At 40.5% G+C, this 115,343-nt stretch carries 88 protein-coding genes (2 of these 88 only partly in view); 57 read left to right on the forward strand and 31 right to left on the reverse strand.

The window, feature by feature from the left end; translation table 11 throughout:
- The 6 genes from ACPUEN_RS14200 to purU form a co-directional block, all read left to right on the forward strand.
- A protein-coding gene (locus tag ACPUEN_RS14200) for a DUF368 domain-containing protein (RefSeq protein ID WP_425636557.1) crosses the window boundary here: on the forward strand, positions 1–278 show its 3' portion. Its footprint begins 658 nt before the window's first position; only the last 278 of its 936 coding nucleotides appear in the window; its start codon lies off the left edge, out of view; its stop codon occupies positions 276–278.
- Entirely contained in the window at positions 275–1,012 is a 738-nt protein-coding gene (locus ACPUEN_RS14205; protein ID WP_425636558.1) for a shikimate dehydrogenase family protein, read from the forward strand. The genes ACPUEN_RS14200 and ACPUEN_RS14205 overlap by 4 nt, the downstream gene beginning before the upstream one ends.
- A 71-nt stretch (positions 1,013–1,083) precedes the next feature.
- Positions 1,084–1,431 carry a hypothetical protein gene (locus tag ACPUEN_RS14210; protein ID WP_425636559.1) on the forward strand — a complete coding sequence of 116 codons (348 nt, stop codon included), beginning with the start codon at positions 1,084–1,086 and terminating at the stop codon, positions 1,429–1,431.
- Between the two features lie 79 nt (positions 1,432–1,510).
- Positions 1,511–1,732: a hypothetical protein gene (locus ACPUEN_RS14215; protein ID WP_425636560.1), complete on the forward strand. Its 222-nt coding sequence runs from the start codon at positions 1,511–1,513 to the stop codon at positions 1,730–1,732.
- Positions 1,713–2,126 (forward strand): putative toxin-antitoxin system toxin component, PIN family, encoded by a 414-nt coding sequence (locus tag ACPUEN_RS14220; RefSeq protein ID WP_425636561.1) that lies wholly within the window; start codon positions 1,713–1,715, stop codon positions 2,124–2,126. The genes ACPUEN_RS14215 and ACPUEN_RS14220 overlap by 20 nt, the downstream gene beginning before the upstream one ends.
- An 89-nt stretch (positions 2,127–2,215) precedes the next feature.
- Positions 2,216–3,070: a formyltetrahydrofolate deformylase gene (gene purU / locus ACPUEN_RS14225; protein ID WP_425636562.1), complete on the forward strand. Its 855-nt coding sequence runs from the start codon at positions 2,216–2,218 to the stop codon at positions 3,068–3,070.
- On the opposite strand, the gene alr is transcribed toward purU, so the two are convergent.
- Positions 3,067–4,221 (reverse strand): alanine racemase, encoded by a 1,155-nt coding sequence (gene alr / locus ACPUEN_RS14230; RefSeq protein WP_425636563.1) that lies wholly within the window; start codon positions 4,219–4,221, stop codon positions 3,067–3,069. The two genes, purU and alr, sit on opposite strands and share 4 nt — an antisense overlap.
- 88 nt (positions 4,222–4,309) lie before the next feature.
- Here alr and ACPUEN_RS14235 point away from each other — a divergent pair, with 88 nt between their 5' ends.
- A complete protein-coding gene (locus ACPUEN_RS14235; RefSeq protein WP_425636564.1) occupies positions 4,310–4,897 on the forward strand; it encodes a DNA-3-methyladenine glycosylase I in 588 nt (195 codons plus the stop codon).
- Between the two features lies 1 nt (position 4,898).
- Here the strand turns inward: ACPUEN_RS14235 and ACPUEN_RS14240 are convergent, their stop codons facing one another.
- The 3 genes from ACPUEN_RS14240 to ACPUEN_RS14250 form a co-directional block, all read right to left on the reverse strand.
- Entirely contained in the window at positions 4,899–6,419 is a 1,521-nt protein-coding gene (locus ACPUEN_RS14240; RefSeq protein WP_425636565.1) for a sodium:proton antiporter, read from the reverse strand.
- 181 nt (positions 6,420–6,600) lie between these two features.
- On the reverse strand, positions 6,601–7,827 hold the full coding sequence (locus ACPUEN_RS14245) for a Glu/Leu/Phe/Val dehydrogenase dimerization domain-containing protein (RefSeq protein ID WP_425636567.1): 1,227 nt from the start codon (positions 7,825–7,827) through the stop codon (positions 6,601–6,603).
- A 71-nt stretch (positions 7,828–7,898) separates the two neighbouring features.
- The gene (locus ACPUEN_RS14250; protein ID WP_425636568.1) at positions 7,899–8,972 is read right to left on the reverse strand and encodes an anhydro-N-acetylmuramic acid kinase; all 1,074 of its coding nucleotides are present in this window, start codon (positions 8,970–8,972) and stop codon (positions 7,899–7,901) included.
- 104 nt (positions 8,973–9,076) lie between these two features.
- Between ACPUEN_RS14250 and ACPUEN_RS14255 the strand changes: the two genes are divergently transcribed.
- The 11 genes from ACPUEN_RS14255 (at position 9,077) to ACPUEN_RS14305 (ending at position 18,973) form a co-directional block, all read left to right on the forward strand.
- Positions 9,077–9,793: a type III pantothenate kinase gene (locus ACPUEN_RS14255; RefSeq protein ID WP_425636569.1), complete on the forward strand. Its 717-nt coding sequence runs from the start codon at positions 9,077–9,079 to the stop codon at positions 9,791–9,793.
- Positions 9,783–11,066 carry a hypothetical protein gene (locus ACPUEN_RS14260; RefSeq protein ID WP_425636570.1) on the forward strand — a complete coding sequence of 428 codons (1,284 nt, stop codon included), beginning with the start codon at positions 9,783–9,785 and terminating at the stop codon, positions 11,064–11,066. The genes ACPUEN_RS14255 and ACPUEN_RS14260 overlap by 11 nt, the downstream gene beginning before the upstream one ends.
- A gap of 93 nt (positions 11,067–11,159) precedes the next feature.
- Complete coding sequence (locus ACPUEN_RS14265) at positions 11,160–12,461, forward strand: hypothetical protein (RefSeq protein WP_425636571.1); 1,302 nt, start codon at positions 11,160–11,162, stop codon at positions 12,459–12,461.
- A gap of 83 nt (positions 12,462–12,544) precedes the next feature.
- Entirely contained in the window at positions 12,545–13,090 is a 546-nt protein-coding gene (gene lptC, locus ACPUEN_RS14270; RefSeq protein ID WP_425636572.1) for an LPS export ABC transporter periplasmic protein LptC, read from the forward strand.
- A gap of 77 nt (positions 13,091–13,167) precedes the next feature.
- Positions 13,168–13,377 carry a hypothetical protein gene (locus tag ACPUEN_RS14275; protein WP_425636573.1) on the forward strand — a complete coding sequence of 70 codons (210 nt, stop codon included), beginning with the start codon at positions 13,168–13,170 and terminating at the stop codon, positions 13,375–13,377.
- A 2-nt stretch (positions 13,378–13,379) separates the two neighbouring features.
- On the forward strand, positions 13,380–14,660 hold the full coding sequence (locus ACPUEN_RS14280; protein WP_425636574.1) for a hemolysin family protein: 1,281 nt from the start codon (positions 13,380–13,382) through the stop codon (positions 14,658–14,660).
- 84 nt (positions 14,661–14,744) lie between these two features.
- A complete protein-coding gene (locus ACPUEN_RS14285; protein WP_425636575.1) occupies positions 14,745–16,856 on the forward strand; it encodes a SurA N-terminal domain-containing protein in 2,112 nt (703 codons plus the stop codon).
- A gap of 90 nt (positions 16,857–16,946) precedes the next feature.
- On the forward strand, positions 16,947–17,216 hold the full coding sequence (locus ACPUEN_RS14290) for a DUF493 family protein (protein WP_425636576.1): 270 nt from the start codon (positions 16,947–16,949) through the stop codon (positions 17,214–17,216).
- A gap of 12 nt (positions 17,217–17,228) precedes the next feature.
- Positions 17,229–17,459 (forward strand): 4a-hydroxytetrahydrobiopterin dehydratase, encoded by a 231-nt coding sequence (locus ACPUEN_RS14295; protein WP_425636577.1) that lies wholly within the window; start codon positions 17,229–17,231, stop codon positions 17,457–17,459.
- Entirely contained in the window at positions 17,459–18,151 is a 693-nt protein-coding gene (gene rsmI, locus ACPUEN_RS14300) for a 16S rRNA (cytidine(1402)-2'-O)-methyltransferase (RefSeq protein ID WP_425636578.1), read from the forward strand. Before ACPUEN_RS14295 ends, rsmI begins: the two co-directional genes overlap by 1 nt.
- A gap of 18 nt (positions 18,152–18,169) precedes the next feature.
- A complete protein-coding gene (locus ACPUEN_RS14305; RefSeq protein WP_425636579.1) occupies positions 18,170–18,973 on the forward strand; it encodes an inositol monophosphatase family protein in 804 nt (267 codons plus the stop codon).
- Here ACPUEN_RS14305 and ACPUEN_RS14310 read toward each other — a convergent pair whose 3' ends face one another.
- On the reverse strand, positions 18,974–19,882 hold the full coding sequence (locus ACPUEN_RS14310) for an AEC family transporter (RefSeq protein ID WP_425636580.1): 909 nt from the start codon (positions 19,880–19,882) through the stop codon (positions 18,974–18,976).
- Between the two features lie 104 nt (positions 19,883–19,986).
- Between ACPUEN_RS14310 and ACPUEN_RS14315 the strand changes: the two genes are divergently transcribed.
- Complete coding sequence (locus ACPUEN_RS14315; protein WP_425636581.1) at positions 19,987–20,214, forward strand: hypothetical protein; 228 nt, start codon at positions 19,987–19,989, stop codon at positions 20,212–20,214.
- Here the strand turns inward: ACPUEN_RS14315 and ACPUEN_RS14320 are convergent.
- A complete protein-coding gene (locus tag ACPUEN_RS14320; RefSeq protein ID WP_425636582.1) occupies positions 20,211–20,585 on the reverse strand; it encodes a UDP-glucuronosyltransferase in 375 nt (124 codons plus the stop codon). The two genes, ACPUEN_RS14315 and ACPUEN_RS14320, sit on opposite strands and share 4 nt — an antisense overlap.
- A 147-nt stretch (positions 20,586–20,732) precedes the next feature.
- Here ACPUEN_RS14320 and glyA point away from each other — a divergent pair, with 147 nt between their 5' ends.
- The 3 genes from glyA to rpiB all read left to right on the forward strand — a co-directional run bounded on the left by glyA (position 20,733) and on the right by rpiB (position 23,427).
- Positions 20,733–22,001, forward strand: a complete 1,269-nt coding sequence (gene glyA, locus ACPUEN_RS14325; protein WP_425636583.1) for a serine hydroxymethyltransferase — start codon at positions 20,733–20,735, stop codon at positions 21,999–22,001.
- A 15-nt stretch (positions 22,002–22,016) separates the two neighbouring features.
- Positions 22,017–22,871: a twin-arginine translocase subunit TatC gene (gene tatC / locus ACPUEN_RS14330; protein WP_425636584.1), complete on the forward strand. Its 855-nt coding sequence runs from the start codon at positions 22,017–22,019 to the stop codon at positions 22,869–22,871.
- 118 nt (positions 22,872–22,989) lie between these two features.
- The gene (gene rpiB / locus ACPUEN_RS14335; RefSeq protein WP_425636585.1) at positions 22,990–23,427 is read left to right on the forward strand and encodes a ribose 5-phosphate isomerase B; all 438 of its coding nucleotides are present in this window, start codon (positions 22,990–22,992) and stop codon (positions 23,425–23,427) included.
- A 166-nt stretch (positions 23,428–23,593) separates the two neighbouring features.
- Here rpiB and ACPUEN_RS14340 read toward each other — a convergent pair whose 3' ends face one another.
- Both ACPUEN_RS14340 and ACPUEN_RS14345 read right to left on the reverse strand, forming a co-directional pair.
- Positions 23,594–24,337 carry a hypothetical protein gene (locus tag ACPUEN_RS14340; protein WP_425636586.1) on the reverse strand — a complete coding sequence of 248 codons (744 nt, stop codon included), beginning with the start codon at positions 24,335–24,337 and terminating at the stop codon, positions 23,594–23,596.
- Positions 24,338–24,343: 6 nt separating this feature from the next.
- Positions 24,344–27,598 (reverse strand): S41 family peptidase, encoded by a 3,255-nt coding sequence (locus ACPUEN_RS14345; RefSeq protein ID WP_425636587.1) that lies wholly within the window; start codon positions 27,596–27,598, stop codon positions 24,344–24,346.
- Positions 27,599–27,989: 391 nt separating this feature from the next.
- On the opposite strand from ACPUEN_RS14345, the gene ACPUEN_RS14350 reads away from it, so the two are divergent.
- The gene (locus ACPUEN_RS14350) at positions 27,990–29,918 is read left to right on the forward strand and encodes a tetratricopeptide repeat-containing sensor histidine kinase (RefSeq protein ID WP_425636588.1); all 1,929 of its coding nucleotides are present in this window, start codon (positions 27,990–27,992) and stop codon (positions 29,916–29,918) included.
- The gene (locus ACPUEN_RS14355) at positions 29,915–30,559 is read left to right on the forward strand and encodes a response regulator (RefSeq protein ID WP_425636590.1); all 645 of its coding nucleotides are present in this window, start codon (positions 29,915–29,917) and stop codon (positions 30,557–30,559) included. The genes ACPUEN_RS14350 and ACPUEN_RS14355 overlap by 4 nt, the downstream gene beginning before the upstream one ends.
- A gap of 52 nt (positions 30,560–30,611) precedes the next feature.
- Here the strand turns inward: ACPUEN_RS14355 and ACPUEN_RS14360 are convergent, their stop codons facing one another.
- Positions 30,612–31,640: a hypothetical protein gene (locus ACPUEN_RS14360; protein WP_425636591.1), complete on the reverse strand. Its 1,029-nt coding sequence runs from the start codon at positions 31,638–31,640 to the stop codon at positions 30,612–30,614.
- A gap of 626 nt (positions 31,641–32,266) precedes the next feature.
- On the opposite strand from ACPUEN_RS14360, the gene ACPUEN_RS14365 reads away from it, so the two are divergent.
- The 12 genes from ACPUEN_RS14365 (at position 32,267) to ACPUEN_RS14420 (ending at position 59,665) form a co-directional block, all read left to right on the forward strand.
- Positions 32,267–32,527 carry a hypothetical protein gene (locus ACPUEN_RS14365; protein ID WP_425636592.1) on the forward strand — a complete coding sequence of 87 codons (261 nt, stop codon included), beginning with the start codon at positions 32,267–32,269 and terminating at the stop codon, positions 32,525–32,527.
- A gap of 348 nt (positions 32,528–32,875) precedes the next feature.
- Positions 32,876–36,763 (forward strand): two-component regulator propeller domain-containing protein, encoded by a 3,888-nt coding sequence (locus ACPUEN_RS14370; RefSeq protein ID WP_425636593.1) that lies wholly within the window; start codon positions 32,876–32,878, stop codon positions 36,761–36,763.
- On the forward strand, positions 36,760–42,255 hold the full coding sequence (locus ACPUEN_RS14375) for a sensor histidine kinase (protein WP_425636594.1): 5,496 nt from the start codon (positions 36,760–36,762) through the stop codon (positions 42,253–42,255). Before ACPUEN_RS14370 ends, ACPUEN_RS14375 begins: the two co-directional genes overlap by 4 nt.
- 3 nt (positions 42,256–42,258) lie before the next feature.
- Entirely contained in the window at positions 42,259–43,419 is a 1,161-nt protein-coding gene (locus tag ACPUEN_RS14380) for an FIST signal transduction protein (RefSeq protein ID WP_425636595.1), read from the forward strand.
- A 23-nt stretch (positions 43,420–43,442) separates the two neighbouring features.
- Positions 43,443–44,582 (forward strand): FIST signal transduction protein, encoded by a 1,140-nt coding sequence (locus ACPUEN_RS14385; protein WP_425636596.1) that lies wholly within the window; start codon positions 43,443–43,445, stop codon positions 44,580–44,582.
- Entirely contained in the window at positions 44,583–45,644 is a 1,062-nt protein-coding gene (locus ACPUEN_RS14390) for a sensor histidine kinase (protein ID WP_425636597.1), read from the forward strand.
- Between the two features lie 487 nt (positions 45,645–46,131).
- Positions 46,132–52,311, forward strand: coding sequence for a S8 family serine peptidase (locus tag ACPUEN_RS14395; RefSeq protein ID WP_425636598.1), 6,180 nt, complete (start codon positions 46,132–46,134; stop codon positions 52,309–52,311).
- A gap of 208 nt (positions 52,312–52,519) precedes the next feature.
- Complete coding sequence (locus ACPUEN_RS14400) at positions 52,520–54,682, forward strand: tetratricopeptide repeat-containing sensor histidine kinase (protein ID WP_425636599.1); 2,163 nt, start codon at positions 52,520–52,522, stop codon at positions 54,680–54,682.
- A gap of 129 nt (positions 54,683–54,811) precedes the next feature.
- Positions 54,812–55,636, forward strand: coding sequence for an alpha/beta hydrolase (locus ACPUEN_RS14405; protein ID WP_425636600.1), 825 nt, complete (start codon positions 54,812–54,814; stop codon positions 55,634–55,636).
- A gap of 48 nt (positions 55,637–55,684) precedes the next feature.
- Positions 55,685–56,584: a sugar phosphate isomerase/epimerase family protein gene (locus tag ACPUEN_RS14410; protein WP_425636601.1), complete on the forward strand. Its 900-nt coding sequence runs from the start codon at positions 55,685–55,687 to the stop codon at positions 56,582–56,584.
- 246 nt (positions 56,585–56,830) lie between these two features.
- Positions 56,831–58,372, forward strand: a complete 1,542-nt coding sequence (locus ACPUEN_RS14415) for a M20/M25/M40 family metallo-hydrolase (protein WP_425636602.1) — start codon at positions 56,831–56,833, stop codon at positions 58,370–58,372.
- Positions 58,373–58,579: 207 nt separating this feature from the next.
- Positions 58,580–59,665 carry a serine hydrolase domain-containing protein gene (locus ACPUEN_RS14420; RefSeq protein WP_425636603.1) on the forward strand — a complete coding sequence of 362 codons (1,086 nt, stop codon included), beginning with the start codon at positions 58,580–58,582 and terminating at the stop codon, positions 59,663–59,665.
- 39 nt (positions 59,666–59,704) lie between these two features.
- Here ACPUEN_RS14420 and ACPUEN_RS14425 read toward each other — a convergent pair whose 3' ends face one another.
- The 4 genes from ACPUEN_RS14425 to pnuC form a co-directional block, all read right to left on the reverse strand.
- Complete coding sequence (locus ACPUEN_RS14425) at positions 59,705–60,856, reverse strand: hypothetical protein (RefSeq protein WP_425636604.1); 1,152 nt, start codon at positions 60,854–60,856, stop codon at positions 59,705–59,707.
- 145 nt (positions 60,857–61,001) lie between these two features.
- Positions 61,002–62,531: an arylsulfatase gene (locus ACPUEN_RS14430; RefSeq protein ID WP_425636605.1), complete on the reverse strand. Its 1,530-nt coding sequence runs from the start codon at positions 62,529–62,531 to the stop codon at positions 61,002–61,004.
- A 24-nt stretch (positions 62,532–62,555) separates the two neighbouring features.
- Positions 62,556–63,068: an AAA family ATPase gene (locus ACPUEN_RS14435; protein WP_425636606.1), complete on the reverse strand. Its 513-nt coding sequence runs from the start codon at positions 63,066–63,068 to the stop codon at positions 62,556–62,558.
- 169 nt (positions 63,069–63,237) lie between these two features.
- Positions 63,238–63,864: a nicotinamide riboside transporter PnuC gene (gene pnuC / locus ACPUEN_RS14440; RefSeq protein ID WP_425636607.1), complete on the reverse strand. Its 627-nt coding sequence runs from the start codon at positions 63,862–63,864 to the stop codon at positions 63,238–63,240.
- A gap of 151 nt (positions 63,865–64,015) precedes the next feature.
- Between pnuC and uvrA the strand changes: the two genes are divergently transcribed.
- The 4 genes from uvrA to ACPUEN_RS14460 all read left to right on the forward strand — a co-directional run bounded on the left by uvrA (position 64,016) and on the right by ACPUEN_RS14460 (position 68,427).
- Positions 64,016–66,832 carry an excinuclease ABC subunit UvrA gene (uvrA, locus tag ACPUEN_RS14445; protein ID WP_425636608.1) on the forward strand — a complete coding sequence of 939 codons (2,817 nt, stop codon included), beginning with the start codon at positions 64,016–64,018 and terminating at the stop codon, positions 66,830–66,832.
- Between the two features lie 138 nt (positions 66,833–66,970).
- A complete protein-coding gene (locus ACPUEN_RS14450; RefSeq protein ID WP_425636609.1) occupies positions 66,971–67,501 on the forward strand; it encodes a hypothetical protein in 531 nt (176 codons plus the stop codon).
- Positions 67,502–67,691: 190 nt separating this feature from the next.
- Positions 67,692–68,114: a nucleotidyltransferase substrate binding protein gene (locus ACPUEN_RS14455; RefSeq protein WP_425636610.1), complete on the forward strand. Its 423-nt coding sequence runs from the start codon at positions 67,692–67,694 to the stop codon at positions 68,112–68,114.
- Positions 68,104–68,427 (forward strand): nucleotidyltransferase family protein, encoded by a 324-nt coding sequence (locus tag ACPUEN_RS14460; RefSeq protein ID WP_425636611.1) that lies wholly within the window; start codon positions 68,104–68,106, stop codon positions 68,425–68,427. Before ACPUEN_RS14455 ends, ACPUEN_RS14460 begins: the two co-directional genes overlap by 11 nt.
- Before the next feature lie 28 nt (positions 68,428–68,455).
- On the opposite strand, the gene ACPUEN_RS14465 is transcribed toward ACPUEN_RS14460, so the two are convergent.
- The 4 genes from ACPUEN_RS14465 to ACPUEN_RS14480 all read right to left on the reverse strand — a co-directional run bounded on the left by ACPUEN_RS14465 (position 68,456) and on the right by ACPUEN_RS14480 (position 72,713).
- Positions 68,456–69,556, reverse strand: coding sequence for a DUF4221 family protein (locus ACPUEN_RS14465; RefSeq protein ID WP_425636612.1), 1,101 nt, complete (start codon positions 69,554–69,556; stop codon positions 68,456–68,458).
- A 105-nt stretch (positions 69,557–69,661) separates the two neighbouring features.
- Positions 69,662–70,801, reverse strand: a complete 1,140-nt coding sequence (locus ACPUEN_RS14470) for an ATP-binding protein (RefSeq protein ID WP_425636613.1) — start codon at positions 70,799–70,801, stop codon at positions 69,662–69,664.
- Between the two features lie 193 nt (positions 70,802–70,994).
- Entirely contained in the window at positions 70,995–71,306 is a 312-nt protein-coding gene (locus ACPUEN_RS14475) for a rhodanese-like domain-containing protein (protein WP_425636614.1), read from the reverse strand.
- A gap of 12 nt (positions 71,307–71,318) precedes the next feature.
- Positions 71,319–72,713 (reverse strand): MBL fold metallo-hydrolase, encoded by a 1,395-nt coding sequence (locus tag ACPUEN_RS14480; protein WP_425636615.1) that lies wholly within the window; start codon positions 72,711–72,713, stop codon positions 71,319–71,321.
- A 299-nt stretch (positions 72,714–73,012) separates the two neighbouring features.
- Here ACPUEN_RS14480 and ACPUEN_RS14485 point away from each other — a divergent pair, with 299 nt between their 5' ends.
- Positions 73,013–75,544, forward strand: a complete 2,532-nt coding sequence (locus ACPUEN_RS14485; RefSeq protein ID WP_425636616.1) for a M14 family metallopeptidase — start codon at positions 73,013–73,015, stop codon at positions 75,542–75,544.
- A 473-nt stretch (positions 75,545–76,017) separates the two neighbouring features.
- Positions 76,018–77,817, forward strand: coding sequence for a M14 family metallopeptidase (locus ACPUEN_RS14490; protein WP_425636617.1), 1,800 nt, complete (start codon positions 76,018–76,020; stop codon positions 77,815–77,817).
- A gap of 13 nt (positions 77,818–77,830) precedes the next feature.
- Here the strand turns inward: ACPUEN_RS14490 and ACPUEN_RS14495 are convergent, their stop codons facing one another.
- Genes ACPUEN_RS14495 through ACPUEN_RS14505 form a run of 3 tightly spaced genes read right to left on the reverse strand, consistent with a single transcriptional unit; the run spans position 77,831 to position 80,314 of the window.
- The gene (locus ACPUEN_RS14495) at positions 77,831–78,427 is read right to left on the reverse strand and encodes a YceI family protein (RefSeq protein WP_111609587.1); all 597 of its coding nucleotides are present in this window, start codon (positions 78,425–78,427) and stop codon (positions 77,831–77,833) included.
- Positions 78,428–78,444: 17 nt separating this feature from the next.
- On the reverse strand, positions 78,445–79,719 hold the full coding sequence (locus ACPUEN_RS14500) for a hypothetical protein (RefSeq protein ID WP_425636618.1): 1,275 nt from the start codon (positions 79,717–79,719) through the stop codon (positions 78,445–78,447).
- Between the two features lie 16 nt (positions 79,720–79,735).
- A complete protein-coding gene (locus ACPUEN_RS14505; protein WP_425636619.1) occupies positions 79,736–80,314 on the reverse strand; it encodes a YceI family protein in 579 nt (192 codons plus the stop codon).
- A 252-nt stretch (positions 80,315–80,566) separates the two neighbouring features.
- Here ACPUEN_RS14505 and ACPUEN_RS14510 point away from each other — a divergent pair, with 252 nt between their 5' ends.
- The 5 genes from ACPUEN_RS14510 (at position 80,567) to ACPUEN_RS14530 (ending at position 86,604) form a co-directional block, all read left to right on the forward strand.
- Positions 80,567–82,726, forward strand: a complete 2,160-nt coding sequence (locus tag ACPUEN_RS14510) for a TonB-dependent receptor (protein ID WP_425636620.1) — start codon at positions 80,567–80,569, stop codon at positions 82,724–82,726.
- Positions 82,727–82,738: 12 nt separating this feature from the next.
- Positions 82,739–83,383 carry a hypothetical protein gene (locus tag ACPUEN_RS14515; RefSeq protein WP_425636621.1) on the forward strand — a complete coding sequence of 215 codons (645 nt, stop codon included), beginning with the start codon at positions 82,739–82,741 and terminating at the stop codon, positions 83,381–83,383.
- 77 nt (positions 83,384–83,460) lie between these two features.
- Complete coding sequence (locus ACPUEN_RS14520; protein ID WP_425636622.1) at positions 83,461–84,534, forward strand: sensor histidine kinase; 1,074 nt, start codon at positions 83,461–83,463, stop codon at positions 84,532–84,534.
- Positions 84,531–85,283 (forward strand): LytR/AlgR family response regulator transcription factor, encoded by a 753-nt coding sequence (locus ACPUEN_RS14525; protein WP_425636623.1) that lies wholly within the window; start codon positions 84,531–84,533, stop codon positions 85,281–85,283. The genes ACPUEN_RS14520 and ACPUEN_RS14525 overlap by 4 nt, the downstream gene beginning before the upstream one ends.
- A gap of 202 nt (positions 85,284–85,485) precedes the next feature.
- The gene (locus ACPUEN_RS14530; RefSeq protein ID WP_425636624.1) at positions 85,486–86,604 is read left to right on the forward strand and encodes a DUF4221 family protein; all 1,119 of its coding nucleotides are present in this window, start codon (positions 85,486–85,488) and stop codon (positions 86,602–86,604) included.
- A 33-nt stretch (positions 86,605–86,637) separates the two neighbouring features.
- Here the strand turns inward: ACPUEN_RS14530 and ACPUEN_RS14535 are convergent, their stop codons facing one another.
- The 4 genes from ACPUEN_RS14535 to ACPUEN_RS14550 all read right to left on the reverse strand — a co-directional run bounded on the left by ACPUEN_RS14535 (position 86,638) and on the right by ACPUEN_RS14550 (position 92,192).
- The gene (locus ACPUEN_RS14535) at positions 86,638–89,064 is read right to left on the reverse strand and encodes an ABC transporter permease (protein WP_425636625.1); all 2,427 of its coding nucleotides are present in this window, start codon (positions 89,062–89,064) and stop codon (positions 86,638–86,640) included.
- Between the two features lie 220 nt (positions 89,065–89,284).
- Positions 89,285–90,856 (reverse strand): Rne/Rng family ribonuclease, encoded by a 1,572-nt coding sequence (locus ACPUEN_RS14540; RefSeq protein ID WP_425636626.1) that lies wholly within the window; start codon positions 90,854–90,856, stop codon positions 89,285–89,287.
- 181 nt (positions 90,857–91,037) lie between these two features.
- The gene (locus tag ACPUEN_RS14545; protein ID WP_425636627.1) at positions 91,038–91,865 is read right to left on the reverse strand and encodes a tetratricopeptide repeat protein; all 828 of its coding nucleotides are present in this window, start codon (positions 91,863–91,865) and stop codon (positions 91,038–91,040) included.
- Between the two features lie 18 nt (positions 91,866–91,883).
- The gene (locus tag ACPUEN_RS14550) at positions 91,884–92,192 is read right to left on the reverse strand and encodes an HU family DNA-binding protein (RefSeq protein WP_091696410.1); all 309 of its coding nucleotides are present in this window, start codon (positions 92,190–92,192) and stop codon (positions 91,884–91,886) included.
- A 145-nt stretch (positions 92,193–92,337) separates the two neighbouring features.
- Here ACPUEN_RS14550 and mutY point away from each other — a divergent pair, with 145 nt between their 5' ends.
- From mutY to ACPUEN_RS14575, 5 genes are all read left to right on the forward strand, one after another.
- Positions 92,338–93,411, forward strand: coding sequence for an A/G-specific adenine glycosylase (mutY, locus tag ACPUEN_RS14555; protein ID WP_425636628.1), 1,074 nt, complete (start codon positions 92,338–92,340; stop codon positions 93,409–93,411).
- A 47-nt stretch (positions 93,412–93,458) separates the two neighbouring features.
- The gene (locus tag ACPUEN_RS14560) at positions 93,459–93,920 is read left to right on the forward strand and encodes a single-stranded DNA-binding protein (protein WP_425636629.1); all 462 of its coding nucleotides are present in this window, start codon (positions 93,459–93,461) and stop codon (positions 93,918–93,920) included.
- 70 nt (positions 93,921–93,990) lie between these two features.
- Positions 93,991–95,340 carry a gliding motility-associated protein GldE gene (gene gldE, locus ACPUEN_RS14565; protein ID WP_111609599.1) on the forward strand — a complete coding sequence of 450 codons (1,350 nt, stop codon included), beginning with the start codon at positions 93,991–93,993 and terminating at the stop codon, positions 95,338–95,340.
- A gap of 392 nt (positions 95,341–95,732) precedes the next feature.
- Positions 95,733–100,223, forward strand: coding sequence for a glutamate synthase large subunit (gene gltB, locus ACPUEN_RS14570; protein ID WP_425636630.1), 4,491 nt, complete (start codon positions 95,733–95,735; stop codon positions 100,221–100,223).
- 1 nt (position 100,224) lies between these two features.
- Positions 100,225–101,700: a glutamate synthase subunit beta gene (locus ACPUEN_RS14575; protein WP_425636631.1), complete on the forward strand. Its 1,476-nt coding sequence runs from the start codon at positions 100,225–100,227 to the stop codon at positions 101,698–101,700.
- Between the two features lie 74 nt (positions 101,701–101,774).
- On the opposite strand, the gene ACPUEN_RS14580 is transcribed toward ACPUEN_RS14575, so the two are convergent.
- Entirely contained in the window at positions 101,775–102,212 is a 438-nt protein-coding gene (locus tag ACPUEN_RS14580) for a Spy/CpxP family protein refolding chaperone (RefSeq protein WP_425636632.1), read from the reverse strand.
- Positions 102,213–102,305: 93 nt separating this feature from the next.
- Positions 102,306–103,637 (reverse strand): NAD(P)/FAD-dependent oxidoreductase, encoded by a 1,332-nt coding sequence (locus ACPUEN_RS14585; protein ID WP_425636634.1) that lies wholly within the window; start codon positions 103,635–103,637, stop codon positions 102,306–102,308.
- A gap of 145 nt (positions 103,638–103,782) precedes the next feature.
- On the opposite strand from ACPUEN_RS14585, the gene ACPUEN_RS14590 reads away from it, so the two are divergent.
- A complete protein-coding gene (locus ACPUEN_RS14590; RefSeq protein WP_425636635.1) occupies positions 103,783–104,490 on the forward strand; it encodes a YebC/PmpR family DNA-binding transcriptional regulator in 708 nt (235 codons plus the stop codon).
- A 25-nt stretch (positions 104,491–104,515) separates the two neighbouring features.
- Positions 104,516–105,082 (forward strand): inosine/xanthosine triphosphatase, encoded by a 567-nt coding sequence (yjjX, locus tag ACPUEN_RS14595; RefSeq protein ID WP_425636636.1) that lies wholly within the window; start codon positions 104,516–104,518, stop codon positions 105,080–105,082.
- A 201-nt stretch (positions 105,083–105,283) separates the two neighbouring features.
- Here the strand turns inward: yjjX and ACPUEN_RS14600 are convergent, their stop codons facing one another.
- Complete coding sequence (locus tag ACPUEN_RS14600) at positions 105,284–106,270, reverse strand: NTPase (protein WP_425636638.1); 987 nt, start codon at positions 106,268–106,270, stop codon at positions 105,284–105,286.
- A 191-nt stretch (positions 106,271–106,461) separates the two neighbouring features.
- On the opposite strand from ACPUEN_RS14600, the gene ACPUEN_RS14605 reads away from it, so the two are divergent.
- On the forward strand, positions 106,462–107,391 hold the full coding sequence (locus ACPUEN_RS14605; RefSeq protein WP_425636640.1) for a M28 family peptidase: 930 nt from the start codon (positions 106,462–106,464) through the stop codon (positions 107,389–107,391).
- 120 nt (positions 107,392–107,511) lie between these two features.
- Complete coding sequence (locus tag ACPUEN_RS14610; protein ID WP_245946961.1) at positions 107,512–109,239, forward strand: chloride channel protein; 1,728 nt, start codon at positions 107,512–107,514, stop codon at positions 109,237–109,239.
- Between the two features lie 439 nt (positions 109,240–109,678).
- On the opposite strand, the gene mtgA is transcribed toward ACPUEN_RS14610, so the two are convergent.
- The 4 genes from mtgA to ACPUEN_RS14630 are packed head-to-tail and all read right to left on the reverse strand — an operon-like array spanning position 109,679 to position 115,020.
- A complete protein-coding gene (gene mtgA / locus ACPUEN_RS14615) occupies positions 109,679–110,374 on the reverse strand; it encodes a monofunctional biosynthetic peptidoglycan transglycosylase (protein WP_425636641.1) in 696 nt (231 codons plus the stop codon).
- Positions 110,375–110,383: 9 nt separating this feature from the next.
- A complete protein-coding gene (locus ACPUEN_RS14620; protein ID WP_425636642.1) occupies positions 110,384–111,178 on the reverse strand; it encodes a class I SAM-dependent methyltransferase in 795 nt (264 codons plus the stop codon).
- Between the two features lie 52 nt (positions 111,179–111,230).
- Complete coding sequence (locus tag ACPUEN_RS14625; RefSeq protein WP_425636643.1) at positions 111,231–113,165, reverse strand: DUF3857 domain-containing protein; 1,935 nt, start codon at positions 113,163–113,165, stop codon at positions 111,231–111,233.
- Positions 113,158–115,020, reverse strand: a complete 1,863-nt coding sequence (locus tag ACPUEN_RS14630; RefSeq protein WP_425636644.1) for a DUF3857 domain-containing protein — start codon at positions 115,018–115,020, stop codon at positions 113,158–113,160. The genes ACPUEN_RS14625 and ACPUEN_RS14630 overlap by 8 nt, the downstream gene beginning before the upstream one ends.
- A gap of 186 nt (positions 115,021–115,206) precedes the next feature.
- On the opposite strand from ACPUEN_RS14630, the gene ACPUEN_RS14635 reads away from it, so the two are divergent.
- On the forward strand, positions 115,207–115,343 hold the 5' end (the start) of the coding sequence (locus tag ACPUEN_RS14635; RefSeq protein ID WP_425636645.1) for a MaoC family dehydratase. It continues 328 nt past the right edge of the window; only the first 137 of its 465 coding nucleotides appear in the window; its start codon is at positions 115,207–115,209; the stop codon falls past the right edge of the window.

Here is a 115,343-nt window from a genome sequence, read left to right on the forward strand (position 1 = left end):
GGTTTCTAAAGTATTTTTATTCAATTACGATCGCATTGCTTTCCGGCTTTATGCTTGGGTCTATCAATAAGCTTTGGCCATGGAAAATCGTCACGGCCTACCGTACTTCTTCAAGTGGAGAAGAAAAACCTTTTTTGACTAAAAATATATTTCCAGGAGAGTATTTAGAACAAACTGGTTTTGAGCCAAAATTAGTCTTGGCTCTAACTGCCTTTCTATTTGGGATCATTTTAGTTTATGGAATTGATCGCCTTGCTGCATATTTAAAGAAATCATGAGGAAATTCGGTTTGATAGGGCATCCACTGACACATTCTTTTTCGAAGAAATATTTCACAGAGAAATTCGAAAAGGAAGGAATTGAAGATTGCGAATACGAACTGTATGATATTCCCAACGCATTTGAGCTAGATGAAATCCTAAATGATGATCCGGAGATCGAAGGTATCAATGTCACGATTCCGCACAAGGAAGATGTGATTGCTTGGGTCGATGATTTGGAGGAAGCCTGTGAAGAAATCGGAGCGGTCAACTGCATTCATATCAAAGACGGAATCCGCACAGGTTATAATACAGATTACATAGGATTCAAAAACTCACTTTCTCCATGGCTTGGCGGTAAGAAAGTAAAAGCTTTGATTCTAGGAACAGGTGGGGCTTCCAAGGCAATTAAACAGGCCTTGAATGATTTGGGGATTGAGTATTTAAATGTTTCCCGATCAGAAGATGAAGACCAGATTACCTATAAAGATTTGGCGGTGGATCCTGAGATCATGAAAACTCACCATTTGATAGTAAATACTACGCCTCTTGGTACCTTTCCAAAAGTTGATGGCATTCCAGCTATTCCTTTAGAGCAGTTTTCAGCTGAGCATTTTGTGTATGATTTGGTCTATAATCCTCCGGTGACTACGCTGATGAAAGCTTGTTTGGATGCTGGAGGCAAAGCGAAAAATGGCCACGAAATGCTTATTCTACAGGCGGAGGCATCGTGGGAGATCTGGAATTCGTGAAAAGCTGGAAGACAGTTGACGGAAGACCGAAGTATCGTTCCATACATGTTTTCTAAAGCATTTATAACTAAATGAAAAATTTGGACATATTTCAAATCAAAGCCCAACTTAATAAAGGGAAAAGCATTGAACAGTGTTTAGGAACTGCCAATAGTGGCGAGCATGAAATACTAAAATGGATAGAAATTAGACCTGGAAAATATTCATTCACTCTTGTCTATCACGAAGTTTACAATGACTCTGACCAAGGAATTGAAAGCGTTTATAACTTTTCGTATGTTTTGCCAGATGACCTTTATGGAAAGAACATAACTGAATCAAAAAGCGTTGAGGAAATTCTTAACAAGGCTCAATCTATATTTGGGAATAGCAATTTCTATAATGAAGGATTTTTGGACGAAATCATAAATGAAATATAAACTGTATAAAAGCAGCTAATCCAAGCGGTAAAAATTCCTGAATTAAGAATTGGTCGCAATTTTGTAAATTTGAAATGCTATGACTTATCAAGTAGAAATTTTGAATCCTAAGGCTGAAAAATTGCTGCGAGAACTCGCGGACTTGAACCTCATTTCTATTTCTGACTCTTCAGAAGACCCTTTTATGGATGTTGTAGAAAGACTTAGGAAAAATGCAGCAGCTAATCCCCCAACTTTAGAAGATATAACCAAGGAGGTTGAATTAGTGAGATCTAAGCGCTATGCCAAGGGAAAAGCATAGAGTTATTCTTGACACCAACATTTGGGTGAGTTTTCTTTTAACTAAAGATTTCTCCAAAATTGATCAACTGTTTAAAAATGGCAAACTTACTTTGCTTTTTAGTCAGGAACTTTTGGATGAATTCATAGAAGTAGCGCAAAGGCCTAAATTCAAAAAATACTTTTCCCCAACTGATCTTCTAAGCCTACTTTCAAAAATCAGGACAAACGCTGAATTTGTAATGGTTACTTCCTCTTTTGAACTCTGTCGCGACGATAAAGATAATTTTCTTTTGGCTTTGGCAAATGACGGAAAAGCCTCACACTTAATTACAGGGGATAAAGACTTATTGGTTTTAGAAAAACTCAACCAGACAGAAATCTTAACTATTAGCGATTATCTTGCTCAAATATGATCGTATAAATTTCTTTCAATGATTTATCATGGCGTTTGCCACATTTACAGACTCTTTGATTTTTTTGCAGACAACCAAACAATTTAATTATGAAAAAAGCCATCCTAATCATTCAGTGTCCTGATCAAAAGGGAATAGTAGCAGAAGTTTCTAGTTTTTTATATAACCACAATGGAAATATTCTTGAGGTTGATCAGCACGTGGATGAGGAAATGGGGATGTTTTTTATGCGAGCTGCCTGGGAACTGGATACCTTTTCTTTAGGTAAAGAGGAGATTTCTCAGCGTTTCAAGTCTGAAGTTGGAGAGCGATTTCAGATGGATTTCAAACTTCATTTCAACTTCCCAAAACCGCGAATGGCGATTTTTGTGAGCAAGCTCTCACATTGCTTGTTTGATATTTTGGGAAGGCACTATGCTGGGCAGCTTGAGGTTGATATTCCTTTGGTCGTTTCCAATCATCCAAATTTGAAGCAAGTGGTAGAAGCCTTCGGAATTCCTTTTCACCATATTCCCATTTCCTCAGAGACCAAAGCTGCTGCTGAAGCAAATCAACTGGAATTGATGAAGTCAAACCAAATTGACTTTGTAGTCTTGGCGAGATACATGCAGATCTTGTCTGCGGAGTTTATTCAGCATTTCCCAAATCGAATCATCAATATTCACCACTCATTTTTGCCTGCTTTCGTGGGGGCCAAACCGTATCATGCAGCATTTGAGCGAGGTGTCAAAATTATTGGAGCAACGGCTCATTACGTCACAGAAGAATTGGATGCAGGGCCGATCATAGAGCAGGAAGTGGCCAGAGTGAGGCATCATAATACCGTTGCTGAGCTCGTACAGATTGGTCAAGACGTGGAAAAAGTAGTGCTTTCTAAAGCTATCAAATATCACATAGATCGAAAGGTGATGCCAATCAATAACAAGACCGTAATTTTTTATTAAGGGATAATTATCCTTGGAATATCTTTCGGCAATCTGGTGAGCATCTCGTAGTTGACTTGCTGAGTAGATTCAGAAAAAGACGCCACAGTGATTTCTTTTCCACCTTGCTTTCCAATTAATATCACCTCATCCCCTATTTTGAGATCTTTGATTTTGCTCACATTTACAGCAATCGCGTTCATGGTGACAGTACCCACCACTTGACAATGTTGCCCGCCGATCAGAACCATTCCCTGATTACTCAGCATCCGACTATAGCCGTGTCCATACCCCACAGGTACGATGGCCAAACGAATGTTCTCTAAGGCCATGTAGCTATTGCCATAGCCTACAAATTCCCCGGTTTTGACTGCTTTCAAACTCATGATGGTGCTTTTCCAAGTGATGAGCCGGCGTAAAGGATTTTTATTTCCTTTGGGAAGGGAATTTAGCTTCGCAAAAAAAGTTTCTTTAGTGGGCCAAAAACCATAGCCCGCTATACCTATTCTTACCATATCCATGATTGTTTCTGGGAAAATAAGTGTCGCTGCAGAACATGCTGTATGATAGATTTTGAACGCTATTCCTCTAGAATTGAAAAAGTCTTTAAACTCATGATATCGGGCAATTTGATTCTTAACTCGTACAAAGTTGCTTACAGATTCAGCCCCAGCATAATGGGTGCAAAGTCCCTCGATGGAAATATTATCCTTTTCCTCAAGGAGTATTTCTGCAAGCTTTTCACGTTGGCTCCAATCAAATCCAGTTCTGTGAAAGCCCGTTTCGATTTCAATATGGACTTTAGCGTGAATGCCAATTTCTTTGGATATATCGATTGCTCGTTGTAGTCTTTCGAAATCAAAAACATAAAAGCTGATTCCTTTACTTATCAGTTCTGGGATCTCTTCAAGGTGCAGCATACCCAAGATCATGATTTCGGATCCTCTTTTAGAATGCTCTAAAACTTCCCACGCTTCGTCCGAACTGAAGGTGCAGAAATGGCGTATTCCGGCTTTCTCAATTATTTCGACCATTTGGGCGATTCCATGGCCATAAGCATTTCCTTTGACTACTGCAGAAATGATAGGCTTCGGGCCGATTTCAGAGCGTATGTAACGAATATTTTGTCGGTAGGCTTTGGCGCTGATTTCTAGAGTGGAGGTGGCAATCATTTTAATCTGTCAATTGAAGTCAAAAAGTAAGGCACTCTGCCTCCTAATCCCAACTCTTGATTAATTTTATTCACCTAAATTGTCACAAATGAAAAATACTTTTCAAATTACTGATCAAAAAACTCGCTGTCCTTGGTGTCTGGGTTTTGAAGAATATGTAGCCTATCATGATACGGAGTGGGGAGTTCCGGTTTGGGATGATCGTGTGCATTTTGAGTTTTTGATTTTAGAATCTGCTCAGGCTGGATTGAGTTGGGCCACGATTTTGAAAAAAAGGGAAGGTTATCGTAAAGCTTTTGCAGACTTTGATTACGAAGTTGTAGCAGAGTTTCCAGAAAGTTATGTGCAGGAATTGCTGCAAGATCCTGGCATAATCAGGAATGTTTTAAAAATCCGGGCGGCAATAAACAATGCAAAACGCTTCATGGAAGTCCAGAAGGAGTTTGGTTCTTTTTCTAATTACATCTGGGGATTTGTGGGAGGAAAGCCGATTCAAAATCGCCTATCCTCTATGAGTGAAGCTCAAGCGACTACCAAGGAATCCGATTTGCTAGCCAAAGACCTAAAGAAAAGAGGTTTCAAATTTCTAGGAAGCACCACAGTCTATGCACACATGCAGGCAACAGGTCTTTTCAATGACCATTTAGAATCCTGTTTCCGGTTTAGTGAAGTGTAATTTATACGAAAGCGAAAAATACCAGCCATACCAAGAATAGAAGTGGCAGTAAGATCGGCAAGGAGAACCGGATAATGTAACCGAAGAAGGAAGGCATTTTGATGCCATTTTGCTCAGCGATAGACTTCACCATGAAATTTGGCCCATTACCAATATACGTCATTGCTCCAAAGAATACTGATGCAATTGCAATCGCCATTAACTCAAATGCTGAATCATGGTATCCGTCAGCCGCAAATTGCCTAACCTCTTCAATATTATTGATAGATGCGCCTTTGGAAGCCATAGCAGCGGCTAAGAAGTTCAAGTAGGTAGGTGCATTGTCTAGAAATCCTGATAAAATTCCAGTTCCCCAATACAGCGTATTATGGGTAATCATAGCAGCGCCATCAGGAGATTTGGCAAAAGCACCTACAAGTTCCAATGCAGGCATCATAGTGCCGAAGATTCCTATAAATATAAAAGCTACTTCCCGAATAGGCTCAAAATTGAATTCATTGCCTTTAATAGCTCGCTGGTCAGCAAACCGATAGGAAAGGAAGGCTACTGTAAGCATGATAATTTCTCTGATGTAAGAGAATTTCTGCCCGTCATAGACGATAGCCGGAACGCCCTCTATCACATTTGGATCAAGGAATACTGAACAAATAATAATAAATAACCATCCAAAATTCTTAATTCCTACTAAAGAAAATTTGTTAGTATAAACAGTTTCTTCCAGTTCATTATCATCGTTGGCTCTTCCAATTTTTTTATCAATGAAATAGAACACCACAGCCAACATCACTAAAGTAAATATCCATGCAGGCCAGTTATGTTCTAGTGTCCAAAAGAATGGTATGCCTTTCAGGAAACCCAAAAATAGCGGTGGATCGCCGATCGGAGTGAGTGAACCACCTACATTACTCACCATAAATATGAAGAATATGATGTGATATGCCTGAATATTACCTTTATTCAGTCTGATGAATGGTCGGATCAAAAGCATGGAAGCTCCTGTAGTTCCGATCAGATTAGAAATCAGCGCACCAATGACTAGCAAGGTTACGTTTGCAAATGGTGTAGCTTTCTTATCTATCTCTATCAATATGCCTCCCGAAGCGATATATAAAGATGCTAGCAGCGCTATAAACTGAATATATTCGGCCAGCGCATGGACGGGTGCATGGACATTTCCTAGGATAAATAAATAGTAGAAAACGACTAACAACGCGAATCCGATAGCAATTTTAGGATAATTGTGGTGCCAAAAATGCTCATAGAACAGCGGTCCTGTGGCAATCATGAGTAGTAGAGCTACAAAAGGAATGACAAGCCAAATAGGTGCTGTATGATGTTCCTCCTCCACTGCTTCTTCCACCAAATCTTCATGTGTTCCGACTTGATCAGCATCTACATGATCAACTTGAGCTAAGAATACGTTCTCATTATCAGTGGTTTGAGCATAGGTATATTGCGTGCCTATCCCACCAAAAAATAATAAACCGAAAAGTATGGAGAAACTAAAGATAAAATTCTTCATTAGGCTAACAGGGTATACTGGGGGTTCTTTTCGGTTAATTTAAGCAATTAATTAATTGTTGTTGTACTGCTGTGGCTTCTGCTAAACTACAGATTTTGGCTGATACAGCACAATCAAAACATTCCATCCTGATGGAATTAATCAAAAATTAACTCCATCAGGGCAAAGAGAAAGCATGATTTTACACGAGTTGTGCTAAAGCTATGCTAAAGGAGCTTTCCGCTAGTTTAACTTTTTCAGGATTTTTCGAATTTACCTTCAAAAGCGCTTTTTCTATAGTCTTGCTGACATCTGTAAATATAGCCTTATCGGTGACTTCTGCATTATCAGTCATCAAGTATGCAAACACACGAGCCATCCCACAATTTGCTATGAAATCTGGAATGACAGAAACACGCTGATCAGTCCAAACACCAATAGGACCGAAGAAAATCTCTGGGTCAGCAAAGGGCACATTTGCTCCACAGGAAATAACTTCCAAACCTGCATTGACCATTCGCTCTGCTTGGTCCTGGGTGATCAGTCTGGAGGATGCTGCCGGAATGAAAATTTCACTTTCCAGATCCCAAATTTTTTCATTGATCTCTTCAAACGTCAGTTGATTTTCTGCTACGAGTTTATTCCCTTTTCTATTGAGGAAGAGCTCTCGCACCTCATCTAGTGTGTAGCCGTTTTCGTTGATAACGCCTCCGTCTCGATCTATAATACCAACTATTTTCACGCCTTCCACAGCTAAGAAGCAGGCAGCAGCAGCTCCCACATTTCCCCATCCTTGGATGACCGCTCTCTTTCCTTTAATACTTCCTCCCCAAATGGTGTAATAATGTCGTACAGCTTCGGCCACACCAAAACCCGTAATCATATCTGCTACGGTATATTTCTTTGGTCCATTGGGAGTAAAATCAGGATCTTCGAGAACTTTTGAAACTCCCTGTCTCAATTGGCCGATTTTTCTGATTTTCTCAGGTTCTGTAGCATGATAGTGACCGTTTACGACTCCTTCCTGCGGGTGCCATAATCCATAGGATTCCGTGATTGGAATTACCTCATGGATTTCGTCCACATTCAAATCACCACCTGTACCGTAATAACTTTTTAACAATGGAATGACAGCTTTGTACCAGCGTCGGAGAACTTCATCTTTGCGGGGATCATTTGGATCGAAATTGATTCCTGATTTTGCACCACCAATAGCGGGACCAGAGACAGTAAACTTCACCTCCATAGTTTTGGCAAGAGATTCTACTTCACGCTTATCTAGCCCTTTTCTCATTCGAGTACCACCGCCGGCAGCTCCTCCCCGAAGAGAATTTATCACCACCCAACCTTCTGCTTCTGATTCGCTGTCGCTCCATTCAAAAGTGATTTCTGGCTGCTTGTTTTCAAATTTTTTAAGTAATTCCTGCATGTAATTTGGGTTTATAATAGGGCAAAAATAGAAAAATAAACCAGTGTTGTTACATGAAGTCTGACGGGCGGTTAACCATAAATTACTCCACCACATGAGTCAATTCTTGCTCCTGTGACAGAAGCCAAGCAGTTATTTTCATTGCGAAGACGCAACACTCCAAGAAATCCAAAAATCAATGCTTCCTTAAATTCTATAAGTTCCTGTGCAGCACAAGCATGAACCCATTTATTATCAAGCTGTTTGGCCAGACATTCTATAAAAAATGAATTATATGCACCTCCTCCAGTAATCAGAACAGAAGGCTGATCATTGCTTTGATGATACTTGATAACTTTGGCGATTTGAAAAGCAAAATGCTCCACAAGAGTTCTGAGGACCTCTTTTTCTGAAAGGCCACTAGAATTTATAAGTGGGATGAAATCATTTTCCAGATCCTCTCTACCCAAAGACTTTACTTCTGACTTGGAATAATAAAAAAGTGCATTTAAAGCCTCATATAGGGGTGTATGTAACCTACCCTCCTTTGCCCACACACCTCCTTTATCATACTCGGCACCTAATTTTTTTGCCTCGGAATTTAGCAAGAGATTAAAAGGACAGGTATCAAAAGCGATCCGCTTACCTGAGGATTCCATGCTAATATTTGCTATTCCTCCCAGGTTGATACAAAAATCAATTGAGGAGAAAAGCAAATGGTCTCCGATGGGAACCAAGGGCGCTCCTTGCCCGCCAAGCTGCACGTCATGCATTCGGAAATCATTGATTACTTTCTCGCCTGAAGCTTCATGAAGGGCCCAGCCATTCCCGATCTGAAGGCTCAGCTGCCTAGCTGGCTGGTGGAATACGGTATGCCCGTGAGAGCAAACAGCCATAGGTTTGATTTGCTTTTCGCTACAATATTGCCTTACTTTTTCTCCCATCCACTTTCCAAAATCCACATCCAGAAGTGCCAACTCCAAAGCGGAGAGCTTGTGACAATTCATGAGCTTTGATCCTAATTCTTCTGGAAAAGGAGCAGTTACTGCATCTAAAATCTCGTAAGACCACTGATCATGAAGTTCGTAGCTGCAATAAGCTATGTCTAATCCATCTCCGGAAGTACCAGACATCAATCCGATCATGGTGTATTGGGTAGGACTCATGGGTTAAAGTTTGTTAAGTACCAACTAGCTCAAAGATAATTTAACACGGAGAAAAGGCACTACTTTTTTTGAATGGCTATTTTGCAGACTATTAATTAACCTGCATGACTAATCTCATTATAGATATTGGTAATACTAGAATCAAATCAGCTTTCTTTGAAGGGGAAAAGTTGATCGAGGAAGATGTCTTTGACACGCTAGATAATGCATTAACGCATTGGAAATCAGTTTCATTTGATCAGTGTTTAATCAGTTCTGTAAGGTGGAGTCAAGAAGAATTGCAGGAATTAATCCCCTTTCAATTTGCCTACCTAAGTTCTGACACCAAACTGCCCATTACTAATTCATACGGAACTCCGGCAACTTTAGGCCTAGACCGAATAGCTGGAGCAATAGGAGCTTGGGCGATGCGGGGTAAGGGACCCGTTCTCGCAATAGACTTAGGAACTTGTATTACTTTTGATCTTATCGATGAAAGAAACTCGTATTTGGGAGGAGCCATCAGTCCTGGTCTCGGGATGCGTGCCAAAGCTATGAAAGATCAAACAGCGAGATTGCCATTGGTTGATCTGAAATATAAACCTGCTGAATTAATCGGCAACAATACCATCACCTGTATGCAAATCGGTATTTGGTACGGAGTTGAATTCGAAATACGAGGGCAAATAGAAGCATACACTAAAAAATTTCCAGAAATTGAGGTCTTTGTTAGCGGTGGAGACGCCCAATCTTTTGATTCATTGGCAAAAGACCTCATATTTGTAGTCCCAAATTTGGTCCTATACGGATTGAATTCTATTCTAAACCACAATGTTGAGTAAAATCAAATTGCAATTGCTGGGTGTACTATGCACCCTTTTCTTATTTACGGAAACGCAGGCACAGACCAGCGCATCTACTTATAGTGCCTTAGGTATCGGTGAATTTAATTATTCAGGCCTTACCAATAATCAAGGAATGGGGGGGCTTGGCATAAGTTACGGTACTCCATGGAATCCGAACACAGTTAACCCGGCCCTTTCTACCAAAAACACAATTTTTAATTTTGAGGCGGCACTGAATTACAAAAAAATCGCTGCCAATAACGGTACGGAAACTTCTGATGTAGATGGCGGTGGATTGTCTTATGTTGCATTTTCACTTCCAGTGAAAGTAAATAAGTTTACAGTAGGCTTTGGCTTGAATCAAATCACCAGTGTGAACTATAGATTGAGAATACAAAGTACCGTAGAGAATGCTGAGGTAAGGGCATTCAATGATATAGAAGGTGATGGTGGTATTTCCGAAGCTTACTTAAGTTTGGGGATGGTAGTTGCCAAGAATTTCAGTCTTGGACTACAAGGATCCTATCTTTTTGGGTCAACAATTCGCACGGATCAGTTGGCACTTTTTAGTGATGAAGGAGCTCCGGTCGGGAATGTCACAGAATATTATGAAAGATTAACAGTTAGTGATGTGGGTATCAAAGCGGGTGCATATTACTTCATCCCGTTGAACACAAAGAGCAAGCTTCACATGGGTGCCATTTATCAGCATTTAGGAGATGTTAATGGAAAAGCTTTTGCCAAGCTCGCAGCATTTGGCCAAGCTAGCGATCCGGATTCGGATGGAGACTTGATTGCTAACGACGAGCCAGGTAGCATTTATATCCCTAATCGCTACGGATTCGGGGTTTCTTACGAGAAAAACAACAAATTTGTAATCGGATTAGAAGGCCAATATCAGGACTTTAAAAAGTTCAGATCTTTGCTCGACGATCCTATTAGATTGCAGGAAGCAATTAAGGTAGGCTTGGGAATCCAGTTTACACCGGATTATCTTAATGTAGATAGTCCATTGAAGAGGGGGACTTATAGAGTCGGATTGGAATACCAACAGACTCCATATTATTTGAACGAGACAAATATTAATGACCTTGGCATTAACTTTGGAGCTTCACTTCCTGTGAATCAACTTTCATTATTGAATTTCGCAGTGAAGGTAGGTCAGCGGGGAACCACTGATAATGGCCTGATCAGAGAGAACTATGTGAACGTAACCTTAGGTTTATCATTGAATGATAATAGTTGGTTCTTCAAACGAGTATTTGACTAATAATTAACCAAACCATTCAATCAAAATGGTTAAATCCTAAAACTTGGATTTAGACATGAAGATTAAATTGTGCCGAATTAAACCATTATGAAAATGAAAATTAAATCTACAATCCTAGGGCTTACTGCCCTGCTTCTGGCCGGCATGGTCCAAGCTCAAGAAGGATGGAATTTTCCATCTGATCCTGCGCAAGAAGCTAAAGCAAGAGAATTAAATGCAGCCTATACTGATTATATGAATTCTGATCAGGTTATAGAAGCTACACATCCCCTGCATTGGTTGCTAACCAATGTACCTGAGCTGAATGAGTCTATCTATCAGAATGGTATCAAAATTTATGATGAAGCTTCAAAGATTACCACTGACGAAGCTCAAAAAAGAGTTTATCAAGATTCTGTGATTTTGCTATTCAATAAAAGAGGCGAAATCTACGATAATGAGAAAAACTGGATCGAGAATAAGGCATATTACGGATACCAATACTACAAAGGTGATAAAGATATGTTGGAAGGTCCTATTGCAGACTTTGAGAAAGCAATGGAACTTAATGGTACTATCAACTATCAACTGACCGCTGCCTATTTTGATCTTATCTATAGAAATTATGCTTATCACCAAGCTTATACGGGTGAAGAGATTCTAGCTATTCATGACAAAATCAATAAAATGCTAGACAAAGCTGCAGCAGAAGGAACAGATGTTTCCAGTCAAAAGTCTACTTTGGAAACTCTATTGGTAGCTATGGAGCTTATTGATTGTGAATTCATTGAAAATACATTGGGTCCAAAATTGATAGCTGATCCAACTAATGAGGCTCTTGCTGACCAAATCTTCAAGTATTCTGTACAATATAAATGCTTTAATACTGATGCCTTCTTACAAGCACTAGAGATCAAGCATGCGAAAGAGCCTTCATTCTCTACATCCCAAGTAATTGCGATGAGGTATATGCAGGAAGATAATGCTGCAAAAGCAGAGGAAATGTGGAGTCAAGCACTAACTCTTGCTGAGAATGATACTCAAAAAGCGGAGGCACAATTTGAATTGGCAAAAATATACCTGAAGCAAGGCAAAAAGTCTGCTGCAAGAACTGCAGCAAGAGAAGCTGCTAATCTGGATTCATCTAGAACTTCAGATATCTACTCCATGATTGCAGGAATGTACATGAACTCCTTCAATGATTGTAAAGCAGGAAATAGCCGTGTGAAAGATTATTCAATCTATATCGCAGCTTATAATGCTTACCAAAGAGCAGGTGATTCTTCTGGAATGGCGAATGCGAGATCTAGATTCCCTTCTAAAGAAGAGTTGTTTACAGAAGGTATGCAGGCTGGTCAAACCATTAACACTGGATGTTGGATTGGTGAGACTGTCACCTTAGCTACTAGAGATTAATATCTTATTTAATATTAAAAGGCAGTCTTCGGGCTGCCTTTTTTCATTTATAGACTAAAGCAATTTTCAAGTATCTTTGAGCCGTGAAAACCATACTAATTTTCTTCTTACTTATTTGTGTACTCAGTGTAACGAGCTCCTGCAGGGAGGATATAGATGCATCTCTGCTTGAGGAGTATGAAGGTCCCACGAACATGAGTACTAATTTTCACCTGATTCAGAGTGATTCTGCCATAGTCCGTTCAGAAATCAAAGCTCCCAAGCAATTGGAATTCGCCAATGGAAATATGGAGTTTCCTGAGGGAATAGAGATTCAGATTTTTGAAAAGGATGGTCAATTGAGTACTACCTTGACAGCTGACCGAGGATATTTATTTAAGCAGGAAAATATCTTCAAAGGAGAGGGAGACGTACAGGTTCACAACTTAGTAAAAGACCAAAAGCTGCAGTCAGAAGAGCTTTTTTGGGAGCCAAATAAGAAAAAAATATATACTGAGAAGTTTGTAAGAGTACAGGAGGGAAATACATTTTTCTTTGGATCTGCATTGGAAGCCGATGAAACTTTTACGAATTATTCCTTGAAAGATATCAGGGAAAGCAAGTTGGAATTGACCGACGATGGGCTTTAAATGAATTCTTTAGAAAGAAATTTCTTAGTAAATAAAACTGAACTTTACTCGTTCAGTTTACTTCAATATTATTCAACATGAAATTACTTGACGCATTAATATTATCGCTTTCACTGGCACTGATGATTGTTGGCATCCACCAGACTATTACCCAAGGAGTAGGTGCTTCGTATGCAATTTTTATGTTTGCGGTAGCCTTACTATTTTGGTTTCAGTACCGCAAAATGCAAAAACCCGAAGAGCCTCCTACCCCTAAGAAAAAGACCCAACCCCGCAAAAAGCGTTAAGAATGGAAATTAGTTATTATTTGATTTATGTGATTATCACCCTTGCGATGTCTGCCTTTTTCTCAGGAATGGAAATCGCGTTTATCTCAGCGAATAAGCTTCAGATAGAGCTTCAAAATAAGCAAGGTGACCTCACAGGTAAGATCTTAAGCGTATTTGTACAGCGTCCTGGGCAGTTCATCGGTACCACCCTGATGGGCAATACCATCATGTTGGTTCTCTATGGTATTTTCATGGCTTACTTGATGGAAGATCCGCTGAAAAACTTGTTAGATGGCTACGCCAACGATGCCATTGTACTTTTGCTACAAACAGTGATCTCCACCATAGTTGTCCTGATCACTGCTGAGTTTTTGCCAAAAAGTCTTTTCATGCTGAACCCAAACAGCATGTTGAATTTCTTTTCTCTCCCATTTTGGGTTATTTATATTTTGTTCTATCCAGTTGTTTGGGCTGTGGTAGGCCTTTCCAGGTTTTTTATAACCAAAATTCTCCGATTGGAATACAGTGAGGACAAGCCTGTTTTTACGGTTACAGATCTCAATAGCTTTGTCCAAAATCATATTCATAAAGGGAAAGAAGAAGGGCATGTGGAAATCGATACGAAGATTTTTGATAATGCAGTAGAGTTTAAAACCGTTCGTGTGCGCGAATGTATGGTGCCCCGTACCGACATTGTATCTGTGGAGGTGGAAGATGCTATCGAAGAATTGAAGCAGGTATTTGAAGAAAGTGGGCATTCTAAAGTCATCGTATATCGGGAGTCTATCGATGATGTGATTGGCTATTGCCACCAATTAGAGCTTTTCAAAAAGCCTAAAACCATCGAAGAAATCCTAACCCCGATTATTATTGCTCCGGAATCTGCCTTGGCTAATGAGTTGCTGATTCAATTTATTCAGGAGCGAAAAAGCCTGGCTTTGGTAGTTGATGAGTTTGGAGGCACATCTGGGATAGTTTCTATGGAAGATATTATTGAGGAGATTTTTGGGGAAATCGAGGATGAGTATGACTCGGATGATTTGATCGAGCAGAAAATTTCAGACCAGGAATATTTGCTCAGCGCGCGTCATGAAATTGACTACCTCAATGATAAATATGGATGGGAATTGCCCATAGGAGACTTTGAGACCCTATCCGGCCTGATTCTTTCGCTTACTGAAAACCTTCCAAAGAAGGGGGAATCAGTTACTTTTGAAGCATATAATTTCACTGTGGTGACCAAGCAAGAGCATAGAATAGAGACAGTTCGCTTGAAAATAAATAGCTCTGGAATTTTCTAGTTAAGCGTTTGATTCAGAATATATTTTGAATTTCGTTAGTAATGCTCTTATTTTGCGACTCTCTAAAAAAGCGTAGTAATAATAATGGCGTTAATTAAACAAATTAGACAACGAACTGGTCTGATGATCGGCGTAATTGCCGGCGGATTGATTTTATTCCTCTTAGGAGGAGATTTATTAAGCCCAAATTCCTCCCTTCTAGGCTCAAGTCAGAACATAGTGGGTGAGATTGCTGGTGAAGATATCACTTACGAAGAGTATATCGCCCGCGTGGAAGAATTCAAAATTGCCAATCAGCAGCGTACTGGAAGAGTTCCTTCTGAAGTAGAACTGTATTCTATCAGAGAGCAAGCTTGGCAATCAATGATTGTGGAGCGCGTGTTCAAAGAAGAATATGAGAAGTTAGGCTTGACTATTTCTGATGCTGAATTAGTTGACATGGTTCAGGGCAAAAACATCGTTCCGGAATTGCGTCAGCAATTGGTAAATCCGCAGACTGGTCAGTTTGACAAAAGTCAATTGGTAGCTTTCCTACAATCTTTGGAAACTGCAGATCCAGCGCAGCAGGCATATTGGAATCAACAAGAGCAGCTTTTTGCTGACTCAAGATTAAGAATCAAATATGACAACATGCTCGCTACTTCTGAGTTTGCAACTCAAGCTGAAGCTAAAGTAGAATACAAAGCAGCGAACACTATCGCAGATGCTTCTATTCTTTTCGTTCCTTTCTATGCTGTACCCGATGCAGATGTGACAGTTTCTGAAAGTGAAATGCAAGCATATTTGACTAAGAACAAAAGCAAGTTTAACGCTGGAAATGCAGCTAGCATCGAGTATGTAACATTCAGCATTCAGCCAAGTGGAGCAGATTCATCAGAAGTTATTTCTCAGATTCAAGAATTGACTGAGGAGTTGAAAACTACTGAGAACGATTCGCTTTTTGCATTGAGAAACTCTGAAGGTCAAGCGCCATTTTTGACAGTAAGACCAGGTGACGAGCTTCCAATCAATTTGACGAATAACGTCCCTGATATTCAAGCAGGCGAGACTTATGGTCCTTTTATCACTGCTAACTCAACTTACGTATCTTATAAGATCTCTGATCAATACGAAGGAACTCCAAGATTGAGAGCTTCCCATATTCTATTCAGTACAGAAGGAATGGATGATGCTGGAAAAGCAGCTGTAGAGGCGCAAGCTGAAACAGTTCTTGCACAGGTGAAAGCTGACGGCAACTTCGAAGTAGCTGCTAGACAATACGGACAAGACGGTACTGCTCAAACTGGCGGAGATTTAGGCTGGTTTGCAAAAGCTGATTTCGTTACAGAATTCGCAGACGCGGCTTATGCTGCAAAAGCTCCAGGCATCTTAGATAATCTGGTAGAGACAGAATATGGCTACCACATCATCAAGGTGACTGAAATGCCTAAAACTACTTATACCAAAATAGCCACTGTAGAATTGGAATTGGTAGCTAGTGATGCCACTAGAAACGAAGCTTTCAGAAATGCAGATTCCTTTGCAGCGAATGCTGGAAACAGAAATGAGTTTACTGAAAATGCTACTACTGATAATTACAGAATTCTACAGGCAAATAATGTAGACGCTAGTGCTAGAAATATCAACAACCTTCAAAACGCTAGAGAAGTAATTCGTTGGGCATTTGCTGATGGGACTTCTACAGGTGAGGTTTCTGACGTATTTGAGCTTGACAATTCTTACATCGTTGCTACTTTAGTAAGCAAGAGAGACGAAGGCGACTTGGAGCTAGCAGATGTGAAAGAACAAGTAGAAGCTCAGGTTAGAAATGAGAAAAAAGCTGAAGTCATCAAAGAAAAGCTTGCTGGTAAAACTTCATTGGAAGATATGAAAGCTGTATTCCCTGAGGCTGCTTCTCTAAACGAGATTCCTGATTTGAAACTAAGTGCCAACGTAATCCCAGGAGTAGGTTTTGCTCCACGTGCGATCGGTGCGATCTTCGGAATTGAGCAAGGTCAAATGACCCAGCCAATTCGTGAGGATGTGGGCGTGATCGTAGGTAAACTGAATGCATTGACTCCAGCGGCTGAAATCGGAGACTATTCTGCTTACCAGGGTCAATTGACACAGAATGCTTCCCAGCGTACGACATATTCTGTAATGATGGCACTGCAAGATTTGGCAGGCGTCAAGGACTATAGATATAAATTCTTTTAATAAAGAAAGAAACTAGAATCGGAACCCATGCCCCACAGCATGGGTTCTTTGTTTATATTCGAAACGTAATTTGACAATCGCTCCCTATCTATGGACAAAAAGGAATTCGATAAAGAAAACTTTAAGGAAAAATTAATAGCCAGTGGTGAATTCCCACAGCTTTATATGTTTAAATTTATAGTTCCTAACGAAAAAGAAAACGAGGTAGTAGCCTTATTTCCCAAACATGAGGTGACAACTAAAGCGAGTTCTGGAGGTAAGTACGTGAGCGCCACTATTCAGGCAATGATGAAAGACCCCGATCAGATAATAAAAATCTACGAAGAAGCTGCCGAAATAGAAGGATTAATATCACTTTAAACTCAATGATTTATGTGGAAAGAAGAAGATAACAAACTTAAAAAAACATTCAAGTTCAAAGATTTTAAAGAGGCTTTTGGCTTCATGACCCGAGTGGCATTTCTGGCCGAGGGCATGCAGCATCATCCAAACTGGAGTAATGTTTACAATACAGTAGAAATCGAGCTGACTACACACGACTCAGGAAATACCGTGACAAAAAAAGATCGTGAATTAGCGAAAGCCATTGATGAGATCAATTAATGAGTGAAACTTCCCCAAACCTATTTTTGGTACCTACCCCAATTGGTAACCTTAAAGATATCACGCTCAGGGCAATTGAAGTACTGAAAACGGCTGATGTGATTCTAGCTGAGGATACACGTACTAGTGGCCAATTGCTGAAACATCTAGAAATTTCCAGACCACTTCAGAGCTACCATATTTTCAACGAACATAAGACAGTCGAGAAGCTAGTCGAGCGGATGAATAGAGGTGAAGTATTCGCTTTAATCAGCGATGCTGGTACACCTGCTATTTCGGATCCTGGATTTCTCTTAGTCAGAGAAGTTCTTGCCGCTGGTTTGGATGTGCAGTGCCTTCCTGGAGCTACAGCATTTGTACCTGCTTTGGTCAATAGTGGCTTGCCCAATGACCGTTTTGTATTCGAAGGGTTTTTGCCTCACAAAAAAGGGAGAAAGACCAGACTTGATGGACTGATCGAAGAAGTGAGAACCATCATTTTTTATGAATCACCACATCGACTCCTGAAAACGCTGGGGCAGCTAGCTGAAGCTTTCGGAGCAGAAAGGCAAGCCTGCGTATCCCGCGAACTTACTAAGCTCCACGAGGAGAACGTGAGAGGCACCTTAGCCGAGTTAATTGAATATTACGAAACAAACACCCTAAAAGGCGAAATCGTCCTTACAGTGGCAGGTAAGAATCCCAAATCCTGATTTAGAAAATCAACTTTTATGATCTCAACAGAAAAACTTACGCTACTTCTTGAGAAAACTCAGGAAATAGCCAAAGAAGCCGGCGCTTTTATCCGCAGGGAAAGGCGTCACTTCAACCCAGAACGAGTAGAGCACAAAGGCGTCAATGACCTTGTTTCCTATGTGGACAAGGAAGCAGAAAAGATCATTGTGAATAAGCTTTCTCAAATCTTTCCTGAGGCCGGCTTTATTACCGAAGAGGGTACTAATACCACACAGGCGGAAGAGTTCAACTGGGTGATAGATCCGTTGGACGGCACCACTAATTTTATTCACGGCGTACCGATTTATTCTGTAAGTATTGCTTTGATGGAGCGTGACGAGGTGATTTTGGGGGTAGTCTATGAAGTGAATCTCCACGAGTGCTTCTATGCTATGAAAGGTGGAGGAGCATTCTGTAACGATACCCGGATTAGAGTAAGTGAAGCAAAAACGCTTTCCGAATCGCTGATAGCGACGGGATTTCCATACAGTAATTTCGATTTGATTGATAAATACCTAGCCGCTTTGAAATCAATCATGAAATCTTCCCATGGTGCCCGTAGATTCGGCAGTGCAGCGGTAGATCTTTGTTATGTCGCTGCTGGTCGCGTCGAAGGATTTTTTGAGTATAACCTGAATTCCTATGATGTAGCTGCGGGTACTTTGATCGTGGAAGAAGCGGGAGGAAAAGTGACTGACTTCTCCGGAGGAAGAGATTTTGTATTCGGCAGAGAGATTTTGTCTACGAATGAAAAAATCCACGAGGAGATTTTAGCCAACTTGAAAACCGCTTGGGCCTAGTCAGCTAAGGAAATAATACCAAACCATAAGTGTCACCAGCGAGATTGGTATTCCCAATCCTGCTAAAAGTGTGGCTAATTTTGGTTTGAGGTCGTATTGGATGGCGACAATAGAGCCCGTAATCATTGGAGCCATGCCACTCTCCAAAACTGTGACTTTCAGTTCAAGGCTATTTTCTGGGAGAATATTTTGGTAAATAAGCCAAACGATCAAAGGAGCCAGCAAAAGCCTGTAGCCCATTCCGTACCAATAATATTTGGAACTCAGGGAGTCAAAATCCAACGAGAACTTGAGGCCGATTGCGAAAATCGCCACTGGAGCCATTGTTTTGCCTATGAGCGAAACGATGGGAATAAGAAACTCCGGAGTCTTCCAGCCTAGTATGCTCATCGCTATAGTGAGCAGAAGAAAACCGAATGGTGGGAATTTTATGATTTTCAGCGGGATTTCGCTCAGATTACCTTCTTTGTGGGAATAGATCGAGCCGACCAAAATCGATAGAGAAGAAACTAAAAGAAAGGATCCGCCTTGATCTATAAGTAATGCTATGGGCAAGGCCTCTTTTCCATACAGTGCCTCCACCACAGGAAAGCCTAAGAAGGAAGTATTCGCCAAGCCAGCCACAATCACAAGACATCCGGTTAATTGGTTATCCCACTTTAAGACTTTGCCCAACATACCAAAAATCAGCCAAGAAAGTAAGAAGGTAAACCATGCCGAGGAGACGGGAATCAGTAAATCCCAGCCGGGGTTTATTTGAGGAATATATAACAACGCAAGAGCAGGGAGAACAATGTTGAGAAGATAGGCATTGACCCATTTCGTGATTTTTTCCTGCGGAAGATTAGGTTGTTTCTGAAGAAAAAGCCCGAACAGAAGACATAAAAACGCAATGATAGCTCCTGTCATGCTGATTTTGGATTGCGGGTATTTTTTGTTAACATAAAATTAATTTGGCAAAATTGTACTTTGCTGATTATCAGTATACTTTTGGTCTAAATAACCGAGAATCTATGACTAAACTTATACCGATTTTTATCAATGGAAGAAAATGGATTCAGCTTTCACAGCTCTCAAAGGAGCAATCATTGAAGTTGAAATCATGGCTTCCAATTAGTTGCCTGAAGAAAATCATGTTTCAAGGAAGCGAATTTACCGATTGTCTGGATTTTGAAACCTACGAATATTGGTTTCGCACACATCAAGTTTCAGAGCAAAAGCAAGCCTTGTTGGATTTTTAATCCAATCCGTAATTTTTTCTCTTTTCCTCAAAATATCTACTCAACTCAGGGTAGACGTCACTTTCGACTTCAGGAATTCCGTCTAAGATCAGTTCCATATTTCCCTCCATCCCATCTGTATTCACCTGCATTCCTTCGACTAGATAGACTATATCCTCCATAGACAAAGGCTCAAAACTAGATGATGGGTATAGCATGTAATCATTTCCATAGAAATCAACCGCCTCAAACTGGATCTTAAGCTCCAGAAAATGTGCATAAATGCTAATTTGCTCTCCCCACTGGCTCTCAGGGTAGTTCAATTTTACTAATAAAACAGAAGTAGTTCCTTCCGTAAAATAGCTTTCAGGCTGGAATTTGAAATCAATCATCCGCCAAAAATAACAATTCCTTAGAATTGGAAATTCCAATACCATTTTTGGATTGGATAATCGGGACTTTCGGACTATTTTTGGGCACATTTGCAGGTAGGCCATCTGGCTACCTTTCCATTAAAATTTGCTTTCAAACCCCTGATTATGAAAAGAGATTCGCTTGTTTTCGACCTAATCAACGAAGAAGAGGACAGACAAAAGAGAGGCATCGAACTGATTGCTTCCGAAAACTTCACCAGCAAACAAGTGATGGAAGCTGCGGGAAGTGTGCTGACAAACAAATATGCTGAAGGTCTTCCGGGCAAGCGCTACTATGGCGGTTGCGAAGTTGTGGATAAAATCGAGCAATTGGCGATAGACCGTGCAAAGGAGCTTTTCGGGGCGACTTGGGTCAATGTACAGCCTCACTCAGGTGCCCAGGCGAATGCTGCTGTTTTATTGGCATGTTTGAAAGCTGGCGATCCGATTTTAGGCTTTGACCTATCACATGGTGGTCACCTGACTCATGGTTCTCCGGTTAATTTTTCAGGAAAGTTATATGATCCACACTTTTACGGAGTGGAGGAAGCAACTGGAAGAATAGATTACGATAAGTTGGAAGAAAAAGCGCTGGAAGTTTCTCCTAAATTGATCATCTGTGGAGCTTCGGCTTATTCCAGAGATTGGGATTATGCACGATTGAGAGAGATAGCGGATCAAGTGGAAGCGATTCTTTTGGCAGATATTTCTCATCCATCTGGATTGATTGCAAAAGGACTTTTGAATGATCCGCTGGACCACTGTCATATTGTGACTACCACTACTCACAAGACTCTGAGAGGTCCAAGAGGTGGAATGATCATGATGCGTGAGGATTTTGATAATCCTTGGGGATTGACTACTCCAAAAGGAGAAATCAAAAAGATGTCTTCTTTGCTGGATATGGGCGTATTCCCAGGAACTCAAGGAGGGCCGTTGGAGCATATCATCGCGGCAAAAGCTATTGCTTTCGAAGAATGTCTTTCCGACGAATACATGCATTATGTCCTTCAGGTGAAAAAGAACGCATCCGTAATGGCTGATCAGTTCGTAAGTCTTGGATATCAAATTATCTCTGGCGGAACAGACAATCACATGATGCTTATCGATCTTAGAAATAAAGACTTAACTGGCAAAATCGCCGAGCAGACGCTTGGCAAAGTGGATATCACCATCAATAAAAACATGGTTCCATTTGATACAAAATCTCCGTTTGTTACCTCAGGAATGAGAATAGGAACGGCAGCGATCACCACCAGAGGCTTGAAAGAGGACGATATGGTAAAAATTGTGAACCTGATCGACAGAGCTTTGGTAAATCATGAGAATGAAGCCGAATTGGCAAACATCCGTAGCGAAGTAAATGCTTGGATGAATCAGTTTCCATTATACTAGAATTATAGACCACACGTGGCGTTAGATCAATATCAAGAAGAGGAAGAAGAAGGAGGAATGTCCTTTTTGGACCATTTAGAAGCATTGCGTTGGCATTTGCTTCGATCAGTAGCTGCTATCCTAATTTTATCTGTTGCGGCCTTTTTGGCCAAAAGCTTCGTTTTCGGAGTAGTAATCCTAGGTCCATCCAAAGTTGACTTTGTCACTTACAGATGGCTATGTGAACTCAGTGATTACGTAGGATTGCCTGCGCTCTGTATAGACGAACTTCCATTTACTATCCAAAGTAGGCAAATGACAGGTCAGTTTACCATGCACATGACGTCAAGTTTTGTGGTGGGATTCATCGCTTCATTTCCCTTCGTATTCTGGGAGGTATGGAGATTCATCAGTCCGGGATTGTATGATCAGGAGAAGAACGCAGCAAGAGGAGCAGTCTTCTTTGTGAGTTTACTATTCTTCATGGGAGCAGGATTCGGATACTTTATCCTTTCCCCGCTTTCGATCAACTTCCTCTCTAACTATCAGCTGGATCCCTCGATTCTAAACGAATTTGACATTACTTCTTACATCTCTACACTCACGATGTTGGTACTTGCTTCTGCGATCATGTTCCAGCTTCCGGTGGTAGTTTATTTCTTGGCGATGTCTGGTTTGGTGACTTCAGGCATGCTGAAATCCTATAGAAGACATGCGATCGTGGTGATCTTGGTATTGTCGGCTATCATCACACCTCCGGATGTGATTAGCCAGATTCTGATTGCAATGCCGATTCTGGTGCTTTATGAAGCTGGGATTCAGATTGCGAAAAGACTGGAAAGAAAAAGAGCTGCAAAAAAAGCGAAGGAAGATATTGATGATGCACTTTAAGGTTAGATACTAGTAGTAAGTAGCAAGATTTTAGAATCAAGAGATAAGAACCAATAGACAAGATGGAAGGCCTTAGTTCGGTCTCCTGTCTTCCGGCTTCGGTCTTTAAGAAAAAATTATGGCAAAGAAAATAGCAATAGGAGGAGATCACGCAGGAGTAGAGTACAAAGCCAAAATGGTTGCGAAACTCGAGGCGCTAGGATATGAGGTGAAGGATTTTGGTCCCTCCACCGATGCATCTGTGGATTATCCAGATTATGTACACCCTTTGAGCTCAGCTATCGAAGCCGGTGAATATGAGCTGGGCATTGTGATCTGTGGTTCTGGAAATGGTGTCGCAATCACAGCCAACAAGCACCAGGGAATCCGAGCAGCATTGTGCTGGAACGAGGATTTGGCGGCTTTGTCCAGACAGCATAACAATGCAAATGTATTGGCTCTTCCGGCTCGATTTATATCGTATGAATTGGCGGAAAAGCTTGCTGAGATATTCTTGACTACTGAATTTGAAGGCGGAAGACATCAGAATCGAGTAAGTAAGATTGCTTGCAGCTAATGAGACTTGCCATTCGTGAGCACGAACGGCGGCAGCAGAGTAAAATTGCGTGTAGCTAAAAAGCTGGAAGATCAAAGACGGAAAAAGCTTTGTACCTCCCTAAATAGTGTTGACTACTTATAATGTTGTTTTTATCCTCTTACTGGCATTATAGGGCATTTACATTTCAGGTTAGGCTAAGTCCATAAAACCAGACAGAGAACGCTTTCCAAAACTCCAATTTATAGAATGTGAACAAGGAAATGTGGTAACACAGCAAGAGTACTAAAACGATCAGGAAAACACCCTTTCTTCTGTGGACTCTCCAATCCCAAATAGCCAATCCAATCACAAGCAAGTCGGCCATGGCATATCCATAAAATGGAACAACCGGCATTCCCTCCAATGTTGGGGCATACTCGATAAGGCTTGGAATGTACTTGTATATTATCCGGTCGGTAATCGGAGTGAACAAAGGAAAAATAGTGCAGAACATATACCTGGCATGCGTCAACCTATCCTTTCTATAGATAATCCCCAAACTATAAATGATTACCAAAACAATAGTACCATTGATCATTAGTGCAGTAGAAAAGTAGGTGCCCAGATCAACTACATCACTTTTTCTGATTGTAGCGTGGATTAAAAGGAATGTGGACAAAATCAGTATGGGGAAAGTCACATATGAAACCTTCCCTAGTAACCTGTGGATTTCATACTTTTTTATTCGGATCAAAAAGGCCTGCGCAATCAAAAGTAGTACCCAAAGCGTCATGAATATCCCATGGAAATGCATGTAAAAGGACATTTCCCTACCCAAAATAGAATAGTAACTACTCCAAAAAGCTAAGAGAGCAAACGCAAAGAAGGCAATCAAATAGATTGCACTTCTCTGATATAAAAACTCATTTAATTTGAGGGTCTTTCCCACACGCTATTAATTATTTCCATTTTTAAAACTCTTGTCAGGATAAGCAGGAGCCTGTGGTACCGGTCTTGGATCAGCCTTGATCAAAGCCTTCAGGTGCTCGATTGCAGCTTCCAATTGAGCATCTTTTCCTTCGAAAGTCTCCTTAGGTAAATTGATCACTTCGATATCGGGAATAAAGCCAACTCCTTCGATGAGCCATTCGCCCTCTTCGCCATAGACACCATTCATCGGAGCTCGTGCAATTCCATTATCAGTCAATGTGTTTGAACCAGAGAGCCAAACTTCGCCTCCCCAAGTCCTAGCTCCAATTGCTTTACCCATACCTAGTCTTCGAAAGCCTTCTGCAAAAGCTTCACCATCTGAAGCAGTAAACTCATCCACCAACAAGACTAAATGACCACGGAAAGCATAAGGCATATTCCAATAGGGCTCTCCATTTCTGCTTTTCCAGTAGAAGAAAACCTCCCGCATCAATTTCTCCAAAATAAAGGAATCAATGTTACCTCCACGATTGTGACGCATATCGATGACCAAGCCATCTTTTTTGAACTGAGGGTAAAAATCCCTGTACCACTGACCAATATCTCCAGACGTCATAGCGCGCAGGTGAACATAGCCCAATGCTCCATCCGACTTGGCTTCTGTCTCTAATCTTCTGGTATATTCCCATTCGTTGTATCGAAGATTAGATTCTGCCTGTGAAGACATAGGCATCAGGATCTGATCTGTTTTGGCTTTGCCATCTGCAGAAATCAAGGAAATACGAACCTGCTTGCCAGCCTTGTCTCTTAATAAATAATAGATATCTGGCACTTCCATCACTCCTACTCCATCAATAGTTGTGATGATGTCTCCTTCAGCTATCATCAGATCAGGATGAGAAAGTGGTGACATCTCATCAGGATAATCAGGGTCTGACAAATAGATATGATCAATAGAATACCCCTTCAATTTATCGTTTCGACTTAGTTTTGCACCAAGCATCCCAAAACCGATATTGTCCTCCCCATCTCGCAGATCTCCACCTCTTACAGATGTGTGAAGTACAGAAAGTTCGCCCACCATTTCCCCGATCACATCAGAAAGCTCGGCACGAGTGGTAACCCGATCTACCAAAGGCAGGTATTTCTCATACATCGCATCCCAATCGACACCATGCATGCCAGCATCATAAAAATAGTCCCGTTCCATTCTCCATGCATCGGTAAAAATTTGCTTCCAATCTTCCTTTGGATCGATGGAATATTTCACTCCGCTGATATCCACTTTGGTTTTGGATAGGTCAGAAACTGGAGAAGTACTCAGCTCAACCACAGAAAACATGCTTCCATTCTGAACTAGGATGTATTTCTTATTGAGTGAAACCGTATAGTTTCTGACATTATCGATAAACGCTTTTGGCTCTGGCTTATTGGAAATTGGTACCATCATCAATGGTGCTTTCTCATTACCACCTCCGCCTCCACCATAAAACACTCCCATTCCAGGGCCTATTTCATGGAAATATAGTGCTTTGTCAGTCACAATGAGATTGGTATAATTCCCTGCAGGAACTGGCACTTCACGAAGCCTGGTTTGAATTCCATTTTCTTCGATAGTTACGGTCACCTTTTCAGGTGCTTTTTCTGCCTCTTTTTGCAATTCATTGTTGAAAAAGAATGGTGAAACAAGACCATCCTTTAAACCGATTTGATAGATTTTCATCTGCTTTTCCCAGAATGGTTCCGGCTGACGCGTTCCCCATGGACTACCTATAGCAGATTGGAAATTACGATCTGAGAGAAAATACAACCAATTGCCATCTTTGCTCCACTGTGGGCTAAGGCTATTTGCCCGGTCAGAGGTCATAGCGATTCGCTTCTTGCTTTCTATATTGAATGCATGGATTTGGGAAAAAGTATTGCTTGCTGCCTGAGCATAAGCGAGCCATTTGCCATCAGGAGACCAAGACATACTCGACGTAATATCTTCATCCGAATCTGTCACTTTTGTTTGAGCTCCAGTGGCTTTATCCATCACCCAGATCGTATTATTCAAATCCCGGAAGGCAATCATTGATCCCTCTGGGGAAGGAATCATATCAAATTTCAGGGTAGTTCCATTCTTGGAAACTTGCTTTCCCTGATCCATTCCCATGCTATTGTATTCGTGAATTTCAAATTCTGAAGTTTCGTCTGAAAAGCTTAAAATCGATTTTCCATCAGGGGAGAAAATCGCATCCCGGTAGCGGACACCTTCTTTTCGACTGAGCCGAACTGTTCTGCCATCTTTCACAGGAATAGAGAATATCCGTCCGCGCGTCGTCATTACTACTCGTTCGCCATCATTGGACACAGCCATGTTACTGAGATAGGACATGGGATTATCAACCCATTTTTCACGAAGCTGATCGAAATCTGAGATTAGCTGAATGGCTAGGGTTTTTGCTGTTCCTGCACTCAAATCCATAAGTTTCAAATCTGCCCCAACGCGATAAACTAATTGATTCCCAGAAATCGAAAACTCCCGAACATCGAAACTTGGTTCTTTGGTGAGTTGGGTAAGTGAACCCCCGTTCTCATCCATGCTCCACACATTCACTATTCCATCTCGGGAGGAGAGAAAATATACTTTTCCTTGATGCGGCAATGGATGATGATCCTCTCCATTGTAATCTCTCGTCAATTTTACTGCTTCAGCAGCTCCTTCGGTATACTTCCAAAGCTGGCGGGCAGTGCCCCCCTCGTACCGCTTAGTGACGTTATTGTGGAATGTCGGTCGTACAAAAAAGTAAGTCGAGCCATCAGCAGAGAAGCTTCCTTCTGCTGCCATTTCCAGCGGGAGAAGTTTCTTCGCACCGTTGGTAACATCGACCGTTACCGTGTTGAGTTTTGGTAGTCTTGAATATTGATTGGTGACATAGGCTATTTCCGTTGCAGATTTCCAAGCCGTAGGAACTGAAGAAGAAGGTTCATAAGTCAATCGCTTAGGTAGCCCTCCAGAGATAGGCATCACATAAACCTCCGTTGGTCCTTCATAACTGGCAGCATAGGCCACCCATTTGCCATCAGGGGAAATCTTAGGGTCAGACTCATCTCCGGGATGTGAGGTAAGTCGGGTGGCATTTCCGCCAGCTACTGGCACTCTCCAGATATCACCCTCCGCCACGAAGACAAGTTGATCTCCGTTTAGGTCTGGATGCATAAAATAGCCTCGAGCTGTTTGAGCGGAGGAAAAATTGCAGATAATGAGGAGGAAAAGCGAAAGAATGAATTTTGACATAGCTTCTAGATTTAGGGGAAAGAACTCAATCTAATTCATCTAAAAGAAATCTCAATGCCTTTGGTATAATATTCAAGTTCAACTCAATACTAACTATCAAGGAGTGATGCTTGAAATAAAAGAAATATAAAAAATCTGAGGGAGAGGTACTTTATCTAAGTTCATTCCAGTATTTTGACAATACCAAACATGATTATTTAGGACTTTAGCAAATTTCACTTTTTTGAAATGATCTCCTTGTTCCGAAAAAACCCTTCAAAACAAAGTAACTTAATACTCGCCTTTTTCAGCCGAAGGAATTTTACAGACAGCGTAGCTCAAAACAACCGCTAAGAAGCCAAAAAATCTAGCATGGGATTTCATGTCAAAAAGGTTTTTAGTATGTTAGTGAATGCGGTATTCCTTAATACTCCTATTCTTTACGATTTTTTTTGAGATCAAAGCACAAGTACATCTATATCCAGATTCACTCCGCCAAAACCTCCAGAATGTAGAAGAAAAAGATCAAGTATTGGATCTGCTACGGATTGCCTTTTACTATGCGCCAGAAAACACCGATTCAGCACTTAATTATGTCAACAAAGCTGAAAAGATTGCTATAAAATATCAGGACACCTTGGGTGAAATCATCACCTACCGTATCAAGGGGGTGGTGTTCTATGAGTCCAATCGCCCCGACTCCACCATTTGGTACTACCGAAAAGGTCGCGCTCTTGCGGAAATAGCCTGTGAGGGTCTTCAATTAGCCCATTTCAACAATAATATTGGAATGTACTATTGGAACAAAGGCCTTTTGACAGAGGCATTGGGACAATTTTATGAAGCTAAAAAAGCCTACGATCTCGAGGAAAACCTCTATGATAAAGCCATGGTCTCCAACAATATTGGACTGATCTATCAATCCTTGGGTGATTTTGAAAAAGCACTGACCTTTGGTGTGGAAGCTCATGATCTCAGAAGGGCCATTCCGGATAGTATAGATATTATGACCTCTCTGGGCAACCTTGCCTTTATTTATACTGAATTAGAAGAGTATGAAAAGTCAGATTCGATCTTAAATGAAAGTCTCGCGATCTCTGAAGCCCTGGACTACACTGTCGAAGAATCCAAGGCTTACTCGGGATTGGCAAGCAACTTGGAGCGACAGGGGAAATACCAAGAAGCTGAATCCCTATATTTAGAATCAATCAAGCTCTCCAAAGACTTTGTAAACCAATCTCATCTGATGAACCGCTATGCCGAGCTGGCAGATCTCTATCTCAAGACTGGGCGATTCAATGAAGCCGCTCAGACAGCAGACCTATCACTCAAAATCTCGGATTCACTCCAGATTAGGTCTGCAAATGCCGGTGCCCTGATGACTTTTGCCATGAGCAAAATAGCACTGCAGGATCAGGAAGAGGGGTTTGCTGCGCTTGAAGATTACAACGAACTCATAGACTCCCTTTTCAACGCTCAAAAAGCTGCCAGTCTTTCAGAAATGGAAGTACGCTATGACACAGAGAAAAAAGAACAGCTCATTGCTTTGCAAAAAACAGATCTGACCCAGCAGAAATACATCAACCGAATGCAACTTTATCTGTCAGCAGGAGGCTTTATGTTGCTTTCACTCTTGGGAGGATTGTGGTATAACCGAAGTCGATATCAAAAGCAACTCGATATCCAAAACGTCAAGGCGACAGAAGAAAAAAACAGACTAAAGGCGGTGATCGAGGCAGAGGAAAAGGAACGCTCCAGAATAGCGCGGGAGCTACACGACGGACTGGGCCAAAGCCTCACCGCCGCAAAAATCTTTGTCGGAAACCTAAGCAAAAACTCTGATTCAGAAGAAGAACAGAAGTCTAAAGAAAAGTCCATGGGCTTATTAAGTCAGTCCATTCAGGAAGTGCGTCAAATATCCCACAACCTGATGCCCAAAAAATTTCAGGGACAGGGTCTGATACAGGCCTTGGAAGAAATGGAAGAGCTTATCAATAAAACCCATCAGGTTGATTTTCGACTAAATCTACAGCCATTCGATCTGAGGTTGAAAAAGGAAAATCAAGTCCACCTCTATAGGATTATCCAAGAACTGATCACTAACGGACTGAAACACGGCGATATTTCACAAATCGAGTTGTCCATCCAAGAAAACAAGAAAAACATCTACGTCAATTACCGGGACAATGGCCCGGGACTTTCGGAAGAAACCTTAATTAACAGCACTGGAATCGGCTGGCAAAATATGAATACCCGCACAGGATTTCTAGGTGGCAGTATACAATTGAACCCCATTGACCGAGGTGCAAATCTTCAGGTCACAGTCCCCAATCGCCCATGAATGCCATAAAAGCAGTCCTCGTAGACGATCACCCTATAGTCATGGAGGGCATTGAAATGCTACTCCAGGAAATTCCGGAAATTCATCTTCTTAGCAAATTAACGAATGGAAGATTCGCTCAGGATTTTCTAAAGACTACTGCCGTGGATTTAGTCATCACAGATATCAATATGCCTGAATATGACGGGCTGCAGCTTACCAAGTGGATCAAAGAAAATCATCCATCTACCAAAGTCATCATCCTATCCATGCATGACAATGACCACTATGTCCAAGAAATCATTTTGGCTGATGCCGAAGGATACCTACTCAAAGAAAACACAAGTGAAGAGCTCGTAAATGCTGTCAATCGTGTGCTTGATGATGGCATCTATTACAGTGATCAAATCGTCGGAAAACTCCGCTCAAATTTCCAACTCCAAAACAAGAAACATGTAATACTTCAATCGCTAACCGAACGGGAACAAGAAGTACTCCAATTAATTGTCCAAGAGCTCACCACACAGGAAATTGCCGATAAGCTATTCATCAGCAGACATACGGTAGAAAGTCATAAGAAAAATCTATTCAAAAAAACTGACCAAAACAGTTTGGTAGGCTTGGTGAAGTTTTCAATTGCCCATCAACTCATTGATGTCTAGATCCCTTTTGGAAGATAAATTAGTGATACCTCAGTGTGATACCCCGCCTTGGTTAATCTTTCGATTTATCCAGGGCAATAAACTTTTCCATTCCTCTGATTAAGTCAGTTGCCATTCGCTCAGTCACCACATCCAACCCTTCCAAATACCATTCTTCAATTGCCCCATTGGACTTATTTATTTTTGCTATTTCAAAAGGCTCTACATCAAAGTAGGTAGTACTGAAACTTAGGCCATCCCGATACATATTCATCATGCCAGCCCCAATTCTTCCTTTATACTCCTTGGACTGATCATCATCTATTGGGCCAACGATCCCAGCTTCAAGCCCATGCAAGACCAGAGATTTTCCATTTCGTACTAGACTTACATTGACGGTAAGAATTAAGACGGCATCCAGACCCAAATCCTCAACTATTAATCCAAGAGAAGCAGGAGATTTAAAGTCTGAACTCATAATACTAGCGCTGACCGGGTAAAACTCGTATCCTGATGCAGACAAGGAGCTTTGTACTTCTTTGTCTTTCCCTGTTAGAAAAGTATTTATGCTTAGCAATGACTTAACCAAACCACTGACTTCTATAGCATATACTCCCTCTTTATAAATCGTTCTTTTCTCCTCATCAGTAAGAAATTCTTGGGGTTCAATTAAAGAAATCCCTTTCGTTTTGAATTGATCCCCATATATGGGAAGCATTGTTTCAATAAATTTATCTGCTACAATGTTACTTCCTGAAGGTGAGAGAAAGTTTTTTGAATAAGTAGTGGTAGTTGTACTTGAATACATCCCCTCAAAAGTACTCTGTGAAACAACGGTTTCTGACTTATCCCAAACCTGCATCGTCAAAACTCCTATCCCTTTCGGATCGGGTAAATTCTCCTCGGCTAGGAGGTCTTCATTGAGCAAGCCCTGTAGCTGATCGATCCAAGTGCTATTATTCCTGTAGTTTTTGACCAGTTTGTCCCATTTTTTGTCATTTAGCTCTGCAATATCTTGAAGTGATTTTTGTGCAGAAACAAGGTTAGAAAAGCATAAAAACAATAGAATGAAGAAAACTAAAGATTTGAATAATGATTTCATATTTCGTTGATTTTTAGATAGGATATTGTTTTGAGCTTAGAAGTCCAGATCCCTAAATTGAATAGAATAGCCTATCTCATTTCAAAAGCGACTAATTTGATTGATTCAAAATTGGGCGATTCAAATCCTAAAATCAATCCCCAAGATTGGGTATATTTTATCCCTATCATTCGAGCTGACTCCATGCTTTTACAATTTCCAATTCGTTATACAAGTATTTTTTTTTGCATTGAGTAAAGGCTTCTTTCCGAATTGCCAAATGCCAAGAAAGGCTCTAAAGCCGATGCGAAAAATGGCTTTGGGTCACAATAGCTTAGTTGGTTTTCACTTCAAAAATATCAAACAGGGCAAATTTGGTACCTGAAGCAGAAAGCACGTCTATGAAAAAATGTGCTCCTGATAGACTTTGATGGACAGCAATTCCCACTTTGGTAGGCAAGCTATGCTGGGGTAAATACTTTCATCCTAAGCAGGCACTTTGGTCTGATCTCCCGTGCCTTAATGCTAGTTTAGAGAAAAGAAATCTAAAAAATCTGAGGGAGATGTACTTTATCTAAGTTCTTTCCAGGATTTTGACAATACCAAACATGATTATTTAAGATTATAGCAAATTTCACTTTTTTGAAATGATCTCATTTTCCCAAAAAATAACTTCTGACTGGGGTCAGTTTGATCGCTATTTACAGGAAGGTTTTATCAAGGTGCCACCCAGTAGATTCCCTGATAATGACTTCAAATTTCTGGAAAATCAAGAATTTGAAAGTCAGCTTTTCCTTTTTTTAACAGCCTCAGAAAATCTAAACCAAAACTATTATTTTCCATTAAGAGACAAGATCCAATCTCTAATCCAGCAAGTAAAGGATGAGTTAAACTCTAATTCTGATTAACCTTGGATAAAAAATAGCATCTAATTTTCTCTCACAGTGCAGCTAGTTATAAACATCATTTTTGTGGGGATAAGATTGAAAAAATCCAATTTTTTATAACGATTTCGATTGATTTCTCTTCGTAATCACTTATTTTCAAGTAATTAAGTGATAAACTCGAATTGTAATATTTTTAGTAGATATGCAAGTTTTAGCAGATTCATCATCCCATTATTTTTCTGTTGAGATTCAATCTTCGCCTTTCAATCTAAGACTTCACAAGCAGTTTTTCATTTCCATTCAACACCCAACTTGAGAACACCTAAATATTAAATAAAGTCGTCTTCCCTCCTATAAATTTTTAATTAGATGAAGTATTCAATAAAAAGATCAATCGTAAGCAGGAGTATAATTTTTACACTTTCCATTTTTGTTCTATTTGCTTTTGACTTAAAAGCCCAAGAAATCCAGCTGGAAACCATCTCAATCTCAAATGGTCTCGCGTCTCCTCAAGTCATGGATGTGATGCAGGATAGCTATGGGTTAATTTGGTTAGCCACTGGAAATGGGGTACAGCGCTACGATGGCTACTCTTGGAAGACGTTTCGTAACACCATCGGAAACCCTAACACCCTTCAAAACAATGTGACATTTGATATCGAAGAAGATCAAAACCATGACTTATGGATCGCAAGCGATAAGGGCGTCACAAAGTATGACCGATCAACCAACACCTTTTATAATTATGATTTTGAGGGAATATTTGATTTAGCACTTGGGTCTGGAAGAACTTTCAACATTCTAGCGGATTCTCAGGGCCGAATATGGGCAACCACCGCAGCTAAAGAAATTGTCCAATTTATGCCAGCGAGTGGTACTTGGGTCTTAGCACCTTATGAGCATTTGGATGGAATAAAAGGAGAGCGATCTGGAATCTCTTTTCCCATAATTGAAGATAAAGACGGTGGGATCTGGGCTGGTTCCTCAAGCTATGGTTTACTGCATTTTCCTAAAGGAGGAGCTGGGTTTAAACCTATAGAATTTGACCAATTTGTTGATTTTAATTCTACTATAAATGGTATTTCAGGACTTTATTTTGATAAAGACGGGATTCTCTGGATTACCAGCAGACTGGAGGTTCATAAATATAACCTAAAGACCAAAGAGCTAAGAATGCTCGCTGAGTACGACTATTCACTCGAAGATATATACAGCTCCCTCAACTCCATCAAAGAAGATCGGGATGGCAATATTTGGATTTTGAATAATTTCAGAGGTATCCTGAAATTTGAAGGGAATACAGATTCTTTTCAGGAGATTCTTATTCCTGGCAATAGAAAAATCAATTCCGGGGGATGGACTCATCGCTTTACCCACATGCTGATTGATTCCAGTGGGATCATCTGGTTTGGCTCTCTGAGTAATGGACTTTTCAAATACGATCCTATTAACAAACCTTTCAAGTATTACAGCAACCAACCGGAAGATCCTAATTCAATAAGTCCAGGGGGCGTTTATGGACTGTATGCTTCCAGCATCAATCCTGGAAAAGTATTCATTGGGACACGTGGCCATGGTATTAATGTTTTTGATAGTTCTGATAAATCAATTACAAAAGTGAATTTCTCTTCAGACAAGGATATGTTCGGGGGGTCTGCCCGGTCAATATATGAGCAAGAAGATGGAACTATTTGGGTGGGAACTTGGGGTGATGGCTTGATTAAAATGGATAAAGATTACAATGAAATCAAGCGCTATAAAAATGATCCGGAGGATAAAAACAGTCTTATCAACGATCAAGTCAGAGTAATCAAAGAAGACAGAACAGGCAAACTCTGGATAGGTACCAATGGGGGCTTAGAGGTTTTTGACCCGAAAACAGAAACGTATAAGGAGGTCGTTAGCCAATATGCCAAAAGCTATTCTGAGGAGATTATTACTAAGGTGAAAGGTTGGCTTGAAAAGGAGGAAGCAATAGCCATCATCGATAATGTTACAGAAAATAAAGAGCTCACCAAAGAATTCGAAATTACAGAAAAAGCCACTTATTTTTTAGCCACGGTGGGTGAAGGAGATCTTGCGAGTATGGCAGATTTTGGATGGCTGAGAAACCCCTCCGGCGAGACTATTGCGGGCATGGAATCATTTGGAGACAGCTATTTTGCTGGAGGGGCACCTAAAAACCGAATGATAATTACCCAACTTGAACTTTCCCCGGGTACGTATTCTTTGCGATATTCTTCCGATGATAGCCACCATTACAACAGTTGGAATGCTCCTGAACCCGAGTTTCTTCCGCTGTATGGAGTTGCCATTTTCAAACAAGAAAACCAAGCGGAGAGTCAAGCTAAAGTAGTGAATATCAATGAACAAAATGCTGAAATAATAATTCAGGATCCAAATATCTCTGATATTGAAATAGGCAAGAAATACATTTGGATAGCAAGCCTGAATGCCGGCCTAACCCAAATAGATCCTGAAACGAATTCCGTTAAATACTACACTAGTGATCCTCTTGACCCTGCCACCTTGAGTAGCATACAAGTGAATGACGTATTTGAAGATGAAAATGGACTAGTCTGGATGGCAACATATGGTGGCATCAATGTTCTGGATCCAAACACTGGACAAATCTCTAGATACACCGAAGAAGATGGATTGCCAACTAATTTTTTAGAGACTATTCTGCCTGGAGAAAATGGTGAAATGTGGCTTTCATCCCGTAATGGATTGATCCAAATGATCCGTAATGAATCTCTGAATAAAGTCACCTTTATCAATTACAATGAAGATGACGGAATCGGAGGTGATGTATTCATATCATTAGCTGCTGAAAAAACCCCGAACGGTGATTTTTATTTTGGTGGTGACCATGGGCTAACGACCTTTTCTACCATCGCCTCAAATAAAGTCCCCCCATCTGTGATCATCTCAAATCTTTCGATTTCCAACCGGTCAATCTACGATATGACTACGGACTCTCCGCTGGACGAAGATTTACTTTCCACCAAAGCCATCACACTCAGGTACGATCAGAATGATTTGAGCTTTGAATTCGCAGCTCTGCATTATGCAAATCCTTCCAAAAATCAGTATGCTCACATGATGGAAGGACTGGATGAAGATTGGGTTTATGACAACAGAAATTTTGCTTCTTATACCAATCTCGAACCTGGCACCTACACCTTCAAAGTGATTGCTTCAAATGCCTATGGAGTTTGGAACGAAGAGGGCACCTCACTTCTAGTCACTATTCTGCCTCCTTGGTGGAAAACCTGGTGGGCATATACGCTTTACCTAGTAGGACTTGGGCTAGTAATTTTCGTAGCCTACTCTGAGTTGAAAAGAAGAATTAGAGTGAAGGAAAGAGCGCAAAGTCTAGAGCGGGAAGTGGCCCAATCCAAAGAAATCGAGAAAGCATACACCAAGTTGAAAGCTACCCAATCGCAACTGATCCAATCAGAAAAAATGGCATCATTAGGTGAACTTACTGCTGGAATCGCTCATGAAATTCAGAATCCACTGAATTTTGTCAATAACTTCTCCGAAGTCAGTGTCGAATTGATCGATGAGATGCAAGAGGAATTAGCGCAGGGAAACACTGAGGTCGCAATTGAAATATCAAACGACCTGAAGGAAAATCTGAGTAAAATCAACCACCATGGGAAGCGAGCTGACTCCATAGTGAAGGGAATGCTGGAGCATAGCAGAACCAACGCGCGAGATGTGCAGCCTACCAATCTCAATGCACTTGCAGATGAATTTTTGCGCCTGAGCTACCACGGATTGAGGGCAAAAGACAAAAATTTTAATGCTGATTTCTCAACGGAATTAGCCCCAAGCCTACCTAAAGTGGATGTGGTAAGTCAGGATATCGGAAGAGTAATTCTGAACCTGATAAACAACGCCTTCTATGCGGTAGATAGTAAGTCGAAGGACCTAAAAAGCACGGGCGATGATCTGGGAGATTACCAACCAAAAGTAATCGTACGGTCTAGATTAGTAGACCTAGCAGGAAATACTGGAGGCGTAGAAATAGCCGTAGAAGATAATGGCGAGGGAATTCCTAAAGCTATCAAGGACAAAATCTTCCAGCCATTCTTTACAACCAAACCTACTGGAAGTGGAACTGGACTTGGTTTGTCTATGAGTTACGATATCATCAAGGCTCATGGTGGAGACTTACGGGTTAAAAGTGTTGAGGGTGAAGGCACCGAGATGATCATCTTTTTACCGATCAAAGAGCAATTAGTATGAAAATCACCGAAGCGCTTAAAGAAGAAATTAAACGTCTTCAAGAGGCTGTAGATCAGCGAACTTCCGAGCTTCTTGTGAAGAATCGGGAATTGGAGATAGAAGCTTCACTCGAAAAAGTAAGGAGCCGATCTCTTGCCATGCAAAAAAGTGAGGAATTGGCAGAGGCTTCTTTGCTTTTGGAAGCTGAAATCAGAAAACTTGGGATAGAAAATTGGGGATGTGCTTTTCATATTTACGACGAGGAGACTTCCAGCGGGACTCCTTGGGACCTAGAATGGTTTACTTCATCGGCTGGAATACTCCCTTTCTACAATACCCCCAGAGAAAATGTATTCCTCAAATACTACGAAGAAAGTAAAAAAGGAAAACCCCTCTATATACAGGAATTTGGACCCGAAGTAATCAATGAACACTATGACTACCTCAAAACGCTACCAATACTTGGGGATGCGTTAACTGAATTGCATAACTCTGGAGTTCCACTACCCGAAAGACAAATTGACCATGTAGCTTTTTTCAACCATGGGCATTTATTGTTTATCACATATAAACCTGTCCCTGAAGCCCACACCATTTTTATCCGATTTGCTAAAGCTTTCAACCAAGCTTATACCCGATTCCTCGATCTGCAGAAAGCGGAAGCGCAGGCTAGAGAGGGTCAAATACAACTGGCTTTAGAAAGAGTACGTGCCAGAACAATGGCCATGCAGCATAGTGATGAACTGATGGAAACATCAGAATTAATGTTTGAGCAAATAAAAAATCTAGGAATCAAATTATGGTCTTGTGGATTTAGCTTATGGCATGATGATGATAGCTATTTTTTAGGGTACAACCCAGGGCCTCACGGAAAATTAGGGAATCCACTCAAGATACCACTGACAGAAGATACCTTCTTTAAAACGATACGCGAGGCAAAGCGAAGGAATGATAAATTTCTTGTTTTCGAATCGGAGGGAGAATCTCTAGTCCAAACTTATAACTACATGGATGGCCTGCCAGTGGTAGGTGAAACAATGCGAGGATTTGTGAAGGCAGGTTTCCCACTGCCCACCTTTCAGGTAAACCATTGTGGCTTCTTCGCTAACGGTCATTTGATGTTTATTACTGAAGAACGTAATCCAGAAGCGATTGAAATATTTAAACGTTTTACCGATGTATTTAATCAGACCTATACCCGCTTCCTAGACCTCCAAAAAGCAGAAGCACAAGCACGAGAAGCCAAGATAGAGGCAGCTTTGGAGCGCATCCGATCCAAAAGTCTGGCCATGCACCATTCTTCGGAGCTATCAACAGTGGTGGATACGCTTTTGCAGGAATTCACCAAGCTGGAGTTTACACTTACATTCTGTATCATCAACCTCATCGATGGGGATGATCTGTCGAATACAGTTTGGGCGGCAAATCCTGAAACAGGAAAGGATGCTGAATCCTACTATATGAAGTTTGAGGATTACGATTTTCACAGGGCTATGTGGAGTGCTTGGAAATCACAAGACAAGCGATTTGTATATACCCTTGAAGGCGAAGAGAAGAAGATTTACGATGAGTACCTCTATTCAGAAACTGAATTTAGGCGATTCCCAAAACATGTGCAGGAAGCTAATAAAGCACTCCATCGATATGTGGCTGGCTTTACCTTTTTTAAATACAGCGGACTACAAACTGTAAGCGAAAACGAGATCACTGAAGCCGATTTGGAAATTTTGGAGCGCTTCGGAAAGGTCTTTGAGCAATCCTACACCCGCTTTCTCGACCTCCAAAAAGCAGAAGCGCAGGCAAAAGAGGCTCACATTGAATCTTCCCTAGAAAGAGTGCGAGCCCAAACCATGGCTATGCACAACAGTGAGGATGTAGGGAAGTGTATCGTGATGATGTTTGAAGAACTCACAGCCTTAGGAGTAAATGAAAAAACTCGTTTTGGAATTGGGATCCTAAACCACGAGAATGAAAACAATCAGCTTTGGACAGCCTCCAAAATAGAAGATGAGTTCAAGCTTCATATCGGAAATTTAGAAATGTCTTGGCATCCTTTGTTAAAAAGTGCACGAAAAGCATGGAAGGAGCAGCTCTCGCTCCATACGTATATTTTAGAAGGAGAAGATCTGATCAATTACTATCAGATGCTTAATCAAGCACCCGACTACAAAATACAAATACCAATAGATAAACTGCCCGATAGAGAATTTCATTATGGCTTCGTCTTCGAGCATGGATTTTTCTATGCCTTCAGTCCTCTTGAATTTTCTACCGATCTAATTCAAATTATCCATCGTTTCCGCTCTCTTTTTAGTCAAACTTATCGTCGTTACTTAGATCTGAAAAAAGCTGAAGCACAGGCTAGAGAAGCACAAATCAATCTTGCCGTAGAGCGAGTGCGAGCTAGAGCTTTAGCGATGTTCAAATCCGAAGAAATTCTGGAAGTGGTAGTTAAGCTGAAGGAAGAAATCATAGGTTTGGATATTCCGGGTGTAGCCGCCGCAGCCATTTTATTGAAAGAAAAGAATGGAATGTTCCGGAGCTGGGATCTCACCTCCTTAGAATTGAATGGAGAAAGTATGCACACTCCATTGGACGTCCCTTTTGAAATGGAAAAAACCCATCCTGATTTCTATTTAAGAAAAGTTTGGGAAAAAGGAACAAACTATACGGTGGTGGTTCAGGATACAAAATCATTGCAAATCACATGTGATTGGCTTCGAGAGAATAACAAGGTAAAAGAAGCGGAGGAAGCAGAGGAGTTTCTCAAATCTTCAGGATTACAAAGGGGTTATCACCCGACAGTTCCTTTAAATAATGGAAGAATGATTCTTGATTTATTGGATCCACCTGAGGATGAAATTGAATTCATCTTGACTAAGATGGGAGGTGCTTTTGATTTGGCCTATAAGCGATTTGAAGACTTAGAAAAAGCAGAAGCACAGACAAGAGAGGCCAGGATTGAGGCTGCATTGGAGAAGATCCGAGCTAGGACTATGGGAATGCAACATAGTGATGAGCTTCCTGAAGCAGCTCATCTGCTTTTTACAGAGGTACGAAACTTGGGAATTCCAGCTTGGAGCTGCGGATATAATGTCCTGGCAGAAGACAATAAATCCTCCACCTGCTGGATGAGTAGTGAAAATGAAATTCAAGTTCCTTTTACACTACCGCTTACCGAACACGAAAGCTTGCTCCCATGGTACGAGGCTGTTAAAAATGGCGATGAGCTATTTGTTTACGATCAGGGTGGTGAAGATCTGGTGCAGCACTATAGATACATGACCGATTTACCAGAATTAAAACCTGTTTTTGCCCAATTCGAAGCTGCTGGAATTTCCTTACCAACCTACCAGGTAAATCATTTGGCCAAATTCAATCAAGGATTTCTACTTTTTATTACCTATGAAAAAGTACCGGAAGCACATGAAGTTTTTAAGCGTTTTGCAAAAGTCTTCAATCAAACATACACGAGATTCCTAGATCTTCAAAAAGCAGAAACCCAAGCTAAAGAGGCTCAAATAGAACTGTCGCTAGAGCGAATCAGAGCTCAAGTCACGGCAATGAGAGAATCTGAGGACCTTTTGGAAATCGTGGTGAATATGCGGAAGGAATTTGTCAACCTCGGTCACGAAGCACATTACTTCTGGCATATGCGCTGGCTTCCTGAGACCTATGACAAAGCCATGACTTCAGGTGATGGAACACAAATCGGGATGGTGATGTCCCTACCTCGGCATATTCATGGAGATATTCCGGCTGTAGCTGCATGGGAAAAGGGTAATGAGCCTACTCATATTTTGGCTATGGATGTGGATTTGGCAGTCAACTATGTCGATAAAATGGTCAAACTTGGTGATTTTGAAAGGATAGATCCCCAAGCTCCAACTTTGGATGACATTCGGCATATCGGTGGTCTGACCTTCGTGATGGCACGCACTACTCATGGCGAAATCGGCTTTAGTCTCCCGGGAAAAGTAGACCATCCACCGAAAGAATCCATTGATACCCTCACTCGTTTTGCCGGAGTTTTTGATTTGGCTTACAGAAGATTTGAGGATTTATTGACAGCAGAAAAGCAAAACCGTAAAGCTAAGATTGAGTTGGCCTTAGAACGTGTACGCGCTCGGGCTATGGCGATGCAAGAGCCGGAAGAGCTTATCCAAGTAGCCAATGTGATGCGGGAAGAAATGGGGAACTTAGGAGTGGAGGAATTGGAGACGAGTTCTATTTATATCAACGATTCAGATACAGGACTTGCAGAATGCTGGTATTCCATCCTAGATGTACGAGAAGGAGCTAAGAAGAATATTGCTGACCATTTTAGCCTTGATTACAGAGACACTTGGGTTGGTAGACAAATGTTCGATTTCTATCAAGGCGATGAAACCAACATCTCCATTTTGATGAAAGGCGAACACCGCAAAGAGTGGATTAATTACTGTGCCCGGCAATCTCCAAAGTTAAATGGCTATTATGGAATCGAGATCCCAGAGCGAACTTACCATTTGACAAAGTTCTCGAATGGAGCGATTGGAGCAGCTACTCCCGGGGAAATCTCCCATGAGAGCTGGGATCTATTACAAAGAGCAGCGACGGTTTTCTCTTTAGCCTATTCGAGGTTTAAGGATTTGTCTCAGGCAAGAGAAGATCTAAAAAAATTGAAGCAAGCCAAAGCCAAAGCAGAAAAAGCACTCAAAGAACTTAAATCTGCTCAAGAGCAACTCGTACAACAAGAAAAGCTCGCCAGTCTGGGTCAATTGACCGCAGGCATTGCTCACGAGATCAAAAACCCGTTGAACTTTGTCAACAACTTCTCTGATCTAAGTCGCGAGCTGATTGAAGAAGTTTTCGAGGAACTCGAAAATCTAGAGGATTCTAGTACCAAAGCAGAAATTCTAGCGATTCTTGGAGATGTAAAGAACAATCTTTTCAAAGTCCACGAGCATGGTACCAGAGCGAATGGCATCGTTTCCTCCATGCTTCAGCATAGCCGGGCATCTGGAAACAAGCGAGAACCAAAATCCTTCAATCCATTGGTCAAGGAATTTACAAATCTTTCTTTCCATGGCATGCGCGCTGCCAAGGAACCAATTAACGTGGACATAGAATTAAAGCTCGATCCAAAAGTCGGAGAAGTGTCACTGATAAGCGAGGATTTTTCCAGAGTGATCTTGAATCTCTGCAACAATGCCTTCGATGCGATGCGGGATAAATTGAAGAGACAAAACGGAAGTCAGGATGCAGAAGCAGAGGTTTACTTACCTAAATTGACGGTTACCACTGCTTTACAAAAAGACAAGGTAATCCTTTCCATTGCCGACAATGGGTTGGGAATCCCAAAGGAAATACAGGACAAAATCCTCCAACCGTTCTTCACTACTAAAAAAGGAACGGAGGGCACCGGACTAGGACTGAGTATTACCAATGATATAATTAAGGCGCACGGAGGACAATTGGATATTCAATCTCAACCCGGAAGCACCATATTCAAAATCCAGTTAACTCTTTAACGAATGAAAGCAAAAATAATCAGAGGAAATTCTCTAGCTGACATACAGGAAGCATATGATGAAAGCACAGGGGCTGCCCACCCACCTACCAGCGAGGGATTCATACCCACACTCGCTATTATAACCCTGACCACGAGTGAGCTTGCGGATGCTCTAACCTCACTATTTAACAGTAAGGGTATTGCGATTTTCGGGGTCACTACATCCCAAAAATTCACCGAGCAGGGCATGGAGTCTGATGATATCGTGGTTATGCTACTAGACATGAAACCAGAGTATTTTAGCATTGCCCTAAACGATTACATGGATTCGTCGGCGTTTAACGCAGGACATCAGCTGGGAATCACCGGAAAATCCTTATTTGCGAATCCCGGCTTCATCATTTCCCCAATTGATTTCAGAATGTCGGGGGATGAATTGATCAGGGGACTAACAGATGCTGCAGGTAAGGACGCCTCCATTATGGGCGGTGTAGCCGGGAACCCCAGCGATTTCTCAGGTATATTATTCACCAATGCCTCATCCAGCAAGGGAGGAGTACTTGCACTTATTATTGACCAGGACAAAATAGTGATCAATGGATTGGCCGTTTCAGGATGGAAACCCGTTGGAACGACTAAAAAAATTACAAAAAGTGAAGGTCCTTGGGTTTTCACCATCGATGATAAACCTGCGATGGATGTCATCCAGAGATTTTTGGGGGATGAAATGATCAGTCCAGAAAAACAAGCCAATGGCTTGCTTCCTTCAGACCTCGGCTACCCATTACAATTTCAACGACCATCTGGAAATGCGATCATGAAACCAGTGCTGTTTTGGAATACGGCCGATCGATCAATCATGATAGGAACCGAGGTCAAAGAAGGAGAGCTTTTTAGATTTTCCCTACCTCCTGATTTTGACGCAATTGATGTCGTGGTGGACAGTACCAGAATTATCAAAGAAAAGAATATGCCTGATTCAGATGCCATGCTGATTTTCTCCTGCGTAGGTAGATTGGGTACATTTGGGCCTATGATTTCAAGTGAATTAGAAGGACTTGCTTCAACATGGAACAAACCTATGTTAGGTTTTTTCTCCTTGGGTGAATTTGGAAAGCTGGATGATGGTCAAAGCGAATTTCACGGGACTACGGTAAGTTGGGTAGCATTAAAGGAGAAATAATTTCACCACTAATCACTGAAGCTATGAAAGGAAAATCAATCAAAGGAAAATCCTTGGATGAAATCAAAGTCGCGCTATCTAAAAGTACGGAGGATGGCTTCAGTCCCACATTGGCGATTGCTTTCATCTCCAAAAGTGTGGATAGAAAAGCGATTACTAACTTGTTGGATCAGGCAGGAATTACCGTTTTTGGTTGCACCACCAATGGGGAGTTCATTGATGAAGTACCAGAGAAGGGCTCTGCTGCAATTCTTCTATTGGATATGAACAGTGATTATTTCGAAGTTTATTTTGAAGAATACCCTAAAAAGAATTACCGCGAGGTATCACATAGGATTGCGCAAAAGGCGAAAGCAAAATTTGCTGATCCCGCATTTTTCATTGGCACCAGCAATGGAGAAACAGATGGAGAAGAGGTGCTGCATGGTATTGAAGAGGTCGCTGGACAAGATGTTCATGCGTTTGGTGGGGCTGCCGGAGACGATTATGCATTTACTCAAACATTTGTCTTTACTAATAATAAAGAAAGTGACAATGGAATGGTCTGTATAGCTATGGATGCTTCAAAAGTAGAGATAAAAGGTGTGGCCACCTGTGGATGGAAAGCTGTGGGTACAGAAAAAACAGTAACCAAAAGTGACGGCAACCATGTGTACACGGTAGATAATATTCCGGTACTTGATATTACCGCCAAATACGGTGGCCTTGAAAATGTAACTCCCGAAAATAATAATTTACTTGTTGAAATTGCGGCCAATTTCCCATTGCAATTACAGCGGGAAAAGGGCGACCCAATCATGCGTCCTGGCCTAACAGTAGACTGGAACGATCATTCTTTTTATACTAGCGGCTCAGTGCCACAAGGTTCAAAAGTTCGTTTTTCTCTTCCTCCTGATTTTGACGTCATGGAAAAAGTGGTGAAAGGCGTAGAAAATTTAAAAGCTACCGAAATGCCAGAGGCCGATGCGATCGTGGTGTTTAGTTGTGCGGGTAGAATTCTTTCATTGGGGCCATTGATGAGTAAAGAACTGGAGGGGGTAAAAAATGTATGGAGCGTACCGATGGCTGGCATGTTCTCCAATGCAGAATTGGGCAGAGCTACAGGAGGAAATTTAGAAATGCATAACCTGACTACCTGTGTAGTGGCGCTTAAAGAAAAATAGATGAATCAGCAACTTCAAACTATCCTTGATATTGTTCAGCAAAACGATTCCCTCGCGGATGAAGAAAAGGCTGTACTGATAACAGCGATTAAAAAAGTCGATAGCGATCTGTCCATTACAGAATTCAAACTGGAAAGAACCGAAAAAGTGAAGCGGACTACAGCTATTTTACTCGAAGAAACCATAGAAGAACTGGAGCAAAAAAGAAAGGCTATAGAAGAAACAAATTCAGCACTTGAAAATTCTTTGAAAGAGCTGAAAGCTGCCCAAGCCCAACTCATCCAATCCGAGAAGATGGCTTCGCTGGGTGAGTTGACTGCCGGTATCGCCCACGAGATCCAGAATCCGCTGAATTTTGTGAATAACTTCTCTGAAGTCAGCGGCGAACTTATTGATGAAATGAATGAAGAACTTGAGAAAGGCGATCTAGAAGAAGTGAAGTTCATCGCGGCGGACCTTAAGGAAAATCTCTCCAAAATCAATCATCACGGCAAGCGGGCTGATGCCATCGTCAAGGGAATGTTGGAACACTCCAAATCCGGAACCGGTACAAAAGAATCTACGAATCTCAACAAGCTGGTTAAGGAATTTACTCAATTAGCCTATAGTAGTCAGCAAGCCAAAAACAAAGGTTTTGAAGTAGATCTAACTTTTATTCTTGATCCAAACATTCCTTCCATAGAAGTCATCCCTTCCGATATCGGAAAGGTTATGTTGAATTTGGTGAATAATGCTTTTTACGCATGTGCTGAGCGAAGTCGAAGTGCAGTAAATGAAAAGTCAAGACAGGAAGTAGAAGAATATAAACCCGAGGTATTCATCAGTTCGAAAAAATCTGAAAATGGAATTGAGATTTCAGTCAATGATAACGGCTCCGGCATCCCCTACTCGATCAAAGAAAAGATCTTCCAGCCTTTCTTTACGACAAAACCAACCGGCTCCGGAACAGGCTTAGGATTGTCTTTGAGTTATGATATCGTGAAGGCGCATGGAGGTAAATTCAGGGTAGAATCAATTGAAGGAGAAGGATCTACTTTTTTCATGCAATTGCCACTGCAGTAATTTCCAGGTATTAAAACTAGAGGCAAGAATTTCTATTGTTTAGCCATTAGCTCACCTAGATCCTTAAAGTATCAATAGTAACTAACTGGCCTTCAATTATGTCGAATCTATATAAGAATTAGCTTTTTGTTTAAATGTGAAAAAACTTCACCCTCTGTATAATTTAGTTTTTTGTTAGAATAATAATTTTTAATAACAAAATAGTCATATAAATATTAATCTCGGTTATAATAGTTAAAGTTTATAGTACAGAATGAATTAACTCTTATGAACCAGGGCTTTTCTAATTCTAAAAATTATTCATAATCATTTGATATTTAATATTATATGTGTTTTTTTTTGACTATTTTAGACATACTAATTGTTGGTACCATTCTGCCTATAACAGAAGGTAAAAGTAGTTTTTGATACTTTTTATTTGATTTTAGATTCTATCAAAAACCATATCATTTCTGATTAAATTTTAATTCTTTAAACTTTACATGCCATGATGCAAAAGTTAATTCCTATCACGAAGGGGTTTGTTTTTCTTTTATTACTCTTATCAAATTTCACACTTGCCCAAAATGTAAAATTGGAACAAGGCCAAAATGGCGGATTTGATAGTGACCCTGTAAACCCCATAAACTGGTCCTCTGGAAATTCAAATTCAGGAAATAGCCATTTCTACGAAGGACAATCCATTCCGTATCGTCTTATTGTTTCAAAATTAAAACCGGGTACTCATACGGTTGAAATTGAATGGGATACAAGTAAGGACACCAAATACGCGATCGACTATATCACTAGTTTCGATAGAATTTGTGAAGCGGTCATTCCCCATTCAGGAATCCCAAATTATATCGCAATTCCAACTCCTGATGGGGCTCCGCAGCCTTTAGCAAGCTTTAATGAACTCTCCGCCTTAGAAAAGAGAATGGCTATTTATGGAGGTACATTTAAAGATATTAAGTATGTGCTTCAGGAGAAAAGTTCATCAACAAGCACCATCACAAGATTAAGTATAACCTTCTCAGCCGATGGTGAAAATGGGGCAAATAACACAGTAATTATTGCTTGGGGAGGTCATATCGCCAAAGCACAAGATTGGGGAGATGGAAATTCAGCTTCCAGCATCAACGGTTCACCATACCATACCAGAGTGGTTTCTATTAATGGAAAGTCTGCAGGTAGTCAAAGTGTTTCTGTTCAAGCTACATCAGAAGTAATTGACTTTGATACCGAATGCACAATTAAGGGAGAGACTGAGGTTTGTGCTGGATCCTCTGCTGCCTATACAGTACCAGCTGGATCACTTTCATACGTTTGGTCTTTAAGTGGAGAAGGACAAATAATTTCTGGAGAAGGCTCAAATTTAATTACTGTAAACTGGACTGGATCCGGCACTGTGTCAGTTAAAATCGACAACATTGGAGCCTGCGCTCCTACCGAATGTACTCTTGGTGTCAGCTTGATTACCCCTCCAGATATTTCAGTCGTGGATGCTGTACTTTGTAGTGCAGAAAATGGAGGAAACACAACCATCGCAAATCTGAATGATTTTGTAAGTGTAGATAATGGAGACTTGATATTTACCCGGAATGGTCAAATCATTGAAACTCCAGAATCTATTTTAGTGACTGATGGTGATGAAATTGAAGTTTCCGTAGAAGGAAATTGTGGTAGCACCGAAAGTTTTAATGTAACTGTGAACGATCGTCAAATTTTCGGGATTTGTAGCCAAGGAAAAGTATACGAGCTGATTGGTTCTGAATTAAGTGCGCTGCATGAAATCTTCAATCAAGGACAGGTTGTAGAATCAAACGAAGTTTTTTATATCGATGGAAATGAAGTCCTGATCGAAGTAATTTACATGAAAGATAAGTTTGGCGAAGCCAAAACGATTCTTGAAAATTTGGGATTTGTCACTCCTACAGAAGATGAACTAAAGCAAGACCCTAATTCTTTGATTATTGCTGGGTTTTTCCCAATAGAAAAGCTGTTGGAATTAAATCAATTCCCTGAAGCCATCAATCACGTCAGACCTGCTATTCCTCCAGTGCCCAATAAAGGCGCTACGACGACTCAAGGTGACCGGGTCATGCGTTCCAATTTAGTAAGAGCAGGATATTCGCATTTTGAAGGGGATCAACCTATAGACGGAACAGGCATAAAAATCGGAGTATTTTCAGATAGTTATGCTACTCGCACAGATGCTGGAGTCAACACTTTAGCTAATGATATATCGAATGGAGATTTACCAGCAAGCACTTATTTCTTAAGAGATATGCCGAGTCGATTTGGGACTGGTACTGACGAAGGACGTGCAATGATGCAGATTATTCATGACGTCGCACCAGGTGCAGAACTTGGTTTCAGAACTGGGGTTCTAACTGCAGGTGATTTTGCGCAAGGAATTAGAGATATGGCAGTAGCGGGAAGTGATATTTTAGTGGACGATATATCCTATATGACTGAGCCAATATTCAGTGATGGTAAAGTGGCAAAAGCTGTAAATGAAGTCACTGCAAATGGAGTGTCCTACTTCACTTCTGCAGGAAATTTCGGAAGCAAAAGTTTTGAAGGGTTATTCAATCCTACTACTGATCCAAACATTCAATTGCCATTGAATAGTGGCACTTGGGAAGGTGGCCGCGTGCACCAATTTAGTAATGGAAGTACAACCCAGTCGATTAACGTCTTCCCAGGTCAAAATGGTCCTGCAGTATATATGATAGCTCTACAGTGGGATGATCCTTTGTATTCTATTGACCAGACTGGTAGCTTGTATGATCTTGATATTTATCTAAAAGACTATGGAGTTCCTTTGTTTGGTTTCAATAGAAATAATGCAAATGGCGACCCTATAGAAATTCTTTCCTTTACTGTTTCTCAACCTACCACCATAGAGCTATTGATAGCTAGGGAGTGTGAAAGCTGTCTTGACTTGGAAACCAACCTGGGTATTAAGTTCAAGTATATTGTTTATCGAGGTGAGCTCGACCCAAATGATCCAAATGGAATCAATGCTTCCACAATTGTAGGGCATGCTAATTCGGAAGGCGCCATGACTGTGGGAGCTGTGCTTTATGCTAACACTTCTGTTTTTGGATTTGATTCTGACTTGGTTCCTAGCGGAACTGATCCTTTTACAGTTGCCACATTCTCCTCACGGGGAGGAACAACCACCAACGGTGTAGTTAGAAGTAAGCCGGATTTTACAGCACCAAATGGAGTGAATACAACCGTGAACTTTGGAGCTCCAAATCTGGAGGGAGATGATTTTCCAAACTTCTATGGAACTTCAGCTGCAGCTCCGCATGCTGCCGCAATTGCTGCCTTGGTGAAACAGGCACGTGTAAAATATTATCCTGAAAGCAAACCCACAGATTGGGTTGGAGATGTAGGAACTAGTTTGCCGGAAGACATTCGCAGAGTCCTTAAATCTACCGCTGAAGACATGCATGAATCCGGAGTTGATTTCAAATCTGGGTCAGGCCTTGTAAGGGCGGACAAAGCTTTGCTCACACTCGCCGCTCCTAATCCAGACAACATTGAATTGGTTTATGATGAGGGTATAAATCCTGGAGAGGTAGAATTTAAATTGATTATAACAGGGACAAATCTCTATGAAGGATCAAATGTTTATTTGAGAGAAGAACAACTGATTGCTGTTTATGGAGTTGATGAATTTGGAGCAGGCTATTTGGAAGTAACAGTGCCTACTTTCGAAGGAAATCCGGGCGTCACGGTGGTAAATAATGCCATTTCTGATAGTGAACTGGATGGAGGAACTGCAGGACCGGAGTATTTCTTTGATATAGTCAAAAAGACTATTGCCATCAGAGCAGACGATGTGACTAAAAAGTTTGCCCAAGTTATTGAGCCATTTTCTGCGAGTGTATATGAAAGGATAGATAGTAATTGGGAGCTGAGTGATCTTACGTTAGAGGAAGTAGGTTTGACCCTTGATCCTGAAAATACAGATCCTTCTTTAGAGCTAGTCAGCCTTAATAGCCCGATCAGTGGAGATTTGGCTGAGGTTGGGACGTATATTATTACAGTCTCTCACACTCCAACAAGTTATACTTTCTCAGATTTCTATAATTATGTTGGTGTTTTACAGGAAGATGAGACTCTTTTTTATGACGGTACAAATAATGCCTTTGGAAATTATGGCCCGGGTATTATTACAGTGGAAGCACTGCCAATTTCCATCAAACCTGTTGATTTGGTTGACGAACTTGCCGTGGAATATGGTGAGTCAATCAGTGATGCTATAGAATTTGAAGTCATCATTCCTGAAGACCTAATTGAATTTGAAGGAGTAGTAAAAATAAATGACGTCCAAGGTTTAAAAAACAGCATTCTTGCAGAGTACATTGAGGATCTGGAATTAGCTAAAAGAGATGGAGATAACAGCCTCCCTCTGGGTATTTTTAACGGTAGGATAATTATCAATAAGGACAGCTTTATCAACAAAAGCTTCATGGTCAGTGGACGAACCATTGTCAATGCTAGATCCATAATTAATGCAAGAACTATCCTGAACGGTAGGCCAATCATTAATTCCGCATTTGATGTACCGGGGGATTCCTTCCTTGATTACTTAGAAGATCCGCTAAATCAAGAACTGAAATCCGTGAGCATAAATGGAAGGCCTATCATCAATGCCAGAACAATGATTAACGCACGAACCTTGATCAATGGAAGAGTCATCATCAATGGTCGTGTCATCATCAATGCGCGAACGCTGATAAATGGAAGAACGATCATTAATTCAAGAACGATCATTAACAGCACCGGAGGAGGAGAAGAAGAAGCGGAAAACAATAGCCTTGTAATTTTTGGTGAAGCTGATCTGGAATTGGCAGAGGAAGGTGAAAACGCTGAAATAGGTAAATACTATGATTTTGGGGAAGAAGTTGGGGAGAATGATACTGATTTCAATCTTGAATTCTTCTCAGTAAATATGGTCACAGGAACAGATGTAGGAAATCACTTCATAATCCCAGGAACATTTGAATCCCGAAACTTTATTTCATCTTACTTGCCTGCCGATCTTACGATCACTCCTGCTCCATTAACTGCCACTACTTCTGCAGAGCCAGACTTAATTAATTATGGTGATGAAGCCCCAGATTATAATACCGAGTTTGATGGGTTTAAGATTAGCACCACTTTCCTTGATCCTGATGGAGTAGAAGTAACTCTCGAAGACAACGAGGAATCTGTAATTAGCTCGATTTCCTATTCACTGCTTAAAAATGAAGTGTCGTATGAAAGTAGTGGTATAATCAACGCCGGAATTTATGAGATTGACCCAACAATTACTTTTGTTGATCCTTCAAACTATAGCATTGAAGCCATTACCAAAGGCCTGCTGACCGTAGAAAAAGCAACTCCGACGGTGACAGTAACAGGAGGAAGGTTTGAATACAATGAAGGTCCAATTGAGGCAACAGCTTCAGCATTTGGAGTCGGTGGAGAAGAAGATGTTTTAGATCCTGCATTACTCACGATAGAATATGTGGGTGTTGGGGAAACCAGTTATGGTCCTACTTCTTTTGCACCTATTTTCCCGGGCACCTACCAAGTAGTAGCAACCTTTATTGGCAATGAAAATTATAATCCAGCAAGTTCAGAAGCTCAAGCATTGCTGATCGTTGGTTGTATCAATGAGGCTCCGGTGATTGGAGATTTTGAAACGGCAATGGGAGCTGGAAATACAAGTAATCCAGCAACTATTAAAAGGCCTGCAAATACGAAAGTCGGTGATTTGTTGATCGTAGGATTGATGATTGAAAAAGGCGAAGGCCCTTCTGTCAACCCACTTGACAAAGATTGGGTTCTCATCAATCGAGTGAACCAAGAGAATCAAGTGGCAATGCTTACTTTCTACAAAATAGTGAAGGATAATAATGAACCGGAGAACTATGAATTCAGAATCAATCAAGCTCCAAAATGGACGATGGGTATTACTCGAGTAACTGGAGCAGATGTAGCGCACCCTGATGGTCCAATTGCGGCATTTAGCGGTGCTTCCGGAGCTCCAGGATTAACTGCAACGGCCCCGTCACTTACTACTATTGATTGCAACTCCATGGTAATGTTATTCTATTCCAATAAGAAAAACTCAACATGGACAGCACCAGTAGGTACTATAGAAGTTTACGATGATCCTAATAATCAACAAGGCTTAACTTCTAACATGATGTCCTACTTTATTCAAAGTGAACCAGGCGCAACTGGTGATTTAAGCGCCACGGCTACTGAGAGTGAGCAATGGGTTTCTCAAGGAATAGTGATCCGTCCAATGGTTTCAAGCTTTGAAAATGCCAGAAAGGTCACTGTGTTAAACCAAACGAATACGGAGATAGTATTATCTGAGGGAATTGAAAAACTACTGGAGGAAGAGATCGATACTCGCACAGAGTTAATAGCGTATCCTAATCCTGTAAGAGACATACTCAATCTTAACCTAAACGGCCTGGTTACAGAAGAGCCATCTGATTTCTCTTTAATTATTCTGGATGCAATGGGAAGAGTTCAGCATTTGCCAAAAACCTGGTTTGAAAATGAAAATCGACTTCAATTAGACTTCTCACGGATGCATCAAGGCCTTTATATTATTCACGTCAATACTTTGATAGGAATTAAATCCGTCAACGTGATTAAAGAGCCCTAAATAATTGAGAAATACCTTTTTTAGAAACGTATGGAATAGTATTTCATACGTTTCTTTTCTTAAATTAATTCCCATAATACCCTCATAAACAAATTGTTCTTATGAGATTTGATTATTTTTAATAAAAAGGTAGCGTTTTGCCGACAGTGGAAAAAAAGAGCATTACCAATCTGGACAAAGCCTACTAGTAAGCAATTAAAAAGTTGATATGAATAGAATTTTGACTGTCAATAAGTACTTCTTTATAATACTGTTTTATTTTTCTCTTGTAAATGAAAGTGAAGCACAAACTTCTCGGGTAGATAGCCTAGTAGTCGCTATTGGAGAGTCAAAAGAAGACAGTTTAAAAGTTAAGCAATATTTAGATTTAGGATTAGAACTTTTGGGCACTGAAATAACTGATGCCATCGATTATTTTGAAAAGGCCATCCAATTATCAACTGAAATAAAATATAACAAGGGATTGGCGGATGGTTACAATTCCAAGGGAAGAGCCTATGCCCAACTAGGCAGCTTTCAAGAAGCTATTTTAGCTTTTCAGGAAGCCCTCAAGGTGTATAGAGAGCTTCAAAACAAAACCGGTGAAGCCAATATTCTAAGCAATCTGGGGTCGATTTATTACATGCTAGGCAATAATACCAAGGCATTAGAGCTTCATTTTGAATCACTTAAAATTTCTGAGCAGCTTGACAACAAATTAAGAATAGGGACTTCTCTCAATAACATAGGGACTGTTTATAGCAAGAACAGCAATACCAAAAATGAGGCCTTGACTAACTTTAAAAGGTCGCTTGAAGTATTTGAAGAAATCAACCTAGAGTCTGGTATGGCCATAGCAGCCATGAATATAGGAGAGGTTTACTTTTTGGAATCTAACTATGATTCAGCCACCAATTATCATGAGGTAGCTCTGGCACTTTGCGATGGAACCATCGATGCAACGTTTCCACTGACGCAGCTTGGCGAGATTAATTCAATTCTGGGAGATTTCAATAAAGCCTATGCATTTCATGAAAGGGCAATTGAAATTTCGCAGAAGTCTGATGCAAAATTTGAATTAACCCAGAGCCTAATAGGCTTGGCCAAAACACAGAAATTACAGCAGAATTATCCAGGAGCAATTGGCAGTCTAGAGAAAGCAGAAGTTCTGGCCATAGAGATCGATGCTAAAAACGAATTGGTGGAGATTTATCAAAACATGGCAGAATCCTATGCCTTGGCTGGAAATTATAAGGCAGCATATGAAAATGAAGTAAATGTTAAATCTGTAAAGGAAATTATTGCAAAGACCAGTACAGAAAAAATGATTCAGCAGCTTCAATTCGAATTTCAGCTGGATAAAAAAGAAGCTGAAATAGAGATTCTACAGAAAGATAAAGACCTGAAAAACGCTGCTGTTTTTAACCAAAGGATTATAATAATGGCTTCATTAGTGGCTTTAATTTTGTTCGTTATCATAAGTATCTATCTCTATAGAAACAACCTTGGAAAGCAAAAAGCAAATCGATTGCTTCATTTCCAAAAGGAAGAGATTCGAGCTCAACGAGAGATCGCAGAATCAGCTTATGACAAATTAATATCCACCCAAGCCCTACTTATTCAGTCCGAAAAAATGGCCTCTCTTGGAGAACTCACGGCCGGAATAGCTCATGAGATTCAGAATCCTCTGAATTTTGTAAATAATTTTTCAGAATTAAGTGCTGAATTAGTAGAGGAAATGAACGAGGAATTAGAGAAAGGAGAAATAGATGAGGCAAAAGCTATTGGCAAAGACTTAAAAGCAAACCTTTATAAGATCAACTCGCATGGCAAGCGAGCTGATTCCATAGTCAAAGGCATGCTCGAGCACAGCCGAACAAATTCCGGTGAAAAAAGTCTGACCGATATCAATACCCTAGCGGATGAATTCCTACGTCTTTCTTACCATGGAATCCGTGCCAAAGACAAAAGCTTCAACTCAGACTTTAAGTTGGAACTAGATCCTTTGATCCCTAAAGTAAATATCATCGGAAAGGACATTGGAAGAGTGATTCTTAACTTAGTAAACAATGCTTTCTACGCATGTGCGGAACGGCGTAAAAGTTCGGATAAAGATGAAGCCGATGATTACCATCCTATGGTAATTGTCTCTACCAAACAATCTCTCAACGGTGTAGAGCTCTCCGTCAAAGACAACGGAAATGGTATCCCCGATTCTATTAAAGAAAAAATCTTCCAACCTTTCTTTACGACCAAGCCTACTGGAAAAGGTACTGGATTAGGTTTGAGCCTAAGCTATGATATTGTCAAAGCACATGGAGGGGATTTTCGGGTGCAAAGCAGCGTAGGCAAAGGAACAGAAATGACGATCTTTCTACCAATAGAAGAATAAGCAACCAGATTGATCCGCTCTTGAAAACCTTAGAAAAATCAATTCAAAAGTACTTTTGTAATTAGATATACAGGAATTTCAAGTATTCCTTGCCATTTTTACTCTACACAATCTAAAGTGATCCGAATAATGAAATCCTTCTTATCTTCCTTTTTTACATTTTCTTTTTTCTGCATTATTTCCTTTACAGCGCTGGCAAGTGTCGACACGGTCGCCACTTATAGTGCTTCAATGCAAAAGGAAATCAAAGCTGTGGTAATTACCCCTAGCGGTTATAGTCAGTCTAAAGATTACCCAGTAGTTTATTTGCTACATGGCTATTCAGGAAATTATAGGTCTTGGATACAGCAAGCTCCTCTTCTAGAGACTTATGCAGACCAATATGATCTAATCATTGTTACTCCAGATGGAAACTTTGGTAGCTGGTATTGGGATAGTCCTGAGGTAGAAGGCTCCAAATACGAGACCTATGTGGGAAAAGAATTGGTGGAATTTATTGACAAAGAATATAGCACAATAGCAAGTCGTGAAGGAAGAGCTATCACAGGACTCAGCATGGGAGGACATGGTGCACTTTATCTTGCTCTTAGACATCAGGATACCTATGGCACTGCGGGAAGCCTCAGTGGCGGCGTGGATATCAGCCCTTTTCCAGAGAACTGGGAAATGAAAAAATACCTAGGAACAAAAGCTGCAAATCCGGAGCGCTGGGAAGAATATTCCGTTTTCTACCAGAGTAATCGTCTGATCCCAAACAAGCAGAAATTAATCATTAGCTGCGGTACAGAAGATTTCTTTTACGAAGTAAATGTAAAACTCCACGAAAAATTAACCTACAACAACATCCCACATACCTTTATAATTGGCCCTGGAGGCCACACTTGGGACTATTGGAGAGATGCGGTACAGTATCAATTGCTATTTTTTCATAATTATTTTGAGCAAACAAAATAGTCTGTCTCCCGGCTGATTTTTCTACCTTGACCCTAATAATCTCATTCCATGATTAACCGCCGTGATTTCATAAAGCAAACCGGACTTGCCGTATCTGCTGCAAGTTTTGGACTAGCTGGATTCAATTCCCCTAAGGCTAAAGATTACAAAATGGGACTTCAGCTTTTTACGATCAGAGCTCCCATGGCAGAAGATCCAAAACTAGCTTTAAAAACAATTGCTGGATTTGGCTATCAGGACACCGAAACCTATGGTTATGATGGTGAAAAAAAGGAATTCTATGGAATGCCGGCTACTGATTTCAAGAAGGTTTTGGAAGATAATTCTCTGGTAAGTACCTCTGGTCACTACGATTTTATCAAGTATTTCAACGGATCCTCCGAGGACTTGATGCGATATACAGATCAAAGTATTGTGGGAGCTCATGCCCTAAACCAAAAGTATATTACCTGGCCATGGCTTGACCCAGAGTCCCGCTCCATTGAAAAATTCAAGATCTTATCAGATAAGCTGAATTTGATTGGAGAAAGAGTGAATAAAGCCGGACTTGGCTTTGCCTATCATAATCATGATTTTGAGTTTATTGACCATAACGGTGAAATCGGCTATGACATCATTTTGCAAAATACAGATCCAGAGCTAGTCAAACTTCAGATCGACCTGTACTGGGTGGCGCACAGCTCTCCAGTAACTGCCCATGAACTTTTCATGAAAGCTCCGGGCAGATTTGTCATGTGGCATATCAAAGACATGGATAAAGTCACAAGAGACTATTCTGAAATGGGGAATGGTTCGATTGATTATACGAAAATACTACCCGACGCTACCCTCTCAGGAATGGAATACTACTACATCGAGCAAGGAGGGAATTTCGCGCAAAACCCTATTCAAAGTGTAAAAGAAAGCGCTACCTATTTTAAGAAGAACCTGATTAACTTATTTGCTTAGGGATCATCCCAAACATTTTCCCTTTTATACAGAAAAAACAGTCATCAGATTTGTGCTCAATCATAAGGACAAGCATCAATTCTGTACGCCCACAAATCCACCAACGGTGCGGAAATCACGTTTCTAAGCGATAATTTTAAATATAAAATATCCAAATATGAGATCACGCATGTTCAATCCTCCACAAATTGGGATGTTTATATCATATAAAATTCCACGGGACCAAAGAAAACCAAATATAAACATATGAAAAAGAGATACTTATTAGGCATTGGCCTGATGCTGCTTCTCGGCAGCAATGTCCAAGCACAAGATGAGGTGATTGAAAAAATCATCAAAGAAGAAACAGAAAACTCTCAACTCAAGCAGATCGGCCACGAATTGATGGATGGAGTAGGACCAAGATTAGTAGGTTCTCCTCAGATGCAAAAGGCGCACGATTGGGCTGTAGCCAAATATAAAGGCTGGGGCATCGAAGCCCGCAATGAGCAATGGGGCGAATGGAGAGGATGGGAAAGAGGAATTTCTCACATCGACATGATTGCTCCATGGACGAAATCACTTTCAGGTCAGCAATTGGCTTGGAGTCCTTCATCACCGGAAGGCGGAGCTAATGGCGAAGTGGTGGTGATTCCGGATTTGGCTGATGAAGCAGCTTTCAAAGCATGGCTTCCCTCGGTAAAAGGCAAATATGTAATGATCTCAGCTCCGCAGCTGACTGGTCGTCCAGACTATAACTGGGAAGAATATGCCACTGAAGAATCTTTCGAAAAAATGAAAGAAGATCGTACTGAGTCCAATAGGGCTTGGAATGAAAGACTTCAAAAAACTGGTCAAGGTAGAAGAGAATTACCTTTAGCACTTGAAGATGCTGGAGCATTAGGTATCATCACTTCTTATTGGTCACAAGGTTTCGGAGCAAATAAAATCTTCTCTGCATCCACTAAAAAAGTACCTACTGTAGATCTTTCACTGGAAGATTACGGAATGCTATTTAGACTTGCTGAGAGTGGCGAAAAACCAATGATCCACCTCAATGCACAGTCCAAAGAGAATGGAATGGTCCCAACTTTCAATACCATTGCTGAAATCAAAGGAACTGAAAAGCCTGACGAGTATGTGATGCTCTCTGCACACTTTGACTCTTGGGATGGCGGAACTGGTGCTACGGATAACGGAACTGGTACTATCATGATGATGGAAGTAATGCGGGTTTTGAAGGAAGTTTATCCTAACCCAAAGAGAACAATCTTGGTAGGTCACTGGGGTTCTGAAGAACAAGGTTTGAACGGCTCAAGAGCTTTCGTGGAAGATCATGCTGACATGATGCCAAAGATCCAAGCACTTTTCAATCAAGATAATGGAACTGGCCGAGTGGTAAATGTTTCTGGTCAAGGTTTCATCCACAGTTATGACTACTTAGGCCGTTGGATGTCTAAAGTGCCAAGAAACATTACGAGAGAAGTAGAAACAACCTTCCCAGGTAATCCAGGTGGAGGCGGATCTGATTATGCTTCCTTCGTGGCAGCCGGAGTTCCTGCTTTTTCATTGAGCTCTCTTAGCTGGTCCTATGGCAATTATACTTGGCATACCAACTTGGATACCTATGATAAAATCATCTTTGATGATGTGCAAAACAATGTGATCATGGCAGCGATCATGGTTTACATGGCAAGTGAAGAAGACGATATGGTTTCCAGAGAAGTTAGAATTCCAATAGGAAGAAATGGTGAACCAACTGAATGGCCAGCTGTACGTTCTCCTACTAGAAAAGGTGGAGTTGAATAAGCTTTAAACCTCTTATAATATGCTAAAAGCCACAGAATTCTGTGGCTTTTTTTATTTTTTGATCCCCGTAAGACCTAAGCCAATTTATCGAAAGAGCTTAAAAAACACCTAAAGTCACAGGTTAATTCATCTAATATCTAAAGACCTAATCTATCCATTAGCGCAATAACAAAAGGTTTTGTAATTTCCATATAAATCCCCCTAGTCATGAATAGATTCCTAGCGCTCCTCTTGTTGGCTTTTGTCTCCTTTAATGGCCAAATCCTTGGGCAACAGAAAATCCTAAAAGAAGCAATTGAAAGAGCTGAGAGAGAAGGCTTTTCTGGAGTAGTCCTTGTTGCAGAAGATGGCAAAATACTTCTTGAAGATGCAATGGGAATGCGGACCTATGAAAATCGTGCGCTTCTCCACAAAGACGATATTTTCGAATTGGCATCCCTATCAAAGCAATTCACAGCTATGATGATAATGATGTGTAAGGAAAAAGGGCTTTTGAGTTTCGATGATCAGCTTTCCAAGTATATAGAAACTCCATACCCAGGAATCAGCATCAGAAACCTCCTCACGCATACAAGTGGCTTACCAGACTATCAAGCCATCATGGATGAGCATTGGGACAAAAGCAAGGTTGCCGGCAACCCAGATATTCTAGAATATCTTCGAGAGTATGCTCCAGTCAAATCTTTTGATCCAGGTGATAAATATGAATACAGTAATACGGGCTATGTATTATTGGCTAGTGTCGTAGAAAAAGTAACTGGAGAAGATTTCGTAGATCTCATGCGGGAATGGATATTTCGACCTCTGGGAATGAAAAACACAGATATCCGCTCTTTAGAGGAAAAAGCAACCGTTAAAGATTTTGCTGCAGGACATCTCAAAGATGAAAACGGTAATTATGTCAATGCAAATACCTTTCATTCTTCAGATTACACAGTTTGGCTAGGCAATCGCAAAGGCCCTGGAAGAGTTTCCAGTAATGCGGAAGATCTTTACAAATGGGATCAGGCACTCTATACCGAGAAGTTAGTTTCTAAGGAAACCATGGAGGAAGCTTACACCGCTTTTAAACTGAATGACGGAACTCGCAGCTATTATGGCTTTGGTTGGGAAATAAAGCCACAAAGTCCCTTCGGGAAAATGGTGATGCATACAGGATCTAATCCAGGCTACAGCACCATCATTGTTCGGTTTTTAGAAGAGAAGAAAACGATCATAATCCTAAACAACAACGCTCATCCAGATATGATGCGCCTAGTAGAAGCGGCTACGCTCTCATTGGGAAAATGGTAGGCAAGACTGACTATATCTTTTGGTTAAGGTTCATTATTATTAATCCATCTGATATACATAGAATGTCCGAAATGTATCTTGATTTTCATCCTCCCTACTCGAAATTCCACCTACAATTAATTGGTTGCCAATAAAAACGAAATTTCTAGCAATCGGCATTTTGTAGTAGTTAATTGAACTGTTTTTTGGGTCAAGTTTTATCATAGTAACACCACGAAGATCTTGAGTTATAATATCCAACACTGGCAATTCTCTGGCATTTTCATTTTTTAGATGTGAGACTAGACGATATATTTTGCCATTGTGCATTTTGGAAAACTCATAGTTTTTTTCCTTAGCTATATAGTCTATACTTTCCGCTCTATCAGGGACATGATCATAAAACTTAGTCCTATGTCCAGTTTCAATTCCACAGTAAAAACTCTGCATAGATTTCCTTTCATAATTGTAGAGATATAAACTATCTGAAAATGGGTAGTTCAAGAGTGCATTAACATCATCATAGTTAGAAACCTGTCCTCCTGTCAGATTTGAAGGCAGAAATTTTCCTGCTAAGCTCTTTATGTATTCAATACTATCCGAAAACCTTTGCTTGGTCAAATCATATTTTTGAAAGGGAATTACTTTTTCAAAATATGATTTATCGTCGTAACGAGTGTCATTAATGGTGGGAAGGATCATTTTCCCATCTGAAAAGAAAATGTCAGAATAAAAGCCACTCATATAGAAATGAGTACTTGAACTACTGTTGTACCGATATTCCCCTGTTCTTTTGCCTAAAGAATTGTATAGAAAAAACCTATCCGAAGTTGCTGGAAAAACATAAATTGAATCCAGACCTTGATAGGAAATAAATACATCAGGAGCATTAAATCCATCAGGCCCTTCTCTTGGAATGTGGATAGGATCTAAATATTCTCCTTTTTCAAAATCTAATCTCAAAACCAGTAAATCTCCATTTCTATCCAGTCCATAGTCTATCAACAGATTTTGGAAACTATCATTAAATGTTTGCCATTTTGAATTAGGTAAAAATTCCAATGGAAGCTTTATTTCAATACTGTCAACAAGAGGTAAGTCTGAATACTCAAAAATATCTGAACTGCGCTTTGAAGAACAGCCAATCGAAAAAGCTATAAAAGACAAAATAATCTGAAGCCTTCTACCTTTTTTAAAATCAATCAATTTCATTTTTTTAATTTATACTCCCCATGAAATATGGGTAACCAAACCCTTCAAATCTAAAACATTAATATGGGATGGTAATCCAAGGGAATTACTAACATCACCAAATTAAGACTCAATTTCCATTGTTGAAAAAACTAGTTTATCACAATTAATCCCCAAGCGCAGGCATTCTGAAGCGTTCTAATGCTGAAGTGCTGTGCTCTTTCTTCATTATAGCTTCCATCTTTTGGATGATTTCTGGATTAGCATCTGCTATGTTTTCTTGTTCTTTAGGATCATTAGACAAATCATACAGCTCTATTGCTAGATTTCCTTCTTTCAATATGTTTTGGCGAACAGCCTTCCATTTGCCCATTCGAACGGCTTGCTGCCCACCATATTCAGGATATTCCCAAAATAAGTATTCGTGAGCTTCTTGATTTTTGCCAAGTAACGTAGGGAGAAAACTCTTGCCATCTGCATCTGCAGGAGGAGCAATCCCCAACAAATCACAGATTGTAGGCATTACATCATAAAATGCAGAGATATGATCTGTCTTAGTTCCAGCTTCTACTTTCCCTGGCCAGTTGACTAACATAGGAATTCTGATTCCACCTTCATACACAAAGCCTTTAGTGCGTCCATAGCCATTTGTGAAAGGTGAGGAGCTTTCGAAGTAATCAAAATCCACTCCACCTGTGTAAGTGGGACCATTATCACTGGTCACTATAATGATTGTATTTTCTTCCAAGCCTAGTTCTTTCAGCTTTGCTTTCACTTCACCAATCTGCTGATCCAAAAGCGTGATCATAGCTGCATAAGTTGCGTGTGGATATCTATTAGGAAAATAGCCTTGCGATCCATCATATGGAGCTTCATCTCCAAACTCAGATTCGTACTTATCCACATCACTGATAGGTGCCTGAAGTGGCACATGAGGCAATGGAGATGCATAGTAAAGGAAAAAAGGTTCGTCCTTATTCTCCTCGATAAAGGTCAGCGCCTTTTTGTGTATCAATGCAGGTGCATAATCCTGCTGTTGATATTTTGAATAACTAGCAGGGTCATTAAGGTCAGCACCTTCATCAAGTTTTGTATTTGGAACAACTACAGGGTTATTTAGCGACACCTTAGTCTCATTTTCCCACATATGCGGAGGATAAAGATTATGTGCTTGACGCTGACAGTTATAACCATAGAAGTAATCGAACCCCATTTTGGTAGGAATACTTTCAGTCAGCGGTGCTCCCAAACCCCATTTTCCGACGATTCCTGTTTTATAACCTTGACCTTGAAGAATCGACGCGAGTGTAGTAGTCCCAGCCGGCAAAGGCCTTTGACCTTCTAGATTTGGATCGGCCGCAGCTTTAGCGTAATCCCAAACTTCTCCTCGCTCCCTCCATTCATCATTGCCACGTATGTAGGCATGTCCTCCATGCTTGCCCGTCAATAAAATACACCGAGCTGGGGCACAAACAGGAGCGCCAGAATAATGGTTAGTAAAAACCATCCCTGAAGCAGCTAGCGCATCAATATTTGGCGTTTTGATTTTCTTTTGGCCCTGATATCCCACTTCACCAAACCCTAAATCATCTGCCAAAATGTAAACTATATTTGGTTTTATAGGCTTCTGTTCCTCAACTTTTTGGCAGGAAAAAAATGAGAGCACTAGAATTAAAGAGTGAATATTTCGTGTCATAGCATTGTGTTTTCAAACTCGAAACTAAAGTAATTCAAGGGCTTTTGTAAGCCGCGCATCCCTATTTCCTGAAATTAGAAAAAAAGGAAATCCACTTTCTTCAGCCAATTTGGTATATAAATCAAGGAAGTAATTTCGCATCTCTAGTTCTGGATATTCACGCTGGGGATCAGGAGTCCATGGCAAATCCGTATCTGTCAGCAGTATCAAATCATACTTTCTAGTAGCTATTCCTTCCAATACCCAAGGATCCGTTTTCCCAAATCTATGCTCCGACCAAATGTGGATAACTCGCAAATCTGTATCTACAAAAAGATAATCATTTGCCTTTTCAGCAAGTTTATCTTCAAGCGCAATCTGACCTTTTCCGATTTTCACCAAGTCCTCGTACCGGTATTCCCGACCCAGATTATCGAGATACTCTCGTGCATATTCGGGCACCCAAGGCTCAACGAAATGATTAGCCAGATCTTCTGCCAGTGTACTTTTCCCGGTAGATTCTGGGCCTAGAATTAAGATTCGTTTTGGATTGGGCATTGATAAGGATTTTTACCGCAGAGGCCACGGAGGTCAACGCGGAGGACTCAGAGGTTATTAATTTTATTAGAGCTACTTTTCTTTCAAATATTCTTAAAAACAGAGGTTAAAGTTCAATTTCGGCAATTCCTCCTTTTTCAAAGGGGGCTAGGGGGATTTTTAAAAATTCTTAATCATTTACGTTAAAGCTATATTTTCTCGCTGACTTGATCCAGGCAATTAACCCAATAATCGCCAACACTGTGAAGAAAAGATACTGAAATGAGGTCAAAACAAGACCTTTATAGAAGTATAGTGGTACCGCTACCAAGTCGGTAATAATCCAAAATATCCAGTTTTCCACTTTCTTTTTTGCCATCAACCACATCCCTACAAAAGCTGAAGCAGTGGTGAATGAATCCCAATACGGCACATCACTATCAGTGAAATTAACTAAGACGAAAACAAGGAGAATGTAGGAAACCACAAATATCCCTAAAGAAATAGCCCAGCCTCTTGCTTTGAGCCAAGTAACAGGTAATTCCGCTTTCCCCTCCTGAGGATGAGTCCACACATACCAGCCGAAAATAGACATACTGAAATAATAGGCGTTGATTCCCATATCGGCGTAAAGCTTGTATTGCAGGCAAATCCAAACATAAATTAGCGTAGAAATAATCCCAGTAGGATACACCAAGATATTTTCGCGCATGGAATAAAAGACAGAAGCAATTCCGAAAAACACAGCAATAGCTTCCAGCCAGGTCATTTCTGCGAGCCCTTGGGCAAAGCCGTCTATAAGCCATTGGATATCCATGATGCGAAGAAAAGAATTTTAATTGGAAGTACTTGTCCGAGGTAGCGGATTAGAAGATTGGAAGATTATCGCGCTATCCATATCCGACAATTTGCTGCAAGCTTCAAACTTTCCAAGGAGTTCCTCTGTTCCTTTCGTAACTTTGTCCCATATGACTTTGAGTACATTAACTGCCAATACATCCATCGATTCCATCGATCCCAAGGAATTCATCATCATCAAAAACGCCCGGGTAAACAACCTGAAAAGCCTGAGCGTCGCGATCCCAAGAAATAAATTTGTTGTTGTAACTGGGCTCTCGGGCTCTGGAAAGTCTTCTTTGGCTTTCGATACCCTTTTTGCCGAAGGCCAACGCATGTACGTGGAGAGCTTAAGCTCCTACGCCCGCCAGTTCCTAGGCAGGATGGAAAAACCTGATGTAGAATACATCAAGGGTGTAGCTCCGGCAATCGCCATCCAACAAAAAGTCAATACTAAAAACCCTCGCTCCACCGTAGGAACTACAACAGAGATCTATGATTACCTGAAGCTTCTTTTCTCCAGAATAGGGAAAACAATCTCGCCAATTTCCGGCAAAGAAGTGAAGCACCACACCGTCACAGACATCGTGGATTACATTCAATCTTTTGAAGAGGGATCAAAAGTCATGATTTCCTGCCCGCTTCAAATTGAGCGTGGAAGGAAGATCAACCAAGAGTTGGAATTGCTTTTGCAAAAAGGATATACACGGATTTTAATTGACGATGAAGCCTATTTTGTCGAAGATTTGCTTCAGGAAAAGAAGATTCAAAAGGGAAATTATGAGATCTTAATCGACCGTGTGGCTGTTCACAAAGAGGATGAAGACAATCAATTCCGTATTGCTGATTCGGTGCAAACTGCTCTTTTCGAAGGCCATGGTGACTGCAAAATCACTATTCCTGGTCAAGAGACAAAGAGTTTCTCAGATCGCTTTGAACTCGACGGCATGCAGTTCGAGATCCCTTCGGTCAACTTCTTCTCTTTCAACAATCCATTCGGTGCCTGCCGTACCTGCGAAGGGTTTGGAAATGTGCTGGGAATTGACTCGGATCTGGTTATTCCCGAAAAGGACCTTTCAGTCTATGAAGGCGCAATTGCTCCTTGGCGAGGGGAATCCTCGCGAGCTTGGGTGGAACCGCTTTTGAAAAAAGGAATCGAGTTTGACTTCCCTATTCACAGAGCTTATGAGGATCTGAATGACAAGGAAAAAGCCTTGCTTTGGACGGGGAACAAGTATTTCAAAGGTCTGGACGCATTTTTCAAAGACCTAGAAACCAAAACGCATAAGATTCAATATCGCGTAATGCTTTCACGTTTTCGAGGTCGAACTACCTGTCCAGACTGCAAGGGAACCCGCCTTCGCAAAGATGCTTCCTATGTAAAAATCGAAGATAAATCCATTCAGGATATCGTGCTGATGCCGATTGACGAGGCATTGCCGTTTTTCAATAACCTTGATCTTCCTCCACATCAAGCGAAAATTGCCAACCGATTGCTGAAGGAAATCCAGAGTCGATTAGAGTATATGGATCAGGTTGGATTAGGATACCTGACTTTGAATCGATTGACCTCTACTCTTTCTGGCGGGGAATTTCAACGTATCAAATTGGCGACTTCCTTGGGTTCTGCGCTGGTAGGCTCCATGTATATCTTAGATGAGCCAAGCATCGGTTTGCATCCAAGAGACACCGATCGCTTGGTCGAAGTGTTGAAGTCACTTCGAGATCTGGGCAACACCGTGATCGTAGTTGAACACGAAGAAAAGGTAATGAAAGCGGCTGATCAGATCATTGATATTGGCCCAGATGCTGGTGTACATGGAGGAGAGTTGCTTTTCCAAGGGACAATAGCTGAACTTATGACCTCCGCTCAGACGCACACTGCCAAATATTTGCGTGGGGAAGAGTTGATTTTCCAGAAAGATGGCAATCGCAATTGGAAGGATTCAATTACAGTAAAAGGCGCTAGGGAAAATAACCTTAAGAACATTTCTGTAAAATTCCCGCTGAACACGCTCACTTGTGTAACCGGAGTGTCAGGCTCTGGCAAGTCCACTTTGATTAAGAAAGTTCTTTATCCTGCTTTGGGAAAAATGCTGGGAACTGTCATCGACGAAAGTGGAAAGTACGACAAGATCGAGGGAGACTACAAATCCATTTCTCAAGTAGAATTTGTGGATCAAAACCCTATAGGAAAGTCGTCCCGATCTAATCCTGTGACTTATGTGAAAGCCTATGACGCAATTCGTATGCTTTTCTCCGAGCAGCCTATTTCCAAGCAGCGAGGCTATAAACCTGCTTTTTTCTCATTCAATGTAGATGGAGGTCGCTGTGAAAACTGCGCCGGAGAAGGAATCACCACTGTGGAAATGCAGTTTATGGCAGATATTCATTTGACCTGCGAATCCTGCAAAGGCAAGCGGTTCAAGAATGAGATATTGGATGTAAAGTACAGAGAAAAAGATATCTCGGATGTGCTGAATATGACCATCGATGAGGCTTTAGACTTCTTCAAAGGAAAAACCCAGATCATCAACAAACTTCAGCCTTTACAGGAAGTTGGGCTTGGCTATATCGGTATGGGACAAAGCTCCAATACACTTTCCGGCGGGGAAGCTCAGCGGGTGAAGTTGGCCTCATTCCTCGGAAAAGGCGGAACAAAATCCAGCGATCATATCTTATTTATCTTCGATGAACCGACCACTGGACTTCACTTCCACGATATCAAAAAACTGCTTCATTCCATCAATGCGCTGATCGATCAGGGTCACTCCGTGATTATCATCGAGCACAATACCGAAGTGATCAAATCCGCAGACTGGGTAATCGACTTAGGTCCAGAAGGTGGAAATAAAGGCGGTTACCTGACTTTTGAAGGAACACCTGAGGATATGATGAAAGAGGAAGGGAATTATACTGCGAAGTATTTGAGGGAGGCTTTTGTGTAATTCCTAGCATGCAGATAGCATGACTATTCCCTTTTTACTTCTTAATTATCCTTAAATCAAAGGGCAAGTATTTTAAAACCTTCATCTTAATGGATATATTAATTCAGATGTTTTGCATATCCTAACCTTGAATCCATCATGATCTATCGCATCTTATTTCTATTTTTCCTATCAGTGATTCCACTAGTTACTTTTGCTCAAGAACGAGTCGTAGTCAATGATCCAGAAATCAAATTCAGCTATGTTTTGCCACAGAACTGGCAGGTAAGTGACGACGGCTATGATTATAAGATTATTGCTAAAACCATAGATAATGCTGTCTTATCTATGACGTATCTAGAAGGCGCTCAAGGAACAGAAAATTTTGAATCGGTAGGTGCAAAGCAATCCTTCAACGAAGATTTTCTTTTTGAAATTCAGTACATTTTACCTGAGGAGTTTCCGAATTTAAAAGTGGGGGAAAATGGAACCGCGACGATAGACGAAACTCCGGCTAAGTGGGTAAAATTCTCCTATGGCACAAATGGAGATAAAACGGGCATTTTTTACATGTACCAAAAGCTGAATCAAACCTTCAAAATCACCGGTTCTGCCCCAGCGACCCAGTTCGAGAAAGTAAAGCCTAGTTTTACCGCTATTATCAATAGCTTCCAGGCAGAGAAGCGGTAGGTTGATTTTTAGGTAGGCAAAACTCACCTGGGATTTAATGGTCTGAAGATCAAAATAGGGAGCGAGCCACTTGCCTGCCGGCCAGCATAGCTAAGTTTCCAAAACTTGGACTTTCCGAAATTCTCAGTTGCTTGGGTCGTTATACTGGCAAATAACTAAGAATAAAGCCTTATTTTAGCCTTTAACTCACATGACTTCTACCATGACAAACGATGATATTCGCTGGAAGCAACGCTTTTCTAATTTCAACAAAGCGATGAATCATTTGGAAAATGCGCTGCAAATCACCAATCCTGATATCGTTCAGAAAGCTGGAATTATTCAATTTTTTGAAATGAGTTTTGAGCTGGCCTGGAACGTGGTAAAAGATTACTTAGAGGAGCAAGGATTTGTGGATATTAAATCCCCAAGAAGTGCACTGAAGAAAGCATTTGAAATGAATATTCTAGAAAACGGCCACGATTGGATGGATTTGTTGCAAGACAGAAATCTGACGGCTCATACATACGACGAGCAAAAAGCTTCTGATATGGAGAAGTTAATAGACCATAAATACTTTCCCATTTTGAAAGCTTTGCAGCTTAGTTTCAATCAAAAGCTAGATGAAGAATAAGTTCGGACTCTTGGATTCAGATTTGGAAGCGATTCTAAGCGTACTGAGTAATCATGCTCAAGTGGAAAGCGCATACATTTTTGGCAGTAGGGCCAAGGGTAATTACAAAAATGGCAGTGATGTGGATATTGCCATGAAAGGTGAAGGAATTGATTTCGACACGGTAAGCCAAATCAGTTATTTCCTAAACGAGGAAACCAATATGCCTTATAAATTTGATGTGCTGAACTATCACACCATCAAAGAACCTGACTTATTGGAGCATATTGATAGAGTGGGGGTGGAGATTTATAGTCAGGAGCTGGCTAGATGAGTAGTTTTCAACACACTCTATTCTACCTTCATTTCAATGGCAGCTCGGAATAAAATGCAAATCTGAGTTCCGACTCATTATCACTATTTGATCGCTGAAAGTAGATACCATCCTCCGCTACATAAGGTCGTGCCAAGTGATCATCTGGCAGTTTGAAATGACCTAAGACCTCCCAATCCTGAGAAATTACATTGATCCAATGATCTCCTCTGCGGGTATTGATTCGCTCTCCGTTCTCATCGAAATGCTCTTCCTTTTCAATCCTGTAAAACACTTCCCGGAAGGGATCCCAAACAATATCCCAAAACTGGGCTGAGTATCGGATCGACCTTGCTTGATACTCACCTTTCACAAAGTGTGATGGATCAATTCTTCCATGTATGAATTTCCCTGGCACATCCAGCATCTCCTGTTTTCCAGATTCAGGATCCAGTTTGATCACATCCGAAGTGAATGGAAATTGGATATAAATATGCTTTTGGTTAGTAGAAATAAAAGGGTTTTGAAGCCCTTCATATAGGGCTAGATTTTCTATAAAGTCCTGATCCAAGTCAATAGGAACAACCTTTCTCACTTCGAATCGATCTGACAATAGATAAACTCCTGCAAAACCAAATGGCCTATCCAGGCTAAAAATTGGCAGAACCAAATGATCTTGAAGTAGTGGAATAGGAGAAATATCATTTAAAACTGAGACAATCCCTTGAGCAGAATTGAAAAATGTTTCCCCACCAAAGGGGAGTTCAGAATTCAGTGGATAGTTTAGCTCTGGTTCATTAGAGCCTTCAGAAAAATAAAAAAGCTGATTATGGGTTTTGTAAAATAAACCAGCTTCAGTAAAAGTGATACCGCCTCCCTGTGTCACAACTGTCGAGTTGGAGGATTGAAGTTGAATTTGACCAAGACTCTCCTTCTTCTTTAAATCGATTAGATCTATGGTATTCCTTTGGAGAAAATACCCGGCGAATACTTCGTTTAAATTGTCTGAGGCAACTGAATAGGTATTCGAGAAATTATCCGAAATGGGGATAGAAATGTCTGTTTTAATCGGAGCCTGTTTTTTTTCCTTCTTGCTTTCTCTACACGAAACTAAGAGAATCAAAAGGTACACTAGTATGATTTTCTGCATATAATTAAACTATGAAATCATTAATGAAGTGACCATAAAAACAGGCTCCATTAAGTGACAAACGGTCCTATTGGTTACTATGCTCCTAAATATGGTAGAACTTCTTCATATTAAAAACTCCCTCAACCCCACCGCTCTCACCTTTTCCGAAAGCGGATACTCATCATCAATTCTACAGATCACCACCCCATTCTCAGCTCCGGTATCTTCCATCGTGATCTGAAGTCCTTTGGTGAGTTTGGGCGACAGGGTGTTTTTGATTTCGATAGCAGTCTTCACCACACCATTTTTCACCAAAAGCAGATCACATTCTGCTCCCTGATGCGTCCGGTAAAAATAGTATTCGTAGGTTTCGCCGAAAGTCGCCGTGATCTGCTCAATCACAAACCCTTCCCAAGAAGCTCCAATCAACACTAAGTTCTTTAAAGCATCCATAGAATCCACGCCAGTCAGCGAATGCAGCAATCCCACATCCCGGATAAATACCTTCGGAGATTTCACGAGTCTCTTTTTGATGTTGTGATGAAATGGCTGCAGCACCCGAACCATAAAAGAGCCTTCCAGATATTCCAGAAAGCGATTCACCGTCGGTCGGGTGATTCCCAGCGCCCGGGCAAAACTCTCTCCATTCCAGATTCCTCCTTGTGCATTGGCCAGCATCATCCAAAAGCGCTCCACCAAGCGCGGATCGGTACTCAGACCTATCTGCGCCAAGTCTCTTTCCAGATACGTTTTGATAAAGTTCTGCCGCCAAAGCTGTGATTCTCTTTCACTTTTTGCCAAAAAAGACAGCGGGAAACCGCCTCGCATCCAGAGTTTTTCCAACTCATCATCGCCCACTTCTCCCAAGAAAAAAGGAGGCAGTTCCAAATAGCCTATTCTACCTGCCAGTGAATCGGCACTTTTTCGGATCAAATCTGGCGAAGCTGAACCCAAGATAATAAATCTCCCCGGTTCCCGCTGCTCATCGATTAGACTTCTCAGTTCGGCAAACAACTCCGGCATAAGTTGGATCTCATCCAAGATCACCGTCTTATCTGCATTTCCTTTCAGGAAAAGTTCTGCATCCTTCAGTTTCGCACGATCAGAGGCTTTTTCCAAGTCGATGTAAATGCTTTCTTTATCTAAAGTGAGATTTTTGACAAGCGTAGTTTTCCCTACCTGTCGCGGCCCAAGGAGCCCAATAGCAGGGAAAATCGAGAGATATTCCTGAAGTAATGGAAGAATTAGCCTGTCTTTTACCATGAAAATCGAAGGTTTGATTTACGGATTTCATGGTAAAATAAACGATATTTAGCTGTAAAAACAAGTAATTGTTACTTAGAAATCAAAAGTTTTACCATGAAAATCAATAGTTTGATTTACGATTTTCATGGTAAATTCTAAAAATAAATAAGGAGAGTCAAGCGACTCTCCTTTTTAAATAGGTCAATCTTTCTTAACCTACTAACTGATTGACATTGCTCCAAGAGCCCCCGTTGATGACATTCTGAATACCATTTCTTTCCAAAATGCTTTTCGCCTGTCTGCTGCGGTTGCCACTTTGGCAAAAGACAACGATATTTTTCTTGTCTTTGAATTTGGTCAATTGACTACCAATCTCATCCAAAGGGACATTTACTGATCCTTTGACAGATCCTGAGGCAAATTCGCCTGGGGAACGCACATCCACTAGAAATGCTCCTTCCTGAATTGCTTCTGACAATTTACTATTGTCCGTTGTTCCAAACATTGCTGAGAAAAAACCCATAGCTATTATTATTTATTTGGTTACTATTTCATTTCCTTGCTCTCTCCATTCCTTCATTCCTCCAGAATAATTCTTCACCTCATCAAAGCCATTTTTTCTCAAAAGAGAATAGGCTATAGCAGCACGATCTCCACTTTGACAGTGAATTACCACTTGTTTGTCTTTGCTGATTTTATCCAAATTGCTCTCAATAGTACCTACAAAGACATGGTCCGCACCTCGGACATGGCCAGCTTTCAACTCGGTGGTATTTCTAACGTCCACTACCTGTACATCATCCTTTTTTGCCAAGGCCTTAAATTCTTCCATATCGATCACATCAGCCGTCTGTAATTCCAAGTCGTAAGCAGACACATCCTCTATAAATCCATAGATATTATCCAGTCCAACGCGCATCAACTTTCTAGTCAAATCTTCCATCTCGTTTTCCTCTGCGACTAAGATAAATTGCTCTTGATAATTCAGCAGCCAGCCAGCCCAAGTTGAAAATGAATTATTACCCTGAATATTGATGCTGTTTGGTAAGAAACCTTTAGCGAAATCGACTTTATTTCTGGTGTCTATTACTGTCAGCCCATCATTATATGCCTTGAGAAATTGAGCCTTGCTTAGCTTGGGATGCTGAGGAACTTCCACCAAAAGAGGCCTCTCTTCCTTATTCAAATGCTTCATCATAGCAAAGTATTTAGGAGGCTCAGGTTGACCCTCTAGCAAATAATCCACGAATCCTTTCTCATCAGAAGCATATTGAAATGCCCAATTTCGGATTTTTTCATACCCTACAGTAGAACTTGGTACAGACCCCAAGGATTTGCCACAGGCCGACCCAGCGCCATGTCCTGGCCATACTTGCAAATATTCAGGCAGCTCCGCAAAGCGTTGAATCGATTCATACATTTGCACAGCTCCTTTTTCCTGTGTACCTACGACACCAGCAGCTTTTTCCAACAAATCTGGTCTACCGACATCTCCTACAAACACAAAATCCCCTGTGAAAATCATGACTGGTTTGTCCGTAGCAGGATGATCTGTGAGCAAAAATGAGATGCTCTCAGGAGTGTGCCCAGGGGTATGCAATACTTCCAAGCTTAAGTTTCCGACGTTAATTTTATCTCCGTGTAGAAGTCCTTTATGGTCAAACTCGTACTTCCATTCTTTAGGCCCTTCGTCTGACAAGTACATTGTGGCACCAGTCACGGCAGCTAACTCTCTAGATCCACTAAGGAAATCAGCGTGAATATGAGTCTCGGCAATGTGAGTAATCTTCATGTTATTTGCCTCGGCTATTTTCAAGTAAACATCCATGTCCCGCTGGGCATCGATCACAATGGCTACACCTTTTACTTGGCAGCCTATAAAGTAACTTGCTTGTGCCAGTGACTTGTCATATACATGTTGGAAATACATCGCTATAAGTATTCTGATTAAACTTCGATTTGATACTACAAAGAACAGGCTTTTGATTTTGTCGTTCAGCAACTTTTGTCACATAGCCCATTTCGCATCATAATGTTGACTTTGGTTTTTTCTTTAATTTAGTATTCTATCTGAATTGCTGTGGCCTGAAGACAAATTCTATAATCCCAACAGTCAAGGCTCAAATAGCTTCAAGCGGCAATTTGATCTTTCGCTCAGCTTTTTTTAATCGGTGAGTAAGGAAAAGACATTTCCTTTTAACTTCAGGCTGTAATTCTACCCCCAACTATATGCGAAAACTGATACTTCTTACTTTCTTAGCTTTTTTGATCACCTACAGCTCTTGGGCTCAAATCCAGACTCCAGAGCAGTTTCTCGGCTATAAGCCCGGTGACCGATTCACTCCTCATCACCGTATGGTCGATTATTTTGAGCACGTAGCAGCCAATAACCCCAATGTCAAGCTTATTCAATACGGAGAAACCAATGAGAAACGTCCATTGATAGTAGCCATTCTATCCAGCTCTGATAACATGAGTAATCTAGAGCAGATAAGAACTGACAACCTCAAGAGAACTGGAATGATGGAAGGAGATCCTTCGACTTCAGTTCCTATCAACTGGATGTCTTTCAATGTTCATGGAAATGAGTCAGTAGGAATGGAAGCGGCAATTTCCTCCTTCTATACTTTAGCTAATCCCGAAAATGCCAAATCCCAAGAGTGGCTTGAAAACCAGGTGATCATTATAGATCCATGTATCAACCCTGATGGTCGCGATCGCTATTCAAACTGGTACAATCAAAAAATGAATACTACGCTTCAGCCAGACTTGCAATCTGTGGAGCACAATGAACCTTGGCCAGGCGGACGTGCAAATCACTACTTATTTGATTTGAACAGAGACTGGGCATGGCAAGTGCAGGTGGAATCTCAGGCTAGAATGAAGCTTTACAACCAGTGGATGCCACAGTTGCACTTGGATTTTCATGAGCAAGGCATCAACAACCCCTTTTACATGGCTCCAGCAGCCGAACCGCTTCATGAGCAGTTGACTGAGTGGCAGCACGAGTTTCAGGATACTTTTGGTAGAAACACTGCCAAATACTTCGATGAAGTGGGAAGATTTTATTTCACCAAGGAGCGCTTTGACTTGCTTTATCCATCCTATGGTGATTCCTATCCGATGTTTAACGGCGCTATAGGAATGACCATCGAGCAAGGTGGTGGCGGTCAAGCTGGAGTTGGAGGATTTGATGCTGTAGGAGACACGGTGACATTGAGCTACAGAATCCAAGGCCACTATACTGCAGCGATGTCGGCTGCAGAAGTAACCAGCAAAAACGCAGAAAAATTACTTACTGAATTCAAAAAGTTCTTTGATGAGAATTCATCTTCTCCTAGAGGCCAGTACAAAAGCTTTGTAATCAAAGGAGAAAGCAATCCCGCTCAGATAGCCAAATTGCTGGAGCTCTTAGATAAAAACAAAATCGTTTATGGCAAAGCAGAAGAAAAATCAGGTTTGAAAGGCTTCTCTTATACCTCTGGAAAAAGCGAATCATTCTCCACAAGCAAAGAAGATATTATCATTAATGCATACCAGCCCAAATCAGTGCTTACGCAGGTATTTTTTGAGCCAAACCCTACCCTTCATGACAGTATTACGTACGACATCACAAGTTGGGCTATGCCTTATGCTTACGGATTGGAAGCTTATGCTTTAGAGACGCGAGTGAATGCAGCTGGTGCATATGAAAAGCCTTCATTCTCAGAAAATGTGGCCGGAAAAACTCCTGTGGCCTATATCGCATCTTGGGAAGGTACTCGTGATGCTGCATTCTTGTCCGCTTTACTCAAGGCAGATATTCGTGTGAAGTACAATGAATTTCCATTCGAAGTTGAAGGAAAAAGCTTTCCTGCAGGTTCTTTGATGATCACCAAAGGTGGGAATGAATACCTACCGAATTTCGACCAAAAAGTAGTTGAGATTGCTAATAAATTCGGAGTGACTCTTGCCACCACGATGAGTGGTTATGTGGACAAGGGAAAAGATTTTGGCTCACCGAATATCAGAGTGATTCAGGCTCCAAAAGTAGCACTGGTAGGTGGAGAAGGAACAAATTCGCTGAACTATGGTGCGCTATGGCATTTCTTCGAAAAAGACCTGAATTATCCACTGGTAAATCTAGAGCTTGAGGATATGGGTCGCTACGACCTAAATAAATACACTGTACTTATTATGCCTTCTATGCGTGGAGGTGGGTTGAGTAAATCAGCTGAGGAAAACGTAATGCAGTGGGTTCGAGGTGGAGGAAAAATAATCGCTATCGATGGTGCGTTGAATTTATTTGCAGACAAAGAGGGGTTTGATTTGAAGACATTTGATAGTGACGATGAGAAAAAAGCTGCCAAAAAGAAGCTGGATTCCTTAGCTAAGGAAGAGCGATTGACTCCCTACCAAGAGGGTGAACGTGTGGCAATTTCAGGTGGTGCAGCAGGAGCAATCTATCAGGTGACTATGGATGAAACTCACCCCCTTGGCTATGGTACTGGAGGAAAATACTATACCCTCAAGAATAATTCAAGCAGATTCACTTACCTAAGCAACGGTGTAAATGCGGGAATAATCGCAAACAATGATGCCTATAGAACAGGCTATATCGGATTCAAAATCAAATCAAGTATGGGTGAATCACTAGCGATTGGTGTAGAAAATGTCGGTCGTGGTGAAATCGTTTATTTTGTGGATGATCCGATTTTCAGAGGTTTCTGGGAGTCTGGTAAACTTGTTTTGAGTAATGCCATCTTTATGGTAGGACAATAGTAAGACGTTAGTAGTAAGACATAAGTATCAAGAAATCAGATTTAGTATAAAGACCGATTGCTGAGAGGTGGCCGGTTTTTTAATTTTAATCTCTAAGTTTACCAAGAGACTCGAATATTCTAGGCTTCCGTTGATTTTTTGGTAGGTGTCAATTTCCAATTCGAAATCGGCGGTAAAAACAAATCCAGAAAACAGCTATTGACAAGTAACTCTTGGATACTAAAAGATGACCTAGAATTCCCCGCTGGAAATAGTCTTCAACTTTGGGTGTTCGGGTTTTTTTAGAAAACATGTAAATCCGCTTAGGCCACTGATCTTCGATCTTCTGCCTTGGTGAGTAAACGTATATTCTCGAAGCTAGTCATTCCATAAGTCTGCCCTTTTTTGCATTCAAATGCTCTTTTGGCAGTTTAACCCAAATTGCTGCAATTCTACCGCAGGACTTGCGATATTTAAGCAAACAAATGCCAACTATGAAGTCACTCCAACAAATCGTTCTTGCTATAATTTTTATGAGTTTTCCCTTAGCGACTATAGCTCAGGACATCATGCCTCCCTTGCTTCCTTGGGATGGAAAAAGTAAGGAGCTCTTGGTAGATAAGTCCAATGAATGGGTCACTCCTTTTGAACTTTCGGATGGTATGGAATCTCCTACCTACGCTGAAACGATGGCTTGGGTGGAGAAATTAGTAGAAAATTCGGGATATCTGCAGCTCATATCTATCGGGCGTAGCGAGCAGGGAAGACCTATTCAAATGGTAATCGCATCTTTGGACCAGGACTTTATCGCAGAAGAGTTATCCACATCAAAAAAACCGCTGATTTTATTCCAAGCAGGTATCCATGCAGGGGAAATAGATGGGAAAGATGCCGGAATGATGTTACTCAGAGATATTAGCCAAGGAAGTAAATTGTCCCTTTTGGAGCAATCTAACTTACTTTTCATCCCGATTCTCAATGTAGACGGCCATGAAAGAAGAAGCGAATATGGACGCGTAAACCAGCGTGGGCCCAAAGAAATGGGCTGGAGAACCAATGCTGTGAACCTCAATCTCAACAGGGATTATACCAAACTGGAGACTGCAGGAATCCAAGCGGTAGCTGAAGTTATCAACAGCTATGACCCTGATTTATACATAGACATTCACGTCACCGACGGTGCGGATTATCAATATGACATTACATACGGATACGTAGCAACAGGCGGATATTCCCCTGAGATTTCTTCTTGGTTGTCCACTTCTTTCCAGCCTGAAGTTGATCAAGCGCTGAAGGCTAATGGACACATTCCAGGCCCCCTTTTATTTGCTGCAAATGGTAATGATTTCTCGGCTGGCAACGTTGCTTTTTCTTTTAGTCCGCGTTTCTCTCATACCTATGGAGATATTCGGCACATGGCCTCTATCCTGATTGAAAATCACTCACTGAAACCTTTCGAGCAGCGTGTTTTAGGCACTTATGTATTCTTAGAACAAGCCATCAAATCTCTGGGGAATCATTACGCTACGCTAAAAAAAGCAGTCAAGTCTGATTCCAATCAACCGAAAGAATCTATTCCAGTCAAATTCAAATTCAGAGATACCCCGGCTGATTCGATGGAATTTCTTGGAATAGCTTCTTCAAAAGTAAAATCCGAAATAACCGGAGCAGAATATGTGAAGTGGGAAGGAAAACCAATTACCCAGTCCGTTCCCAGCATTTTCATGGATGTACCGGAACTTTCTGTTCCAGTTCCAAAAGCCTACTGGGTGCCCGTAGAATGGACAGAAGTCATCACAAAGCTGAAGCAACATGGTATCCAAATGGAAACGTTGAGTGAAGCAAAAGAATTACGTGTTGAGTTATCCACAGTTACCAGCTTTTCCATGGGAAATCAGCCATATGAAGGATTGATGCGGGTTCAGCGATTTGAGCTTGACAAAACGTACAGAACAATGACACTGAATCCCGGTTCCGTAAGAGTAGGTACAGACCAAGCACTGGGTGAACTTGCGGTGATTTTGCTGGAGTCTGAATCAGTAGACAGCTTTTTTCAATGGGGATATTTCAATTCGATTTTTTCTCAAACAGAATATATGGAAACCTACATCATGGAACCTTTGATCGCTAAGATGCTATCCGAAGATGCTGATTTGAAAAAGCGATTTGAGGAAGAAAAAGGTACGAATCCTGAGTTCGCAAAATCTCCAAGGCAAGTATATCGCTGGTTTTACGAGCAAACGCCTTACTTCGATCAAAACTGGAAAGTGATTCCTGTGGGGAGGGAATGGTAAATATGAAGAGATTCTAATTCTGCTTTTCAAGTACCAATGAAAAATTTACCATAACCGAATCCTGTACTTTAACTGTACCTAAAAATTTCACTGGTGCTTCAATATTAAAATCGGATAAGAGGATTTTTCTCTCTCCTGAAAACAAAGCAGTATCTCCATCTTTGGCTAGGAACACACATGAAATTGGATACTGTTTCGAAATACCAACTAGGGTGATCTCTACTTTTCCTGTGAGATTTGACTGGTTAGCAGTCTCAGATCCTTTTGTCAAGCTGAGAAATTTGACTTTGATAGTAGGATATTGATCTACTTCTATAGTCTTTTTGAAATCCCTAGTCAACAGAGAGTTATTACAGTCAAAGTTTGTACTCGTAATTAATACTTCTCCATTCCATTGCCCTACTTCTCCATGATTTGCAGTTATTCGTTGCGTCAAATACTCAGCTCCTGAGTTACTATAATTTTCGCATTGAAATTTTGAAACATTGGTGGTTCCCAAAATTTCCAATAAACTATCCGAGGTAATTTTCCAATTAATCACCTCTTCCTTTGGGGTAACAAGTGAAATAAAAACCAAATTGAAAATCAAAATAAGCTGTTGAATTGTCATGGCTTTATGTTATTGGATTAGAAACTGATCGCAGCTTCGAGATTCACACCATTGAATTTCGCACCGTTATAAATACTTGTGGCACTATAGCCGCCTTTATATTCCTGATTCATATACTCCAGCTTTACAATCACATTCTTCGTCATAAACCATCCTCCTCCTATATTGGCGCGGCTGATTTCAATCTCAGAAGGATCGGAATCGTTGTTTTTGCCTTTTACAGTATTGTATCTTCCTCCTAAGTAGAATTGTTCTGTTGCTCCAAATCGGTAAATAAGTTCCCCTGAAAGTTGAGTGAAATTACCGTTGCCTTGGTCTTCAGAGTTGCCTACAGATTCTAAAATTCCAAAGAATTCCAGTCCCTTATACTTAAGGAATGGATTCAGTTGAAAAGCAGTCATCTGCTTAAAGCGAGGATTAAATCTTCCTTCAAAATCATTTGAATTTCCTTCCAAAGGATCTAAAACATGGTAATAACGACTACCTGCTCTATCTCCGCCATACAACCAAGAACCGGTGGTAGTGCCATGATTCAAATACCAGGAACCTGTAAGTCTGAATCTGAAATCTTCATTCAGCTGCTTATCCACACCCAATTTCCCATAAAATGACACTTTATTATCCGAATTGTCATTCACAACTACATTTTGGTTCAACTTACCATTCGAAAGACCAAGCACAGCTATCAGACCATCTTTCTGCACAGTCACTTCCCCAAATGCCTCTGTGGAAAATGAATCCATGATATAATTTCCTATAAACGGATTAAAGATTACCCGTGCATTGTCTGACCTACGGAAATGTGAATCGCCGTAATTGAACTCATCCAATCCAAAAGTAACTGTGGTATAATCCATGATTCCATCCAGGAACCCTTCTTTTATAAACCCTAATCGGTCAATTTGAAGGTATCCTCCTTTTACCCAAGCTTCATTGTGATGTTTGGAAGAGAGGTAAGTTCTCAGATGCAATCTCAATCCGTCAGCAAGCTGTGTGTTGATGTTCAGGTTGGCAGAAGGCAAATTGAAATTTGAGCCCAATTCTACTAGGTTATTCAATGAATTGGAATGATTGATAGATTGGAACTGCAATGCAAAGTCTCCACCTACAAAAACACGAACCTTTTCAAAATCGCCTCCTTTTTCTTTTGGAGCCTCAAACACATTTAAGCCATCCTTGCTGTTTTGGCGAAAATACTGAAGTTCTGTTTTCTCTTGAGCGAAAGTAAGACTACTTGTAGACATCATACAAACAAGAGTACTACTCACTAATGTGATAAGCGTTAATTTCATAATGGCTTAGTTTAGATTAATTTTTTGGTGAAAAACTCGCTTCGAAAGCTAGTTTCAATTCATTCCCAGTTTTTATTGTACCAAAAACCGCTGTAGGTGCTTCCAGATTAAACTCACTAAAAAGAACCGGGTGCGATCCTTTAAACTTGATGACATTTCCGTTGGTAGAATAAGTCACCTCAAGTGGAATAATACGGGATGTACCGGCGATAGTAAGTTTCCCTTTCGCCTTAACGATGTTTCCGCTAATCGCTAGGCACTCGGTCATTTCAAATTTGATAGCAGGGTATTTTTGGATGACTAGTGCCTCATAGGCATTTTTATCCATGGCACTTTTACCACTTTTAAGGCTTCTCACCGGAAGCTCAATTGCTAAGGAAGTGAGTTTGGAAAGTTTCCCATTTTCAATAGACATTTTGGCTGATCCTGAGCTACCCACTTTAGCTATCATCTCCCAATCGTGTATCGTGGAAGTACCTGCTACTATGAATTCTTGGGCTCCAGTCAGCTGATAAGATTGCTGCGCAAAGCTTGGAAACCAGGTCAGGAGTGCTAGTGACAGTATCAGGCAATGGGTGAAGAGATACCCTTTCATTTCGACTATATAGTTGGTTAGTACTACTATTACTAGCACAAAAGTAGGCAGCGACTCAGGGGTGAATAGTGAGAAGAGTTTCTTTAAAACCTGATTTAAGTCACACTTATTCTACTTATTGATGTGTAGCTAAAAAAGAGCAATGGTTCGCTAACCTGTTTTTACACTTCAGTCACCAATTTCTACACTTCAGTCAGTTTCAATTTTTTGACTTGCATACACCTCCCATATTTGATTCAAATACGAATCGAAATGAATCCACGCTATCTGCTTTTTATCACTTTTCTTCTTTTACAAACCCAGGCTTTTGCGCAAGCAACTATCCAAGGAAAAGTTCTGGACGAAAAAGGATTACCGCTACCAGGAGCCAATATCCAGCTCAAAGGAAGTTATGATGGTACGACAAGCACGCAAGATGGTACTTACCAATTTGAAACTTCTCTAGCGGGTGATCAAGTGTTGGTTTTCAAATTTCTTGGCTTCAAAACACAAGAGCTTGCGATTACAATCGCACAAGGTTCCAATGAAGTTCAGCCGATCGAGTTAATCGAAGCAATTACCGAAATGAACTCTGTGACAATTTCTGCAGGAGCAATGGAAGCCTCAGATGAAAGCAAATCTGTGATCCTAAAGCCACTTGATATCGTGACTACACCAAGTGCAATGGGAGATATAATGGGTGCTTTTCAGACGCTGCCTGGCACCAGTACTGTAGGAAATGACGGGCGTCTTTTCGTCCGCGGTGGCGATGCTAGCGAAGTAGGAATCTACATTGATGGAATGCGCGTAGGAAATGCCTATGGCACTACTGCCGGAAATGTCCCAACCCGCACTCGTTTCAATCCCAATTTGTTCAAAGGCACATTCTTCAGCACTGGAGGCTATTCAGCGGAATATGGTCAGGCACTTTCTTCTGCTTTGGCCTTGAACACAAAAGATCTCTCCGTCAGAAGCCAAGGTGATTTGAGCGTAATGAGCATTGGCGGAGGTTATTCGCATACACTTGCCAATGAAAAACAAAGCATCACCGCTTCCGCCAACTACTTTAACCTCGCTCCTTACCAAGGTCTTATCAAACAAGAGATTGATTTTGATTCCGCCCCACACGGATGGGATATAGAGTTTGCTGCGCAAAAAAAGGTTGGTAAAAATGGATTGCTGAAGGTAATGGCAAGAACGGAATCAGGTGGAATGAGCCTTTGGCAACCACTGCCTGGGACAGATAATAAAGTTCTGGTAGATCTTAAAAATGACTATAGCTATGCTCAGGCAAATTGGAGAACGGCTTTGAAGAATGACTGGATAGTTTTTGCAGGAATATCCTATTCTAAAAACTTCGACAATATCGCTTATGATAGCTTAATCATTGAGCGAAAAAGTGAATTAGCTCATTTCAAAGGCACAGCGATCAAGGACTTCTCGGATCGCTTGTCAGCAAAATTTGGTGTAGAGCACTTCATTCATCCCTACTCTGAAAAGCTGATTAAAGAAGACTGGAAAAGGGACTTTGAGGATCATGAGACATACCTGTTTACGGAGTGGGATTTCTATTTGAATAAGGACCTAGTATTTCGCGGTGGACTAAGAGCTGGCACTAGCACAGTTTCAGAAGAAAAATGGCTAAACCCTAGATTCTCTGTAGCTTATCAACTCAGCGATAAAGGTCAGTTATCATTTGCGGCAGGAAGCTTTCATCAATTGCCTGTGGAAAACTTCCGCGTCCTGAACACCAATCTTAAAAACTCAGAGTCAAATCACCTGATTTTAAACTATTTGTTTTCCAAGGATGGATTTACTTTCAGAGCAGAAACATTCTATAAGTCCTATGACCAATTAGTCACTTTTGAGGGTTTACCAGACAGTCCTGAAGTGTTAAAAAATGGTGGGTCGGGCTACGCTAAAGGAATTGATTTCTTCTTTCGTGACCGTGAGACCTTCAAAAACACAGATTACTGGATCACCTACAGCTTTGTTGATAGCAAGAGATCTTTCAATCAATACAAAACCGAAGTGCAGCCGAGTTTCGCCCCAAAGCACAATCTCTCGGTTGTAGTGAAGCATTTTATAGTTCCTCTAAAATCTCAAATCGGGGCATCATTCACTTTCAATGACGGCTACAGCTACACAGACCCAAACTTGGACAATGCTGAAATGAATTCCAAAACCAAAAGCTTCCAGAATCTAAGTCTTTCATGGAGCTATTTGCCAAAACCTAACCTCATCATTCATCTGGCTTGTACAAATGTACTGGGTAGAGATAATGTATTTGGCTACACATTCAGCCCGAAAACGAATTCCGAAGGAGTATTTGAATCAATTCCTCAGGGGCAGGTTGCACCAAGATTCCTATTTCTGGGAATCTTCCTTACACTTTCAAAAGACAAAACAGCAAATAATTTAAACAACTTATAAACTACTAACACAATGAAAAAGTCAATCTTAATCTTCGCTATTTCCTTATTCTTCACTGCTTTTGCGCAAGCCTCTGACCCAGCCTTTATCGCAGCCATGCAAAAGCAACTGGAAGCTAAAAAGACGATCGCAAACTATGAGCAATCTCAAACAGTCACCAACGGATTCTTGAGAATAGCAGATGCAACCGAAGCGGAATGGCTTCCACTTTACTATGCAGCTTTGCTAAAAACTGAGGCAGCTTTTCGCTTCGATATAGATAAGGATAAAAGTTTGGACGAAGCTCTTGAACTAGTAAAAAGAGCGGAAAAAATAGCTCCAGGCAACTCCGAAATCACAGCGCTGAATGGCTACATTTTGATGGGAAAAATCAGCCTTGATCCCGCAGGGCGAGGGCAGACAATGAGTCCACAAGCAATGCAACTGTTTGGCAAAGCTATTAATCTAGATCGTGAAAACCCCCGCGCAGTTTCACTGATGTCACAAATGGAACTTGGAATGTCTCAATTCTTTGGCACCGGTCCTGAGAAAGCCTGTGGAATGGCAAGAATGAGCATGGACCTTTATAAAAAAGAAGAAGCCAAAATCACAGATGAATACATCCTTCCAACTTGGGGAAAAACGCAGGCTGAACAGGTTGCTTCAAAATGTAATTAATCATATAAAAAAAAGGCGTGATTCCATTCTTTAAAGATCAGAGAAAGGAATTGCGCCTTTTTAATTAATTTCCCATCATGCCAGAAATAGACCATAAAGGAATCTGCAAAACAAAAGGAGGTATTTGGAGCACTTTTCCAAGCTTTCTTATCATCAACTTAGGAATTGTAACCGTCCTTATGTTGTATTTCTGCCCAAGCTGCTTTTTGAGTTTGCAGGGGATCAAAAGTATGATTCCTGATTTTATTTTTTCTTTGGCAATTACTGTTGCGATGAGCTTTGGTGGCAATGCAGTTGAGAATTTCTACGACAAGAGAATATCATGGATTCATTACCCAGCAAAACGCTTCATTTTCACAAGTGTCACCTACCTGAGTTATGCATTTTTGGTTGCATTCATCATCGTAGCAATATTTTCTTGGGTCAAGGGAAACTACACACTTGACAATATCCCCTGGAGAATGATTTTCAATTACTCCTTGATGCCCATGGGAATTGCATTGGGGTTTATGGCATTATTCACCACACGGTCTTGGTTATTAGAATGGAGAAAGTCAGCCTTGGAGGCAGAAATTCTTCGCAATGAAAAATTAGCTAGTCAATATCAATCTCTCAAGGATCAACTGAACCCTCATTTTCTCTTTAATTCTCTCAACGTCCTTTCAAGTCTTGTCTATGAAAACGCGGATAAATCTGCAGCTTTTATCCAGAAGCTGTCACGTATTTATCGCTATGTTTTGGAGGCACAAAAAGAGGAATTAATAGAGTTGGAAAAGGAAGTTACATTCGCAACAAATTATCTCGAGTTGCAGAAAATAAGATTCGCAGAAAGCCTACAGTTTTCTGTAGAAATTGAAAACCAAAATGGGCTGATTCCTCCTCTATCGCTTCAACTTTTACTTGAAAATGCCATAAAACATAATATTATAAGCGAAGAAAATCCGTTGTTTATCCACATTTATAGAAAAGAAAACAATCTCTGGGTCAGCAATACTTTTCAGCTCAAATCAAGCCAAACTGAGCCTTCAACTGGTATTGGTTTAGACAATATTAAAATGAGATATCAACTGATTTCCAATCAGGAGATGGAAGTCATTCAAACCGAAGATGAGTTCCTAGTCAAACTTCCAATTTTAGAGTTATCAACATGAGGATTTTAATAATAGAAGATGAAAAACCAGCTGCTAATTTGCTCATAAAGCAAATTAAGGAACATTATCCTGACGCAGAGATCTTCGGGAATTTAGATAGCATTTCAAAATCAATACAATGGTTTGGCAACAATTCACAGCCAGATTTAATCTTCTGTGATATACAATTGGCCGATGGAATCAGCTTTGAAATATTTGAAAAAGTAAATTTATCCACACCGATTATTTTCACTACGGCTTTTGACCAATATGCTATCAAAGCATTTCAAGTGAATGCGATTGACTATTTATTGAAGCCAATTGATCCAAAAGAATTAGCCAGAGCTGTGGATAAGTACAAAGCCAATCATATTCGATCAGCAATTGAAATTGACCTACTGAAAAATCTGCTTTCCCCAAGTAAATCGACTTATAAATCTAGATTCTTAGTGAAGTTTGGTGACAAAATTCAAAGCGTTCCTGTCGATACTATTGCTTTCTTCTACAGCGAAGAACGGGTCACTTTTATGCAGACAATTGAAGGTAAAAAGTACGTACTGGAAAGCACTTTGGAGCAGACAGAAGCTCAGGTGAATCCCTCAAATTTCTTTCGACTTAACCGAAAATATTTGATCAGCATGGATGCCATCGAGGGAATTTTCTCTTACTCAAATAGCCGTCTGAAGGTAACATTGAAAAATTGTAATGATCAGGATATTTTGGTTAGCCGCGAAAAAGTGACAGATTTCAAATCTTGGCTAGACCAGTAGTTTAGATAAACCGAATTTCTGATGTATTTTTTGGGCGATGACTAAAAGTCTCGATTGCCTACTTTGCAAGTAATCTTCAACTGCAAAAGTTCGAGCGATATTTAATAGGATAAAGTATGGTAGAAGCCAATTGGCTTTATAGAACGGTGAGTTTTTTTTGTACCGAATTACTTAATTTACAAAACACTTCCGACCATCTCCAATGAGAAAATATACTTTATTCAGTTTTTTCGTCATATGCATTATTGGAGTTTCTTGCTCCACCAAACCTGAAAAACAAATCCCTGTTTTAGATTTAAAAGACTTGATTGTAGACACCTTGTATTTGGAAAAGGATACGCTGACCAAGGAGCTGGGCACTAATTTCAATTACATTAAAAGAGGGGAAGAAGAATATCTAATTACCTCCAAACAGCATCGATTTATCGAGTATAGCTATCCCGAAGGAAAGCTTATTAGAGATCAATTCTATGAGGAAGAAGGGCCTGATGGAATAGGAAGTTATTTACCAGTTATTTTCACTGATGACACATCTGTTTGGTTTGTATCCTTTCAGGAGTTAATCCAGGCTGATCAAAAAGGTAAAGTATTGGCTAGATATGATCTTCCTGCAGAGCCCACCGATCGATTAGCAGTCAATTACAATACAATGGCTGGAACGAAGGCCATGAACATTGATGGAAAGATTATTATCCCAGATGTGCCTTTTGTGCTAAAGGAACCTTTGCTTGATTATGAAAATTGGCTGTTGGAATTTGATCCAAAGGATAGCTCTGTCGATTATGTGAAATTCAAGTATCCGAAAAAGTATCTGGAATTTCTAGATGATCCAACTTTCGCTACTTACCAAAATGGATATAATAAGACTGAAAACCTCCATCTAATTTCTTTTCCTGCAGACGACTCATTGCTGGTGATTTCTCCGAATTCTAAGAAATGGGTTTATGCGGGAGTTACCGATCACATGGAATTTTTAGTAGGCAGAACGGAGCAACATGGTGAATACACTGCTTTTCTGCCTAATGGTAATACGAGCAAATTCAGTTGGATTGATTATGATCCAACAGCACAGGTTTATCTTCGGGAAGCGGTAATAAGGGTTGATAGTGATACGAACCGTGATCAAGGTAAAAAACCACTTACTAAACTTGTGATCCTAGATAAGGATTTTGAAAAAATCGCAGAAGTAGTATTACCCTTTCTTACTCGTGGATTCTCTACTCCAGATGGATATTACTTGTATATAGGATACCAACATTCTGAAGATGAAGTGGCTTTTGGGAGACTGGATTTTTCAAGAACCAATGCTTTTCCAAAATGAGTTATGTAATACCTTTTGCTAGGGAATTTTACCTCACCTTTGAAAAGTTCTATTACTCCCTTCCTGTAAAGAAGAAATCGGATTCACTAGATAACACCTTATCGATTGTATCATCACTAATGTGATCGAAAGAATGGAAAATAAAAGTACAGGCGCGATCAATATCCACCAAGAAAACTCAGTCTTGAAAGCATAGTTTTCTAGCCAGCTTTCACCCAGATAATAAATCAAAGGAATACTTACGACACCCGCAACGACCAATAAGGAGATGGTTCCATTAGCTAGAATTCGTGAAATATCAAGAAAACTTGCCCCTAGTGTCTTGCGAATTCCAATCTCTTTTATTTTGGACGACGCCTCAAAATACGTCAAACCGAAAAAGCCTAAGGAAGCAACTAAAATAGCCAAACTAGAAAAAAGTCTAAATGCAGTAAAGAAATTCTGATCCTGTTGGTATTGGGTGTTGTAAAACTCTTGTAGGTAGAAATGATTGAATGGATTCCCCGGAAAGGAAGACTTCCAAGAAGTCTCTACTTGAGATAATAATGCAGATTCGTCGGCCGCTTGGTATTTCAAAAATAGATATAGATCAGGCTGATCTCCCTGTTCAAAAATAATTGGTTGATAAGCTTCACGAAGTGAAAACTGATGGAAGTTTTTGGCTACGCCAATTATCTCAGGAGTTGAGTTCCTTCGATAATAAATCCGCTCACCAATAGCATCTTTTGGGGAATCAAAACCCAATAGCCTAGATGCCTCTTCATTGATCAAGACACCTTGTTGTTCATTTCTATCCGCATCAAATCCCCTTCCTGCTAGGACCTGAACATCAAATTCGGAAATAAAATCAGAATCAATCTGAGAAAAGGAATAGGTATTCGCCGACTCTTCAGGGCTTCCCAATCTCCGAACGTAGCCTTCGGCTTTTCCTTTAATCGGCTTACCCGGGATAAAATTTGCGCTTGTCAAACCAGTGATTTTTGGGTTTGACCTAAGTAAATTCATAAAACCGGAGATTTGCTGAGCGAGATTAACCCCTTCATTCTCTACGCTTGGACCAGACAAGACTAGTGTTTTTTCCAAGTCCAGTCCAGGATTACTTTTCTTCATGAAGTCAAGTTGTGAAGAAATCAGTAAAGTAAAGCCGATTACGAAAATGGAGATTGCAAATTGAAATACAATTAATGGCCGCTGAATCGGCATTTTGAAAGATCCCCTTGAAGTAGGAGAGTTTTTGGAAACCAACCAAGCGGGATATAGACCAGAAAGTAGAACTGCGATAGCCAAAATCCCAAGCTGAAAATACCATGAATCATTGCTAAGAAGTTGACGCACCAAATTAATATCGCTAACCTCAATAATAACTGGATTCAGCAGGATGAGCGTTAAAAAAGCAAACCCAAAAGCAATCATATTTATAAATAGCGCCTCAAATATAAGTTGACTAAATAATTGAAATTTTCCAGCCCAGAAGATTTTCCGTAATTCTAGTTCCTTTTTGCGAAGAATCGATCTCGCTATAGCAAAATTGATATAGTTACATCCAGCTATGCAGAGTATTAGTATCGCTAATGCTGATAGGAGGAATAAAATCTGCTCACTTCCGTTAGATTTGAACTCATTGCTCAAATTGGATTTGAGGTGAATAGCTTCCAGAGGTGTAGTTTTGAAACTGATTCCTTGACCAGAAAAAACTTGTTCCTGAAGAGCATTCAGAGAAGACCGTAAGTCTTCGTCTTGATCTGAATTGAAGATCTTCACATAAGTATAAAATTGGTCACCCCAGTTCGAAAACTCTTGATCTGGATTTTGATATAGGTTCAATGATATTAAAACGGCAAAGTCAAGATGTGTATTTCGAGGCAAATCTTCAATTACTCCAGCAACTATATAGTTTTTAAATTCTTCATAACCTGTGCTTCTGTAGCTTCCATATACTCCATTGATCACGAGACTTTTTCCTACAGGATTAGTATTGCCAAAAAGCCTGTTTGCTACAGGTTCTGTTAATATTACTGATTGGGGGGTATTTTTCCATTGTTCAGATGAACCTTGGATAAAGTTGAATTTAAAGAAATCAAAAAAAGAGGGCTCTGCTCCAATGATATCATCCTGAATGATCACTTTTTCGCCTGCATGCAAACTCGTGTTTTGGCCAGATCGGTGGATTCTTAGAACTGACTCTACTGCTGAAGAATTATTTTTAAGCTCTTGCCCAACTTTAGAGAAAGTACTTGCCGAAGTATTTATTCCACCAGTCTCCAGCTTTTTTTCTTGGGATACCCTTACTATTTTTTCAGAATCTGGATGAAAACGATCAAAGCTATTTTCGAAGGTCCAGTAGCTATAGATCAGCAAGCATGAAGCTATGCCTATACTAAGTCCAAGAATACTAATAATGGAATAGAAAGGATTAAATCTAATTCCTCGCAGGGTAGAAATAAAATAATGTTTGAGCATATGGATACTATTTCAATTTCCAACTATACGAAAGACTTGCCAAAAAAAAGTGGCTAACTATCGGAAAATGATAGCTAATCAAAATAAAAATGATGTAGTCCGAACAAAAATGACCTCTATCGGACATTTTAGTCACAATATGTAAAAGACCCTTTAGCATGAGGGCTAATTCGCTACTTTGTCACTATATAGGTAAAAACAAGACCAAAAAAAAGCGAGACTATTCAGTCTCGCTTTTTACATGTAGTTCGATTTCCTCTCCAGATTCATCTAAGAATCTGTATTCCGTCACGGGTAGGGAAGAATCTTTGATCAGTTTTATCCACTTATTATACTTGAAAAACCACTTTACTCTTCGGCTAATAATGCCTGTAGTGAAGTATGCGTGCAGGTAGGGATGCAGCCCAATTTGTATTTTACTTACATTCTGGATAGTAGCAATATGATCTACGTCTTTTTCCAGCTTATCAGCTATTAAGATAGACGCTTGTATTTTGCCGGTGCCGTTGCATGCCGGGCAAGTCTCTTTGGTCACAATATTGACCTCAGGCCTTACTCGCTGTCTGGTGATCTGCATGAGCCCAAATTTGCTCAGAGGCAAAACAGTATGCTTAGACCTGTCAAACTTAAGCTCGTGATTCATCGCTTCGAAGATGGCTTTTTTATTTTCTGCCTTTTTCATGTCGATAAAATCGACCACGATGATTCCTCCCATATCCCGGAGTCGGAGCTGTCTGCCAATTTCTTTAGCCGCGACCAGATTGGTTTTTAAGGCCGTTGATTCCTGGTCACTTTCCTGGTTGGACTTATTACCACTGTTTACGTCAATGACGTGCAGGGCTTCTGTGTGCTCGATGATCACATACCCTCCTTGCGGAAGGCTGACCGTCTGTCCAAACAGGCTTTTGATCTGCTTTTCTATTCCAAAACTTTCAAATAGCTTGGCTTTACCATTGTAAAGCTTTACAATTTTTTCTTTTTCAGGAGCTATATTCCTGATGTAGGATCTGATCTGATCGTAAGTAGATTCTTCTTCTACGGTGATTGCGTCGAATGATTCGTTGAGCAGGTCTCTCACAAGTGAGGAAGCCATGCTCATCTCTCCAATTATTTTGTCGCGACTCTTGGCTTTCAGCAATTTTGCCATGCCTTCTTCCCAGTTAGTGAGAAGATTTCGAAGGTCTTTATCTAAGTCACTAACGGACTGACCTTCTGCCACAGTCCGGATGATTACTCCGAAATTGGCTGGCTTGATAGAATTGATGAGTCTCAGGAGACGTTTTCTTTCCTCGTTGCTTCGGATCTTCTTAGATACGTTTACCGAATCTGAAAAAGGTACTAGCACAAGGTAGCGACCTGGTAGAGAGAGCTCACAGGATAGTCGAGGCCCCTTCGTAGAGATGGGTTCTTTGACGACCTGAACTAAAATCTGTTGATTTTTGGACAGAGGACCGGAGATTTTTCCAATCTTATCTATTTCAGGTTCGTTCTCAAAACCCTTCAAATTGTAATTGCCGTAGTTATTGTTGCGCACCATTTTGGTGAACTTCGTCAGGCTGTTGAAATTTGCCCCGAGGTCTTGGTAATGAAGAAAGGCATCTTTCTCATAACCTACGTCAATGAAGGCTGCATTCAGCCCATTGACGATTTTGCGGACTGTACCGAGGTAAATATCTCCAACTTTGAAACCATTGTCCATTCCTTCGGAATGCAACTCAACTAGGCTCTTGTCGTGAAGGAGAGCAATTCGACTTCCGTTTTGAGCAGAATCGATTAACAATTCCGTACTCAAAATCTCGTCTTATTATATGTAAATGAACGTGTTACTCAAATGACAATAAGAAGAAGTGTATTACTTCTTCTTATGTCTGTTTTTTCTTAGTCTCTTCTTACGCTTGTGCGTAGCGATCTTATGTCTTTTTCTTTTCTTTCCGCAAGGCATAGTCTTTGGATTTAGTAGTGATACAAATAAATTATAGCTTCTCGAGATAGCTTTCGATACTGCCAAGGATCATTTCATCGGTAGTCATCGTTTTTACTTTCTCGAACTGAGCTTTCGCTTTGTTGTTTTGCTTGGCTTCGAAATAGCTTACTGCCAGATAAAACTGCCCCTGAAGATTGTCCGGGTGATATTGGATCAATTCTTCGAATCGCTCAGTGGCACGTTTATACTGACCTGATTGCATTGATAGCACGCCCATGTTGAACAGCCCGTCCTCATTTTGTGGATCCTGCTCTAAGATTTCTCTCAGCATTGTGATTCCCTGCATTGGGTTGGACGAGGACACATAAGTCATCGCTACCTTGGTTTTCAAATCCAAACGGGTGGGATCGTTTTCCAACACCTTGTTTAAATACTTTCGGGTCTGCTCAGCAGTATAAGAAACTTTCTCTGGATCTAGCGCGAAACTGAATGCTTCATAATAAGCGTTTCCTGCTTTCTCTGCTAATGCCAGGTCTGACTGCTGATCCGCAGCCAAACTAAGATAATATCCTGCACTGTCGTACTTCCCAAGTTCCTGATATATCGCCGCGATTTCCTCCGAGGAAGATATCATTTCTTCTTTCGAAGAGTTTTCAGCGATCTGAAGTTTCAGCGTATTTATCTGAAGTCTCTGGTCAGGACTTAACTCATTCTCATGCATCTCAATAGGATTAGTAGAGTCGGATGAAACAGGTGAATTCTCCTGAGAAACTCCATCTGCTTTACTTTCATTATCTACTACCACACTAGGTAGAGCATATAATACTCCTACAGTGATTGCTCCTATTATGATAAGTATGAGCTGAGATCTTTTCATGTCAAAAGCTCTCCTGACTTAGTCCTGAGGCGCTAATTCTTTGATTTTTTTACTGTTCTTGATCTTCTCCACAAACACCTTAGATGGCTTGAAAGCCGGGATGTAATGCTCGTCGATCACGATTGCTGTGTTTTTGGAGATGTTTCTGGCGATTTTTTTAGCTCTCTTCTTATTGATGAAGCTACCAAATCCTCTCACGTAGATGTTGTCTCCTTCAGACATTGAATCCTTCACTACTTTGAAGAACGCCTCGATGGCTTGTGTTACATCATCCTTCTGGATTCCTGTTTTGTCCGAAATCTTAGTGATTACTTCTGCTTTAGTCACTGTAATATTAATTTAGAAATTACGAAATAAGCTTAACAACCTATTAACCAAGTGTTTTTGGGACTGCAAATGTACGAGAACCATTGCAATTAAAAAACATATTCACAAAAATTAGCTTGATTTGTATGATAAATAATAATTGACTATGCCCCACAAAACCACTGAATATCAGGCTTTTTCACATCAAATACTAACTTGGTATAGAGAAAATCCGCGTGAATTACCTTGGAGAGGAACGCAAGATCCATACAAAATTTGGCTCTCTGAGATCATTCTTCAGCAAACTCGCGTAGCGCAGGGGTTACCATATTATTATGCTTTTTCGGAGACTTACCCTACGGTAAAGGATCTTGCTTTGGCACCAGAAGAAGAAGTTCTCCGACTATGGCAAGGATTAGGTTATTATAGCCGGGCTAGGAATCTCCATGCTTGCGCAAAAAGTATATGGTTTGAAATGGATGGTGTGTTCCCGAAAACTTATGATGAACTCCTAAAACTTAAAGGAGTGGGCAGCTATACTGCCGCAGCAATTGCCAGTTTTGCTTATGGTGAGGTAAAAGCGGTTGTGGACGGAAATGTATTTCGGGTGTTGGCCAGATATTTTGGAATAGAAACAGACATCGCAAGTTCCAAAGCAAAAAAGGAATTTGAAACACTAGCCAATCAGATCATCCCGAAAGATCAACCCGGGGAATTCAATCAGGCAATGATGGATTTCGGGGCACGGCTCTGCACTCCCAAGAGCCCAGGATGTGAAATTTGCCCTTTGAAAACCTCCTGTTTTGCACTCCTATATAATATGGTGTCAGAGTTGCCATTGAAGATCAATAAGGTGAAAATTAAAGAGCGACATTTCCACTATTATGTAATTAAGTGCGGGGAGAAGTGGGTGTGGAAAAAAAGAAATTCAGGGGATATATGGGAAGGGTTATTTGACTTCCCTCAAGAAGAGTCAAGTGTTGATACCCAATCACCAACTATTCAAATACCATCTTCTGCTAAGAAACAGATACAGCAACTCCCAAAAAAATACCGACACATTTTGTCGCACCAGCGCTTGAATGCAGTTTTCTCAGAAGTGGAAATAGATGAAGAAAATTTGGAAGAACTTGAAGCCTGGTGTGAAAACGAAGGGTTTATGCTGCTAGCAGAGGATAAAATTGAATACCTCGCCAAGCCAAAGTTGATCGTAAACTTTTTGAACGATCAAGGGATTTGAGTACCTTCAAGTTCTTACACTTTTTCAACCTTTAACTTAAAAAAATTATGGCAGGAGTAAATAAAGTAATCCTAGTAGGAAATCTCGGTGCAGACCCTGAAGTAAAGTATCTCGAAGGAGATAATACAGTAGCTAATCTTAGAATGGCTACTACTGAAGCTTACAAAAACAGGAACGGCGAGCGAGTCGAGCAGACCGAATGGCACGACCTAGAAATGTGGGGAGCTCAGGCAAAAATCGCCGAGCAATACCTCAAAAAAGGTAGTCAGATCTACGTAGAAGGCAAAATAAAAACTGATAGCTGGCAGGATGAGCAAGGTCAAAATCGCTACCGAACCAAGATAAGAGTGCTGAGCTTTACAATGCTCGGAGCTAAACCTGATGCAGCTGGAAACCAAAACACAGCTCAACAAGCGCCTCAGCAAAGACCAGCATCTGCTGCGCCTACCTCAGCTCCAAAAGCGCAGGAAATGGTTACAGATACAGAAGATGACGATTTGCCGTTTTAATAATCTATTCCCCTGGAAGTTATTTTCAGGGGAATTTTTTAATTTTGCATTAACCTTTGCGGTTTAATACATGGACGATCCCTACCCGAGTTACCATTTACTCGCTCAGATTAGCTTACCCTCGGTAAGTTACCTGATTCTAAATGGGTTGCTTTTTATACTATTACTAATAGGCTCTGCCCTAGTTTCTGGTTCAGAGGTTGCTTTTTTTTCCCTATCTAGTGAGGATTTAGGTAACATCGAAGAAGAGAATACGCCCCGTGGAAAAAAAGTGCTCGGGCTAGTAGAATCTCCAAAAAACTTGCTCAGCACCATTTTAATTCTCAACAACCTGATTAACATCGGGATAGTGACGCTTACGACATTTGTGGCATGGTCGATTTTCGGGCAAAATGCAACCGGAATAATCATAATTCTGGTACAGACTATTGGTGTCACTTTCGCGATAGTTTTTTTCGGTGAGATTGTACCTAAGGTTTATGCCAATAAAGCCAAGGTCGAGTTTAGCCTGATCATGGCTCCGAGTATTAGCTTTTTCTCCACGATCCTTAAACCGTTTTCTAAGTTCCTGATGGCATTTAGTAATCTACTTGAAAAGAGAATTGAGAAGAAAGGCTATTCACTTTCCGTAAATGAGCTGAACCAAGCCTTAGAATTGACCACAGAGGATGCTCCGAATGAAGAACGTGAGATCCTGCGGGGAATAGTAAACTTTGGTACACTGACCGTGAAGCAGGTAATGCAAAGTCGCATGGATATCACAGCTGTCGATATGGAAATTGATTTCCATGAGTTGATGGACAAAATCAATAAAAGTGGTTATTCTAGAATCCCGGTTTATGAGGAGACTATTGACAATATTCAAGGCATACTCTATATAAAAGACCTACTTCCATTTATTGAAAGAGACGAAGATTTTGCGTGGAATGAATTGATCCGAAAGAGCTTTTTTGTGCCGGAGAACAAGAAAGTAGATACACTATTAAAGGATTTTCAGCTAAAGCGTGTCCACATGGCAATTGTGGTGGATGAGTATGGAGGAACTTCTGGTTTGGTCACTTTAGAAGATTTGATAGAAGAAATTATCGGGGAAATCAACGATGAGTTTGATGACCATGATGATATTTTCTTCCAAGAAATTGATCCAGCTACATTCATCTTTGAAGGTAAAGTCTCTCTTAACGATTTTTGTAAAAAACTGGAATTAGACGGGCAGATTTTCGAAGAGGTGAAAGGTGAAAGTGAATCACTTGGTGGCCTACTTTTAGAATTGAATTCCAAGCTGCCGAAGAATGGTACCAAGATCAAGTTTGAAGATTTTGAGTTTACAATCCTTGCAGTGGACTCTCGGAAAATCAAAAAAGTCAAGGTTCACATCAATTCTTTAGACAAGGATACACTAGGCCCTTATACTGATTAAAAGACATAAGTGTATAATATTTTTAGTTTCATTGGTTTTGCAGCATAATATTCTTCTGGCTATCAGAAGGCCAGAGATTCAAAGATTTCGTTTCAAAATTCACGAAAAATAATTTTATTTTTTTTGAAATTATTTTTCGGTACCCAAAAATCCTAAGCTTGACACAATTTTTTACGAAAAAGTGAATAAAAGACCCTATCTATTCAAATACTGCTATAAATTTTAATGGTCGGTTCGCTTTTTCACACCAAAAAGGAAATTACCAAAATTATAATAAAGTTAAAATCCATAAGTAATAAGGCACTAAAGCGCCCGTTTTATTGCCGTAATTTTAATAGGACATTTTTTTTTTGTAATTTTTGGAAATTTTGAACCTAATAAATTCTATAAAAATGCAAGAAGGTTTGTATCGATCGGAGTTTGAGCATGACTCCTGCGGTATAGGTGCGGTTGTCGATCTGAGTGCAGTTCCATCTCATGAGACGATTAGCGATGCCTTATATATGCTGAGCAACATGGAGCACCGTGGTGGCCGTGGAGCTGATCCCAAATCCGGCGATGGTGCTGGCATATTAATTCAGGTACCACACCAGTTCCTAAAGGATATCACTGCGCGTACAGAGATTGAGCTTCCAGAAGCTGGATCATATGGCGTGGGTATGACCTTTTTCCCAAAAAACAAGCAGCTATTTCATAAGTCGAAAGAGCTTCTCAATCAGCTTCTTGAAGAGCTTGATTTTGAATTGATCGGCTATCGGTCTGTTCCAGTGGATGAAACTGTTCCGGGATCCGGAGCACTTGAAGTGATGCCTAATATAGAGCAGCTCTTTGTCAAGCATAAAAAAGGGCTTACCGGTATTGAATTGGAGCGTAAGCTTTATGTGCTTAGAAACTATTCCACTTCTGAAATCAACACCAAGATTCCAGGCGTGAACCAGTCATTCTATTTTGCCAGCTTAAGTAGCCAAACTCTTATATATAAAGGCCAGCTTCGAACTGACCAAGTTTTGGCTTTCTATAAGGACTTACAGAATCCAAGAATAGGATCCGCGTTTGCAATAGTTCACTCGCGATTCTCTACCAATACTTTTCCAAACTGGAGACTAGCCCAGCCATTCCGATTCCTTTCTCACAATGGAGAGATCAATACGATTAAAGGAAACCTGAACAAGATGAAGTCAAAGGAAAACCTCATGAAATCGAAGTATTTCACAGATGAGGAACTTTCCCGATTGATGCCAATCACGGATAAGCAGAAATCTGATTCAGCGAATCTTGATGCGATGGTAGAACTACTGACGCTAAGCGGGAGATCACTTCCACATGCTATGATGATGCTCGTGCCAGAAGCTTGGCAGGACAATGAAGTCATGGATCGTGACAGAAAATCCTTCTATAAATTCCATGCATCACTAGTAGAGCCATGGGATGGACCGGCAGCTTTGCTATTCACAGATGGTAAATCTGTTGGGGCTACACTGGATAGAAATGGTCTGCGTCCACTTAGGTATTTTATTACAAAAGATCAGCGGCTTATCCTATCGTCTGAAGCAGGCGCATTACCTATTCGGGAGGCTACGATATTAGAAAAAGGCAGAATCAGTCCAGGTAGAATGATTTGGGCTGATTTGGAAAAAGGACGAGTAGTATTTGATGAGGAAGTTAAAGGAGAAATCTGTAAAAAGCAGCCTTACGAGCAGTGGGTAGCCGATCAGCGAATCAAACTTCGCTTGGAAGATGATCCAAAAAAACTGGAGCATCCTTACTCTACGGAGAATATTAAGAAACAACAAACCATATTTGGCTATACCTCAGAAGAACTCAAGGTGGTACTAAGCCCTATGGGAGATACTGCCTATGAGGCCATTGGCTCTATGGGAGCAGATACCCCGCTTGCTGTTTTGTCCAAAGAGAGTCAGCATATTTCCAATTACTTCAAGCAGCTTTTTGCCCAGGTAAGTAATCCACCGATAGATCCTATTCGGGAACGATTGGTAATGTCCCTTTTCACCCGTCTGGGTGTGGGACAAAATATTTTGGAAGAAAGTCCAAAACATACCCGCCAGATCCATATTTCACAACCTGTTCTTCTTAACGAAGACTTGGAGAAAGTGAAAAATATGGAAGGTCAGGGCTATAGATGCACTACACTTACCAGTCTCTTTTTGGCAGACCATAAGCCTGGGAGGCTACTGGAAGCATTGAACAAAATTTGCGACGATGCTGAAAAAGCGATTAGCGAAGGAAAAAACGTCATTATTATTTCTGATCGAAATAGTACTGAAGAATATGCACCAATCCCGTCTTTATTGGCAATAGGAGCAGTTCACCACCATTTGGTGAAAAAGAAAATCAGAACTAGCGCAGGCTTGGTGTTAGAATCAGGAGATATCCGGGAGACACACCATTTTGCAACAGCAATTGGATATGGTGCCTCTGCGATCAATCCGTACATGGCATTAGAGTCTCTAAAAGACATGTACGATAAGGGAGAATTGCAAAACCCAAAAAACCAGAAGAAACTATTCTCAAATTACCAAGATGCAATAGGTAAAGGGCTTTTGAAAGTTCTTTCCAAAATGGGTATAAGCACACTTCAGTCATACCAAAGTGCACAGATTTTCGAAGCAATTGGCTTAGGCCCAGAAGTAATCGACAGATGCTTCAAAGGCACAATTTCCAGAATCTCTGGTATTTCCTTCGACGAATTAGCTGAGGAAGTATTGATTCGCCATAGAGCTGCATACGAGACAGACACTCCGATCCTAGAGCAAGGAGGCGTATATCAATGGAAGAGAAGAGGTGAAAAACACTTATTCAACCCTGAAACTATCCATTTGCTTCAGAAATCTACCCGCTTAAACGATTATAGCCTTTACAAGAAATTTGCTTCTAAAATCAACGAACAGAGCAAGGATGCTTTGACTTTGAGAGGCTTATTTGAATTCAAAAAGCGAATCACTGTTCCTATTGACGAAGTAGAGCCTGCATCTTCCATCATGCGAAGATTTGCGACAGGTGCGATGTCATTTGGATCGATCTCTCACGAGGCACACTCTACTTTGGCGATAGCCATGAATAGAATGGGCGCGAAAAGCAACTCCGGAGAAGGAGGCGAAGATGAGATCCGTTTTGAGAAAAAGGAAAATGGAGATTGGGAGCGATCTGCGATCAAGCAGGTAGCTTCTGGTAGATTCGGTGTAACAAGTAACTACCTAACAAACGCGGCGGAACTTCAAATCAAAATGGCACAAGGAGCCAAGCCTGGTGAAGGTGGACAGCTTCCTGGTCATAAAGTTGATGATTGGATAGGAAGAGTTAGGCATTCTACTCCTGGAGTAGGATTGATCTCTCCTCCACCTCACCACGATATTTACTCTATCGAAGATCTAGCACAACTGATTTTCGACTTGAAAAATGCAAATAGAAAAGCAAGAATCAACACCAAGCTTGTATCTCAAGCTGGAGTGGGAACAGTAGCAGCTGGTGTGGCAAAAGCAATGTCAGATGTGATCCTTATTTCAGGTGCTGATGGAGGTACAGGAGCATCACCATTAAGTTCAATTCGCCATGCAGGATTGCCATGGGAACTTGGGCTTTCTGAAGCTCACCAGACTTTAGTAAAAAATAATCTTCGTAGTCGAGTAACCCTTCAAACCGATGGACAGCTTAGAACTGGCCGTGATCTTGCAATTGCGACGCTATTAGGCGCAGAAGAGTGGGGAATTTCCACTGCAGCATTGGTAGTTGAAGGATGTATTATGATGAGAAAATGCCACCTGAATACTTGTCCAGTTGGTATTGCAACTCAAAACCCTGAATTGAGAAAACTATTTACCGGTGATCCTGATCACGTCGTAAATTACTTCCAGTTCCTAGTGCAAGATCTCAGAGAGATCATGGCTTCACTTGGATTCCGTACGATTGATGAGATGGTAGGTCAAAGTAACGTCCTTCAATCAACTGGTCACTTGAATCACTGGAAGTGGGATAAGGTTGACTTAAGTCCTATTTTCCACAAAGTGGAAGTTCCAGATCACGTCGGAATTCACAAGCAAATTGACCAGGATTTCGAGCTTAAGAGAGTGTTGGATCGTCAGCTGATCAAAGCTGCTCTCCCATCTCTAGAGCAGGCAATGCAATCTTCAGGAAACTTCCAGATAAAAAATATAGACAGATCTGTGGGAGCAATGCTTTCCAATGAGATCTCTAAAATATACGGCAGTCCAGGACTACCTGAAGACACTATTAACTTCAAATTCACTGGTTCAGCAGGTCAAACCTTCGGTGGATTCCTTACCAAAGGAGTCAACTTTGAACTAGAGGGGGAAGCAAATGATTACTTTGGAAAAGGTCTATCAGGAGGAAAACTGATAATCTACCCTAGCAGAAACGCTAAGTTCGTTCCGGAAGAAAATATCATCATCGGTAACGTAGCATTCTATGGCGCTACTTCTGGCGAGGCTTATATCAATGGAAAAGGTGGAGAAAGATTCTGTGTGAGGAACTCCGGCGTACAAACTGTTGTAGAAGGAATAGGTGATCACGGTTGTGAATATATGACCGGAGGCTTAGTAGTAAATCTGGGTGAAATCGGAAGAAACTTTGCTGCAGGAATGAGTGGTGGTATCGCCTACATTCTGAAAGAATATATCACGGAAATCAATCCGGAATTAGTGGATATTGATATTCTGGAAGATGAGGATTTCAGCACAATCAAGACATTCCTAAAAAGACACGTGAAACTGACTAAATCAGGTCTAGGAACTAAATTTATGGAAGATTGGGATAATGCTAAGGAGAAATTCATCAAGGTTATTCCTAGAGATTACAAAGCAGTTTTAGAGAAAAGAGCATTAGAACAATCAAAATCATTGGCGTAAAATGGGAGCGAAAGAAGGATTTATACAATTCAAAAGAGAAACTCCGGTTACCCGTGACGCGAAAGCTAGAATAGGTGACTATAAGGAAATATATGAGCCATTTGGTGGCGAGAAATTAAATAATCAGGCGGCTAGATGCATGGATTGCGGTGTACCGTTTTGCCACAGTGGCTGTCCACTTGGTAATGTGATTCCGGATTTCAACGATGCGGTTTACAAAAACGAATGGGAGCAGGCGATTAAAATACTACGTAGTACAAACAATTTCCCTGAATTCACTGGGAGAATTTGTCCAGCACCATGCGAAGCAAGCTGTGTACTAGGTATCAATAAAGATCCGGTTGCGATCGAATTGATTGAGAAAAACATCGCTGAGAAAGCCTATGAACTGGGCTTGATCAAAGCAAATCCTCCTAAAACAAGAACTGGGAAATCTGTAGCTGTAGTTGGCTCCGGACCAGCAGGTCTTGCCGCAGCCGATCAGCTGAATCAAGCAGGTCATGAGGTGACGCTTTTCGAAAAAGATTCCAAACCAGGAGGATTACTTCGATTTGGTATCCCAGATTTCAAACTTGAAAAATGGGTGATCGATCGCCGTATCGAATTCATGAAGCAAGAAGGAGTAATTTTTTCTTGTGATACTGAAATAGGTTTCAATATCAAAGCAGAAAATATTCTCAAAAACTTTGATGCAGTTGTGCTTTCTACCGGAGCCGGCCAACCGAGAGGTCTGAATATTAAAGGTTCCGATGCTAAAGGAGTTCATTTTGCAATGGAATTCTTAGGTCAGCAAAACAAGGTAGTTTCAGGTGAAATCAAAGAAAATCCAATTTCTGCCAAAGGAAAACATGTCATTGTAATAGGAGGTGGAGATACAGGAAGTGATTGCATTGGCACTTCAAATAGACATGGCGCTGCTTCAATTACTCAACTTGAGCTTTTGCCAAAACCTCCACAGCAAAGAAATACACTTAACCCGTGGCCAGAATGGCCAATGACATTGCGTACTTCTAGTTCTCATGAAGAAGGAGCTGAGCGAGTTTTCTCTATTCTTACGAAAGAGTTTATTGTGAATGACGAAGGTCAGGTGACAGGACTAAGTCTAGTCGATCTTGAATGGGTTCACAAGGATGGACGTATGGTCTTTGAAGAAATCGCTGGCACAGAACGTACTGTTCCTTGTGATTTGGCATTTCTAGCTATCGGCTATACAGGTCCTGCCCAGAATGGTTTGCTTGAAGCTTTCGGTGCGGATACAATGGAGAATACACTACCAAAATCGAAAAACTATCAAAGCACTAATTCCAAAGTATTCTTAGCTGGAGATATGCGAAGAGGCCAATCCTTGGTTGTTTGGGCAATATCTGAAGGTAGAGAAGCTGCAGTAAAAGTGGATGAATACCTTATGGGTGAATCTGCACTACCGCAAAAAGATGAGTCTTTCTTTCAAGTAGAAGAGGAAATAATAGAGGAATAAACACCTTTTACTAATAAACAGAAAGCCATCCCGAGAATTCGGGATGGCTTTTTTGCTTTTAGGTGCTTAGAAAATTAATTCCCGCCCCTTCCTCCTGTTCTACCTTTTCGAGGGTCTCCTTCGATTTGGGCATTTGGCCGGCCTCTACGGCGATCTTCCATTCTTTCCGCCTTGATTTCCGTCCATTTTGCTCTTTGCTCTTCTGTCAATACTGCCTGGATTTTAGCATCCTGCTCTTTCAATTCAGCTCTTTTAGCTTCCATTTCTGCCCTACGTGCTTCCATTTCAGCTTTCCTCTCTGCCATCTCAGCTTCATTTTTTTTGGCATATTCCAGATTGATATCCAAAACCTGCTTTTTCTGCTCCTCTGTCAATGAAAGGGTTTCAGCCATCCGTTCTGTAGTTCGCTTAGCTCTATCTTCTGGGCTTGGTCTTTCTCCACCTCTTTTTTGTGCCATTGTGCTTAGGCTGATCATTACCATCATGCCAGTAGCCAAAATCCATTTGTTCATGTTTGCTGTTGTTTAGTTACATGAATTAGACCTAGGTTAGGTGAATGCGTTTAATCTGGCCTGAAAGAGTTTTTGTTAACAAATCTAAAACGCCTATCGCTCTTCTGTTAAGGCCTTCTGCTCGCTTGGTCTTACTGCCTTTGGCTTAATCAATAATCTGAGACTCGGATCAAAGCTTAAGTAATTCCATGACCAATCGAGGAAAATGAATACTTTATTTTTCACTCCCAGAATGGCCATCAAATGCACAAAAAGCCATGTAAACCAAGCTAGTATTCCCTGAAACTTAATAAATGGTAAATCAACGACTGCTAGCTTTCGCCCGACGGTGGCCATTGATCCTAAGTCTTTGTATTTAAAAACTTTCTTCTCTTTACCTTCTTCTATTTTATGGAGATTATGAGCTAGGCAAACTGCCTGTTGAATAGCTACTTGTGCCACTTGCGGATGTCCTTTTGGATAACCCTCTTGAGTCATAAAACTTATATCGCCGAGTGCATAAACATTTGGACAACCTATTACCTCAGAAAAGTCATCAACAAAAATTCTTCCATTAGGAGCATAATTGTCAGCTTCTAATCCTCCTATACTATTTGGCTTAATACCAGCCGCCCAAAGTAAAGTCTGTGTTTGAATTACTTCTTTGTCGGCAAGCTCTACCTCGTTGCCGTCGTAGTTTTTTACCAACGTATTCAGCATCAGTTCCACACCTAAATTTTGCAGGTATTTCAAAGCACTTTCTTTAGACTCCTTAGACATGGAGCCAAGAAGTGCAGGCCCAGCTTCTATGAGTACAATCTTCATGTTGTGAAAATTGAGCTCTGGATAATCCTTAGGTAAAACAGTATTTCTCAAGTCCGCCATGGCGCCTGCTAGCTCTACACCTGTTGGACCACCGCCTACGATCACTACATTCATAAGAGATTTCCTGTCCTCAGACTTTTCAATATTAATGGCCCGTTCGTAATTTGAAATTATCTTATTCCGAATGTAAAGTGCCTCAGAAACAGTCTTCATCGGCGATGCCGATTCTTCAATGGATTTTGAGCCAAAATAATTGGTATCAGCACCCATAGCCAGTACCAGATAAGTGTAATCTATATAGCCAGCATCTGTATAGATTCGATTGATCTTCGAGTCAAAATGATCCACTTGCGCCATTCGAAAAATGACATTCTTTGATCCATGGAAAATCTTGCGAAGTGGGAAGGAAATAGCACTAGGCTCCAATCCAGCCGTAGCAACTTGATAAAATAGTGGCTGAAACTGGTGATAATTATGTTTATCCAATAAAATCACCTGAAACTGCTTGTTCTTTAATTTCATGGCAAGTTTAAGCCCTCCAAAGCCAGCACCTACAATTACTACTTTTGGTAATTCTGACTTTGGAATATTTGGGAGGGGTTGAGAAAGAAAATCCGGCATTGTAAAAGTGTTTTAATTGCTTACGATTTAGAAGCTATTTTGGGCAGATTTCTAAGTGGAAATTATCAATTTTTTGCCTAGAACTATTCATTTTTCAGCCTAAACGAAAAGAATTGCTAATTTTACCACCCTAATATTTATAACCATGGGAAGAGCATTTGAATTCAGAAAAGAGAGAAAATTCAAGCGTTGGGACAAAATGTCCAAAGTTTTTACGCGTCTAGGAAAAGAAATCGTAATGGCGGTGAAATCAGGAGGCCCTGACCCCGCATCAAATCCCAGACTTCGTACCATAATCCAAAATGCCAAGGGAGCTCAAATGCCCAAGGACAGAATAGAAGCTGCTATCAAGCGTGCTTCTAACAAGGATGAGAAAGATTACGAGGAAGTAGTATACGAAGGCTACGGTCCTTTTGGAATTGCTGTAGTGGTAGAAACCTCCACAGATAACATCAACAGAACTGTTGCGAACGTTAGAAGTTACTTCTCCAAAGCTGGAGGTTCATTGGGAACTTCCGGATCGGTAGTTTTTATGTTTGACAGAAAGGCAGTTTTCCGATTTGAAAAAGGGGAGTTTGACCTAGAAGAATTGGAGTTTGAATTGATTGATTTTGGCTTGGTGGATATTGATGAAAACGAAGGGGAAATCTTCGTTTACACTGAATTTGAAGATTTTGGCACCATGCAAAAAGCACTAGAAGAAAGAAATATAGAAGTTATCAGCGCGGACTTTCAGCGTTTTCCTTCCACAATGACTGAACTTGATGAAGAGCAGGAAGAGGTTATCAATAAGATGATCGAAAAAATGGAAGATGATGATGATGTAAACCAAATTTTCACAAACATGGCCTAGGCATCCGCCTAGGTTTTTTTATAATATGAATTTCCCTAAAAGAGAAAATTTTAAGATTTCCGAAAAGCTTTTAGTAATTGTTGGAAGTAAAAACCCAGTCAAAGTCGCTTGTACAGATTCTGCTTTTACCGAAGCATTCAACAGAGGTTTTGTTGTGAATGGAATCAATGCTTCTTCACAAGTATCAGATCAGCCCAGGGGTGATGAAGAAACCTATTTAGGCGCTAGAAATCGAGTAGTAAACGCCAAAAAAACTTTCCCTGAAGCTGATTATTGGGTGGGGATAGAAGGAGGAATAGCTGAGGATGAAGGAGGAATGTATGCCTTCGCTTGGATATACATAGAAGATAAGGCTGGGTTAAATGGCAAGGCAAAAACTGGAATATTTTATCTCCCTGAAGTTATTGCCAAACTCATTCACTCAGGAATGGAATTGGGTGAAGCTGATGACCATGTTTTTTCTCAAGAAAATTCAAAACAAAATGGAGGTTCTGTCGGGATCCTTACTCATGGCACTATTACTAGACAAACCTATTATAATCAAGCGATTATACTCGCTTTGATTCCTTTTATGAACAAGGAATTGTATTAGGATAAATGATTTCTGTAAATTTTTTACCTAAGGGCCTTTTAATCGAAAAAATTTTGACTATTATTGAATAATTGAAATTTAAAACTTTGATTTATCCAATAGAAGCGGAATATTCCAAATACTTCTAATAAATCAATACTAGTAGAAGTTGCTTAAATCACCCCTAAAATTAAGTAGCTATAGGCCTCTCAAAAGAGAGGTCTATTTTTTTAAATTCTTGAGAAAGTTATTCAAGGCTACTCTCCAATCTGGATCAGCGTCCCAAACAGGGCCAATATAGAGCTCTTCACGAACCAGAAGCTTGATGTAATATTTTACAACTATCCTGGAAGAAGATTCATCTGCTTTTGGTTCTAGCCCCATACTTTTCATCAAATCAGCTTCTCTGCCCTCCACTTTTACCAAAAGAAACTGGACTTTATCTTGAATCAATTCTGCTTCAGATTTTGCTTCGGTGAGCCATTCAATTTCATATGGATATTCCTGCTTGAGAACTTGCTCAATTCCGGCTTTTTGGGCCGCCTGCTCAGCCATGATAACTTCGGGTGACTTACCATACATATCGTATCTAAAGTAGCTAAGTATACCTGTTTCTGCCGATGAGCCTTCAATCGTAATACCTAACTTAAACACATCCAGGTTGAGCGGGTTTTGGGGAATAAATTTAAGGTTCGACGTCGTTTCTGTATTATTGATATTTAGAAACTCAGGTACTTCCAAGACAAGTATATTTTGTGTCGGCTGATTTTCACCTATCAAAGCGAACTGGCTTGTGGCAGCTCCTATATCAGCGGCTGTTATGCCATAAAGCGATTTAGTTGGAATTATATTTCTGTCACCAGAAAAAGGTCCAACATGAATACTCATTTGATTTTTCTGCCTGGTAACGAGAATAATATTTTTGACCAATCGCTGCTGAAAACTCATCGCATAATCTGCCTGAACAGCCTCAGAAAGTGCCACTTTTTCCAACTCGAAATATGCAATAGGATCGCCTCCTGCACTTACTAAAGAATTATGCACACTATCAGCCACTTCCTGCCAAGTCATTACTGGCCTTGCTGCCGGGTCTGTAGAGATAAAAACTATTGATTTACCATCAAAAAATGATTGCGGTAAGCTACCTTGAGCCGAAACTAGTTGGAGACTTACTAAAAGAATAAAAATAAGTGAGATATTATATTTCATATGTTTATAATTGCTATTCAGAGGTCATATGGAATTTTGCAGAGAGGTACTGAGAATCTCGGGACTACCCAGTGTGTTTTTCCTGCAGCCTGCCTATCCACAACAGGCAAGGTCGATTTCATAAATTCAGAGGTGTGATCTACTAAGCTTATTAATTTTACCAATATACATAACGCAAAATACTTTCCTTGATGCAACTCACAATCAAAAATTTAATAAGTTGTTTCGTATTTCTAGTAATTTTTCAAACACATGGGCAAAGCATTTCTTCAAAAAGCCTCATTGAAAACATCAAGTATTTATCATCTGATGAGCTAAAAGGACGAAAAACTGGCAGCGAAGGTAATGCTGAAGCTCGTTCTTTTATTCTTGATCAATTTAAAAGCATAGGACTTAAGACACAATACGCAGATTATCAGCAAAAATTCTCTTTTGAAAATAGGAGGGAAAACAAAACTATCGAAGACGCCATAAATATTGTGGGGTTTATAGCTGGAAGCGAATCCAAAAAATTGATTGTAATCACTGCGCATTATGATCACGTGGGGATAGGCAGACCCGATGCAGCAGGAGACTCCATTTATAATGGAGCTGACGACAATGCTTCAGGTACTGCCGCATTGATAGAATTAGCCAGGTATTTTAAAAAACATAGACCAGAGCACTCCATGATTTTCGCAGCATTGGATGGCGAAGAGATGGGTTTACAGGGTGCAAAGGCATTGCTTAAGGACTTCCCCTTTGAATTAGATCAAATACTTCTCAACATCAATATGGATATGATTTCCAGAAATGAGAAAGGAGAACTCTATGCTTCTGGAACATATTATTATCCCACCTTCAAAACCATCTTGGAAAGAGCATCCACTGGTAGCGTCCCAAAATTGATGTTTGGCCACGATGAACCTAACACTGGAAGAGATAACTGGACCCAATCTTCAGATCAGGGACCGTTTTTCAGTGCAAATGTTCCGCATATTTATTTCGGTGTGGAAGATCACCCTGACTACCATAAGCCAAGTGATTCTTTTGAAAATATAGACGAACAGTTTTATATCAATGCTGTCAACCTTATCTTGAAGTGTACAATAGCATTGGATGCGGAATTGCCCAAAGAGTAAGGCCGCTCCTTTTCATTGGTTTACTTCTTACTTACCTTAGACTTTTAAGCACGCAACTAACGCGATATTTTGGCTAAAACGGACTTTATCACCAGGCTTTTGATATGGAGGCTCAGACATATGAGCAACCAAACCTTTATCCTAATTCTCAGCGGGATTATAGGCATACTATCAGGTCTTGCCGCGGTGATTCTAAAGCAAGGTGTACATGCCATTCAGCATTTTCTTACAGAGGGATTTTATAAGGAATATGCTAATTTCCTTTATATCATTTATCCGCTTATAGGTATTTCGGCAGCATTTATATTAGGTAAGTATCTTTTCAGAGATTGGGGTGGACATGGAATCCCGGATATTCTTTTCAACATATCCAAAAAACAGAGCATTATCGCACGGGTAAAAACCTACAGCCGTGTAGTTACTTCAGCGATAACTGTTGGGTTTGGTGGATCTGTCGGTCTTGAAGCTCCTATGTTAGTTACAGGTTCGGCAATCGGATCCAATGTAGGGTCGCTTGTACACCTGAATGCAAAAAAGAGGACACTATTGATAGGCTGTGGTGCAGCTGCTGCAATATCTTCCATATTCGGGGCTCCGATTGGAGGAGTGATTTTCGTTATTGAAGTTATATTGATGGAAATCAGCACCGCTAGTTTTATTCCCCTGTTGATTGCATCTGTTACAGGTTCTTTAACTTCCATGGTTCTGATTGGTAAAGACTCCGTCTTTAATTTCAAATTGACGGAAAACTTTCAAGCTTCCCACATGCCTTACTATTTGCTATTGGGAATTTCCTGCGGTTTAGTTTCGCTGTATTTCAGTCAGGCAGTAAGAAAAACAGAATCTTTGATGGAGAGTTTGGATAGCCAAGCGTTGAGGATACTGTATGGCGGGGCAATATTGGGAATTATGGTTTTTTTCCTTCCTCCGATCTATGGAGAAGGGTACGACACGCTCAATACCCTAATTGATGGAAACTCAAGCCAATTACTAGAAAGAAGTCCGTTTTTCTCAATTATTGAAAATCCATACATCATCATTATTTTCTTAGCCTTCATCATCTTAGTGAAGCCAATTGCATCAGCAGTTACCCTTGGAGCTGGTGGGAGCGGGGGAATATTTGCGCCTTCATTATATGTAGGTGGAATTTTAGGTTTTCTTTTTGCCTACTCCAGTAACCTTTTTGATTTTACAATTCCATTGCCACTTGCTCACTTCACTTTAGTGGCTATGTGTGGAGTAATGGCTGGCGCCCAACATGCACCTCTTTCAGCCATATTCTTAATAGCTGAAATTACCGGAGGATATGAGTTATTTGTCCCATTGATGTTCGTTTCTGCTATATCTTATGTGACAAAGACAGCCTATCAGAAAGACAGCATCTACATGATACAACTGAAGGAAAAAGGAAGGTACCTGCCTGAGTCAAAGGATCAGGAGCTTCTAGAACTCATTACTATAACACATGTCATCGAGCGAGATTTACTGCCAATACATCCTGATTCAAAATTGAAGGATCTTATAAGCCTGGTGAAAATATCGAAGCGTAATATATTCCCTGTGGTAGATGAGTTTAAAGCGCTACGAGGAATAGTTACTTTAGATGATATTCGTGATATCATGTTTGATCGGGAGAAGCAAGAGAACCTCATGATAAAAGAGCTCATGCATAGTCCTCCTGAAATCCTATTGGCTACTGAGAATATGCAAAAAGCCATGGAAAAATTTGAATCGTCTGGAGCTTGGAACCTCCCTGTAATCGAAGACGGCAAGTATTTGGGCTTTGTTTCCAAGTCAAGAATTTTCAATGCATACCGCAAACGCCTCATCAAACAAAAGCAGGATTAACTGTATTAAGAATAATATTTGGGGGAGGCAATTATCCACTTTATTAGACCTTCGTTTTAAATGATTTTTTCAAGTTAGCCTTCTTTATCCACAAAATTACCTTTAAAACATGGCGTATAATTATCTGTTATACAAGGTATTAGTGGCGTCGTGTGAATAAGTGTGGATAAATTATCGAAAATGTGGATAAAAAATACTTGCTTTTTTTAAACCTCAAATAGAGCTCAAAAACAAGGATTTAAGGATTGAATATGTGCAATCTAGAAATGCAAAACTGAACCTTGAAAACGCCCGTTTTCGTTCAAATCAAAAAGATAATTTTGTGTACATCAAAGTTGTTCCTACTAGTTGAGAAAAACAGTACCAAAAAGAAAAGGGATTTGGTATCGGTCTTATTTTTACATCAAATAATCCTATTTTAATACTACAAATCCAACCTTTATATTCCCATACCAATCGGGGGAAGATTATTCATTTGCCGAAGAATCCAGGCTTGCCTCCCATAAATATACGGGGTTGGTTTAGCTGGTGACCATCTTCTTGGATTAGGAAGTACAGCAGCTATCAAGGCAGCCTGATTTCGAGTGAGTTTAGCCGCAGGTTTATTGAAAAATTCCTGAGAAGCAGCTTCAATACCGTAAATGCCATCTCCCATTTCTATCACATTGAGATAAACCTCCATGATGCGCTCCTTAGGCCAAATCAGCTCCACTAACACCGTGAAATATGCTTCCAGCCCTTTTCGTAGATAATTGCGCGATTGCCATAGGAAGACATTTTTAACTGTTTGTTGGGTAATGGTACTAGCTCCCTTCACCCGCTTTCCTTTCTTGTTGTTTTCCCATGCCTTTTCCATCGCTTCAATATCAAATCCATTATGATCAAGGAATTTCTGATCTTCTGAGGCATACACAGCTTGGGGTGCGTTCTTTGATATTTCACTAAAAGGAACCCAGTCTTTTCGAAGTCGAACCTCTTTATCAGAATCAAATGTCTGTTCAAAAAGTCTTATTACCATTAATGGCGTGATAGGTACAGGAACGAAACGGTAGAGAACTGTTAACCCCACGGATAAAATGAAAAACCACATAATAGTTTTCCAAATCAATCGCCATAGCCACTTAAAAACTTTCATAATTTCGATTTAAACTGTTGCACTTGCCTGTACAAAATGGTAGAAAAAGACAGCATCCTCATCCTGGGCAATAGCATCAAGATCATTCTCCATAGCCGAAACATCGTCTGCAGAAATCAACGCTGCTTCAATCAATCCAGAAGCTGCGCTTTTCATCAACTCTTTCCAGTATTGTGTAATCTTATGAAGATCGCCAGGATTTCGTTGATCTAAATGAAAACCCCCTCGAAATAGCTCAATTTTGTTGTAGCCAGCACTGTTCAGTAGATTTCCAAGATTAGCCCCAATATCTGGATTACCGCCTAAAGATACCTGAAGATCATTGTAGTTTTTATAGTATTTTGCCAAGCCAGGCAGCGGTGGATGAAAATAGAAACTAGCGTTAAAAACCTCTGTGAACCAGAGCTTAGTCTCAGGAAGAAGATAAGGCTTTATAGCTACCAAAACCTGAGATGCCTCAGGAATATGCTCCAGTGCCCAGCAAATGAATACTGAATCATAGTTCTCTTCCAACTGAAGGATCCTGGCATCTTGACAGACGAACTTTACCCTATCCCCAGCAAAAGCTAAATTCTGTCTGGCTCTATCAAGTTGACTTTGGGAGTAATCTACACAGGTAATCTCCAGTTCTGGAAATAGCCTTAACAAAACCTCAGTTTGTGCGCCAACTCCAGAACCTACTTCAAGAAGTTTTTTGCAGCCAGAAAAATCAACCCTAGGGTAAATCAAAGAACCAAGCACACCGGCTTGGTCCATCAGCCGCTGTTGCTCCTCAGGAATATATCCATGTAAATATGCACTCATCTCCTTGGGTATTTGCTCTCAAAATTATCAATAAAAGAACAAATACTTCACGTCAGTTTGGTGAAGGAACTGACTTCTTTTTAAGAATCACTGGCTCTGAAAGTTTTGAAGCAACACTTTCCATAAAATACTTAAGGTTTTCATATTCGCTTGCAGGAATAAGTGGGTTATTCACAACGAATTTGGCTGAAATTGTCAGACCATTATTAACTACAACAGGGGAATACACAAAAATTACATATTCTCCATTAATAGTATATCCAGCTTCTAGTGGGTAATCATCTAATTCATATCCTTCTGGAATAGTCACCACAGTATTATACGTTTCCGTAAAAGCGTATCCAAAATCAACAGGAAACATTCTGTACTCTTGGGAAAAAGGATTCTCAGAGAAAGAAGAAAATTTAAGTGGGCTAAATAGAATCATCTCTTGATCTCCCAACTCAGTAAACTTCGTGTCGAAATTTATTCCCAGCATGTCCTTCTCCTCTAAAGAATTATTGATTTTAAAGTTCTCAAAAACAACACCATCCTCCTCATCAAACAGCTTATCTAAGGACTCCTCTCTTTTTTCTATTCCAGCTATTTCTTTGGCTAAACTAAGACCTCTATATCGATAGTTTCGGTGAGAATTAGCCATCACGAGTTGACCCTCTTCATTTAGGCCAATTTGTCCAAAATATTGAGAATTAGAATTATGCTGAATGTCTATCGGGATAAGCTTACTTTGATCCTCTTGTAGGTACAGGCCTCCTTTCACGTGTTTATCCAGATCAACGTAACCAAAAGGCGCGTCAGATTGCGATAAATCCAGATATTGAGGCTTGCCATCGAGTACTGCTAATAACAATATTTCATCAAACTGATTAAGGAACGGGAACGGTACTAAATCGCTCCTTCCATAGCCTTTACTGCCAATTAGAACAGGCTCACAAGGAATTCCTTCTGACTTCAGAACTCCCATTAATGCCAGCATAAGTTCTCCAGGGGTGCCTACTTTGGACTTTAGTAATTGATTGAGATTTTGTTGAGGATAAATCCAGTCTTCTCCTTCCACTCTAAAGTTATTTCTCAAATAATAATACGCTTTCTGAGCTGTTTCCAGTTGTGTAGCACCCTTCAAATCAACGTCAAGGAATTCTTTTGCGATAGGATTATTTCTATAAAAACCCTTCTCCGTATAGTTAGAAATAACTTCGTCACCCAAAACCTCCCATGAATTGAGCACATCCTTCCACTGAATGCCCATATCCCCTGAAGTTTTATATTGAGCCAATTGAAATTCAATCCGGTCTATGTAGTCCCTATAATTCTTCATGAATGGTTCCTCTTTGAGCGAACGCAAATCCCTCAAAGTCCAAGTGTAAAAATCAAATTCGTGTGTTTTTTCCACACTACTGGCGAAATTTTGACCTTGTCCCATGGTTCTGTATTCCAGGTTAGGGTTCATTTTAATTCCATATTGACTGAAAAGAGTTGGAAGTCTATTTTGGAATGTCCAGCCGTCTATAAACGTGAGATTTTTGTCCACTTTCTTATATTGATACTCCATAATAGACCCTACTTGTACATTCGGAAAAGAAATTCTTAGCTCCTTATATCCACCATCGAGGTCTATTTCAAAAATACCATCCTTAGAAACTTTCACAGTTTCTGCCTTGCCGTTTGCAAAATTTGTTGTTTGGGCTTTCACACCTGAAATGTCCTCCATTCTTTGGTCTCCCGCATAATAGCGAATACGGATATCAGCGTTGTCCTTACCTGCTTCTGAAAGCACCTTTAATCGGATAAAATAGGTGGTTTCGATTAGCCCAGGTAAGAACTTAGAATTTCCATGAGACACTAATATAACAGCTGGTGCATCTGGTTCAAACGCTACCTCAGTCATAGAAATCTCGCTATCACTAAACTCTCCCAGTTTAGGTATTTGAGAATAGGTAATCCTCGAAATAAGGATCAAAATTAGGGTTAGTAATGTTTTATTCATTTCTGAGCGCAGCTGTGTTTTTGATAAAATAGAAGTTAGAAGAGCCTAGGGCATTAATTCGTTTAATAAGTTCCGATTTAGATTCATCGGTCATTTCCTCACTGATTGAGAGCTTCACTTCCCTTTTTACATGTAAGTTTTTACCATCTAGCGAGGCAGATAAAGTCACCGATATTCCATCCTCCTCAATCGATAAATTATCTGGAAGATTTTCTGCCTCCATCACCTCAGGAAGCTCAATTTCATATTCATCAATCTGACTAAGTGAGTTATTGACCAACATCTCATCGGTTACTTTTCCAAGAAATGATTTTAAAATCATTCGTTTAGCTGTATTCTGGACGAACTTTTGAATAAAACCATCATAGCTTACCTCTGCAAACAAAAGAGAATCCTTATGGTCAACAGCTAGCTCATATTGCTGGATAACTAATCCTGCAACGGGTGAATTTCGGTTGAAATAATCGCGCTGCTGTCGGGTATCGAGACGTTGCTTCACCGTAAGCATGTCTTCAGCGAAATTGCCATCAACTTTAAGCCTTGTTGCAATAGAAGCATCTCCATTATTATCAATTTTCACCTCATTTTTGCTGTGGATAGTATTCCAGTCGAGTGAATTGTACGAAGGTGTTTTAGTCAAATAACCTCCTTCTCCATCAATGACCAAAACGTGCCTATTTTTGGTAAAGTCCCCGAGAAACCCCGCTGGAAGAGAGTTAGAAGTGCATTCCAACCAAACTGGACTCTGCCCCTCCTTCATGGGCACCTGCAGGATCACATGGTTAAATTGAGTGGAAGGAAGATCTATCTCGATATCATCAGCATCCTTACCCGCTTGTACCAGGGTATAGTTGGAGCTGATCCCGACAGCCTTCAACATCGCTTGCATCAGATTTGTCAATCCCTTACAATCTCCATATGCATATTTCACCACATCTGAAGCTAGCATAGTTTGCCACCCACCAATTCCTAATTGGATACTGACGTAGCGGTAGTTTTTTTGCAGGTAGTCATAGAGAATCTGAATTTTCGCGTACTCACTCGAAGCATTTGTTACCATAGCTACAAGTTTGGCTTGGAAATCCTCCGGAAGCGCTTTTCGCTCTTCATTAAGCTTAAACTGCCATGCCGCAAGGCCAGACCAATCTTCCATCTTACCGACATAATCTCCCAAAGCAAAGCTGACAGGTGCCAACAATAACTTGTGATCATCCTCCTTCTTCAAACCTGGAGTTTGAACTGGAAGATCTTTTTCCACCCAGGTAATTTCAGTTTTATTGTCAACGGTCTTTTGAGTTCTCTCACCAAGCAAATTCACCGCTTTATATCGTAAGCCAATTTGCTCTGGATAAACCACAGTTAGCGTGGATTTCAACACCTTCTGGTTATAGCGATGTACTGGTACCCAATCTCTCAAATAGAAATTGGTGGAAGATTTAGTCTCTATAGTAATAGTAACCTGTATTGGGAACTTACTGCTATTTACCTCAAAATACTTATGCCGATTATCATCAAAAATGCTGCTGGTAGAATAGATAGCTGCATCAGTCATGTCCTTGGTCTTCGCCTTCTCTATAGTTTTACCGCTCAGCGGATCCGTAATTTCTATCTCAACATTTTCAATATCATTCAACTTATTGTAAAAAACTGAAGTAAAAGCATGGCTTAATCCATCAGGCGAAAAGATGGTAAACTTTCGCTCTATTTTGTAGGTAACTTCATAGGATTCTGAAATTTCTATTCGCTGATCCTCTGTAAGCAGGGAATAGATTGTGGGAACCTCTTTACTTGGAATTGTATCAACAGGAGCTTGAAAACCAAAGAGAAAACTGGTGACTAAACCCAATAGTAGCATGTGGAGTACGAATAAATTTGGTGCAAAATATACTTTTATGTTTGTAAAACTAAAGTTCTATTAAAATATAATTATAAGACTCTCAATGCCCGCTAGAAGCTTTATAATTCGCGTTTAGCCTTAATCATACTCTTGTAAATCCCACTAAAACTTCCCTAATTTGGTTTAATACAAAAAATATATTCCATGCAACCAGTGATTATAGGCAGTTTTGAAGAGTTTGAAAAGTACAATGGGCAGAGCTTGGGCTCTTCTGAATATTTTCAAATCACTCAGGAACAGATAAATATATTTGCAACAGCTACTCATGATCACCAGTGGAT

Source organism: Algoriphagus yeomjeoni, from assembly GCF_049821175.1.
In the GTDB taxonomy this organism is placed as follows: Bacteria; Bacteroidota; Bacteroidia; order Cytophagales; family Cyclobacteriaceae; genus Algoriphagus; species Algoriphagus yeomjeoni_A.

Excerpts from the sequence above, each read along its gene's own strand:
- ACPUEN_RS14260 (WP_425636570.1), top strand. The coding sequence starts at position 9,783 with ATGTTGAGTAAAATCAAATTGCAATTGCTGGGTGTACTATGCACCCTT.
- ACPUEN_RS14620 (WP_425636642.1), bottom strand. The coding sequence starts at position 111,178 with ATGAGTGCATATTTACATGGATATATTCCTGAGGAGCAACAGCGGCTG.
- ACPUEN_RS14480 (WP_425636615.1), bottom strand. The coding sequence starts at position 72,713 with ATGTATTTCCAACATGTATATGACAAGTCACTGGCACAAGCAAGTTAC.
- pnuC (WP_425636607.1), bottom strand. The coding sequence starts at position 63,864 with ATGGATATCCAATGGCTTATAGACGGCTTTGCCCAAGGGCTCGCAGAA.
- ACPUEN_RS14510 (WP_425636620.1), top strand. The coding sequence starts at position 80,567 with ATGAATCCACGCTATCTGCTTTTTATCACTTTTCTTCTTTTACAAACC.
- ACPUEN_RS14520 (WP_425636622.1), top strand. The coding sequence starts at position 83,461 with ATGCCAGAAATAGACCATAAAGGAATCTGCAAAACAAAAGGAGGTATT.
- alr (WP_425636563.1), bottom strand. The coding sequence starts at position 4,221 with ATGATTGCCACCTCCACTCTAGAAATCAGCGCCAAAGCCTACCGACAA.
- ACPUEN_RS14535 (WP_425636625.1), bottom strand. The coding sequence starts at position 89,064 with ATGCTCAAACATTATTTTATTTCTACCCTGCGAGGAATTAGATTTAAT.
- rpiB (WP_425636585.1), top strand. The coding sequence starts at position 22,990 with ATGGCAAAGAAAATAGCAATAGGAGGAGATCACGCAGGAGTAGAGTAC.
- mtgA (WP_425636641.1), bottom strand. The coding sequence starts at position 110,374 with ATGAAAGTTTTTAAGTGGCTATGGCGATTGATTTGGAAAACTATTATG.
- ACPUEN_RS14435 (WP_425636606.1), bottom strand. The coding sequence starts at position 63,068 with ATGCCCAATCCAAAACGAATCTTAATTCTAGGCCCAGAATCTACCGGG.
- uvrA (WP_425636608.1), top strand. The coding sequence starts at position 64,016 with ATGACTTTGAGTACATTAACTGCCAATACATCCATCGATTCCATCGAT.
- rsmI (WP_425636578.1), top strand. The coding sequence starts at position 17,459 with ATGAGTGAAACTTCCCCAAACCTATTTTTGGTACCTACCCCAATTGGT.
- ACPUEN_RS14285 (WP_425636575.1), top strand. The coding sequence starts at position 14,745 with ATGGCGTTAATTAAACAAATTAGACAACGAACTGGTCTGATGATCGGC.
- ACPUEN_RS14220 (WP_425636561.1), top strand. The coding sequence starts at position 1,713 with ATGCCAAGGGAAAAGCATAGAGTTATTCTTGACACCAACATTTGGGTG.
- ACPUEN_RS14600 (WP_425636638.1), bottom strand. The coding sequence starts at position 106,270 with ATGAAATATAATATCTCACTTATTTTTATTCTTTTAGTAAGTCTCCAA.
- ACPUEN_RS14295 (WP_425636577.1), top strand. The coding sequence starts at position 17,229 with ATGTGGAAAGAAGAAGATAACAAACTTAAAAAAACATTCAAGTTCAAA.
- ACPUEN_RS14215 (WP_425636560.1), top strand. The coding sequence starts at position 1,511 with ATGACTTATCAAGTAGAAATTTTGAATCCTAAGGCTGAAAAATTGCTG.
- ACPUEN_RS14490 (WP_425636617.1), top strand. The coding sequence starts at position 76,018 with ATGAAGTCACTCCAACAAATCGTTCTTGCTATAATTTTTATGAGTTTT.
- ACPUEN_RS14375 (WP_425636594.1), top strand. The coding sequence starts at position 36,760 with ATGAAAATCACCGAAGCGCTTAAAGAAGAAATTAAACGTCTTCAAGAG.
- ACPUEN_RS14420 (WP_425636603.1), top strand. The coding sequence starts at position 58,580 with ATGAATAGATTCCTAGCGCTCCTCTTGTTGGCTTTTGTCTCCTTTAAT.
- ACPUEN_RS14355 (WP_425636590.1), top strand. The coding sequence starts at position 29,915 with ATGAATGCCATAAAAGCAGTCCTCGTAGACGATCACCCTATAGTCATG.
- ACPUEN_RS14315 (WP_425636581.1), top strand. The coding sequence starts at position 19,987 with ATGACTAAACTTATACCGATTTTTATCAATGGAAGAAAATGGATTCAG.
- ACPUEN_RS14320 (WP_425636582.1), bottom strand. The coding sequence starts at position 20,585 with ATGATTGATTTCAAATTCCAGCCTGAAAGCTATTTTACGGAAGGAACT.
- ACPUEN_RS14310 (WP_425636580.1), bottom strand. The coding sequence starts at position 19,882 with ATGACAGGAGCTATCATTGCGTTTTTATGTCTTCTGTTCGGGCTTTTT.
- ACPUEN_RS14505 (WP_425636619.1), bottom strand. The coding sequence starts at position 80,314 with ATGAAAGGGTATCTCTTCACCCATTGCCTGATACTGTCACTAGCACTC.
- ACPUEN_RS14585 (WP_425636634.1), bottom strand. The coding sequence starts at position 103,637 with ATGCCGGATTTTCTTTCTCAACCCCTCCCAAATATTCCAAAGTCAGAA.
- ACPUEN_RS14525 (WP_425636623.1), top strand. The coding sequence starts at position 84,531 with ATGAGGATTTTAATAATAGAAGATGAAAAACCAGCTGCTAATTTGCTC.
- ACPUEN_RS14560 (WP_425636629.1), top strand. The coding sequence starts at position 93,459 with ATGGCAGGAGTAAATAAAGTAATCCTAGTAGGAAATCTCGGTGCAGAC.
- ACPUEN_RS14350 (WP_425636588.1), top strand. The coding sequence starts at position 27,990 with ATGCGGTATTCCTTAATACTCCTATTCTTTACGATTTTTTTTGAGATC.
- ACPUEN_RS14245 (WP_425636567.1), bottom strand. The coding sequence starts at position 7,827 with ATGCAGGAATTACTTAAAAAATTTGAAAACAAGCAGCCAGAAATCACT.
- ACPUEN_RS14235 (WP_425636564.1), top strand. The coding sequence starts at position 4,310 with ATGAAAAATACTTTTCAAATTACTGATCAAAAAACTCGCTGTCCTTGG.
- ACPUEN_RS14545 (WP_425636627.1), bottom strand. The coding sequence starts at position 91,865 with ATGAAAAGATCTCAGCTCATACTTATCATAATAGGAGCAATCACTGTA.
- purU (WP_425636562.1), top strand. The coding sequence starts at position 2,216 with ATGAAAAAAGCCATCCTAATCATTCAGTGTCCTGATCAAAAGGGAATA.
- ACPUEN_RS14450 (WP_425636609.1), top strand. The coding sequence starts at position 66,971 with ATGATCTATCGCATCTTATTTCTATTTTTCCTATCAGTGATTCCACTA.
- ACPUEN_RS14470 (WP_425636613.1), bottom strand. The coding sequence starts at position 70,801 with ATGGTAAAAGACAGGCTAATTCTTCCATTACTTCAGGAATATCTCTCG.
- ACPUEN_RS14370 (WP_425636593.1), top strand. The coding sequence starts at position 32,876 with ATGAAGTATTCAATAAAAAGATCAATCGTAAGCAGGAGTATAATTTTT.
- glyA (WP_425636583.1), top strand. The coding sequence starts at position 20,733 with ATGAAAAGAGATTCGCTTGTTTTCGACCTAATCAACGAAGAAGAGGAC.
- gldE (WP_111609599.1), top strand. The coding sequence starts at position 93,991 with ATGGACGATCCCTACCCGAGTTACCATTTACTCGCTCAGATTAGCTTA.
- ACPUEN_RS14250 (WP_425636568.1), bottom strand. The coding sequence starts at position 8,972 with ATGAGTCCTACCCAATACACCATGATCGGATTGATGTCTGGTACTTCC.
- ACPUEN_RS14580 (WP_425636632.1), bottom strand. The coding sequence starts at position 102,212 with ATGAACAAATGGATTTTGGCTACTGGCATGATGGTAATGATCAGCCTA.
- ACPUEN_RS14455 (WP_425636610.1), top strand. The coding sequence starts at position 67,692 with ATGACTTCTACCATGACAAACGATGATATTCGCTGGAAGCAACGCTTT.
- ACPUEN_RS14280 (WP_425636574.1), top strand. The coding sequence starts at position 13,380 with ATGGAAATTAGTTATTATTTGATTTATGTGATTATCACCCTTGCGATG.
- ACPUEN_RS14265 (WP_425636571.1), top strand. The coding sequence starts at position 11,160 with ATGAAAATTAAATCTACAATCCTAGGGCTTACTGCCCTGCTTCTGGCC.
- ACPUEN_RS14415 (WP_425636602.1), top strand. The coding sequence starts at position 56,831 with ATGAAAAAGAGATACTTATTAGGCATTGGCCTGATGCTGCTTCTCGGC.
- ACPUEN_RS14385 (WP_425636596.1), top strand. The coding sequence starts at position 43,443 with ATGAAAGGAAAATCAATCAAAGGAAAATCCTTGGATGAAATCAAAGTC.
- mutY (WP_425636628.1), top strand. The coding sequence starts at position 92,338 with ATGCCCCACAAAACCACTGAATATCAGGCTTTTTCACATCAAATACTA.
- ACPUEN_RS14240 (WP_425636565.1), bottom strand. The coding sequence starts at position 6,419 with ATGAAGAATTTTATCTTTAGTTTCTCCATACTTTTCGGTTTATTATTT.
- ACPUEN_RS14290 (WP_425636576.1), top strand. The coding sequence starts at position 16,947 with ATGGACAAAAAGGAATTCGATAAAGAAAACTTTAAGGAAAAATTAATA.
- ACPUEN_RS14255 (WP_425636569.1), top strand. The coding sequence starts at position 9,077 with ATGACTAATCTCATTATAGATATTGGTAATACTAGAATCAAATCAGCT.
- ACPUEN_RS14430 (WP_425636605.1), bottom strand. The coding sequence starts at position 62,531 with ATGACACGAAATATTCACTCTTTAATTCTAGTGCTCTCATTTTTTTCC.
- ACPUEN_RS14605 (WP_425636640.1), top strand. The coding sequence starts at position 106,462 with ATGCAACTCACAATCAAAAATTTAATAAGTTGTTTCGTATTTCTAGTA.
- ACPUEN_RS14465 (WP_425636612.1), bottom strand. The coding sequence starts at position 69,556 with ATGCAGAAAATCATACTAGTGTACCTTTTGATTCTCTTAGTTTCGTGT.
- ACPUEN_RS14210 (WP_425636559.1), top strand. The coding sequence starts at position 1,084 with ATGAAAAATTTGGACATATTTCAAATCAAAGCCCAACTTAATAAAGGG.
- ACPUEN_RS14475 (WP_425636614.1), bottom strand. The coding sequence starts at position 71,306 with ATGGGTTTTTTCTCAGCAATGTTTGGAACAACGGACAATAGTAAATTG.
- ACPUEN_RS14495 (WP_111609587.1), bottom strand. The coding sequence starts at position 78,427 with ATGACAATTCAACAGCTTATTTTGATTTTCAATTTGGTTTTTATTTCA.
- ACPUEN_RS14380 (WP_425636595.1), top strand. The coding sequence starts at position 42,259 with ATGAAAGCAAAAATAATCAGAGGAAATTCTCTAGCTGACATACAGGAA.
- ACPUEN_RS14575 (WP_425636631.1), top strand. The coding sequence starts at position 100,225 with ATGGGAGCGAAAGAAGGATTTATACAATTCAAAAGAGAAACTCCGGTT.
- ACPUEN_RS14485 (WP_425636616.1), top strand. The coding sequence starts at position 73,013 with ATGCGAAAACTGATACTTCTTACTTTCTTAGCTTTTTTGATCACCTAC.
- ACPUEN_RS14395 (WP_425636598.1), top strand. The coding sequence starts at position 46,132 with ATGATGCAAAAGTTAATTCCTATCACGAAGGGGTTTGTTTTTCTTTTA.
- ACPUEN_RS14305 (WP_425636579.1), top strand. The coding sequence starts at position 18,170 with ATGATCTCAACAGAAAAACTTACGCTACTTCTTGAGAAAACTCAGGAA.
- ACPUEN_RS14500 (WP_425636618.1), bottom strand. The coding sequence starts at position 79,719 with ATGAAATTAACGCTTATCACATTAGTGAGTAGTACTCTTGTTTGTATG.
- ACPUEN_RS14610 (WP_245946961.1), top strand. The coding sequence starts at position 107,512 with ATGAGCAACCAAACCTTTATCCTAATTCTCAGCGGGATTATAGGCATA.
- yjjX (WP_425636636.1), top strand. The coding sequence starts at position 104,516 with ATGAATTTCCCTAAAAGAGAAAATTTTAAGATTTCCGAAAAGCTTTTA.
- ACPUEN_RS14590 (WP_425636635.1), top strand. The coding sequence starts at position 103,783 with ATGGGAAGAGCATTTGAATTCAGAAAAGAGAGAAAATTCAAGCGTTGG.
- ACPUEN_RS14515 (WP_425636621.1), top strand. The coding sequence starts at position 82,739 with ATGAAAAAGTCAATCTTAATCTTCGCTATTTCCTTATTCTTCACTGCT.
- ACPUEN_RS14360 (WP_425636591.1), bottom strand. The coding sequence starts at position 31,640 with ATGAAATCATTATTCAAATCTTTAGTTTTCTTCATTCTATTGTTTTTA.
- ACPUEN_RS14205 (WP_425636558.1), top strand. The coding sequence starts at position 275 with ATGAGGAAATTCGGTTTGATAGGGCATCCACTGACACATTCTTTTTCG.
- ACPUEN_RS14425 (WP_425636604.1), bottom strand. The coding sequence starts at position 60,856 with ATGAAATTGATTGATTTTAAAAAAGGTAGAAGGCTTCAGATTATTTTG.
- ACPUEN_RS14625 (WP_425636643.1), bottom strand. The coding sequence starts at position 113,165 with ATGAATAAAACATTACTAACCCTAATTTTGATCCTTATTTCGAGGATT.
- ACPUEN_RS14405 (WP_425636600.1), top strand. The coding sequence starts at position 54,812 with ATGAAATCCTTCTTATCTTCCTTTTTTACATTTTCTTTTTTCTGCATT.
- ACPUEN_RS14390 (WP_425636597.1), top strand. The coding sequence starts at position 44,583 with ATGAATCAGCAACTTCAAACTATCCTTGATATTGTTCAGCAAAACGAT.
- ACPUEN_RS14630 (WP_425636644.1), bottom strand. The coding sequence starts at position 115,020 with ATGCTACTATTGGGTTTAGTCACCAGTTTTCTCTTTGGTTTTCAAGCT.
- ACPUEN_RS14410 (WP_425636601.1), top strand. The coding sequence starts at position 55,685 with ATGATTAACCGCCGTGATTTCATAAAGCAAACCGGACTTGCCGTATCT.
- ACPUEN_RS14345 (WP_425636587.1), bottom strand. The coding sequence starts at position 27,598 with ATGTCAAAATTCATTCTTTCGCTTTTCCTCCTCATTATCTGCAATTTT.
- ACPUEN_RS14530 (WP_425636624.1), top strand. The coding sequence starts at position 85,486 with ATGAGAAAATATACTTTATTCAGTTTTTTCGTCATATGCATTATTGGA.
- ACPUEN_RS14275 (WP_425636573.1), top strand. The coding sequence starts at position 13,168 with ATGAAATTACTTGACGCATTAATATTATCGCTTTCACTGGCACTGATG.
- ACPUEN_RS14460 (WP_425636611.1), top strand. The coding sequence starts at position 68,104 with ATGAAGAATAAGTTCGGACTCTTGGATTCAGATTTGGAAGCGATTCTA.
- gltB (WP_425636630.1), top strand. The coding sequence starts at position 95,733 with ATGCAAGAAGGTTTGTATCGATCGGAGTTTGAGCATGACTCCTGCGGT.
- ACPUEN_RS14365 (WP_425636592.1), top strand. The coding sequence starts at position 32,267 with ATGATCTCATTTTCCCAAAAAATAACTTCTGACTGGGGTCAGTTTGAT.
- ACPUEN_RS14400 (WP_425636599.1), top strand. The coding sequence starts at position 52,520 with ATGAATAGAATTTTGACTGTCAATAAGTACTTCTTTATAATACTGTTT.